Below are 105922 nucleotides of genomic sequence, written 5' to 3'. Positions count from 1 at the left end.
ATATTGTGGAAAACGCCGGAATAACAAACTTGCAGAAACAAAAAGGCTGCCTCAAGAAATTACTTTTGAGACAGCCTCTTCTTTTTATCCATTTCTGAGCTGAATCGCTCAGGCGTATGACATATTAAATCAAATCAAAACGATCCAGATTCATTACTTTGTTCCATGCTGCTACAAAGTCTTTCACAAATTTTTCCTGTCCATCTGAGCTTCCATACACTTCGGCAAGCGCCCTAAGTTCTGAATTTGATCCAAAGATGAGATCAGCGCGGGTTGCCGTCCACTTCAGTTCTGCGGTAACGCGATCATGGCCTTCAAACAATTCTTTACTTTCATCCATCGCGTTCCAGACAATGCGCATATCAAGCAAGTTGACGAAGAAGTCGTTGGTAAGTGTTTCGGGACGTTCCGTAAACACACCATGTTTGGAGTGATCAAAATTGGTGTCCAATACCCGCATGCCTCCTACTAATACGGTCATCTCCGGTGCGGTAAGCGTCAGCAGTTGAGCTCTGTCCACTAGCAGTTCTTCGGTAGATACGGTATATTTAGTTTTCAGGTAGTTTCGGAATCCATCAGCAGGAGGTTCCAAACACGAGAATGATTCTGTATCGGTTTGTTCTTCAGAAGAATCCATGCGGCCGGGGATAAATGGAACACTGATTTCGTGGCCTGCATCCCTCGCAGCCTGTTCAACACCGGCGCAACCGGCTAATACAATCAGGTCGGCAAGCGATATTTTTTTACCATCAGATTGGGCATCGTTGAAAGCCGCTTGGACGCCTTCAAGTGTCTTCAGCACTTTTTCAAGTTGAGCGGGATTATTAACCGCCCAGCTTTTCTGAGGTTCGAGGCGGATGCGGGCACCGTTTGCCCCGCCTCGTTTGTCTGAACCACGGAAAGAGGAAGCAGAGGCCCATGCGGTTGATACCAATTCCCGTATGGATAACCCTGTGTTCAGTATCTGTATCTTTAACGCTTCTGCGTCTTTTTCATCGATCAAAATGTGATCTACAGCGGGAATGGGGTCTTGCCAAATCAGTTCTTCTTCGGGTACTTCAGGACCTAGATACCGCGAGCGGGGACCCATGTCCCGGTGTGTCAACTTAAACCAGGCACGAGCGAAGGCATCGGCAAATTCATCCGGATTTTCAAAGAATCGGCGGGAGATTTTTTCGTATGCCGGATCGAATCGTAGCGCAAGATCGGTTGTAAGCATGGTAGGTAGGTGTCTTTTAGACGAGTCGTGGGCATCTGGTATGATGGGATTGGCACCTTTAGCTACCCATTGGTGTGCGCCGGCAGGGCTTTTTGTCAGCTCCCATTCGTAGCCAAACAAGTTCCAGAAGAAATTACTGCTCCATTTTGTCGGCGTGGTGGACCAGGTGACTTCCAGGCCACTGGTGATGGTATCACCACCTTTGCCCGTACCATAGCTGCTTTTCCAACCGAGGCCTTGCTCTTCGATACCGGCACTTTCAGGTTCGGGGCCAACAAGTGCTGCATCGCCTGCACCATGTGTTTTCCCAAATGTGTGACCACCGGCAATGAGCGCAACTGTCTCCTCGTCGTTCATAGCCATGCGTTTGAAGGTCTCCCGGATGTCTATCGCGGCAGCAATGGGGTCTGGATTTCCGTCGGGACCTTCGGGGTTGACGTAGATTAATCCCATTTGTACAGCAGCCAGGGGTTTCTCTAAATTGCGCGAATGAATGTCGCCGTCTGCCGTGTCATCTGAAACAAGTACCGCGCCGTCTTTTTCTACCCCTTCTGACCCATGTGCATAACGTTTATCGCCACCCAGCCAAGTGGTTTCCGAACCCCAGTAGATGTCTTGTTCTGGTTCCCACGTGTCTTCGCGCCCTCCAGCAAAACCAAAAGTCTTGAATCCCATTGATTCCAAGGCGACGTTACCGGTAAGGATCAATAGATCTGCCCAAGATATTTTTCTTCCATATTTTTGTTTAATGGGCCAAAGTAGGCGACGTGCTTTGTCGAGGCTGACGTTATCGGGCCAGCTATTGAGTGGGGCGAAGCGCTGTTGGCCTCGTCCGGCTCCACCGCGTCCGTCGCCGATCCGGTAGGTGCCGGCACTGTGCCAAGCCATCCGGATAAACAAAGGGCCATAATGGCCGAAGTCAGCAGGCCACCAATCCTGCGAATCGGTCATCAACTGGCGGAGATCTTGCTTTACTGCCTGTAAGTCAAGGCTCTTGAATGCTTCCGCATAATTGAAAGTGTTCTCCATTGGGTTAGATAACGGTGAGTGCTGACGGAGAATGCTTAACTTTAATTGATTTGGCCACCAGTCGCGGTTACTCGTGCCCCGCCCACCTACATTCTGTTTTTGTGGCGTAGTAGATGATCCATTGTGAAATGGGCATTTGCCGGTGTTATTAGCCTTGCTGTCCATGGTGTCACGTTTTAATAGTTGTTAACTTAATTTATTCCTCGTTTGATTTCCAAATATAGACGGTATGAAAGGACGGATTAAATCACTAATAACGATGTGTTATAGTTAAAATTGATAATGATGTCGAATTGATATAAAATCAATAAATAGCTGAAAATTAATCTTATTTACCCTTGTATTAAATCGTTTTGACAACGCATCTTTAGTATTCGTAAAAACAGCTATCTTTATAGCTTATAAACCCTATTCGCATGGTATTTGATTACTTAGGAAAGTTAATGGTGCTAAGCTTGGCAGCGACGGGAGGATTGGCGGGATGTAATGCAGTTGATCACCAGGATGCCCCCGCTCCCTATGGACCGATCCCTACCGAAGCTCAGTTAAACTGGCACGAGATGGAGATGTACTGCCTGATCCACTTTACCCCTACTACGTTTCAGAATAAGGAATGGGGATTTGGTGATGCGCCAGCTGAGTTGTTCAATCCGAAGCATTTTGACGCCTACCAGATTGCTGCTGCAGCAAAGGCGGGAGGATTCAACGGATTGATATCGGTGGCCAAGCATCACGATGGTTATTGTTTGTGGCCAACGAAAACCACGGAGTACAACATATCCCACAGTCCGTGGCGTGGTGGGAAGGGCGATATGGTGAAGGAATTTATGGAGGCCGCTCATAAGGAAGGAATGCAGTTCGGAGTATATGTGTCTGCATGGGATCGGAATTTCCCGAAATATGGTGATCCGGAATATGCTGACGCCTACCGTGAACAGCTGCGGGAATTATATAGCAACTACGGACCGTTGTTTATCAGTTGGCATGACGGTGCGAATGGTGGGGATGGATTCTATGGTGGGGCTAATGAAGCCCGTCGTATTGATCGTTCTACCTATTATCAGTGGGAAGAAAAAACGTGGCCAATTACGAGGGAAATGCAGCCCACAGCGGTAATTTTTAGTGACATAGGTCCGGATGTCCGGTGGGTAGGGAATGAAAAAGGCATCGCCGGGGAAACTTCATGGGCGACGTTTACTCCGGTGGCACCCGACGGGGGCAAACCGGCACCAGGCTTTATTGACGACCGGTTCCTGGGAAGCGGGCAGCGGGATGGTAAATATTGGATTCCGGCCGAATGTGATGTGCCTCAGCGACCGGGATGGTTTTATCATCCCGAGCAGGATGATGCAGTAAAAACACCCGATCAGTTATTCGACCTGTACCTAAAAAGTGTAGGCCGTGGCGCGGCGTTCAATTTGGGACTGGCCCCCAATATGGACGGAGTGCTGCATCCCAATGATGTTGCTTCGTTGAAGGGATTTGGTGACAAATTGAACAGGACGTTCGCGGAAAATTTTGCTTCGGGAGCTTCGTTTAATGCATCCAACATACGGAAAAATCAGGGGAAGCATTTCGGTCCAACTAATTTACTCGATGACGATCGCTATAGCTACTGGGCAACCGACGATGATGTAACCCAACCCGCGCTGATCGTGGAATTGAAGGATGAATCAACCTTTGATCTCATCCGCTTGCGTGAGAACATTAAATTAGGGCAGCGTTTGGACAGCGTATGGGTAGATGTTTGGAAAGATGAGACGTGGCAACCGTTGGCCATGGCAACCAGCATTGGCTCTTGTCGGCTTATTGCCTTGGAAGAACCGGTTACCACGAAACAATTGCGATTGCGGTTGTTTGCTCCAGTCGCTGCGGCACTCAGTGATTTTGGCCTGTTTAGGATAGCAGCGTCCGCATTTGAAACACAGACTAACGAACGGAAAGCTGCGGATCCATCCAAATGGAACATCCAAAACAATCTGCTGGATGGAGGCAATCCTGCATTGGCATGGGATGGGAATAAGGAAAGCAGTTGGCTTACCAATGAAGTGGATTTGCCCAACTATTTCAGTATAGACATGGGAAGTCTACAAACCCTTACGGGCTTTGGTTACCTCCCCCGGCAGGATGGAGAAGGAGCTGGCCTAATAAGCCATTATGTTTTTGAAACCAGTGTAGATGGAAACCGATGGGAAGCCGTAGCCCGTGGAGAGTTTTCAAACATCGTAGCCAATCCCATCCTGCAATTCGTAGATTTCGGTAAGCCGGTGCAGGCACGTTATTTCCGATTCACGGTTGAAGCCGTGGCGAATACATCAAGCAATCGGTCCGCTGTGTCAATCGCGGAATTTGAAGTGTATGCTAAATAGTTGAAAAATCTCTTAGGCAACTATAATCCGCCTAGGAGATTTTTCCAGCTTACTAAATCAGCAACGATTTTTTCCAAATCTGCGATAGCGACCCGCTCCTGCTCCATGCTGTCCCGGTGGCGAAGTGTTACGGTGTCATCTTCCAGTGACTGGTAGTCAACCGTAATACAAAATGGGGTGCCGATCGCATCTTGACGACGGTACCGCTTTCCAATGGAGTCCTTTTCGTCGTATTGGACATTGTAGTCCATTTTGAGCCGATTGAGAATCTCTCTCGCTTTTTCAGGAAGGCCATCCTTCTTAGTAAGTGGCAGGACTGCCGCTTTTACCGGTGCTAACGTAGGATGAAAATGCAGCACAGACCGGGAGTCCTGCTTATCTTCCGTACTAAGATCTTGCTCTTCAAACGCATTGCATAGTACGCACAGGAAAAGCCGGTCTACACCGATTGATGTTTCAACGACATAGGGAATGTAATTCTGGTTGATTTCAGGGTCGAAGTATTGAATCTTTTTGCCCGAGAATTTTTGATGCTGGCTAAGATCAAAGTCGGTGCGGGAATGGATACCTTCCACTTCTTTGAAGCCAAAAGGGAAATCGTATTCGATGTCTACCGCTGCGTTCGCATAATGTGCCAGTTTAACGTGGTCGTGGTAGCGGTATTTTTCCGGATCGCCGCCAATAGCCAAGTGCCATTTCAAACGGGTTTCTTTCCATTTGTTGTACCATTCGAGTTCGGTACCGGGGCGTACGAAGAATTGCAGCTCCATTTGCTCGAACTCACGCATACGCATGATGAATTGGCGGGCAATGACCTCATTGCGGAATGCTTTTCCGATCTGAGCTATCCCAAAAGGGATTTTCATCCGCCCGCTTTTTTGCACGTTCAGAAAATTGACAAAAATGCCCTGCGCCGTTTCAGGTCGCAGGTATACCGTCTCGGCATCCTCAGCCGAGGCACCCATCTGTGTGGAAAACATCAAATTAAACTGCCGCACATCGGTCCAGTTTTTTGTGCCGGAAATGGGACAAACGATGTCATGCGCTTCAATGAGTGCTTTGAGCCTAGGAAGGTCGTCGGCATTGAGCGCGGCGTCGAGATCGGCTTGCAATTGCTGGGCTTCTCCGGTTTTTCCCTCTGCCTCGTAACGTGCAATCTTATCTTCGATGAGTTGATCAGCCCGGTAACGCTTTTTCGAATCCTTGTTGTCTATCATCGGATCGTTGAAGCCATCCACGTGGCCGGAGGCTTTCCAGGTGGTGGGATGCATGAAAATTGCTGCATCGATGCCCACAATGTTTTCGTGGAGCTGAACCATGGCCTTCCACCAATAGGTTTTGAGGTTGTTTTTGAGTTCGGCTCCCAACTGGCCATAGTCGTATACCGCGCTCAAACCATCGTATATCTCGCTCGAAGGAAAAACAAAGCCATATTCCTTGGCGTGTGAAACTACATTTTTAAAGAAATCGTCTGTTTGCTTGCTCATAAGACGGCAAACTTAGATAAAATGTTCGTATTCGCGAAACAAAAACAAGCGTATCCGGTGGAGACAGCTATTGTTGCTGTGCAGCGTAGTCGATTAAAGCGAACAGGTATTGGACAGCGTTGTCATATCCTTCCGGTGTCTGTGCCACAAACTCTCCTGAAACGGTATTGCCTTTAATGCCATTGGAACGGAAATAAAAATCGCCGAGGTTGCCGAATAGCTTATGGAAGGCAATGTAATTGTCGAGCGAACGCAGCTGTTCTTGCGGAATCTCTTCGGACAATTTCTTGGCACTCATCAGGCCTGCAAATCGATTTTTGGTTAGCAATGCCCTGTGAGCCTTGCTGATGGATCCCTGCATGCGGTTATCCCGTACGCCCTCCATTTCTAGTTTTGAAGTTCCCAGAAACACGATATTATCCCTGCGGTATAAATACAGGTCGAAAGGCAGTTCCGATTGTTCTATGTGGAAGATACCGTCATCATCGCTAAGCAACATCTTGTATTGAAAGTAGCTGACCAGGCGGTTGTATAAATTGACATTATCCGATGAAAACATAACTAAAAAGTCAGGAATGGTTTCCATTTTGGTCTTTTCGATCTCCTTATAGTTATAATCTTCGTCGTATTCGTAGTCAGTGTATGTCACCTCTTTCTCGGCAATACCGTTTAACACGAATAAACCATCTCCCTTGGCTACGCTGGCAATTGCCTCTTCGTCTAAGAGTAGCGAAACGATTTCGGCTCCCAATGAGATTTCATTTTCATATTGGGCAAATATTTTCCCGTAGGTGTCATTCATGAGTTTGGGCAGCTCTTCGAGATACGCTTTGCTGTCCATTGCCAAACCTACAAAGCCCACAGCTCTGTCGCTATCTACATATTTCAGGAACTTGCGATTGAGTTTGGGTCGGTATATGCGTTTGAAACTGCGGGCTAGTTCGTCTGACACTTCCATTTCTGTGCCTAGCTTAAACCCTTCACCGTCGGCATAAAGCCCAGCATATACACTGCCATAATAGCTGAATAATTTGCCGTCTCCCCGCATGCCGAATAAGTCAGGCAGCAGTGTACTGTAAATTGCTTCCAGGTTAGAAAGCCAGCCGGTTATCAACGCGTCCTTCTTGACACTGCGGAGATAAGACCGGTTATTGAGGATACTGTTATCAAGGGAATGGTTAAAAACGGATTCGGTGTATTCGCGTGCCCATATCCCGGCCAACGAATCTTTTATCCGGATATTTTTGGTATAATAGTCTTCATACGGTGAAGCCGCTTCCACTGCATAATTCGCAGTATCCGCCCACCAATCGGTAGTGGAGTCAATTTCGACCGGCTCATCTTCATAAACGATATCCGCTAACGAGTCTACAGCTTCTTCCGCGGCTTCAACTGTGGCTTCTGTAGGAGCTGCCTCTATTTCCACGACGGGCGGAGCGATGTCAAAGTCATCGATGTATCCCCATGTGTTAGCTGAGTCGATAGCTGCTGATGTAGTATCGGGGTCGTCGTAATAATTTCCATAATCGTAGTAGGTAATGCCATAACGATCGGCCACTTCCTGGTTTTCGAAATAACTGCTTACCGGGGAGCCACTTGCAATGCATAGCATTCGGTTGTCCCAGGCAAATGTAACCTGCTCATCGTCCAATGTTTTGGTGAACTGTTGTACGGGTCCTTGCCGTATAATTTCTTCTTCGGCGGCGAAAATCTGTTCAAAAGCGCTTACATCCGATAGGGGAATCAAAACGGTGAAATAGGTGATGCTATCTGTTTTGGACGTCCAAAAGTAGCTTGTGCTGTTTAAATCGAATCCATAGTCGGTTACACTGGTAATGTCGGATGCACCGGTCTTCTGTCCCAGGTCTACCAATGCTTTCCCGATCGCTGAGCGGTCAAAATCTTTTACATGGATGAGCTTAAAAAACTGTCCCGTTTGGATGTTTACCACGGCAAAGGCATCGTGCGGTATTTTACTGGCAAGATCTTGAGCCCGGAGTGTTGATGTTATCAGTAAAGCGAGTGTAATTAAGAGGAATCTATTCATGGATTAATTTGCTAATTTAATTTGGTTTGTCATGTTTCTTTTTCCGGTGATCAGATCAAGTATCGGGCTTTGCATCATCACCGCCTTCTTGGAAGCAGCCAATTTGGCCGATGCATTGCTTTGTGAAAGGACAGGTTGGTCAAATCGGTAAATACTGGTGTAAGTAGCGGAATTGAATACTTCCTTATCGGCATCTTTTAGTTTTTCAAATTCAGCCTTGGCCTTGGGTTCATATACGTATGTCCGGCTAAATGTCCGGCCGCCTTTATTGTAAGCATAGGAAGATTGATTGGAGGACGTGATTTTCATTTCAGTGAACAGTTTATTCGCGATGGTATTCAAATCTTCTACCTTGTTGAATGAAAACCGGATGGTAGCGATGAACTTGTCGAAATCAGCACTGTGTGATACATTGGATATACCGGGTATCTTTTTCAATTCCGTAGCTATTTCGGCCAAGTGGTTCTGGATATCCGTCTTGGACGGCACTTTGTATCCGTTGACACTATCGAGCAGCATGATGGATGCGAGCTTGGATCTGCTTTGGCTTAAGTTAGCCGTGAATACTGCTGTGCCGGAACCATCCTGCTTGACCGTCACATCTTCAATAAGCTGGAAGCAGGAGACAAATAGCAGTAGAAAAGGGGTACATAGGATTAATCGCATCTTCATGTCAATCAGCAAATGGTCCGTTACAAATTTTTTGCATAGGTGCGTATCCGTTTTATATGACTCGCTGCAAAGATAACGGTTGAGGGTCCACTTGTGAAATCCCTTTTTTCAGGTAATTTAGGTTAGCTGTTTTCCGTAGGTGGCCGTTGGGTAGGTACGATGGCCTCGTCATCCAACGTCCGTTGTTTTTTATTGGCCTCGTAAATACGCACGGTAATGAGGAAGTAGGAAAGCAATAGGGGCCCATACACCAACCCCATTACGCCAAATAAGGGAATGCCGATGATGACGCCTACTACCGTGATGATCGGATGGATGTCGCCCACTTTTTTAGCGATGATAAGCCGCAGCACATTATCGATGTTGATGACCACAACAAAGCCGTATACCAGTAAACCGATAGCGGCAAAGTTTTGGCCCTGTGTAAATGCATAAATCGCTGTAGGTACAAAAATAAGCGGAGGTCCTAAGAGCGGGACAAAGGCCAGTATGGCACAAATCACCCCCCAAAATAACGCGTCATTGAACCCGAAAATCCAAAACCCCAATGCCAACGCACCTCCTTGAACCAAGGCGATGAAGGTTTGCCCGATGACGTTGGAATACGTGATGTTACGCAGTTCAAGGCCAAACCTGATTGCATTTTCGATGCGGAAAGGCGAGTAACGGAGCAGTCCGCGTTCGAACCCCCGGAAGTTTACGAACATGAAGTACAGGAGGAAATACATGACCGTAATATCCAGAAAGAGGCCTGCCGCCCCACTGAGCAGCGAAGTAAGGAGGCCACCGAGGTAGGAGGCGCTTTTCTCAAGCTGCTCCCGCAGCAAATCCGGTTTGCCTAGCTTGTCGCCCGCATATTCATTGATGGTGTTGACCGTATTTTTTATCCATTCGGGGTTTTTCACCAGTTCCACGATTTTGTTGGTTAACATGGTTCCTATCCCGAGAAATGGCAACACAATGATCAGAAACGAAATAACGATGATGATAACCGCGGCCAAAGGCCTGCGCCATCTGAGACGTTCCACCAGCCAGATGTTCAGGGGGCGGAATATGGTATACATGACCATGGTGCCTAACAGTGCCCCGATGATACCCCTGACGGCGTAGGCAATCACGGCACCCAATAACAGCAACAGCACAAGGGTGATGATATTACGCTCTTTTTGGGTGAATACAGAGAAGGACATAATCAAAAATTTGGTTTTCGTTTTTCCAAAAATGCGCCTACCCCTTCCTTAAAATCCGGGGTTTGGAAACACTGGCCGAACAGATTGATTTCCGTTTCAAATCCGGGCTTAGTTGTTCCGAAGCTGGCGTTGACCGCTTCAATGGCTGCTGACACAGCGCTACCCGAACGGGACGCAATCCGCTGCAGGATGTCTTCCGTTTTTGTAAGCAAATCAGCTGGCTCCACAACGTAATTTACGATACCATACCCAAGGGCTTCGTTGGCAGATATCATATCACCTGTAAGAATCATCTCCAACGCTCTTCCTCTGCCGGCCAGCTGCGTTAGCCGCTGTGTACCGCCATATCCCGGTATCAGCCCCAGAGACACTTCCGGTAGGCCTAATTTGGCATGGGTGGCGGCTACCCGCATGTGACAGGCTAATGCCAATTCAAGCCCCCCGCCTAATGCATAACCGTTGATGGCCGCGATAATCGGTTTACCGGCATGGTGGATGAGATCAAATACGCGGGACTGCCCTTCAGCCGCCAGTGTACGGCCCTGCTCCGCATCAAAACTGGCAAATTCGGAAATGTCCGCACCGGCAACAAAGGCCTTTTGTCCCGTACCGGTCAACACAATGCCCCGAATGGTTTCGGTTGCCAGCGCATCGGTAAGGGCATCGTGTAATTCCGCCAGTGTCTGTTTATTCAGCGCGTTCAATTTTTCTTCGCGATTGATCACGAGATGGCGTATGTGACCGTTGTTGTGGACTAATAAGTTTTGATATGCCATGGTATTCTTTTTTTACAGACTAAAAATCTACCTTTACGCTAAACCGTATTCCGCCCTTGTCAATGTCGGGATGATTAAGATACGACAATCTTCTCACATATTCTACCCGAAGCACATTGAGAATGTTCTCGATGCCCGCACTTGCTTCCAGATAGGGTTTTCGTTCAAGGGTAAATGTGGTCGGATTACCTTGTTGGTCTCTTGGTAACAGAAATACATCTGAATTATTTTCCGGTCTGTTTTCGGGCCTTACATCTCCATACAGGAGTTTGAATCCGGCTACCTCACGAACCTTCAATTTTTTGATCAACGGGATTTTATTGAAGAAGAAACCATGGGGGCGGTATTCGAACGCCAACTTAATGTATTGATCGCTCACGAATTCAAGGTTATTCAGCAATGCATACGAGTCAGGCGCAAGCATATAAGTTTTGCTGGCATTGGGTATATCCAACAAGGGGAAAGGCACCGTGCCGAAAATATAACCGGTGCCAAAGTTGACATCCACCAAACCCAATTGTGAGAGGAAAACACGTTTAAAGACATCCAACCGCAAGGCATGATAGGAATATTCGCCACCTAATAAGCCCTTTAATCCCAAATTATACCTCAAATTGAATACCGGGTATTCGTTAATAATGGGAGAGCGTTCGAGGTTTCGCTGGAAAAACTCCTCGTTGGGTGCCCAGCGAAGATCGATACCCAATTCAGACGTCTGCAATGCTTTCAGCGTGTCTCGGCCGGTTTGACCCGCTATGAAAAACAACTTCGCAGCCGGCGCCTGCCGTTGTGTGGTGAGAAAAGTTTGCAACATGACGTGATTGCCGAACTCGACAACATGATTTATTTTGAATATATCATAATAGGACCATTTGTCCTGATCGCCACTACGGAAAGATCTCGAAAAGCTATCGCCATTGCGGAAGCCCAGTAATTGGCCCGGTTCACGGGCGTCCTGTTGGTAGGTAACGTGCAGGTAGTGTGCTGGATACTCCCCAATACGCTTTCCATTGAGTGTATGAGCTATCCCGGTAAAAAATTTCATGCGGTCGTCACGGAATCCATAAGCTGCATAGACTTCTGCATAGAATTTCTCGGAAAATTGACGGGTGGTCCGACCGCTTAACCGGATACGGCTACCTTCCAGATCGTTGAAACTGTAGGAGTATTCCAGCGGGCCGAACTCCACGGGGCCAGCGTTGACGTAGCTTTGGGCCACAAGATAGCCTAAGCGCAATGTACGCCTGAACGACTTGTTATGCTGCAAGCTATCAAGGTTGGTGTAAGTCCTGGCTTCCGCTTCCGTGAGCTGCAGGGGGCGTTCGGCCTCCCAGTGGTTTTCCGTCTGTTGCGTGGCATCGGCCAATTTGATAAGCTGTTGCCCCATAAATGTGCTGGAAGGAATTACCGTATCCGTATTGTAGTCGGTATAAACGAGTGTCCGCTGTCCAAAAGCACCGCGCTTGCTTTCAGCCAATCCGAAATTAATCTTCATATCGGAATGGGCAAGGAGGTAAATACCGTTGCTATGCCGATGGAAGCGAAGTGAAACGGATACATTATTTACCCAATTGAGGTTGGCCCGGTGGTCTATCCAAATGTCTGCGCGGCGTATTCCATAGTTGCCGTCTAATGTGACCTGTAATTTGCCCGAAAACAGGCGGTCTTCGTTGTTTCGGGGCACAAATGTTAATTCGACGAATTGACCTTCTGCGTTGGATAAGGTATCGGTAATAAAAAATTTGTAGAATAGGGGTGCAGCATCAGCCGTAGGGCTGAGAAAAGGTTTATTCAGAATTAAAACGTTGTTCTCGTAAATGTCCACATCGCCATGGATAAATTTAAAATAGGTCTCGATGTTTTCGTTATTAATATACCGTTTATCCAATTCAGTTTTTTTATTGGCGGTAACAATGGTTTTTTCGGCTTTTGGATGAAGCCGTTGGTACCGGTGGGATAGATTTTCCTCAAGGTAAATAGGCAACAAAGAACGACCCGGCACCAGTGTGGTGTCCAGGTTTTCAAATGCAAACCGATACCCACGTGTGAGTGCATTGTTCGTAACAAACCTAGGCACGTCGCTTATCGCCATCATGATTTTTTCGTACACTTCGAATGAAGCATAATCGAAACGCGAAAGCCGATTGACTTTTTTATGTTCGATGACTTTCCGGATCAATGCCACAGCAGGGTTGTCGCGGTTGCGATAACGCCCCTTGCCGCTGATGGTTACTTCGTCCAGTACTTGGCTATCTTCCTCAAGCTCAACGTCGATGGTCTGGGAGGTTTCTTGGGGAAGTTGCTTAGATACGGTTTTATAACCAAGCGCACTGAATTGCATTTGGGTAGCTGAACCGTTGAAAGTTAGCAGGTAATGTCCTAAACTATCTGTAGACGTTCCGTGTGATGTATGAGTAATGTGTATACTTACACCGGGAATACCTTCGCCTGTAGACGCGTCGGTCACCGTGCCCCGGATAGTTGTCTGCGCAAAGGCAGATGAAAAGACTGTGAGTCCCATCGCGACCAATAATCCTACCAAATCCGGAAATCGTATGCTCATAAAAAAACCATTCCGCCTATCTAACGTATACAACCGCACACAAGATACAATTGTTGTACATAATCCCAAAATGCGATGTATATTACCGTGCATCAGGGATGAAATGAGCAGAATTGATTTCTATAAATGGTTTAGGTTGATCAGGAACTTATTGCCTCAAGATTTTTTTACCGGGTTTTCGTCAGTGCATCGTGTAGATCGGATGCCAGCTCGGAGGCATTCTCAATACCCACCGAGAGTCTCAGTAAATTATCGTTGATTCCCAAAGAGCGCCGTTTTTCGGGCGTAAGCCCGCGGTGTGAGGTTTCGGCGGGCGCACAGATAAGGCTTTCCACGCCACCCAAACTTAGCGCAGGCTGTATAATGGATAAGTTCTTCAGAAAAACAGGCAAGCGGCCCGGCTTCAGATCCGGTTCGAAAGAAAGAATGCCTCCGAAACCGCTCATCTGCTCTTTGGCAATAGCATGATTCGGGTGCGAGGGAAGGCCGGGATAAAAAACGGAACGTATACCGGCCGTCTTAGAAAGGTAATCGGCTAGAAATTGGGCGTTTTCGTTTTGCTTTTTTATCCGTAGTGCCAGTGTTTTCAGACTTCTTTCTGCAAGGTAACAAGCCTGAGCGGATAAGGATCCCCCGTATAGTTCTGCCGTAGAAAGAATTTTGTTCTGGTGCATTTCGGCCGTAACCAGCGCCCCGAAGGGAAGGTCATTGTGCCCACCGAGGAACTTCGTTCCGCTATGGACCACGATATCGATTCCATGGCTAATCGGGCACTGGTTAATGGGTGAAGCAAAGGTGTTATCCACAATCGTAATGATTCCGTTCGCCCGGGCCAAATCAGCAACCTGCTTTAGCGGAACAATGCCGAGGAGTGGATTGGCAGGTGTTTCGAGGTAAATCACTTTCGTGGTTTTGGTAAGCATGGCCTGAAAACTTTCCGCCGTATTTCCCGCATAGCTAAAGGCGATGCCACGTTTGGGAAGCTCCTTTTCGGCCAGCGCCATGGTCCCCCCATAGAGGTCTGCAGAGAAAATCACGTGATCTCCCTGTTGGACGAATGACAGGATTGCCGTAGTGATGGCGGCCATACCCGAGCTGAATGTGATCCCCCATTCTCCTCCTTCCAGGTTCGCAATGATCTGGCCGGTCCGCTGCTGGTTATACGTTGAATAGAAACCCGGGTAACGCAGCCCTTCACCTCCGGTGTAATCATACGATGCAGAAGGGTAAATAGGCGATGCAACTGAACCGTTTGGATGTGTATCCCGTCCTAGGGGATGGACACATAAAGTATCGAAATCTTTCATGGAATTAGCTGTTACAAGTATTCAGGCAGTCAATCCAGGGACCGTTACCTACCTATTCCCCAATGGAGCGGACTCGTTCCTATCCTTCCGTTATTTGTCAGGTTGTGGTGTATAACGTAAATAAGAATTAACCTCGCGGTAGCCCTTCGGGAATTTTGAAGGAATATCTTCGTTGCGTATCGAGGTTGAAACAACCACATCCTGGCCCACCTCCCAATCTACGGGGGTACCCACGCTGTAACGGTCGGTCAGTTGCAGTGAATCGAGTACACGCAGTATTTCCGTAAAATTCCTTCCTGTGGATGCCGGATAGGTAATGGCTGCCTTGATTTTTTTGTCGGGTCCGATGAAGTAGACCGACCTGACGGTTGCCGACGTGGAAGCGTTGTCGTGTATCATCTGATAGGACCGTGAAATGGTCTTGTCCGGGTCGGCGATAATGGGAAAGTTGACCGTGGTATGCTGGGTTTCATTGATGTCATTAACCCATCCGCGGTGCGATTCGATTCCGTCGACACTGATGGCCAGGATGCGGGTATTTCGTTTCGCAAATTCCTCGCTGAGCTGTGCTGTACGTCCCAATTCAGTTGTGCAGATGGGAGTATAGTCGCCCGGATGTGAATACAGAATTGCCCAATCATTACCCAGCCATTGATAAAAGTCAATCGGCCCTTCCGTTGTTTCCGCTCTGAAATCAGGAGCGGTGTCTCCAATTTTTAAACTCATGTTTTTAGTGGTTTTTATATATGTTCATTAATTATTGCAAGGTTTCTGTTTCTGCATTTATCCGGAGCTCTTCCCGTAGAAATCGGATAAAGTAGTCGAAATAAACCGGATATTTCCGGTTGCGCATCCGAGCGATGTACTGTTGCCTGAAAAAACCATCCGGGTTGATACGGACCACCTTGACCTGTCCGTTAATGTACGGTTTCATGGCCCAGTTGGCCAATACGATGACCCCCATGTTAGCCTTAACCAGTTCGATGGAAGCTTCTGTCAGGGGCAGGATAATCAGTTTCTTCGGATGAAGCCCTTTGGGCGTCAGCTGCGTTCGGAATATGGATACGGTATCCAGCGGCAGGGAATGGATGATCAGTGTTACATCCTGGAAATCCTCTGAAACCACATATTCCCGTTTCGCCCAGGGATGCTGGTCAGAAACCACCGCCAGCATCTCATCGGAAAAGAGCTGGATAAACTCAATTTGTTCGGGGTGTTCCGGATTACTGGTAATTGCCAGGTCCAGCTCGCCGGCCAGTAGTTTCTCAATGGGGTGGTGGGTTGCTTCAAATACAATTTCTATTTCCACATTGGGAAATTCGCTTTTGAATTTCTTCAATACCGGTGGCAGCCAGTGATAACTGGTGTAACATTCCGTGCTGATCCGGATGGTCCCGCTTTCTCCATCCATCATCCGTCTGATTTCCTCTTCCGTTTCATCCAGTTCCGCAAGTACACGGGTGGCCGTTGAATAAAGTTTCTTTCCTGCCGGGGTTAGAACTAATTTTTTATTTACCCGGAAAAAAAGCTTGGTCCCTATTTGCAGCTCCGCTTCTTTCAGCTGATAGCTCAATGCACTTTGCGACAGAAAAAGCACGTCCATTGCCCGGGTGATGCTCCCTTCTTCAACGATTGCTTTTATCAGTCTCAAATAGCGTATTTCCATAATCGCCCGTTCTCAAAGGTAGCAGGTGACTGTCTTTCTGTCAAAACATTTCCATGAAAAGGATTCATCGTGATGACCGGATTCATGGATGCAAAGCTGCATTTAGTGCTATTGCGTTTCTGATTCGGTTTTCCGGGCCAATTCCCATTCCCGTTGTGCACGTTCCCCTTCCGGGTCGCCGTCGAAGTCATGAAGTAAGTTGGATTCCATGGTCTGCGAAAAGGGCACTATCTGACTAATATAATCTTCGCTGTGCCCCGGTTTGCTGTAGTCGTAGGGCCAGCGATAAACCGTAGGCAGATCTCCCGGCCAGTTACCATGTAAGCGCTCCACGGGTGTCGTCCATTCCAGGGTATTGGCACGCCAGGGGTTTCGCTCGGTTTTCTTTCCGCGGAAAGCCGAGTAGATATAATTCCACAGAAAAGCGAGCTGTGCAATTCCGGCAACGATGGCCGCCCAGGAGATAAATTTGTTGACCGATAGCCAATGTTCCATAAAAGGGAATTCAGTAAACGCATAATACCGTCTTGGAACTCCATCAATGCCCATGAAATGCATCGGAAAGAATACGAGGTAAGCACATATAAAAGTCATCCAGAAATGCAGGTAGCCGAGCTTTTCATCCATCAGCCGTCCATACATTTTTGGAAACCAGTGGTACACGCCGGCCAGCATACCGAAAACGGAAGCGCATCCCATCACCAAATGGAAATGAGCCACCACAAAATAGGAATCATGCAAGCCGATATCCAGCGAAGAATTTCCCAGATAGATACCCGTTAATCCTCCGGAAACCAGGAAAGACACGAATCCGATCGCAAATAGCATGGGTGGGGTAAATCGTATATTGCCCCGCCAGAGCGTAGCCAGGTAGTTGAATGTCTTGATGGCTGAGGGTACGGCGATGATCAGTGTGGTGATCATAAATACACTCCCCAGGAAAGGATTCATCCCGGAAACAAACATATGGTGGCCCCATACCAAGAACGATAAGACCACGATCCCGATCAGTGAGTATACCATGGCATGGTATCCGAAAATAGGCTTTCTCGAATGGGTAGACATCACTTCCGAAACAATGCCAAAAGCAGGCAGAATGGCAATATATACCTCCGGGTGCCCCAGGAACCAGAACAGGTGTTCCCACAGGATGGGGCTTCCGCCTTCGTTAGGTAATATCTGTCCCTGGATGACCAAGTCGCTGAGGTAGAAACTGGTTCCAAAGCTGCGGTCGAAAATCAACAGCACCAATCCGGCTACCAGTACCGGGAAGGTAAGCAATCCTAAGACAGCCGTCAGGAAGAGCCCCCAAACGGTAAGCGGCATTTTCCATAAATCCATTCCCCTTGTACGAAGATTGAGCACCGTGCTGATGTAGTTGATCGAGCCCAATACCGATGAAATCACAAACAGGAATACGCTGATCAGCCACATCGTCATTCCCAGGCCAGACCCCGGAATAGCCTTGGGGATGGCAGATAGGGGCGGGTAAACCGTCCATCCCGCACTTGCAGGTCCGCTTTCAATAAAGAACGATGCAATGAGCACCACACAGGACGTGAAAAATGACCAATAAGAAAGCATATTCATGAACGGAGAGGCCATATCCCGCGCGCCGATCTGTAAGGGTATAAGCAGGTTGGCAAAAGTACCGCTTAGCCCCGCGGTAAGCACGAAGAAAACCATGATCGTACCGTGTATGGTAACAAGCGCAAGGTAAAAATCCGGTCGGATACGCCCGCCCTCTGCCCATTTTCCGAGCAGGACTTCCAGTATCGGGAACTCTTTGTCTGGCCATCCGAGCTGAATCCGGAAGAGGATGGAGAGCACCAATGCGAAGAAGGCCATCGCAATGGAAGTAACCAGAAATTGCTTTGCAATCATTTTATGATCGCGACTGAATACGTAATGAGAGATGAAACTCTCGGGGTGATGGCCGGAATCCCGGTCAAGAGTATCCGTAATACTCAAATGAACTGAGGTTGCCATAGCAAATAAATTATATTAGTATGTCAGAAAAGGGAGGCTTTTCTATCACAGATGTGGTTTGACCAAAAATAGCCCCCATTATGTTTAATCATCCAATATTTTGATGAAACTATTTCATGTCATCCATTTAATAATCCGATGTACGCGGCAGCCTCCCTTTCACCAAAATCCGTATGCGCTGTCTGCCGGGTAAAAGGCTTCGCTTTCTTTCTCTGTTATCACGGGTATGGCGCAGGTAGCACCCTAAAATCTCCTTATAGGTAATGATCCCTGTTATTTTGCCTCGAGGGGCATCCGACGTTACCAGTAGGAACGGACTGGGACTTTTTGCAAGCAATTCAGCCGCTTCGCCCAGATGACTTGATGCCGGGATGGTATAAATACCCCGTTTAGCAACTGAAGCAACCGAAACCTCCGGATTAATGTCCACATTGAAAATTTCGGGAGTTGGGAGGATGCCCATGAATTCACCATCTTGGTCCACAAATGCCAGAAAATCATGTTCAGCACGTGAATTCCGATAAAACTCCCGGATGGCTCCAATGGTTTTTTGTGCAGCATCGGGAACAATCAACAGATGTTTCATGACGCGCTGTACAGCGATTTGCCTGAGAAGATCCGGCTCATATACTTCCGGTGTAGAAACCCCCCGGCGGGCGATTTTTTCGGTCATGATGGTATTTTTCATGAAGAACATCGAAACGAGGTAAGACCCCGTGCAGGCGGCGAGTAACGGAACCAAAGCATTGGATTGCGAGGTTGCCTCCAATGCGAATAAGATACTGGTTAGATAGGCTCTTGATGCCCCCGCAAACATGGCTGCCATACCGATGAGGGCAGCCATGGACAAGCTGATGTTGATGTTTGGAAAAACAGATGAGAAGGCAAAGCCACCGATTGCACCGCAGGCACCTCCGATGGTTAACAAAGGCGCAAGTGTTCCGCCGGAAGTGCCGCTGCCCAGTGCGATACACCAAGAAGCAAATTTTAATAAGGCGAGGGAAAGTAAAAGGGCCAACGGCGTGCTTCCAGCCAATACATTGGTGATATTCTGATACCCAACTCCGAGGGTATACGGAGCAAAATAGCCGATCAATCCCACCGCCAGTCCACCCAATGCCGGCCACCACATCCAATGTACCGGAAGCTTTTCAAACAAGTCTTCCACATAATACACCGCCTTGGTCAGTGCTACCGATATGACCCCGATCAATACCCCGATCAAACTGTAGATTAACAGGGCCGAGTTGGAGGGAATGGAAAGAAAAGGCATCGGAAATACGGGACCGGCTTCAAACAGGAAGTAATGCCCCGCAGCCCCGGTAATGCATGCCAGTGCAACCGGTAGTATAGTCCGTGCAGAAAACTCGAACAAAAGCAGTTCCACAGCAAGAAAGATTGCCGCAACAGGTGTTCCGAAAATAGCCGACATACCGGCGGTGGCCCCTGCTGCCAGCAATGCTTTTCGCTCCCGGGGCGTTACCCTCAGGAATTGCCCAAGTGTAGAGCCAAAAGCTCCCCCGGTAGCAATGATGGGGCCTTCAGCTCCAAACGGACCCCCCGTGCCGATGGCGATTGCGGAGGAAATGGGTTTCAGCAAGGTTGTTTTTGGCCTGATTCGGCTTTGGTTTACCAAAATTTGCTCCATCGCTTCCGGTATCCCGTGCCCACGGATCGCTTTTGATCCATATAAGGCCATCAGACCTACGGCTAGCCCGCCTAAAGCCGGAATGATCAGCACCCATAACCCCCGGTGGTTATAGGCTGGATCCTGAAAAGTAAGGCTAAAATCCCCAAAAAAGGAGAGGTTTGTAACCAGGTTAATGAAGAGAAGCAGTATTCGGGCGATTAAACTGACCGTGGCACCGATCCCTACTGCAAGCAGACATATCCAAACCAATCTCGCGGCAGGAAAACTAAAGCCTATCTTCCGGTTGACTTTTCCGGATGCATTAAAGTCATCCAGCGTAGGTGAGATCGGAATGCTGTTTTTGAGATGTCGGCCCTTCATAAACGTCAAATGGATTTCATGCAAAATTATATAAAATATATTTTAAACAATATTATACTTTATTATTTATAAAATAAATGCATATTAATATGATATAAAATATATTTTTCAAATAACCAAAAAAGCTGCGCTTCGTCAAAAAAATTTGTAGTATTGTGGCGGAAAGGAATAATGAAAGAAAGCAGATCATCCTGCAATCTCCGTGATTGTCTCTTGTGTAGGTTGTGTCTTCCTGATTGGATTCCGGCGGTCGAAATCTACAGAAAGAATTTTCTGATCAAAAAAGGACAACAGGCTTTCAACGAAGGAAAGCCCGTGACGGGCATTTATTTTGTGTACTCCGGCATCTTAAAAATTCATAAAAAATGGGGAGAGGAAAAAGAGTTGATTATCCGCTTTGCCAGAGGGGGCGATATGATTGGACATCTTGGACTGGGGAAAGAAGCCCGGTATCCGGTTTCCGCAACCGCTTTAGAAGATACGGAGGTCTGTTACCTGGATATGGATTTTTTTGAGAGCACGCTGCGGGTCAACACGAATCTGACCTATGCTTTGATGCGTTACCTTGCGAATGAACTCCAGGAATCTCATCATGGCATGCGGAATCTTGCACACATGTCGGTAAGAGCACGGATTGCGCAGGCATTGGTATCCCTGAAAGACCAGTTCGGTACAAAAAATGACGGTGCAATTGCGGTTACGCTGAGTCGGCAGGATATTGCCTCTTTTGCAGGGACCACGTATGAGACACTTTTTAAAATGCTGAACGAACTTGCAAGCGAAGGATACATCCGGTTGAATGGAAAGAACATTACCATCCTCAACGAAGACAAGCTACGCGCCGTTATCCAAAAAGACAGTCAATAGCAGGTTATGACGAAGAATTTATCATTTACTGCCTTGGTGCATAATAGATGATACAAACACCCAATAAAGCAATCAACGCGCCCACGATGTCATATTTATCCGGTGAATAGTTGTCAAACTTCATAGACCACAGGATGGACATGACAATGAAAATTCCGCCGTATGTCGCATATACCCGGGCAAAATTTGATGTCTGCCAGGTTGCTACAACTCCGTAGGAAGCAAGTATCAAACCACCCAAAAGTCCATACCACCAGGGTTTATCTTCTTTCAGCCAAAGCCAGACAAGATAGCCTCCCCCTATTTCACACAGTCCTGCGAGTACAAAAATTGGGATCGATCTGAGTGCTTCCATTAAAAGCCAAGTTCTGCCGTAATAAAATCCTTTGCACCGGCGGCTCCGGTTAATTCAAGCCATATCTCACTTTTATCGCCGCTTACAGAAAGACCAAATATAAAAAAATCACAACATTCCCTTTCCGTTTTTATGAACTCCATCAACTCATCCAACACATCATCTGTCCCAGGGAATCTGAATGCGTAGCCGTTTTTAAGGTCCCGTTTTTCCATCATTTGCTGTTTCAGACTGGCAATAACGGTTTCTTTCCGTTCCCGCAATTCGGGGGTAGTCAATTTACAGGTCATCTCGGTTGATCTGTTGTTAGCAATACATCTGACGGCAAGTCGGTCCGCCGGATAATTATAGTGCATGTCGGTTTTCAATGTTAATGCTATATTTACAACAGATCATTTATCGCTCCGTATGCAAGCCCGTTTTTTGAAATGGCATAACAAGTTCAACGTTTTACTCCACGCACTTGCCTGGTTGGGTTTCTTGTCTTTACCGATCCTTTTTATCAGCAACAAAAGTGTATGGGGTTCCGAGTTGTTCCAGCGTTGGGAAATCTGGTTTTTCGGATTTTGCTTTATCGTTCCTTATTATCTGAATAGCTATCTGTGGACACCTTTTATCATCCGGAAAAGAAGATACCTATTATATGTGATTTCTCTCGTGTTGGTTGCCATCGTATTCGCTTATTGGTTAAAACCGTTTGACCGGTTAATGCGACTGGATAGTATGCCGCAAAGAGAATTTGCCAACCGTGAAGGAGAACCTTTTCCGATGCCTCCACCCCACAACGGGCAGGAACCGCCCCCGAAAAACAGGGGGCATCTGGACATCGCTTCCATGTATATTGTGATGCTGGTTGTCATCTTGGGGTCTTTGCTCAGGATTGTGCAATATTGGATGCAATCCCAGCAGAAAGTGCAGCAGGTACAGCACGAGTGGACAAAGGCAGAGCTTGCCTTTCTCAAGGCACAGGTTCACCCCCATTTTTTGTTCAACACGCTGCATAATATCTATTCCCTGGCTTTGACGAACGATCCTTCTACGGCCACTAGCGTCTATAAATTGTCCCAGCTGATGCGCTACTATATGGATGAACGAAACGACGAGGAAGTAGGCTTAAAGGAAGAAATTCAGGCGATTCAAGATTTTATCAGCCTGCAAAAGTTACGTGTCGGGGCAAATTGTACAATTAAGGAGCGATACGAGGGCCAGGATAGTACCAAGAAAATACACCCTTTTATCCTGTTACCGTTTGTGGAGAACGCTTTTAAATATGGCCTACGGGTTTCGGAACCTTGTTACCTGGATTTTTTCATACAGGTAACGGATAGCCATTGTTTAATGGAAGTGAAGAACGCTGTTTCCAGGGAATTACACGCACAGCCTAGTTCGGGAATAGGGTTGAAGAATACCAGAAAGCTGTTGGAGCGTTTGTATCCGGACAAATTCGAATTGGATATCGTAGCAGGAACCGATCACTTTTTTGTGAAGCTTTTACTGTATATTTGATGGATGATATCCTGTATTGCTGTTGATGACGAACCGCTGGCGTTGCAGGTTATCGTCGGATTTGCAGAAAAGCATCCCGGATTGCGCTTGATCGGCGCTTTCTCCAATCCACTCGCAGCCAAAGCGTTCCTGGACAAAGAACGTGTGGATTTACTTTTCCTTGATGTGGATATGCTCGAAGTCAACGGGGTAGATTTTGCCCGCTCCCTATCCCCCCGACCCCTGCTTGTTTTCACCACAGCACATAAGGCATACGCAGTTGACGGTTTTGAACTCGATTCAGTTGATTATTTGTTGAAACCGTTTGATTACAGTCGGTTTGAACGGGCCGTTGAGAAAGCATTGGCACGCCATGCATCACAGGAATACCGGCCATTCCTGACGGTGTATGAAGAGTATAAGTTGGTAAAAGTTCAGCTGGATGACATCGAATGCATAGAAAGTATGCAGGACTATGTCAAGATCCACCTGATAAACGGAAAAACAGTGCTGACACTCTCCACGCTGAAAGCCATGTATGATCGGCTGCCCTCCAACCGGTTTATCCGTATACACAGAAGTCATATCGTAGCTGTTCCACATGTCGTTTCTTTTTCAAATAAAAAAATACAGCTACCTCATTTCCTGCTCAGTGTAGGTGAAAGCTACCATAAGGAGGTCGTTCGGTTTTTAAAGGACTCATCGACACAATAAGCTCTTTCATCGGCACTTAACATTTTTTTACATCTCGTCCCTGTAAATTTCTCCCCTAATTTAAAGGAGAGATTATTATGGAACGGAAACAATTCATCAGGACGTTATCTTTTTTGGCGTTTTCAGGACCGGCAGCATGGGCCTCCTGTAAAAAGGACGATGACATTACTCCCACGGATGAGACAGGAACGGATGTTACAGTAGATAGCAGCTGCTCCGTTACGCCAGCGGAAACCGAAGGGCCATTCCCTACCAAAACACCCACTTCCTACGTGCGTTCGGATATCCATAAGGGAGATGGCTTGGGTGTCGAAATGACTGCATTGATTACGATTGCCAACGTGAATGACAACTGTAATCCACTGCCGGGAGCGCTGGTCGATATCTGGCACTGCGATGTGGATGGTAATTATTCGCAGTACGGGGGAATGCAAATGCAATCTGCTAATTATCAGTCTGCAAACTGGTTCCGCGGGCGTCAGGTAACCGATGGCAATGGGTTGGTCACGTTCCAGACCATCTTCCCGGGTTGGTACCAAGGCCGGGCCACACATATCCACGTGCATATTTATGATGGCTCGGGTAAATCGCTATTGGTCACCCAGATAGCTTTTCAGGATAGCCTGTCGATCGATGTGAATACGAATGGTGCTAACTATGGATACACCAAAGGTACGTCGGGCTATATTTACAACAGCAGGGACAATGTTTTTGGCGACGGGGTGGAAAAAGAAATGTCAACCGTTACAGGTACGATGGCCGAAGGGTTCGAGATGAAAATTACGCTTCGCGTCAATGCATAGGTAATACAGCCGTGGAAGACGTCAGAATCTATATAGCCGAACAACGGGGAGAAATGGCCATCGGTAAAGGGCGGCTTAGAAGCACGCTGAATTATGGGGGTTATGTTTCTCCCCATCGTATGCCCATCGGCTGCCTGCATCAGGTAAATGAATGGTTAGGGCGTTCCGGTCAAACCTTGACGTTGCCGTTGCCCGAACGGAGCGTTTCGGTTTTTGTTCCGCTGGCAGGAGAGATTGCCTTGCGGACGAAAACGCATGATTATACCGTGCCATTGGGCAACCTAAGTGTATTGTCTGTTGAGGCAGAAGTAGAAGTATGGGTGGAACAGTCGCAGGCCGGGGCAGGCTATTTTGCCTTTCAACAATTCGTCTTTTCAGGGGTAGGGGAGTGTGCGAAAGACATGCTCAGTTACACCCTACCCATCGTAAATCCCCTGGATAGAAACAAGCTGTTGCCTGTCTTGGGAAAAGGGGATGCACCGTTTCAGATTTATATAGGAGCTTTTGCCGGAAAAGCCGAATACAAACTGGTCCTGGATCCAATGTTAACGCATGTTTTTGCATTGACGCTGGATGGCAATTTTGAGGTGAACGAGCGTCTGCTGTTTGCTGGAGATGCCCTATCCCTCTCAGGTTCCCGGGCATTGGAAGCGGAATGCCTATCAACCACAGGCCTGTTGCTGGTTGCCAATTTTTAGGTGAAATATAAGATCCATAAATAGCACATCAAAAATTAATATAGTATGAAAACGAAAGTATATTTTTCCATTCCTTTCCTATTGGCCGTGCTTGCGGTCTCGTGTGCGAAAGATGACGAAATCACCGATACGGAAGGGGAAACAGTCACCACGGAAACCGCGGTTACGATCCGTGCGGCTACCACAAACGGAACGGCAGAAGGTTCTTCCGAGACCGGGGTCAATGACGAAGATTTGCTGGCCAATTCCACATTCAGCTCCACGGTCAAAATAGCGTTTGATGGTGCGGGCGCAAAGGTAGAAAACGCGGTAACCGGTGTAACGGTCACGGCACCGGGGGCTGATGTGGTCATTCAATCCACTGTCGCCGGCGTGGCTTACGAATTGACAGGCGCCACCACGGACGGCTCCATCAAGATATACAGTGACAAAAAATTCAAATTGACCCTGAATGGGGTTTCGATTACCAATCCCGACGGCCCCGCCGTGAATATACAGTCCGGCAAACGTGCATTTGTTGTTTTGGCCGAAGGGACAACCAATGCCTTGATGGATGGTACGACCTACGCGACATCCACCGAAGATCAGAAAGGCACGTTTTTCAGTGAGGGGCAACTTTTATTCTCCGGAACGGGTACGCTTCAGGTCACAGGAAACAATAAACATGGCATTGTGAGCGATGATTATATACGGGTAGCCGAAGGGACCATCCAGGTTGTCAAAGCAGCTTCCGACGGAATGCACAGCAACGATGGCATCTTTATCGACGGCGGAACGATTGATATCACGGCGAGCAGTGACGGGATGGAAGCTGGAGAAGGACAAATCGTTATCAATGATGGTCATATCACGATCAATGTGGCGGATGACGGTATGGTTGCTTCCTACGAAACGGATGATTCGATCGATCCCTATATCGTTATCAATGGCGGTACGATCCATGTTACCACTACAGGTGAGGGGGGTGAAGGCATAGAAAGCAAGAGTACGCTGACCATTAACGGCGGGGATATTTACATCAATGCCGTGGATGATGCCATTAATGCCGGTAAGGCCATCTACATAAACGGCGGAACCGTCGTGGCCTACAGTACCACAAATGATGGAATTGATTCCAATGGTGCACTAACTGTAACCGGTGGAAAGGTGTTTGCCATCGGGGCAAGAAGCCCCGAAGCAGGTTTTGACTGTGACAACAATACATTTAAGATAACCGGGGGGCTATTGGTTGGTGTTGGAGGCACAACAAGTACACCGACGGCCAATGTGTCGACACAGGCTTCGGTTATGCTGGATGGGGGGAACGCCGGAACGATATACAGTGTGTTGGATGGTGACAACGCAGAAGTAATTACCTTTAAATCACCCGTGAGTTTTACCACTTTGCTGTTATCCAGTAGTAAATTCAGTTCCGGAAAGACCTATAAGCTCGTTTCTGTATCCGATGTTGCCAATTCTTCAGACTTCAACGGTTTGTATCTTGGAGGCACTTTCAGCAATCCCACGTTGTCATCCACGTTCACCATGACATCCGTGGTGACCCGTATAGGAGGAAATACAGGGCCCGGAGGAAGATAACTCAGTGCAAAATTCCTGCAAACATTCGTTTGCAGGAATTGATGCTAGCGGCAGGTCTTTTTCTCTCGAGCTGCGAGTTCTGTTGGAGTCTGCCCAAACTTCTTCTTGAAAGCATATGAAAAATGGGATAGCGTTTCAAATCTTAATTCCAAATAAATGTCAGCAGGCTTTTTGTTTTTCTTCTCAATTAAGAAATAGGCCTCCTGCAATCTTTTTTGTATTAGCCGTTGACTAGATGCCAAAGCGAACTGCATTGGCAGTTTGCGGCATAGTTACGCAGTTGCTGGGGCACAATGACATCAAGACCCCGATGCTTTATGCAAAAGTCGGAATAATCTGTATTTACGATAATACATCCTTGTACAACCTTTTAAATTGTTGTATCTTTATACCGACATATAAGAAATTTTGAAGCTGTTTTTGCTTTAAGTCTCGACATTGAAAACTGGTAATTTTTAGACTCCGGGACAATAAGTAAGAACACTCACGCCTATGGCGTGGGCGCTCACTTATTCGGAGTCGGGTATACCAGTGCCTCAATGTCCATAAGTGTGGTGTCCCACGTCTTTTTTGTGACACCTACGCATTTTTTTAATATTAAGCGTATGGGAACAAACAATACTTTTCCTGATTTCGGCCATTCAGCAGCCGAGCTATCCGCATTCGCCATTAGTTTGGATGTGTTTATTATCTCACTCAAAAACGGTAAGATCGTGCGGTTTATACCCAAAGACGCCAATCAGTTTCGCGTTTGGCTGAGAAAAAGCGGTATAAGGGACGTTAATAGTAATGAAAGCACCACTCAGCTACACAAAGAACAGGGGTAAACCCGGTTCTTGGTCTGATGCATTGCATCCCTTCACGGTCAAGACCGTCGCCAAACTTCCCGTGTTTTCAGCGGTGGGGTTCGCATTCCCTCGGCAATTTGGACCCGCGGCCTAACCCGTTTTCCTGAATAGGTAATTCGGGTTTTTGATGACCAGTTCATAGTTGTCCATTTTTCTGATTTCCCTGACCAATCGGTTGACCCCGAATTGGGAGTAGTAGTCGGCAGAATCATCGAAAAGGATGAAACCGTTCGTTTCAAGGTATCTGTCTACGTTCAGGAAGTCATCTTTGGCAAATGGATAGGTATGGTTTCCATCGATATAGGCAAAACTGATCGGCCCACCCAATCGAATCTCCCGGCCCATGACATCGGTGACGGCTGTACCGCGGTTCCATAAGTCAAAGAAATCATTGGAGAAGCATTCAATAGTATGGGGTGGCCTGTCGTGGCAGAAAAAACCCACATTCCGTACATAGGTTTCCCTGACGAACTTCCTGTATTGCCGGTGCGTGATAGCCGATGGACCAAGGAATACATCTTTATTTTCGGCTCCCTCGAACTCCCATTTGTCGCACGTAAAAAGCAGGTTGTTTTTTTTTGCTTTCCGCACGTAATGGCTGATTGCATTGGTCGAAAGCCCACAGAAACTCCCTATTTCAATGATGGGGTTTTCCGAAGGCAGGTTTTCGCTTACATACTCGATGCAGTAGATGTTTCCCTCGTTGAGCATTCCGGCGTTGGCAAACCGCAGCCAATTGATAAACGAATCGGGTTTGGCTTTCTTTTTTGTCGAAAGATGCCATAAATAACGTAAACCATCGATTATATCCATAGTTTCTGAATTACTGGAAGCTGATTTTTAGTTGTAAAAGGATCGTTGGAACAGGGAAAACTCTGCATGCCGGAACATAATCCGCAATACGGATGCATGGATGAATCCGAGGCCATACCCCAGTAATTGGACATAACTCGCCACAACAGCCAGCAAACCGATCAGAACGCTTCGATTCCTTAGTGTGGCATCTAATAGGGTAAAAGCCGCATGGAAAAGCAACGGTAGCAAAAAGTAGGGCGATACAAACAACGACATGATCGTAATCAGGGCAACGCCCAGGGTGAATACCGCAGGCGCACAGTGAACCATTTTCAACGAATGCGGATGCCGCCTGTAAAGGTTGATCCGCGCAATTCCCGAGTTGTACACCTGCTTGAAGAACCGACGGAGATCGGCACGACTCTTATGGTAGACATACGCTTCCCTGATCAGCCTTGTCCTGAAGCCCAGCCTGATAATCCGGATGCTCATATCGATATCCTCCCCGAAGCGCATGGCGGAAAACCCACCCGTTTTCTCATATACCTCGCGTGAGTATCCCATGTTGAAACTACGGGGATGGAATTTTTCCAGTCTTTCACCCCCGCCACGGATACCTCCCGTGGTAAAAAAAGAAGTCATGGAATAGTTAATGGCGCGTTGCAGCGGTGTGAAATCCTCCTTTGCCCGATCCGGGCCACCGAACGCGTCTGAATAGTCCCGCGACAGCGACTGCTTTACCGTCTGGACGTAATGCGACGGCAATACACAGTCGGAATCAAGGAAAACGAGGTAATCGCCCGTGGAAAGTTCGCTACCCATATTGCGTGCCTGTCCGGGGTCTGAATTCTCCTTATAGATGTATTTGACATTCAATTTCGCTTTAAAAACATCCACTTCCGGTTCGCATCTGTCGGATGAACCATCCTCGACGATCAGCACTTCAAAATCGGTATCGGTTTGATCGGAGAGACTTCCGAGCAAGTCATTTATTTCCAAAGGACGGTTGAAGACAGGGACAATGATGGATAATTGCATAGACGGTAATATTGAAACTCCTCTATCGTAACAAGACGTGGTCTTCACCGGAAATGCTAAACGATTCCAGCCGTTTAAACGGAAAAGGGAAAAACAGGAAAAAAGTCGATATTTTTATTAGCGTTCTACACCAGGCTTCCGTCTATATACATGGGAGATTATGATTTTGGATTTAAACAGACAGGACAGCTACTTTACGTGGACGGAAGGGAAGACGAACGTTTAGCCGATATCTTAAGCGGACAGGGCAACCTTACCGCCCAACAGGAAGAGCAGCTTTATCGCCTATATTGGGGCAAGCTGATGGGTGTAGCCAAAAGATACATGGTGGATAGGGAAACAGCCAGGGAAGTTGTGAACGATAGCTTTGTAAAGGCATTCGACAGGTTCTCGGGTTTCCGGGGAGAGGGACCGGATAAATCCACCGCGTTCAGCGCGTGGTTGGTTCGTATCACCGTCAATACGGCCATAGACCGCTTACGTGTGCAGCGGACCGTGCCCGAAACGACATCGCTTGACCAATTGGAAAACCATCCGGCGGTGAAAATGGATGACGGGTTGCAGGTGAATGATATCCTGCGTCTCCTTGAAGGATTGCCCGTTATGCACCGCATCGTTTTCAATCTATATGAACTGGAGGGGTACAGACACGATGAAATAGCAGAACTGTTGCAGATCCCTGCCAGTTCGAGCCGTGTTTACCTCACCAAGGCGAAACAGGGATTACGGGCATTGTACATCAAATATTTCGGGGGGCGGCATGATGGATAAGCGGGACAAGAAAGAGTTGATAACAGGTATCAGAGATTTCCTCGGGGATTTTGAGGAGCCGTACAACCCTGAAGAGTGGAAGCACTTCCAGCGCCACAGGAAAAAGAAGCAACGAAGACCCATACCGCTTTTCGTCAAACTGGCGGGTATCGCGGCGTCCCTGTTTCTCGTGGTCTATGCTTCAATGAAATATCTACCGTTGCTGGAGGGGATCGATAAGACGAAAAATTCCATGCCGAAGCAGGCACCTAAACCCGTCGGGGAGGTTGAAAGGAAAGATTCCATACGGATTGACTCGGTGTCACGGGGGATTGATCGCCTTAAACCGGTTGGGAACGACAGCGCGCCACAGATACCGATTCCACGGGCAATTGATTCGGTAAGCAGCGGGCAACACCCTCCATATTCCAATCGGATCGAACCGACACGGGAGCAGCTGGAAACGATCCCCTTATCAGGACACTTGACAGGTACCGTAAAGCCACCGTACCAAAAGCCATACAGGGAAAGAGGAATAAAACTGCCAAACCTGCGCCTGCCGGACGAAAGCCGGATAGCTATCCGGAACGTCAGATTCGGGGTCAACCTCAACCCTGCTTTTACGGACAAAGGGTTCGCGTTCGGCGGCGGCCTATCCGCACGGGTCGCACTCACTGATCGGATATCCACGGAAATCGGGGTAGGCTATTCGGGTATGACGGTGGGCAATGACTGGGAGGCTGATATGTCCGATACTGTAAACTCCCAGATTGTGGGAAGCCGGAATACTGTAGGAATGGTGTCCATACCGGTTTCCGTGAATTATGCATTCTCGGAAAATTTCTCCGCATCGTTGGGGCTCGTGCCTTTCAGGGCGATAAGCGATCGGCGAACGGATATGCTCCAAACCAATCGATGGATGCGTGGGGATATGGCATCCGGCGATACGACCCTGCGCCTGGTCAGCGAGCGGAGCAAATCAAGACGACCGGATTCGCTTTACCGGGGAAGTGCCTATTGGGGATTCATCCAGCTATCCGGTCACATAGCCCCAGCTGTCCTACGACGGTATAACATGGAGATTGCACCGTATGTCGGTATTCCGGTAGGCCGATTGCGGGATGACCGATACCGATGGCTGCACGGCGGGGTATCGCTCCGGTTTTATTTTCAATGAAACAGGGACGTATACCAACAACTTTTCCATCAGGTAGCCCATCAGGAAGTATTACGAAATATGTTATGGCAGACCACGGCAACTTTTGTTATAATTAACTAATTACTTTAACGCCATAGCTATAGCAATATTAAATGAGTCACATAATAATGCCTTGTATCCGTAAATAAAGCGGTGACATCGGTCGCAACAGTGCCAACATATTCACTGTAAATGCCCAAAAGCAAAAACGGCTTTGGCCATGAGCACCGAGGTTTCGTAGGGCGCAAATGAGGGCATCATATATTTGATTTCCAATGTATGGCCAATGCTTATTCATAAACTACTTTCCCACAAACGTACTATCGCTCAGTGTTTTGATAAAGGAAATAATATCTTCTTTTTCCTGTTCAATTAACAGTATCCTATTGCCGTTTTCTTTCAGAATAGGATCAAGGTTGTCGGCATCCAAAACGCCGTTGTCAAAATAATCCAAAACAGCTTTTAACGTCGGAAACTGACCAAAACTTCCATATGGCGCGGTATATTCTGCATTCCGTAAAGAGGGAACCCTGAAACTCATATAATCTGCCGGAATCCCTGTTACCCTTGCACGCCCGGCTTCTTCGGTGCTGGTGTTTGGAGGAAACCCAACATTCCTGAAACTTTGGTCTGTAAACAACTCCGTGCTATGGCAGCTTTCGCATTTCTGCTGAAAAACCTGATAACCCCGTGCTTCGCTTTCCGTAAATGCCTCTCCCTCGTTCCGTTTTACCTTATCGTACTTACTGTTGGCGGATATCAGCGTATATTCATACTGTGCAATGCTCCGGTAAATCCTATCAGGGGTAATATTTTCGTCGCCGAATGCTTTCCTGAACAATTCCCTGTATTCGCCCCCATTCCTTAGTTTTCCAATGACTTCCATGATAGAAGAGTTCATCTCTTCTTGCGTGATGATGGGAACCAACGGTTGGCTTTCCAAGGTAAGCTTATTACCATCCCAATTGTAGAACTTCATAAACGCCAGATTCTGGATGGGTGGCGTATTCCGAAGCCCGACCCTGCCGTGAATCCCGATGGCTTGGACATTGTTATCGGCAAAAGCACTCGACCTGTTGTGGCAACTGGAACAGGAAATCGTGTTATTTCCACTGAATTTTTTCTCATGGAATAATTTCTCACCCAATTCCACACCGTATTTCGTGGGTCTGTTTCCGTCTACCGAACTATTCAATTGGGGAAAACCAAGCGGTATATCGAGCGGTATTTCGGGATTGTCGTAGGGCATTGGCTCAATGATATCCTCCCTGTTGCAGGATAGCAACAGCAACAAGATGGATAAAATTAAGAATACCTTTTTCATGTGTTTAAAAAAGAGCCACCATTGTACGTGAATTTCAGGTGGCTCCCAGTCCGATTTTAATTCTCTACGCTACTGACGGAGAACATCCCCGAAATGTCGCTGGGACCGTTTCCGCCCAGGTTATCGACAAACAACACCATATTCGCTGCTGTATGGATACTCGGTGTCGCATTCCCCGCCCCCAACGTAATTGTATTCGTCTTTCCGCTCAACAGTTTGTCAAAATCCGCATTGATGGTAATCCGTGGCGCGTTCCTGCCAACCACCGCATTGTCGGGAAGCGTCAGGGTGATATCCCTGTATGCGTCTACCCCTTGCGTATAGGTGTCGGGTTCTCCATTCGTGCCCTCCACGGTACTTCCCGTATGAATGGATAGTTGCTTATGGTCGGTATCATAGAAACCCTCGATTTTCGTAAAGCGATATCCCGTTCCCCATTCCCAATGCATTTTGGTGTCGTTGGCCCCTGCCTCGGCATAAAAATTGGGGAATCTTGCCTCATCCAGCGTGTTCAGTTCCGGCTTAACACCCAACCCGAATTTGAGCTGCCTGTATTCACCTACCGGAATATTGGTCAGCACATAATCCAACGTCTGCGCTTTTGAATGGTCCACAACGGTTGCTCCTTTATCCAAATCGCTGATATTATAGGGGATTTCACTGCCGTCCGCTTTTACAAGACGGATATTGCTTATCACGTATTTCAGCTCCGAAAAGTGGTGGACCTGTCCCTCAGCGGAAGTGTTTGCTGTAGCCGTGGAAGATGTGGCATCGCCAAGCACGATGGTCGTATTCTTGAACGTGTTGTTGAAATGCAGCGTGACATTATTGGCAACGGGGTTGTCATCATCCTTGCTACATGATATTAATATCAATATAGCAACGAACAGGATGGAATATTTTGTTGATGTTTTCATTTTGTTTTAGTTGTAAGATGGAGCCTTTGATGATTAAAATAATCATTATGCTATGTGCTTAATGATTATTTTAATCATGTCGGGTTCATTGTGATATTTTTAAAAATTGAAATTTTGTTCTTGATTTAATATTCGCTTTTCAATAAGTCCATGCTCATCAATCAGGCGATGGGCGGTGGCACAAAGATTTCCAGGCAAGGTTCCATATAGTAGATTTCTTTAAAAACGGAGATGTTGTTCCGGATTTCAATCATCACGTTCCCTGCTTCAAATCCCGTAGCTGAAATCGCGAGCATGTCAATCCGTTGGTAAATACCGATGGGGGCCGAATCTGTATTTTCCTTTTCCTGCAATTGCTTTTTCAGATGACAGGTTCCGTGGCATTGCAGCTCGGGCCGGTTCCTGTTGACACAAAACTCCTGCTCTATCGCTTCTTGGTTCAGGTTAAAGTGCATGATGATAATGGCTTGCTGAAACCCGACCAGCAAGGATAAAACCATCATCAGAAAACTGAAAACCTGCTTCATCCTTTTAAAAATTGAATTTCAAAGAGGTGAAAACATTACGCCCCATCCTTGGGATATTGCCCCAATCTGCATACGTGCTGTAATACTCGTTGAACAGGTTCTCCGCTCCGACCTGTAAAACGGCTTTGTAGTTCCTGAAGCTGAATGTATAATCCGCAGAGATGTTCCAGACCATATAAGCGGGAGTAAGGTCTTCACCGTATTCGGGGCTGTAATCCTCCTGTGCAAGGTCGCCGTTCACCGAAGTCTGAAAACCAAATTGCTTGTGCATAAAATAAAGTGATGTCTGATAGCTCAACGGACGGATGAACGGTAAGTTTCCATTCTTATCGTCCGTTGCCCGTGCATAGGTAAGCATTCCTTTCCAATGCAGATGTTGCAGTATATCGTAGTTGGCATTCAATGCCATATTGAAAAGCCTGGCATGGTTCAGTGATGTGTAACCTTTCACGCCGACCGACTGGTAATTCATCGGGCTTCCCAAACTCAAAATCCGACCAATGATATAATTCTTGATATGAAAATAGTTTACGTTGGCTTCTATGTCCATCCGCTCATTTTTATACCCTGCGCTCGCATTAGCCTCATAGGAAATCTCGTTTTTCAAATTGGGGTTTCCGATGTAATCATAGCGGTCAAAACTATTATAGATGTAATACCCGTAGCCCTCCGAAACGGATGGCGCCCGATGTCCGTAACCAGTTCCAACGGAGAAATTAAATTGATTTATATTCAGTTGATAACTGGCATGCAAGCCGGGCAATATCCTATTTTTTTCCTGCGGTGTGCCGGGGAGGAAAATCCAGTTAAACTCTACATATTTGGAATGGTTGTAGTTCCATCCCAAAGAACCTCCGAAATTCAATCGGCTCATTTCCGAGATATCCCATGAATTGTTCATCGAAAACCCTACAAAGCGGGTCGTGACCCAAGGCCAGCTATACGCAAACATGGTTTTCTTGCTCCGGTCTTGCGGGTACATCGTCATTTCCGCAATGGATAGATTATCATACACGTTCAACTGGATTTCGTAACTGTAGTCGCCATGTTTCAGGTTGGCCCGGGAAGCCAGCCCGTAGGTGGTACTCCAGCCCGGCATGTCCATGTGGACGAGGTTTTCGGGACGCTTGGTATCATCCATGTAATGTTCTACTGCATTGAAATAAAGCTTGGTATCCCAGACCCTCAGCAGCCCGTCTTCAAACAGCTGTTTGTAGGAAGCCGATGTAATAATCGCACGGGAAAGCCATAAATCCATGGGAAGTGCAGGGAAACCCACGTCTTTTGCTTTGTCATAGATGGCATCCACCCTTACCGATGAAAGCTCACCTGTTTTGTACGCCAGCCCCACAGCCGTATTGAATTTTTGGTATTGCGAATGGTTTACCACGTTGCTGTTCCCATCGTAATAATTACCCGCTTTCCGGAAAGCAATGCTTCCGTCCGCCACAAACCTATCGCTGGAATAGAACAGGTTTCCAAGATTGAAAAACTGTTTGTTACTGGATTCAACCCCTGTTTGGTAGGCCCCTCCCCATTTCTTTTCGAGGCCGAACGATGTACTTTTCCTTTTCAGGTCGATGCTTCCTGCCACGGTTGCCCCGTGCATACTGCCGGCTTGCCCCGATGTGATATCGATGGTGGAAAGGTTGTTGCTTTCCACATAAGAAGTGACGGGATCCATCTTATCCGTACACGCCCCGAAAACATGCATGCCGTCAATGGTGATGGTGGAGCGCTCCGTGCTCATGTTATTGAGCAATGGCTCCCATGCGTATGCACCCCGTTTAATGAAACTGATATTGTCTGACGAGGCCAGAAACTCATCCACCGAAACCGCCATCTTCATTTCGGTTTCGATTTTCCGTTTGGCAATAGCTGTTATGGTTACCTCTTCAAGGGTTTTGGTGGTATCGTTTTGCACATGCGAATGTTGGGCATTGGCGTTTACACCAAGAAAAAGAACCAAAAAGGAAATGCTTGTGTTCTTCATCATCTTAGAATAAAATGTCAATGTGCAGTTCGCTTTTCACGCCCTCCACACCCGGCGTGAAATCAGTCGGTACTATCGTACCTTTCAGGATCTGTCCTTGTCGGTTCAACAGAATGAAATTCAATGTCCAGTTTCCCGTCATGGTGTAGTTGACTACACCATGGTATAGACCATCACTCTGCTGTATTAAATCCTTATTATTGGGCGAAGAATGGTTTCCCATGGATGGCTCGGGCATTCGTGGATCCAATTGCAGGGTATAATCACTTACCTCCGTGTATGAAAACTGCGATGCATCCGGAAAATTGCCGGACGGGGGATAGGTCGGTCTGTTGTACCTGTAAATCCCGGCGACCAGTCCGTTCTCGCCGACTTTCGGCTTTTGTGGCGATACCAAGGCAATGAAATACTGCTGGTCATCCTTTCCTGTGAACGTGGTTATGTTCAGGTTTTTGTTGGTCTGTTCCTGAACGGAGATAGGTTGTTTTACCGTATGGGTTTGACCGGCAATGGTGAAGCTGATATAAAGCTCCCAACTTCCATCGGAACCGCTTTCATCCGTAAACACCGAATATCCCGAAAAATAGCCGTCATCCGGCTTATCAACCAAATCGTACCGATGGGGGCAGGAAACATTGCTCCCGTCCGCATTATTCCTTATGGGCAGAAATGTTACTGCAGAGGTATTTGCTTTTCCGTTGGTCCGGCTATCCGTAATCTTCAAGCGGATTTCGTTGTAGCCTTTAAAGAAAGTTCCATTCAGCGCTTCAATGCTGATGTCATAACCGTCACTATGGACGGAAACAGCTTCTTTGAACTCATGGTATTCGGGAACCAACGTGTCTATTTCCGCTTCGTAATCCGTCTTGTCTTTTGTACAGGACGCCACCGCAAAGCACATTGCGGTAAGAAAAAATGTTATTTTCTTCACTTGAATGATGATTAACCCCATGTCTCTTGAAAACTTATTGAAATGGAATGAGCGCGGCAAGCTTAATCAATTCGGCCTTGTATCGTTACCAAGGCGACAGATTAAATTCCTTAAAAATCTTTCAAGGTGACGCTAAACTACGCGCTGCTGGAATGGGTTAGCCAATCGGGGGGCGGAATACCGGGGTATTGTAGTCAAACCCGTAATCAATCCGGTAGGGAGAGAAATGGCTTTGGCTGGTTTCTTCATCCGGCTGGTAAGTGGCAAAGACAGTATACCCATTATGTACATAAAGGGAACTGTATTCGTATACCACCAAATTCTTTTCTGTTTCCTCTTTCTCTTTCTCCGCTATTTTCTTCATCAACACGCATTGGCCGTTACAATGGAGTTGGGGTCGGTCTTTGTTTATGCATTTTGCAAGGTACTCGGGCAAACGTACCTGATAGTCAACGGCCATGATACTGCGATAGAATGATTGCAGTGTCAAAGCGACCAATAGTATATAGGCACAAAAACGCATCAAATCTTTTTACTTCCTGTCCTAATCAAACCGTGTCAAATATACGGAAAGAATCTGTCACAAAAATGACAAACATCATTTTGTTAAAATATCGGAACCTTGGTCAACAACTTGTGCCTATCATCTTCCATTCCGTGCTTAGTCAGATCTTTTATTAGTCTCCAAACGGCTACCTCAGGTATTCTATCCTGAAAATAGAAATTAAACCAACCAGTATTGGGATTCTTAATAGGGTGCTTATTTGATACAGGGAATATGCATCGTTCCTAATTTTGTGCAATGGGGCGTGAACTACGGGTTGCGTCTTAATATTAGAACCGTTATATCTTACAGTAAAAGGTTAATACAAACTTGCAGAAAACTAAAATACCAAATCCTTAGCGAGAAATCGAACTTGGGAAAAATACCATGAAGCAGATTTTTAGGCAGTCTTACACGGTAACCTAAAGATTTTTCACAAAAATCGAACTATAAGTGGGTAAATTGTAACGATTTGTGTCACAAGCTTTCTATTGACTTAAAAAAAGATATCCATTATATGGAATCTCCTAAAGTAGCCTACCGGGGAAATTCTTTGAAGCACTTGCACAGTTTTTAGAGGTTCTAGGAAGGATTCTTCACGAAGACTCTCTCGCTGACAAGATAACAGACAACAGATACAAAACACAAAAGAAACCAAAATTTTGATGAAAGGATTCTAAACAACAGTAATCCCCATGGTATAGATAAGGGAAAACTTCTTTGATCACTTATCAAAATTGGCATTACTAAATACAGATTTAAATATTAGAGAATCTATCTCCCATCAATATAAAAACAAAAGAATAGCTATCGAACGAAGTAAAGAAAGCGCTTAAAAATATGACCGCAAAACGCAATTCCCTTTAAGGCGGGCTCGAATTGTGGAAAATCTAACCTCATCGAAGATTACGAAGCAATTTTAAATGCGCAAGATGTCCTCGAATAATTATGTGTTTTTAGGCAATTGCCTGTTTCGTTATCCGAAGCAGGTTTCTCTATTTTCGCGATTCTACCAATTTTTAGATAATGGATAACGTAAAGGACAATATATTTTGATATTTAAAATTATTATCGTAATATTGCGATGTAAAGAATAGGATAATGGGGCTTACGAAATCAGAAATATTTACGGACGAACAGAACAGATTGGCTTCTTTGTTCAAAGTTTTAGGACATCCTGCACGGGTCGCCATTCTCCAATATATCATCGATCAGAAAGCCTGTATCTGTAATGATCTGGTCGGTGAATTGGGCTTGGCACAGGCTACAATTTCACAGCACCTGAAAGAGCTAAAGAACATAGGTATCATACAGGGAACAATCGAGGGCAAATCTGTATGTTATTGTATTGATGAAAAACTGTGGAAGCAAATTCAAGCGGAATTTAATGTGTTCTTCAATCAGGAGGTAAAAGTAAACAGCTGTTGTCCATAATATTTTTTTGACCCTTATTATCGTAATATTACGATATATGGTTTAATATAATTTTTCAAATCTTATTGTTATGAAGTTATCAAAAATCAAAGAAATCCTGCCAACATTGGACAATGTTGAATTTCAATTAGCCAACGGAACATTTGTTCCCGAACATTTCCACGTTACGGAAATAGGACAGATTACCAAACATTTTATTGACTGCGGTGGTGTAGTCCGTACAGAGAAAGCGGTAAACTTCCAATTGTGGGATGCCAACGACTACAACCACAGGTTAAAGCCGACCAAGCTATTGAACATTATCAAGCTATCAGAAGAAAAATTGGGCATTGAAGATGCCGAAATAGAGGTGGAATACCAAAGTGAAACGATTGGCAAATTTGACTTGGACTTTGACGGTAAGCATTTCATCCTAAAGAACAAACAGACGGCTTGCTTGGCAAGTGATGCCTGCGGTATTCCTGCGGAAAAACAAAAAGTAAAATTATCGGAACTGAACAGCACTTGCTGTACACCTCATTCGGGATGTTGCTAAACACTAAACACCAAACACCAATCGTAATGTATAAGAATTTAGCCGAAACCATAAAGGGGATTATTGACGTCCGAACCGTAAGCGAGGAACGCAAAACGATACTGCAACCGCTGATAGATTATGTACAGCGGAAAGCAAATAGCGGGGCGGACATAAACCTCAATTTCATCTGTACCCACAATTCACGCAGAAGCCACTTCGCTCAGGTATGGGCGCAGGTCGTAAGTGCTTATTTCAATATCCCGAATGTACATTGTTATTCCGGCGGTACGGAGGAAACAGCATTATTCCCGAAAGTGGCAGAAACATTGACCAATCAAGGTTTTACTATTTTCAAGATTGCGGAAACCGATAATCCTGTATATGCCATAAAATACAAGGATAATGCCTTGCCAATCATCGGGTTTTCCAAAAAATATGATAGCCCTTTCAACCCTGCATCGGCATTTGTCGCCATTATGACCTGTTCGCAGGCAGACGGCGGATGCCCGTTCATTGCAGGTGCGGAAAAGAGAATACCCATCACATTTGAAGACCCCAAGATTTCGGACGGCACGCCCGAACAGGCACAGGTATATGCGGAAAGGAGTTTGCAGATAGCAACAGAAATGTGCTATGTTTTTTCAATGATTAAGAGTTAGCCGATGCAACCCAAACTAAAATTCCTTGACCGTTACCTTACCTTATGGATATTCCTTGCGATGGCGACAGGTGTCGGCTTGGGATATTTCTTTCCGAACATTTCCAATGCTACCGATGCCCTATCCGTAGGTACGACCAATATCCCTTTGGCAATAGGACTTATATTGATGATGTACCCTCCGTTGGCTAAAGTGGATTATTCGTTGTTGCCCAAAGCGCTTAAAGATACTAAAGTAATCGGCATATCCTTATTGCTGAATTGGGTCATCGGTACCATACTGATGTTCGGTTTAGCGGTACTGTTCCTAAGGGATGAACCCGATTATATGACAGGTCTGATACTGATCGGCTTGGCAAGATGTATCGCAATGGTTATCGTATGGAGTGACTTAGCCAAAGGGAACAGGGAATATACGGCATTATTGGTCACACTGAACAGTATCTTTCAGATAATAACGTACAGCTTCTTTGTTTGGCTGTTCATCAACGTATTGCCGGGCAAGTTAGACTTAGCTAATTTCAATGTAAGCGTATCCATGAAAGATGTAACTGAGAGTGTGCTGATATATTTGGGTATTCCTTTTTTCGCAGGTTTTATAAGCCGTTATGCACTTGTAAAATCAAAAGGCATAGCATGGTATAACCGAAAATTTGTACCCAAAATATCACCTATTACATTGTATGCGTTACTGTTTACTATTGTATTAATGTTCAGCTTGAAAGGCGATAAGATATTGGAATTGCCAATGGATGTGGTAAAAATAGCTGTACCGTTAATCATTTATTTTGTGCTGATGTTGTTCGTGAGCTTCTTTGTCAACAGATCTTTGAATGTTCCTTACGACAAGAACGCATCCATCGCCTTTACAGCAACAGGGAATAATTTTGAGTTGGCAATAGCCGTGTCCATTGCTGTATTCGGCATCCATTCACCACAGGCATTTGTGGGCGTTATCGGCCCACTTGTAGAAGTGCCTGTACTGGTATTGTTGGTGAGGGCGAGCCTGTGGTTAAAAAAAGTATATTACATACCGGAGTCGACAGCATAAAGTTGGGTTCCACATAATACTGATATATTCGTTGGATATAAATCACATATACTGTCACTTAATGGATTCCAAAACATGGGCTTAACTTGTTTATTGATTACCTAAAATGCTAAGAAATCACGATGTTAACCCTTAAGGAGAAATCGAACTTCGGAAAAAATGCCATAAACATACCGTGAAGCAGGTTTTTTAGGCAATCTTACACGACCGCCTAAGAATTGTGACTGAAAAAATCGAACTCCAAATGACTAGATGGTAACAGCTTGGGTCACAGATTTTTATTGGCATAAAAAAAAGGAGATATCCATTATATGGAATCTCCTTAAGTAGCCCATAGGGGAATCGAACCCCTCTTTCCAGAATGAAAATCTGGCGTCCTAACCGATAGACGAATGGGCCGTTTTTTACGGACTGCAAACTTAGCTAAATTTGGTTTTATATACAAACGAATTATAGCCCATATAAAACACCCGGAAACCTGGGCTCCCGCAATTATATCAGATCAAAACCGATGTCTTTACGGAAATATTTTCCTTCAAAATAAATCCGGCCTGCATCAGCGGTAGCCTGTTGCAAGGCCCCAAATAATGTGTCTTCCAATGCCGTGACAGCCAATACACGCCCCCCGGCGGTCTGCACGATTCCGTTTTCTTCCCGCGTACCTGCATGAAATACAATGGAATCCTTTACATTTTCGATGTTGTTGATGGCTTTACCTGATTCGTATGTACCCGGATAACCACCCGCAACAAGTACAACGGTAGCCGCAGTCTTCGGAGAGAGCATAAAGGAGCGCTCAAACAAGTTGCCTTCTGCCACACCCTGGAGTAAATCCACCAAATCGCTTTCGATGCGGGGCAGCACGCTCTCCGTTTCGGGATCGCCCATGCGCACGTTGTATTCAATCACGTAAGGATTTCCATCCACGTTCATCAATCCGATAAAGATAAAGCCCTTGTAGGGAATTCCATCCTTTTTCAGCCCTTCAATCGTCGGAACGATGATGCGTTGTTCCACTTTGTCCATAAACAGATTATCTGCAAATGGCACGGGAGATACAGACCCCATCCCCCCCGTATTAAGCCCCGTATCCCCTTCACCTACGCGCTTATAGTCTTTCGCAGATGGGAGCACTTTGTAGCTATCGCCATCGGTCAAGACAAAGACAGACAGCTCTATCCCGGTAAGGTATTCCTCTATCACAACTTTGCTGCTCGCTTCACCAAATTTCGCGTCTTCCAGCATGGCCTTCAGTTCCGCTTTCGCCTCATCTAACGTAGCGCAGATCAATACACCTTTACCCGCTGCCAATCCATCTGCCTTAAGAACAATGGGCAGCTTTTGGGTTTCCAGGTACGCAAGGCCCTCTGCCAGTGTAGACCGGTCAAAAGATTGGGAGGCCGCAGTAGGAATGCCATGGCGTACCATAAACTGTTTCGCAAAATCTTTGCTGCCTTCCAGTTGTGCCCCCTCCAGTTGAGGACCAATTACGGGAATATGCTGCAGATCGGCCCGCTCCAAAAAGTAATCATGTATTCCTTTTACCAGCGGTTCTTCGGGGCCCACCAAGACCATGTTTATTTGCTTGCTGAGTACAAAATCGGCTATCCCTTCAAAGTCGGTGACCTTGAGCGGCACATTTTGGCCATATCGACCTGTGCCTGCATTGCCCGGAGCAATGTATAACTGGGCAGTTTGTTTACTTTGGGCGATTTTCCAGGCAAAAGCACTCTCCCGTCCGCCTGAACCGATAATTAGGATGTTCATCTTGCAAAGATATTTTTTTTGCCTATATTTACCACTATGAGTGTTCGAATATAACCCGAACTTAGCAATCATATATGTACCGTTGGCTAACCATATTTACCCTGTTTTTGTTTTCTTTAAAAGCAATCTATGCGCAGGAAGATGCCATCGGAGGAGTCCTGGAGAAACTCGGTAAATATGCGGAAAATTACCCCCAGGAAAGGGTTTATCTGCATCTGGACAAACCCTATTATACCGTGGGAGATGATATCTGGTTTAAGGGATACGTAACCATCGGAGCCTATAATTTTCTCTCAGGCCTTAGTAAAATACTCTATGTAGACCTAATCAGTCCGGATGAAAAAATGGTTCAGTCAATCCGGATACCATTGATTTCAGGCGTAACGATGGGCGATTTTCAATTGGCCGATTCCCTGGGTGAGGGCAATTACCGCATACGAGCTTACACCAACTGGATGCGTAATTTTGACAACGAGGGTTTCTTTGACCGGGTATTACCCATCGGAAATGCGCGGACCGATTCCATCGTTACCCACAGTTCCTTTTCGTATGAGAATTCACCCGTGCACACGGTTACTGCAGAGATCGCCTTTACCGATCCCATGGGCGGGCCGATGGCGGATATGAATGTTAATTACGAAGTTATTCTGGAGGAGCGGAATATCGGAAGAGGACGTGAAAAAACCGATGAACAAGGGCGGATCGCGTTCAATTTTGTCAATAAACAACCCTTTAATCTGAAGACAGGCAAAATAGAACTTACCCTATCGCGGTCTCAAAACCAAACGGTTAAAAAGATTATTCCCCTGAAAACTACCTCCCATACCCCTAGTATTCAGTTTTTTCCAGAAAGCGGTCATCTTGTGGCCGGTAACCTAGCCAAAGTGGCCTTTAAAGCGTTGCAGCCGGAAGGCCTAGGTATCGGAGCAGTGGGTTACTTGGAAGACGAAAACGGTGTGCGCATCGCCGAATTTGAGACAGCACATGCCGGAATGGGCAATTTCAGTTTTATACCCCAGGCAGGTAGTACCTATACGGCTAAGGTAACCTTTGCCGATGGAAGCGAAACGGAGCAGCAGCTATCCCCCGTACAGGCCTCAGGGTATGCATTGGCAGTGAACAACGAACTGGAAAAACAGATTTTTATACAGGCATTTGCATCGGATAACTTGGTGAAGGGCCAGCAACTCACCCTACTGCTCCAGCAGAATGGGGCCGTTTTCTACGCATCCAAAGGGAAGCTTACAAAAAACGAATTGGTATTTTCCGTCCCCCGGGAATATTTACCTGCGGGAGTCGTTCAATTGACATTGCTTGCGCCCGAGATGAAGCCTTTGGCCCAACGGGCAATATTTAATATGGATGAAGCGTCCATATTGCCACTGTCTGTGACTACCGATCAAAAAGTCTATGGGTCGAGGCAGAAAGTGGCGGTGCACATCACTGCCGGGCATGAGGCAGACTCCAGCCGCGTGGCTGTACTTTCTGCTGCCGTGGTTGATTTAGCCAAAGTGCCGATGGATTCCACAACACGCGAAGGGAATATCTATGCATCACTTTTATTGAGTTCGGATGTCAGGGGGTATATTGAAACTCCCGAATATTACTTTCAGGGTGCAGATATTACCAAAGGCCCGGATGTGACCAAACGCAGGCTGTTAGACAATGTTATGCTTACCCAGGGATGGAGCCGCATCAATTGGGAAAATCTGACAGCAGGTAAAAATCCGGTCATCACCTACCAACCGGAACAGGACCTGCGTATCAGCGGTGTGGTAACCAAGCGGAATGGAAAAACCCCGGTACCCAATGCAACCGTCACCGTTCTGTCCACAAACAATGTCGGCGCAATTGTGGATACCGTAACCGATGAACAGGGCAGATTTGCGTTTGATCGCCTGTTGTTTTTTGACGACACCAAATTTGTCGTGCAAGCCCGTGACGAACAGGGACGTAAAAACGTGGATATTCACCTCGATGAGTCACCGCGGCAGCAGGTAACACGTAATCCCAATACGCCCGACGCTACCGTTGACGTAAACCAGTCTATCGGTGCTTACCTGAAAAACACCCAAGAGCAGTTTCAGGAAATGGAAAGATACGGGCTCAAGGAAAAGAGCATCTTATTGGAAGAAGTCAAGGTAACCCGTGAAGCCGAAAAGAACAAAGTCAAGCATTCCAGCAACCTCAACGGGCCCGGTAATGCCGATCAGGTCCTTACCGCGGATGAGCTTACCATGGGGTGCTCATCGTTAGATATCTGTTTACAGGGAAGGCTGGTTGGCGTGATTTTCCGCAACCGCATTCCCTATTCTACCCGTTCACCGGATCAGCCCATGCAGATTGTAGTGGACGGTATGTATTTAGAAGGAGATGCATTGGCGACGATCAATCCCATGGATGTGGAAACCATCGAAGTGCTTCGGGGTATCGGCAACACGGCGGTTTATGGGATGAGAGGCGGTGGCGGCGTCATCATTATTACCACCAAACGTGGTGATGGGGGTGGATACAACCGCGACTTATACACGCCGGGTATCGTCACATATAGCCCACAGGGATATTATGAAGTACGCGAATTTTACATTCCCGATTACAGTGCTCCGGCAGATTCTCTCGCAGGCATGCGGGATCTCCGTACCACCATCCATTGGGCCCCGAATGTCATAGCAGATGAGTCGGGCCAAACTTCTTTTGAATTTTACACGGCTGACAGCCCGGGCACCTATCGCATTGTTGTGGAGGGGCTGGACACAAAAGGTCGGTTAGGGCACTCGGTACATTATATCACAATTGAATAATACCTATGGATTTTGTTAAGGTGACGGTTGACCAACGGATTTCCCATATCTATTTGGATCGTGGCAGGTCAAACGCGTTGGATCAACAGATGATCGAAGAACTACAGCAGACCATCATCGAAGCAGGCGGAAATCCCGCTGTGGAAGGAATTATTTTTTACGGCAAAGAAGATTTTTTCAGTGCCGGTCTTGATTTGGTTGCACTGTATGACTATAACGAGGAAGAGGTACGCCGGTTCTGGCATACGTTTTTTGGTTTCATCCGTACGTTGGTTGCATTTGATAAACCGGCTGTGGCAGCTATCAGCGGACACAGTCCTGCCGGTGGGTGTGTGTTGGCCATCTGTTGTGATTACCGGATCATGGCTCAGGGCGACTACGTGATCGGGCTTAATGAAATACCCGTCGGAATTATTGTCCCGGAGAGCATCTTCCAGCTATACAGCTTTTGGCTAGGGCATGCCCCGGCGTATCGTTACCTGCTGGAAGGCAAATTATTTAATCCGCGTGATGCAATGGAGGTTGGTTTGGTGGATGAAGTAGTGGACGCAAAAAGCATCCGCACGGTCGCTGAGCGACAGATTGGAAAGTACACACAGTACGAGCGGAATGCCTGGCGGCAAAGCAAACGCAATATACGGCAATCGCTGATTACCCGGTTTGAAGCCGATCAAACCGATGCCATTGAGTCGTTACTTAAACAATGGTGGTCTCCCGCTACCCGGGCGATTCTGAAAGCAATTATTGACAATTTGAAAAGTAAAAAATAGGGACGATGGAAGGCATCGCTAGTGAAATTCAGGGAGCGTTGCGCGAAGGGGCGTTAAACGGCAAGACCATTGTTGTTACCGGCGGTGGTACAGGATTGGGAAGAGCCATGGCTACCTATTTTCTCCGGCTAGGTGCAGCGGTGGTTATCGCGAGCCGCAAAAAGGAGGTGTTGGAAAAAGCGGCGGAAGAAATGACCGCAGAAACCGGAGGACAGGTATTGCCGGTAGCCTGTGACGTGCGGGATGTGGCCGCCATCGAACATCTTGTGGCGGCTACGCTCGACAGATTTGGCCGCGTGGATGCGCTGCTGAATAACGCGGCCGGCAATTTCATCTCGCCTACCGAGCGTCTCTCCGCCAACGCGTTTTCGACCATCATCGACATTGTGCTAAAGGGTACAGCCAACTGTACCTTAGTGTTTGGTAAGCATTGGATCGCACAGGGACAACCTGCCAGCATACTGAATATCGTCACTACCTATGCTTTCACCGGGTCTGCCTATGTGGTGCCCTCGGCGGCGGCCAAAGGAGGAGTATTAGCTCTCACGCGATCATTGGCTGTAGAGTGGGGAAAATATAGGATCCGTAGCAACGCCATCGCCCCAGGGCCTTTTCCCACCAAAGGTGCTTGGGAACGGTTGTTACCGGGTGATTTAGCTCAACAATTTGATTTCAAAAACCGTGTTCCGCTCAAGCGTGTGGGTGATCACCAGGAGCTGGCAAACCTGGCCGCTTTCCTCTTGTCTGATTTTGCAGGTTATATCAACGGCGAGGTTATCACGATTGACGGGGGCGAATGGTTGCAAGGTGCAGGACAATTCAGCGGTTTGGAGGCTATCCCGGCGGATCTATGGGATGCCTTGGAAAAAATGACACGGCAGGCGAAATGAGGTCACTTGGGGTTCACAGCGCTCCAAATGCCGCAATGGTGTGCGGATTGAATTTCGTTTCTGAAAATGATCTCCAGGTTTCATCCATGAATCGCCGTGCTTCCTGATCTTCTTCCAGGGTTTTTAGGTGGTTCTCATAGGCTTTCATACTTGCTTGGTCAGCCATGGTGATGGCTTGGTGGTAATCGGAACGTGCCCGGTCTAGTACTTTCTTATATTCGTTTTCACTCAACGGAACCGGTTTATGTTTTTCGGTGATCTCAAACAACAGCGATGCAATAAGTGCCGTTATACCGACGTTTCGTTTGGCCAGCGTATGTTCGATATAGCTGAGGAGCCGAAGTGTATGTTTTCCACGCCGGTAGGTTTCTCCCATACCATCGTTCTGGCCGTCCGGAGAAACAAAACTATACATTTCCTCCACAGAAACGCCAAATAGGCGTATACTTTCATGGTATAGCGCGTCAAAACTATCCATGGCGGCAGAGGCGATCGCATCGGCCCATACAACGTATTGTTTCATAAGCCATTGACGATATAAGACAAGCGGGTTGTTTTCCATGGCTCACCTGCACGCAAGTTGAATACCAAAAACTTACAGCCATCGGATTATGTTCTAAACGACTTGTTTTTGTATATGAACAGCCGTTACCTTCTATCAATTGACTACATCATTACCTCTCATTCCATATAGTGTATAAAATACACAAAACTGTTGTTGATGAGTAAGTATGATTTGAAGTCAATTATTTGAATATTAATTTGTTAAGTTGGTTTTAGAAAGCAAATGAGAAATTCATTTTAGGATGATGTAGGGATGTGTTAGCTGTTTTTTTGAAATGTAAGACGATACATCACATTTTTGTAAAACATATGGGCCCGCTTAGGGGTTTTATAGTAACCTATTTGAAATCAGCAAATTGCTGGTGAGGACAACACACATTATTATAACCAATTAAATTGAGTACAACATGAGGAGTTTATTTACGTGCTTATTGACGCTGTGCATGTGGTCCGTTGCGGCATATGGGCAGCAAAGCAGAGTAAGCGGGAAAGTGACCGACGCCCTGACATCGGGCGGGATCCCGGGCGTAACAGTCCTGGTAAAAGGTTCTACTACGGCCGCACAGACGGATGCTTCGGGAAACTATTCCATTGAGGCTGCAGGCACTGACACATTGATTTTCCGGTCGTTGGGCTTTGCCGCACAGGAAATACCGATTGCAGGCCGGACAATGGTTGATGTGGTGCTGGAGGATCAAGGCACCGAATTGGAAGAAGTCGTAGTGGTGGGGTACGGTACGCAACGCCAGCGGGATTTAACGACGGCGGTTGTCACGGTACGTGCAGATGACATTGCGAAAACACCCAACGCGCAGGCGATGCAGTCTTTGCAGGGACGGGTAGCCGGTGTTCAGATCGTGAGTAATGGTGCACCCGGTGCGTCGCCCACCGTGCGGCTGCGGGGTATCGGTTCGTTCGAGGGAAATGCCGCACCCCTGTACGTTGTCGATGGGATGTTTTTCGATAACATCGATTTTCTCAATCCCAATGACATCGAGACGATCTCTGTATTGAAAGATGCTTCGGCATCGGCCATTTACGGGGTTCGTGCCGGCAATGGTGTCGTGCTGATTGAAACCAAATCAGGCGCCTATAACAAACCGGGCGAAATCGTTTATGATGCATACTACGGGATACAGAATCCACAAAATGTGCTGAAAATGGCAAATGCCCAGCAGTTTGTGCAGTACATCAACCAAACCGGGAGCGCAGCGGATATTGCCCTGGTACAAAACGCCATGCAGCGGTACGGCCGCAGCCGGATCGATCCGAATCTGCCGGATGTCAATACCGACTGGTACAACGAAATCATGAGCCCTGCTCCGATACAAAATCATAATCTTTCGTTTAATGGCGGGGGTGAGAGTACACGCTATTCCATCGGTGGTAGCTACTTCAACCAAGAGGGGTTGCTGGATTTGCAGCGCAATAACTACCGGCGATTGAATTTTCGTGTAAAAGTAGATAGCAAGGTGAAAGACTGGTTAAACGTCGGTGGCAACTTCAACGTGAGCACCGCCCGTCAATACAATGGCGAGAACACGGCGTGGTTCCGCTCTTATTTTGCGGTACCGATCCTGCCAGTGTACGATGACGGAAATGCCAAGGCAACGCCGGTCAAATATGCCAATGCACAACAGATCGGCTACCGGGGTAGCCAGAATCCGTTCTTCCCGCTGGAATACATCGACAACCGAAACCACGTGGCCAAAATGCTGGGTAACTTCCACGCAGAGGTGAATGTTTGGGAAAACAAACTTAAATTCCGCACACAATACAACTATGGACTTGGCTTCGTAAATACCCGACGTGTTGATTTTGAATATAATGACGGGGTTACGCAACACCAATCGGCTATTCGCCGAAGGAATACATCAAGTTTTGACCAGGTATGGGATAATTTTCTGACCTACGATGACAATTTTGGCAAACATAACCTAAACGTGGTATTGGGGCAATCCTATCGAAGTGAGTACGCAGAGTTACTGTACGCCAGGGGGACTGGAATTGCACCAGCACCTTCCCGGGCCGCTGAACAGTTTTGGTATCTTTCCAATGCCACCGAGTTTGACGTCAACGGAATCGGAGATGCGAATGATGGAGACGATAAAGCCATCAATGCCAATCTTCAATTTCTCTCTTTCTTTGGCCGGGCAGCTTATAACTACGACGACCGTTACCTCTTATATACTACGTTTAGACGCGACGGCAACAACAAGTTCCAGAAGACCTGGGGTAATTTTGCTACGGTGGGTGCCGGATGGGTTTTATCTGAAGAAGATTTCTTTGATGTGGAAGGCATAGACTTCTTGAAATTCCGGGCATCATGGGGGCAGTTGGGGAATGACGCGATCAGTCCTTCCGTAGGGCTGCCCACCGTAGAGGAAAACAATGGAGCGATTGATGGCACCCGGATAATCGGTAGGCGGCTGAACCCGACCTTTGACCTTATCACCCAATGGGAGACCACAGTAGAGAAGAACTTTGGTTTGGATGCGCAGTTCCTGAACAACCGTCTGTCTTTGGAAGCCGATTACTTTATCCGCGATACACGCAATCTGGCGGTGACCATCGTGCCACCGGTATTCGCATCTGCCGAACGTCGCAGTGTGGGTGAGATCCGAAACCAGGGGTTGGAGCTTAACCTGAATTGGCGCGACAACCTGTCGGAAGATTTCTCCTATAACATCGGAGGAAACATCGCTACGCTGAAAAATAAAGTGCTTGGGCTCGGTGGTGCCGATGGCCTGAACGCCGGTTCGGCTGAATTCCGCCAGCGTTCCATCATTGGTCAGCCTTACCAAGCGTTCTATGGATATGAGGTCACCGGGGTGTTCGATGATACACAGGAAATTCAAAACACCTATAATGCGGATTTTATTTCCGAAAAAAGCTTGGTGCCTGGCGATTTGATTTTCAAGGACCAGAACGGAGACGGTATCATCGACGACAAGGACCGTGTCGTGTTGGGCTCTTACATGCCGGATTTTACGTGGGGCGCCAACCTCGGTTTCCGGTATAAAAAGCTGGAATTTGCTGCGTTGCTGCAAGGACAAATGGGATATCACATCCTGAATCGCAAGCGCGGTGAAATGATTTTCACCAACGATACCAACATCGACGCCGACCTAGCCACTAACCTGTGGACAGAAGAAAGGGGCTCAGCGAAGAATTATCCATCGGCCTCCGGATTGCGCAGGGCATGGAATCAAGTCATGAGCAGCTATTTCGTGGAAAAGGGTTCTTACTTCCGGTTACAGAATGTACGCCTGTCTTATTCATTCCTGGGTAAAGAAATTAACGGCATAACGTGGCCGGAAACCCGGGTAACCCTCACCGCAGAGCGGCCCCTCACGATGTTTAAATATAACGGCTTTAATCCGGAAGTAGCCGATGGGGTGGATCGGGAAGTGTACCCTATCCCCGCCATTTACACCTTGGGCGTAACCATTAAACTGTAAAGCATAAGGAAAGATAACATGAAAGCGATACGAAATACTCAATATGGGGCGATGATATTCTTCGGACTGTTGCTCGGCACATCGTGTAGCAGCCTATTGGATGAACCGCTCGAAAATCAGCAGATTGCTGAGGGAACTGACTATACACAAACCCAGAATATGGTGTTGATGCTGTATGGCGCTTACAATCAATTGTATGACTTTGGATGGGAAGTTTATCCTACCCTTGCCGTACGGGGTGATGACATCGACATCGGCGGACGCGGCGACCAACCGTTGTTTGCGCAGGCAGATAGTTTTCGGTACGACCGCAATTTCTGGGCAATGAATAACTCCTGGACCAGCCTCTATAGCGACCTGATCTATTGGCAGGGTGCGATCGAAGAAATACAGAAATACCAGGAGGCCGGTGCCAATGCGACGACCGCCCAGCAATACATTGCAGAGATCAAGGTGATGCAGGGGTTTGAATTCCTGCAATTGGCCCGCCTTTGGGGAAGAATCTTGATTCCTCCTTCTTCGCAACCTTCTGAGTTGCTCAATGTGGAATTGTCTAGTTTTGAAGAAGTCATGCAGCATATATCTGCACTCATGGACGAAGCAATTCCATTGTTGCCTGACATGCGGCCGAACCAACGATCGGATGTACGCGGTGGCGTCACCCGCTATACCGCGCTTGCCGTGAAGGCACTTGCCAATTTGGAACTGAAAAATTATCCTGCCGTAGCAGAAGCTACCGGCCAGATCATAAACAGTGGGCTGTTTATCCTGGAACCGGATTACTATCACTTGTTTAAACTACGTGGCAAGCTCAACGACGAAAATCTGTTGGAGTTTCAATATTCTGACTATGGCACGGGATCGGGTGCGTCCAATAAGTATCTGTGGGATTTCTTCGGCCCCACAAGCTGGACACCTGCACGGAGTGGTGCCAGTGGCGGCTGGGGTTTTTGGGAACCCAGCATGAAATACATCCAGTTCATGCTCGACCGCGGTGAGCGGGAACGCCTTGAGACCACGGTGATTTTCACACCCGATGGTATAACGAACTTACGCAATGCATACCCCGGTACCCCAAGCTGGATTTCCAATACCACCCCGGATGGCGATGTCTTCAACAACAGCGTCCGGACCAAATTCTACAGTGGCAAGCACTATTGGCCCTCCACCATGCTTACCGAAGGCCGAACCGCATACGGTGAAAATAAAAACTTTACCTGCATCCGCTATGCGGAAATACTGCTGATGCATGCCGAGGCGTTGACCAGTGGTGCCACCAGCTCAGTAATGACGGCCGATGCAGCGGTAAATGCCGTACGCAGCCGGGTAGGCCTTGGTCCATTAAGCGGCGTTACGCTTGATCAGGTACTGGATGAAAAATTTGCGGAGTTCGCGGGTGAGTGGGGTGTCCGGTTTTATGACCTGGTGCGGCACGATCGCACGGCCGAGCTCTCTTATGGCGGACGTACCTATGATGCGGCAACGAATAGATTTTATCCCTATCCACTGGACCAACAGGATATCCTGCCCCAGTTGAGAGACGAAAATCAATAGACCAATTAGAAACTTAAATAGGCATTGAAATGAACAAGAAACTAAATAAACTGCTCGTCTTGCTGTTTGTTGCTACGTCGTGCCAAAACGGCTATATCGACGACATCCAACCGGTACAGCCCGGAGCCGATGAGTCTGCCCCGGAAGTAACCATCGGCTATCCGGCTACAGACGTTGTACTGATTCCATTTACAGAGGAATCGACAAAAATCAATTTTGAGTTCGAGGTAAAGGACGACATCGAGATCACGTCGATTTCCGTCGCACTCAACGGAAACACATTGACTACGCTTGACAGCTTCAAAGACTACCGCAGGGTAGCGGCAACGCACCTCAGCGAAACACTGCCCATTGGCGACTATACCGTGGAAGTGACGGCTACGGATGTGTCCGGCAAAAGCACAACCAAAAGCTTTGATTTTGAAATCAGCAACGTATATCAAGCCAAATACGACGGCGAGATCTTCTACATGCCGTTTGAGGGAGATGTTTACCTCGATCTTTTGGGAAATATCAGTGCAACCAAGGTGGGAAGCCCGGGTTTTGCAGCAGGCAAATCGGGGCGTGCCTACGCCGGTGCGACCAATGGCTACCTAACGTTGCCGGCTGCCGACGTGATCAACGACGAGTTCAGCGCGTCGTTCTGGTATAAAGTGAACGCCGTGCCAGACCGCGGGGGTATTTTGACAGTGAGTCCTCCCGATCCGACGAACAATAACCGAACAAGCGGCTTCCGCTTATTCCGCGAAGCAGCGGGTGCAAAGCAACGGATCAAGCTCAATGTGGGGAATGGTGCCGCAGACAACTGGTTTGATGGCGGTGCAGCGGCGGATATCGACGCAGGCAGCGATTGGATACACGTCGCATTTACGATTGCGGGAGACCAATGTGCGGTGTACATCAACGGCAATGTGGTAAGCCAAGGAGCCTACCCGGGAATCAGCTGGGCAAACTGTGATATCCTTACCATTGGTTCTGGAGCACCCAATTTTACCGAATGGGGGCACTTGTCGGATCTCAGTTTGATCGACGAACTGCGTATTTTCGACAAAGCACTGACCCAGGAGGAAATACAGCAGATGGTTGAAGATAATTAAGAGTGGGCAGATGAGCGTAAGCGTACCGATACGATTCGTTTATTTTATACTTCTTGCTGGTTTACTGGCAGGATGTAAGAAAAATCCGGTAGGTACGCTTACGCTCTTACAGGTATCGGTTGGCGAGGTGGCCCTCGCGCTCGATGGAACGGTTGTGGATGGAGTTCCACTCGACCGAAGCATCACCCTGGTCTTTTCGCAGCCGGTCGATCAAGCTACGGCCCATACGGCCATTACACTGAGCAACGGCGATGGGCCCGTGGCAGTAAGTCTCGCGTTCCTTTCCGGTGGGGCCAGCGTGGTGGTACACCCCAGTGGCCCCCTGCGCAGTAATGCTACGTACACCCTGGCGGTCTCCGAACAACTCCGGGGTACGGATGGTAGCCGCGGACCGGTCTATGCGATCCAATTTAAGACCCTGGTGGAAGACCTGCAGGTGGTCGCCATCGAGGTGGATGGGGAAAATAAGGGACAGGACAATGTGCTGACCGATATTCCCCTGGAATTGCAGCTGACGCTCCGTTTTTCGAATCCGGTGGACCAAGCGTCTTTGGAGAAGGCTATTACGCTGACCGGAGCTACGGGTACGGCCAATATCCAACTGGGCCTTGCTTCGGATGCACAATCGGTTACTTTAGTCAGCAATGCGTCATTGGACGGACTCACCAAATACGAATTGCGCATCTCGGATGCACTGGTGGGTGCGGGTGGCGAACGCTTTTCGGGTTTGACAAAGACACTCTATACCACCCTAGACCCGGCACCCAAGTTTCCGGTTATCTCGGATGAGGAGCTGCTCACCCTGGTGCAGCGGCAAACCTTCAACTACTTTTGGGATTTTGCCCATCCCAACAGCGGTATGGCCCGTGAGCGTAACACCTCGGGGGATTTGGTGACCACCGGTGGCTCCGGTTTTGGCATTATGGCGCTGATTGTGGGGATGGAAAGGGGATTTATTTCACGTAACCAGGGTGTCGAACGCCTGGAACGCATCGTCAGTTTCCTTGAAACAGCCGACCGTTTCCACGGGGCCTGGTCGCACTGGATCAACGGGAATACCGGTGCGGTAATGCCGTTTAGCACCAATGACAACGGGGGTGATTTGGTGGAAACGTCATTGTTGATGCAGGGGCTTATTACCATGCGTCAGTATCTGGCAGCTTCCACACCTGCCGAAAAGCAACTGATAGACCGTGTCAATGTGCTTTGGCAATCCGTGGAGTGGGATTGGTACCGGCGGGATGGACAGGATGTACTCTACTGGCATTGGTCGCCGGATAAGGCCTGGGTCATGAACCTTCCCATCCGTGGATGGAACGAATGTTTGATTACCTATGTACTGGCCGCTGCATCGCCTACGCATGGTATCCCCGAAACGGTTTACAGCAAAGGCTGGGCGAGAAACGGTGAGATGCGAAACGGAGCAACGTACGAAGGTGTTGAGCTGCCGTTGGGCGCTGAGTATGGTGGCCCGCTGTTTTTCAGCCAATATTCTTTCCTTGGTATCGATCCAAGGGGGTTGAGCGATGCATATGCCGATTATTGGACACAAAATGTGAATCATACCTTGATTAATTATCGATACTGTATCCGAAATCCCCGCAAGTACGTAGGCTATGGTCCGCCGACTGGCGGATGGGGACTTACAGCGAGTGATAATCACGAAGGCTACTCGGCGCATTCGCCCACCAATGATCTGGGAGTGATCTCGCCGACCGCCGCGCTTTCCGCATTTCCGTATACCCCGGATGAATCGATGGAGGCATTGAAGTTTTTCTACTACACCATGGGCGATAAGCTTTGGGGTACGTATGGATTTTATGACGCCTTCAATAGTACCCAGCAATGGGTGGCCGATTCTTACCTTGCCATTGACCAGGGGCCGATCATCGTGATGATCGAAAATCACCGTACCGGATTGCTTTGGGATTTATTCATGAGCGCACCCGAAATTAAGGATGGACTGCGCAAGTTGGGGTTTGACGGCCCGAAACTTTAACCCGGATTATTTTTTATGACCAACATACTCACACCTTTCGTATTCATAGTAATCGCTGCATTAGGTCTTACAAGCTGTAACGGACGCTCGTCGCAAGACCACGCAAACAACAAAGAGTTAACCTTATCCGATGATTCGTTGCTTACGCTGGTACAACGCCAAACCTTCCAATATTTCTGGGAAGGTGCGGAGCCGGTATCCGGCCTGGCCCGCGAACGCATCCACATCGATGGGGAGTATCCTCAAAACGACCGGGACGTGGTTACCATCGGTGGCAGCGGATTTGGCTTAATGGCGTTATTGGTAGGCATTGAGCGGCAGTTTATCACGAGGCAAGCCGGTGTAAAACGGTTTGAACGGGTAATCGGCTACCTCGAAAAAGCTGACCGGTTCCATGGTGCATGGCCGCATTGGCTGGATGGGCCCACGGGTAGGGCCAGGCCGTTCAGTAAAAACGACAATGGTGGAGATCTCGTGGAAACCGCCTTTATGGCGCAAGCGCTGATCTGTATACGGGAATACTTCCAGCAGGGCGATGAACATGAAAAGCAATTGGCTGCACGCGCCGATGCCCTCTGGAAAGCCATTGAATGGGATTGGTACCGCCAAGGCGGGCAAAACGTGCTTTACTGGCACTGGAGCCCCACGGCGGGCTGGGCTGCCAACCATCCCATAAGGGGCTATGATGAATGCCTCATCACCTATGTCCTTGCCGCCTCTTCGCCCACCCACGGGATACCGGCAGCGGTGTACCACGAAGGGTGGGCGCGCAGCGGTGCCATCAAGTCGTCTGCAGAGCGGTATGGGTATCCCATCGTCCTCAAGCACAATGTGCCGGATAGCAACGGGGTAGGGCCGCTGTTTTGGTCGCACTATTCCTACCTGGGGTTAGACCCTCGGGGGTTGAAAGACCAGTATGCAGATTACTGGGAGTTAAACCGCAATCAGGCACTCATCCATCGTGAGTATGCCATCGAAAACCCTAAGGGGTTTAAGGGATACGGTAAACAGGCATGGGGATTTACGGCAAGCTATTCCGTCAATGGATATTCGGCGCATAACCCCGATAATGACCTGGGAGTAATTTCGCCTACGGCCGCCCTGTCGTCGTTCCCGTATACTCCTGAGTACAGCATGGACGTAATACGTTATCTGTATGAGCAACTTGGCGATAAAGTTTGGGGTAAGTATGGGTTTTACGATGCATACAGCGAAACGGATAATTGGTTCCCCCAGCGGTACCTCGCCATTGATCAGGGACCAATACCCGTAATGATTGAGAACCATCGGAGCGGATTGCTTTGGAAGCTATTCATGGGGGCACCGGAGATTAAAGAGGGGTTAACAAAGCTGGGGTTTGAAAGTCCGGAGATGTAGGGATGGGTGGTCGGTGAACGGTGATGTTCATAAGCAGACTGCAAAAAAGCAAAAAATAAAAGTACATGAATCACAAGTGGAAATACAGTTGGTTAATTGTTGCGGCGGGGTTGCTAGGTTGCGGAATCAGCCTTGCCCAGGCACCCCGTACCTACTGCAATCCCCTCAACATCGACTATGGTTACACACCCATTCCCAATTTTTCGGAATGGGGCCGGCACCGGGCCACGGCCGATCCGGTGATTGTGAATTATAAAGGGGATTATTACCTGTTCAGTACCAATCAATGGGGCTATTGGTGGAGCAGCGATCTGTCCAACTGGAAGTTTGTATCCAAGAAATTCCTGCGCCCGTGGAATGGCGATGTATACGATGAACTGTGTGCCCCGGCGGTGGGTATCGTTGGCGATACCCTATTGGTATTCGGCTCGACTTATACCGATAAATTTACGCTGTGGATGAGTACGAATCCCAAGGAAAATCAGTGGCAGCCGTTGGTAGACTCTTTTTCGATAGGTGGTTGGGACCCCGATTTTTTCACGGATAACAATGGCCGCTTTTACATGTACAATGGCAGCAGCAACCGCTATCCACTGTACGGCATTGAACTCAATCGTCAGACTTTTGCGCCCATCGGGACGCGTAAGGAACTGTATTTCCTTGAAGATTGGCGTTACGGCTGGCAGCGATTCGGTGAGTACATGGACAATACCTTCCTTGACCCCTTTATCGAAGGAGCGCACATGACCCAGCATAACGGTAAGTACTACCTGCAATATGCGGCGCCGGGCACCGAATTCAGCGGCTATGCCGATGGCGTTGCTGTGGGCGACAGCCCGTTGGGCCCGTTTACCACGCAGTCCGTCCCGTTGAGTTATAAACCCGGAGGTTTTGCCCGGGGTGCCGGCCACGGTGCTACCTTTCAGGACAACGATGGCAACTACTGGCATGTGTCCACCATCGTCCTGGGCGTAAAGAATAACTTCGAAAGACGGCTGGGCATATGGCCGGCAGGGTTTGACAACGACGGGGTAATGTATTGCAATACGGCATTCGGAGATTATCCGCATTACCTGCCAAATGGCCCGGCTGACCACCTTGAAAGCCGCTTCACCGGCTGGATGCTGCTCAACTATAACAAGCCTGTGCAGGTATCCTCTACGTTGGGGGCTGCCTATCCGGCTAACCACGCGGTTGATGAAAGCATGAAAACCTATTGGAGCGCCGCCACGGGCAATAGCGGTGAATGGATACAAAGTGATCTGGGCAAGGTAAGTACGGTGCATGCCGTACAGATCAACTACGCCGATCAGGACGCCGATAGCGCTTTTCTCGGAAAAATGGAAGGAATCTATCACCAATATGTGCTCTCCTATTCCGTAGACGGCCGTAAATGGAGCGTGCTTAAAGACAAAAGCTGGAACCGCACGGATATTCCCCATGAGTACGTCGAACTGGAAAATCCGGTAAAGGCCCGGTTTATCAGGCTGGAAAATGTCCACATGCCCACAGGCAAGTTCGCCATCAGTGGCCTGCGGGTGTTCGGCAAGGGACCGGGAATCAAGCCGGCTCCTGTCAACGACTTCATCGTGCTGCGGACGGAGAAGGATAAACGCAGTGCCTGGCTGAAATGGAGCCCCGTGGACGATGCATATGCCTATAACATCTACACGGGCCTGGCGCCCGATAAACTGTATAACTGCATCATGGTGCACGGCGCCAATGAATATTATTACAAAGCGATGGACAGCCAGAAGCCTTATTATTTTAGCATCGAAGCCATCAATGAGAATGGGGTATCGGTGCGAAGTGAAGTAAAACGTGTGAATTAATTTTGGAAGAAATGAGAAAGATCGGTCTGTTTTTTGGTTTGTGTTGGTGGTGTGCAGCATCATTCGGCCAACCCACAGATAAACCCTACAATGTGGTTTTCATTTTGAGTGACGACCACCGCTATGATTTTATGGGATTCATGGATAAGGTGCCGGGTCTGGAGACGCCCAATATGGATCGCATGGCCCGGGAAGGGGCCCATCTTCAAAATGCGTTTGTAAGCACCGCCCTCTGTTCCCCCAGCCGGGCATCGATCCTCACCGGGCAATATGCCCATACACATACCATTGTGGATAACAATGCGCCTTTGCCGGAGGGCTTGACTTTCTTCCCGCAGTATCTGCAGCAAGAGGGATATAAAACCGGGTTTTTTGGCAAATGGCACATGGGTAATATGGATGGCAGTAAGCAGCCTGGTTTTGACCAATGGGTAAGTTTCAGAGACCAAGGCGTGTATTATTCACCTACCTTCAATATTAACGGTGAAGAGGTAAAGCAGCCGGAGGGAAGTTATACCACTGATTTGCTGACCGATTATGCCATCGATTGGTTAAACTCGCTGGATGACGGGCAACCGTTTTTTCTCTATCTTTCGCATAAGGGCGTACACGCAGAGTTCAATCCCGCAGAAAGGCATCGGGGTACCTATAAAGACATGCCCGTTATCTGCCCGCCCTCTATGTACCTCACTGCCACGGATAGCAGTAGGCACATGGGGATTGAGACACCGTATGACGGGCCGGTGAACCCCGACGGTATCCCCGAGTGGGTACGTAAGCAGCGTTACAGTTGGCATGGGGTGGATTATATGTACGACGGGCAGATTGCATTTGAAGACTTTTACCGGCAGTACTGCGAAACATTACGGAGCGTAGACGAAAGTATTGGCGCTGTGATCGAATGGCTCGAACAGCAGGGGCTGGCTGAAAATACGCTGGTCTTTTACATGGGCGACAACGGCTTTTTATTCGGCGAACAGGGATTGATCGACAAGCGCAATGCCTACGAAGCATCGATGCGTGTACCGCTATTGGCGTGGTCGCCAAAGTTCGTCCGGCCTCATACACAGATTAAACAGATGGTGATGAATGTAGACATCGGCCCTACCATCCTCGACCTCGCCGGCATCGCGAAGCCCGCGCAGATGCAGGGCGATTCCTTTTTGCCGTTACTGCAGAATAAACCCATCGAAGGATGGCGCAATAAGGTTTTCTACGAATATTATTGGGAATGGGCATTCCCGCAGACGCCTACCATTTTTGCCATCCGTACCGACCGCTATAAGTATATTTTCAATCAGGGAATTTGGGATACCAATGAACTGTATGACTTACAGACCGACCCCTATGAGATGAATAACCTCATCCGCGATCCGGCATCACAGGAGATTGCCGGGCAGCTGAAGAAAGAACTCTGGGACTGGCTGGAGTCGACGGACGGCATGCAGATACCGCTGAAGAAGATTTACCAGAGACGCAACGATCACCGCTATCGCGGAACGTATTAACAGGTCAAATTTTGAAAACATGCACATACAGATTAAACGGCTGATTTTTGCTGCCTGCCTGATGGTTGGGATGACGATACACACGGTCAAAGGACAGCAACACAAGCGCGATATGGATAATTTTATCAATGAGCTGATGCAGCAGATGACGCTCGACGAAAAAATCGGTCAGCTGAACTTGGTTACGGGTGGTGATGCGACTACGGGAGCGGCAGTAAGCACCGATGTCGAATCCAAGATCAAGCAGGGTAACATCGGGGGGATCTTCAGCATGACCAGCGTAGCCCGGATCCGGGCGGCGCAGGAGTTGGCGGTCAACCATTCGCGGCTGAAAATCCCGATCATCTTCGGCATGGACGTCATCCATGGGTATAAAACCATTTTTCCCATCCCCCTGGGGCTGGCCGCCTCCTGGGACATGGGATTGATCCAGGAAACGGCACGCATTGCCGCCACGGAGGCGTCGGCCGATGGATTGAACTGGACGTTTTCTCCGATGGTTGACATCTCGCGCGATGCCCGTTGGGGCCGTATTTCCGAGGGCAGCGGCGAAGATACCTACTTAGGGTCGCGTATTGCGGAGGCGATGGTGCATGGGTATCAGGGAAAAGACCTTGCCGCAACCAACACACTGATGGCGTGTGTCAAGCATTTTGCCTTGTATGGGGCGGCTGAGGCTGGCCGCGACTACAATGCTACCGATATGAGCCTCCACCGCATGTACAACGAGTACCTGCCGCCTTATAAGGCGGCAATCGATGCAGGCGCCGGTAGCGTGATGACTTCTTTCAACGACATCAATGGCGTACCCGCCACCGCCAACAAATGGCTGATGACGGATGTGCTTCGCAATCAGTGGGGATTCGATGGTTTTGTCGTGACCGACTACACCGCCGTCAATGAGTTGATCGATCATGGTCTGGGCGACCTGCAGGAAGTGTCGGCACGGTCGCTGAAAGCAGGCGTGGAGATGGACATGGTAGGGGAAGGCTTTCTTACGACCTTGAAGAAATCAGTCGAAGAAGGGAAGGTAAGCGAGGCCGATATCGACCGTGCCTGTCGCCTGGTGCTGGAGGCTAAATACAAATTGGGTCTGTTTGACGACCCCTTCCGCTATTGCGATGAGCAACGGGCGAAGGAAGAAATCGGGAATCCCGCCCACCTGGCCAAGGCCCGTGAAGCGGCTGGCAAGTCGTTTGTGTTGTTAAAAAACGAGGACCAACTATTGCCATTGAAGAAGCACGGCACGGTGGCGGTCATCGGCCCCCTTGCCAATACGGGCAGCAACATGCCCGGTACGTGGAGCGTGAGTGCCGATCTCGAACGCACGCCTTCCTTGCTAGAAGGGATGCAGTCCGCACTTGGAAATCAGGTCAAGCTTATCCATCACCTGGGGTCCAACCTGCTGGACGATGCTGCCTATCAGGAACGGGCCACCCTCTTTGGCCGTACCATTCCGCGGGACGAACGGCCGGAAGCCGAAATCCTTGCCGAGGCAGTGGAAGTGGCCAGGCAGGCCGATGTCATCGTTGCAGCACTGGGTGAGAGCTCCGAGATGAGCGGTGAAAGCTCCAGCCGTACCGACATCGGTATTCCTGCTGTGCAGCAACGTTTGCTGGCGGAGTTGCTGAAAACGGGCAAACCTGTGGTGCTTGTCCTCTTTACGGGCCGTCCGCTTACACTCACTTGGGAAGACAAACACGTGCCCGCTATCCTGAACGTATGGTTCGGAGGTACCGAAACCGGTAAAGCCGTAGCGGATGTACTCTTCGGAGATGTAAATCCATCCGGAAAACTGCCCGCCACTTTTCCCCAGCACGTGGGGCAGGTTCCGCTGTACTATAGCCATAAGAATACCGGCCGGCCTTTAGCAGATGGCCAGTGGTTTCAGAAATTCCGCTCCAATTACCTCGATGTGAGCAACGATCCACTTTATCCCTTCGGATACGGACTGAGCTATACCACATTTGCATATGGTGAACCGGTATTGAGTGCCGATACGCTCCTGCGGAACGGCAACCTGCAGGTAAGTGTAGAAGTAAGCAATACGGGCAGTTATGCAGGTGAGGAGGTGGTGCAGTTGTATATCCGCGATTTGGTCGGATCGGTAACCCGGCCCGTCAAAGAACTCAAAGGATTTCAGAAAATTCAACTCGCGCCCGGGCAGTCACAACAGGTGGCCTTTGACCTCACCGAAGAAGATCTCAAATTTTACAATGCCGATTTGGAACATGTGGCAGAAACCGGTGAATTTATAGTCTTCGTAGGAACCAACTCACGCGATGTACAGGAAAAGCGCTTTTACCTGAAAGACTGACGGTTATTTAACCAGCAGTTCGTTTGCTAGCAGCGTTTCGTCCGCACTGATGCTATGCGGTTTCCCGGGGTAGATTTCCGCGGTGACGGCTGCGCCGAGGCTCCGTAGGATCGCTATACTTTCCTCGATCCGGTGTAAGGGTACGTGCGGATCGTTATCGCCCGATGTAACCAAAACGGGTGTACCTGCGAAATCGCCCCGGTAGTTCGCTTTGTCCAATGATTCGCCGATAAGTCCACCGGTGAAAGCGACAACCCCGCCGTAGCGTTTGGCGTGCCGGGCTACATATTCCAGGGTCAGGCATGCACCTTGGGAAAACCCTAAAAAATAAAGGTTTGCCGGCTGAATACCCAATTTGATGATTTCCGCTACTGCCTCATCCACCAACGCCAGTGCCGAATCCAATGCAGGCTGGTTATCTGCCCTAGGAGCAAGGAAGCTATAGGGATACCATGAATGATGGGTCGCTTGGGGCGCCAGTAGCAAGGCGTCCTCCAGCTGCAGGTGACGCTGGAGGGAAAGTATACCTTGTGCGGTGCTACCCCTCCCATGGAGTAGCACCACTGCTTTTTTGGCGTGTGCAGCCAATTTGCCTGCTTGTATAATTTGTTTCTCGTGTGTGTACATGATCACTAATCCAATTGCGGTAGCACACTTTCAATGCGTTTCCGGTACCCCTCGTATTGTGAGGGTAATTTCAGGCCCGTGCCCAGATCACCGACGGCTTCGTCGGCGGTAAAGCCGGGGTTATCTGTGGCAATCTCAAACAGCACACCGCCCGGTTCGCGGAAATACAGGGAATAGAAGTAATTCCGGTCTATTTTTTCCGTAATGTTCAGTCCCTGTGCAAGCACTTTTTCGCGGAATAGCATGAGGGTAGCCTCGTCTTTTACGCGGAAGGCCACATGATGCACCGATCCGCCGCCTACAAATCCAACGGATTCTCCCGGTGCTTCTACTAGGTCGACGAGCGCGGCCTGTTTCACCGCATCGGTAACGAAGCGGAAACGGTTGACTTCCTGTTGTAATAGCCGGTATCCAAAAATATCGGTCAGCACACGTGCCGTGGCGTCTTTTTTAACAGTCGTAATCGTAATGTGGTGAAATCCGCGCGTAGCATGTTCCGCTTTCACTTCAGCGGTTTCCCAGGGTATGCGCGTGTCTGCCTCTTTGGGTACGGTAAGTTCCAGTTTGAGCCCATCCGGATCCAGGAAAGTGAGGTATTCCTCTCCGAATTTTGAGGCCACATTGTTAAGGATGACGTGGTTTTTTTCCAGCCGTTCCTTCCAGAACGCCAAGCTTCCTTCCGGCACAGCGTATCCGATTTCCGTTACCTGTTGGGTGCCACGCCACCCCCGACGTACCCGGTTGCCCCAGGGAAAGAACGTAAGAATCGTGCCTGGTGTTCCCGTTTCATCGCCAAAATAGAAGTGGTATGTTTCGGGGTCATCAAAGTTTACCGTCTTTTTGACCATCCGTAGGCCTAAGACGCGGGTGTAAAAATCATGGTTCCGCTGGGCATCACCTGCAATGGCTGTAATGTGGTGTATCCCCAAAATTTTATTTTCCATGTGTATTCCTCCTGTTTGGTACAAAGGTAGGCAGCCCCTCATCGTGGCACATTAACCTATGACAAGAAATTGCATTCCGGTGTTTGGAGTTGAAATGAAAAAAACAGTAAGTTTGATGGGAGGTAAATTTCCAATATCGGGCAGTATTATGGTTGGTTTTACGGCTATTGATGAATATGTAAATCGATGCGGCCGCTTTTCGTCCGAAGAGATCGCTATATTCAATAGCCTGCTTAAGCCAAGGTCTGTCCGGAAAAAGCAGTTGTTGCTGCGGGAGGGAGAGGTATGTGATTTTGAGGCGTATATTGTCAGCGGTTGTATCCGCAGCTATTACATTGATGAAAACGGCAGTGAGGTGATCCTGCAGTTCGCCATCGAAGATTGGTGGGTGAGTGATATAGGCAGTTTCCACGAGCGCAAACCCAGTCTGCTGTATATTGAAGCCATGGAAGACAGCGAATTGTTAACGCTGAATCCCGCCCGCAAGGAAGAGTTGCTGAAGCGTGTTCCGCAGTTCGAGCGCGTGTTCCGGTTAATGATCCAGCGTCATCTGTCTGCTCTGGAACATCGTCTTATTCGTACCTTGGCCCAAACAGCCGAAGAGCGGTATGTCGAATTTATAAAACAGTACCCCAAGATTGCACTACGCATTCCACAGCACTATATCGCTGCCTATCTGGGAATGACTCCAGAGTTTCTAAGCAAAATCAGGCGCAGGCTGGCCACCCAGAAAAGTTAACCGTGATAACCGTATAAAGCAAAAACGGCATCAAGCTTTCCCATGCTTGTTGCCGTTTTTTGCAAAAAAATAAACAAATAGGTTTATAACTGGTTAGCGAGTGTTATCCCAGTTTTGAGACATGGCGGTCTATCATCAATTTATGTTTACAATATCGAGTAATTTATGATTCACTTACTTCTCAAACCAAGTTAAAAAGTGTTTGAACCAAACCATTTTCCCCTGTCATGGCTACAAACGTATGAATATAAATGATTAACGCAAAAAGTTTTTTTAAAAATAAGTGAGTAAACACTCACCTATTGATTTGCTTTATACCTTTTAGCAAGAAAAATGCCTGTAAAACAGGCATTACGCTAAAATATACGCCAACGGGCCAAAATCCCGCAAGCTATTTGTATTTTTGGCGACGGGAAGAAATTTCACGCGAAAAGCGAAGAAACGCATATGAAACCTGCATAAATTACCATAACCAAAGGATATGAACTAAGCGAAGCGATCTCTTGAACGCCGCTGAAAGCATGCAAGATGTGAAAAATAATTTATGCAAGCTTCATTGCCTTTAAAAAAACAATTTATTCGAATGAAAATCTGGCAAAAGAATACCGATGTAAATCAGTTTGTTGAATCGTTTACCGTGGGCAATGACCGGTTGCTTGACCTGCAGCTCGCCGCAGCAGATATTTTGGGCTCGTTGGCGCATACCCGCATGTTGCACAGTATCGGCTTGCTGGATAGCGATGACCTGAAGCGGGTTCAGGAGGGGCTTAAGCAGTTGTACCACGAAGTCAAAGCCGGCGAATTCACCATTGACGAGGGGGTGGAAGATGTGCATTCGCAGGTCGAGCTGTTGTTGACAAAACGCGTGGGCGAAGCAGGAAAGAAAATTCACAGCGGCCGGTCGCGCAACGACCAGGTGTTGGTAGATCTCAAGTTGTTTTTCCGCGCCGAAATCGAAACGCTGGTCAAAAATACCGAAGTATTGTTCGACCGGTTGATCACGTTGAGCGAACGTTACAAACAGGTGCTGTTGCCTGGCTATACACACCTGCAGCTCGCCATGCCCTCGTCATTCGGCCTTTGGTTCGGTGCTTATGCGGAGAGCCTGGTGGATGATCTGGAGCTGTTACAGGCCGCGTGGAAAGTGTGTAACAAAAATCCATTGGGTTCTGCGGCAGGGTATGGATCTTCTTTTCCGCTTAACCGCCAGATGACCACGGAGCTGCTCGGTTTTGACAGCCTTAACTACAACGTTGTTTATGCCCAGATGGGTCGTGGAAAAACTGAACGTATCCTCGCGCAGGGCATGAGCGCCATCGCGGCCACCCTTGCCAAGTTAGCAATGGACGTATGTTTGTATATGAATCAGAACTTCGGTTTTATCACCTTTCCCGATCACCTCACCACCGGCTCCAGTATCATGCCGCATAAGAAAAATCCGGATGTCTTCGAATTGGTGCGCTCACGCTGCAACAAAATACAGGCCTTGCCCAATGAAATTGCGTTGATGACCACCAACCTGCCGTCGGGATACCACCGGGATCTGCAGCTTCTCAAAGAAAACCTGTTCCCCGCATTCGGTTCGCTGAATGAGTGCTTGGAGATCACAGCTTTTATGCTTGAAAATATCCAGGTTAAGGAGGGGATTCTCGATGATCCCAGGTACGACTACCTCTTCAGTGTGGAAGTTGTCAACAACGAAGTGCTCCGCGGCGTCCCGTTCCGGGAGGCGTACCGCAACATCGGCCTGGCCATTGAAGCCGGTACATTCAAACCCCAAAAAGAAGTAAACCATACGCATGAAGGGAGTATCGGAAACCTCTGCAATGCCGAAATCCGCCAAGCGTTTGACCGGGTGGTAGCCACCTACGGCTTTGACCGGGTAAACGAAGCGTTGCAGGCGCTGGTTGCGTAGCCCGCTTGCTACGCATGTTCATCGTATAGCCACACGCGCAGCAACGAAATCAATTGGTCTATGTCCACGGGTTTGGAAATGTAGTCGGAAGCTCCAGCAGCAATGCATTTTTCGCGGTCGCCCATCATGGCTTTTGCCGTCACGGCAATAATCGGTAAACGATTGAAACGGCCGTGGTTCCGGATTTTGGCGGTGCTTTCATAGCCATCCAAATGCGGCATCATCATATCCATGATCACGGCGTTGGTTTCGGGGTGTTCCTCTAGTTTTTCCAGCGCTTCCCGGCCGTCAGTAGCCGATATTACCTGCATCCCCAGGTTTTCCAACGTTTTGGTCAGCGAGAAGATGTTGCGGATATCGTCATCGGCAATCAGCACCGTTTTGCCACGCAGCACATCCTGTGCGGAAAGCTGCAGTTGACCCGTTTTTGTGAGGTTATCCTGCTGTGTTTCCACCAGGTGTAAGAAGATTGCCACCTCATCAATAATCCGTTGGTAAGAATAGGCGGTTTTAACCACGATGGAATCCGCATATTGCTTGATATGCATTTCCTCGGCTGGAGAAGGGTTCCTGCCGGTAAATACAATGATGGGCACGTCTTCCAGCCCCGGATTTTGTTTGACCGTTTCCAGCAGGTCATACGGATTTTTGGCGGGTATGCCCATGTCCAGAATCACACATTCGGCTTCGTTGCCCAACAAGCTCGTTACGCTTTCATCCACCGTGTGTTTTATGCTCGAAGAGATCTGAAACGATTGCAGGAAGTAAGCCAACGCTTCGGCATGTTTGGTGTTTTCTTCAACGATGAGCACTTTTTTGGGACCGTCCGCCCAGATCGTCTCCAGTTTTTTAAACATTTCGCGCATGTGCGTGATCGCAATCGGCTTGCTGAAGAAATCCACGGCCCCATGTGCGCGGCTTTCTTTCTTTGCTTCCAGCGACGACATGACGTGCACCGGTATGTGCCGGGTCTGCGGGTTTGCTTTCAGTTCGTCCATGACCTGCCAGCCATCTTTAACCGGCAATTTGATGTCTAGCAGGATCGCCCTTGGCGCATACCGGATGGCCAGGTCCAGGGCCTCGTCACCCCGTACCGCGATTACTCCTTTATAGTGTTGGCTATGGGTAAACCGCAGTAATTCGCGTGCAAAAACGGTATCATCTTCCACGATGAGGATCAAGTGGTCTTCCGGGGTCAGGCTGTCCCGGTCATCGGGCACAGGATCGGGTACCACGGGCACCAGGTAAGGCGAAGGAGAAGGAAGCGGCTGCTCGGCAGCATCCTGTTCTTTGGGTTGGGGTTTGGACACCGGTACGGTATACGTAAAGGTGCTGCCTTGGCCCGGTTTGCTGGTCACGTAAATTTCACCACCCAGCAGGCGGGCCAATTGCCGGCTGATCGAAAGCCCCAGGCCGGTACCCCCGTATTTCCGCTTGGTGGAGCCATCACCCTGTGTGAATGCCTCAAAGATGAGTGAGCGCTTCTCTTCGGGAATACCCGGACCGGTATCTTCAACGCTAAATTCCAACAATTCAGGGTCTTGGGTACTTTTTGCAACAGACAGCTTAACATGCCCCTTGGAGGTGAATTTCAGTCCATTGGAAAGCAGGTTTTTCAGGATCTGTTCCAGCTTCATCCGGTCGGTATCTAGCAAGAACCCATCCGGCAGGGTGTGTGTGATCTGCAGGTCGAGTTTCTTGTCGTTGGCCACCGGCAGGAAGGTACTCTCCAGGTTGTTAAGTACGTCGGCCAGGCTTACTTCGGTATAGTCAACGTCCATTTTGCCTGCTTCGATCTTAGAAAGGTCGAGCAGCTCATCGATGAGCTGCAGCAGGCCATTGCCCGAGTTATAGATAACACGGGCAGATTCTATTTGATCTTCCGTTAGATTCTGTTCACTGTTTTCGGTCAGGTAACGTGAAAGCAGCAGGATTGAATTCAGCGGAGTCCGCAGTTCATGCGACATATTAGCCATAAACTCGGTCTTGTACTGCGAGCTTAGTTCCAATTCCTTGGCTTTGGCCAGGATTTCCGCGTTGCGTTCACGGATTACCCGGTTCCGCTCCTCCAGATCCAGGTTATTCTGCTGGAGCTCTTCCTGCTGTACCTTGAGTTCCTCCTCAGATGCCTGGAGCTTCTGGGTATGAGCTTCCAGCTCAGAATTCAGGTTTTCCAGCTCGTCGTGCTGGGCTTGCAGCTCTTCCGCCTGGGATTGGGTTTCTTCAAGCAGTTCCTGCAATTTTTTACGGCTTTGGGCTCCGTAAATGGCGGTACCGATGTTGGGTGCTGCCAGGTTGTAAAAGGAAAGCGACTGCTTGGAGAAGGGCTGTAATGCTGCCAGCTCAATGACGCCGATTGCCTCGCGTTCGTGGAAAATCGGAAAGGCGATTACACCTGCGGGTTTGATGCCGCCACTCGCATGCGAAATGATGACCGAATGTTCATCAATATCCGTTAGCACGATCGCCTTTTTATCCCGTAACGATTGGCCCACGATACCCTGTCCGGAAGCAATACGGAGCACCTTATCGTTCTGCAATGCATATCCGCTTTGCAGAACGAGGTGATGCTCGTTCAGTAGGTAAACCGCGCCTGTATGGCAGCCCGTGTATTCGGCTAGGAAAGTAATGATGTCTTCACAGAGGGTCTCCACCTGTTTTTCGCCCACCATTTTCTCATTCAGATCCCCCACACCGCTTTGCAGCCATTCGTTGTTTGCAAGACGCTCGAAAGACAGGGCGAGCGACTCCGCCATCCGGTTAAGTGAGCCTGCCAGGCTCCCCAGCGTATCCTTCTCGTCGTCGTTGATCCGCACCGAATAATCACCGGCTGAGATCTGGGAAGCAATTTCCCGTATGATGGAAAGCCGTTGCTTCATCTGCAGGTCCTGTTCTTCCAGGGCGGTGTGCAGCGCATTGCGTTCGGCCATGTCCCGAACAATCCGTATGTAAAATACCACCGCAATCAGGATAGCCAGCATCGCCGCCAATACGATGACGCCGGGCGTATACCGGGCAAACCGGTCGCGTATTTCCGTTTGCATCTGCAACTGACCGGTGGCCTCGGTAATCATCTGGTTGGATAGTGTACGGATATCTTCCATATAGGCCCGGCCGACTTCCATGTCTTTTTCGCTGATGGTGTCGGTTTTTTCCTTGGCATCGATCATCGCATTCATACGCTCGATGCGCAGGCTTAAGGTCTCCTTCAGTTTCTGCCCGGCTTCCAGCTGTACCGGATTGTCCTTCGTTTGGAGGATCACTTCATCCAATAACTGGTGCGCCCGTTGGCAGGCGGCAGAATAAGGGTCGAGATACAGAACGTTGTCCGTAATCAGGTAGCCCCGTTCGGAGGTCTCTGCTTCTTGGATGCTCGCTACCACTTGTTCAAGCGTGCGGGTTATCTGATTGGTTTGGCGCACCAATGCCGAATTTTCCAGCAATCTGTCGATGCAGAGGTAGGCAATCAGTGAACTGAAGATCAACAAGAGAATCGATAAGCCGAAGCCGATTTTCAGGTTTCTGTTTGTGTTGCTTTTCATGCAATTGAAGGGTTAACAATCGGTTCATCCAGCTCAATGGGCAACGTAAAATAAAAGGTAGATCCTCCCCCGGGATTACTTTTCACGCCGTATGTCCCGCCATGGAATTTGACGATTTCCGCACACAGGTAAAGTCCCATTCCCATCCCACGGTATTCGGCAATGGATTGCTCGGTTCGGTAAAACTTTTTAAAGAGATTGCCCTGGTCTTCTTCGGCAATGCCGATCCCTTTGTCCGTTACACAGATCTCCACGTCGTTATCCGCTCTCCTCTGAATGGCAACACCGATGGTTTCCGTTTCGGGTGAATACTTTGCGGCATTGGAGAGGTAATTGAGAATCACCTGTTCCAGCCGGAGCAGGTCCCCGCGCAGGACGATGTCTGCATCTCCCGTCCGCACCACCTGCCTTTCCGGATTGCTTTGTATAAAAATATCCAGTGCGCCGTCTACCAATTGATTGAGATTAAACTCCCCGACATTGAAATCCAGCATTCCTGCCTCCATTTTTGCCATATCCAGCAAAGCGGTCATCATTTGGTTGAGTTTATCTATCTGGCTATCCGCTTTATTGATAAACTGGAGGGCATTTTCCATCCGGTTGCTGTGTACCGCTACCCCTGCGAGCTGGATGTAAGCCTTTACAGAGGTCAACGGCGTTTTTACTTCGTGGCTCACCATACCCATCAGCTCATCCTTCTTTTCTTCCGCATGTTTGCGCTGCTCGATTTCGTTACGCAGGTCCTGCTGGATGCGGGCAAGTTCTTTGGTCTGTTCCTGGAGTTTGATGAAGGTACGTATTTTGAGTACGAGAATGTCAGGATCTACCGGTTTCACCAGGTAGTCATGGCCCCCGGATGTGTATCCTTTGGTGATGAATGCCTTGCTGACATTTACCGCTGAAAGAAAAATAATAGGCAGTTCACTGGTTTTGCGGATTCCCGAAATCGCTTCGGCTACTTCGAATCCATCCATGCCCGGCATCTGCACATCCAGTATGACAAGCTGATACTCGTTTTTGAGCACTTTTTTCAGGGCTTCCTCTCCCGACAAAGCTGAGTCCACATCGAAATTTTGCGAAATCAGGATTTTTGTCAGGGCCGTTATGTTCTCAATCTTGTCGTCTACAATCAGTATCATGATTTCAAAGGTTGTTAAAATTAACCCTTTCTTTCGAAGATTCAAATTCCGATCAGCAGTACGGCACGCATCCAGCGACTTTTTTACTTAACGATCGAAAAGCGGTATACGGTTTCCGATTGAAATACCTGTCCCGGCGAAAGCAATGTGCTGGGAAAATCCGGTTGATTGGGCGAATCGGGAAAATGTTGTGTTTCGAGACAGAAAGCGCCGTGTTTTTCATAGGAGACCCCTTGTTTTCCTTTGTCTTTACCACTCAGGAAGTTGCCTGTATACAGTTGCAATCCGGGTTCGGTGGTCAGTACATCCATACGGATACCGGTAAGGGGAGAGATGGCGGTAGCGGCCGGTAGCTGAGCTGTAGTTACATCCCGGTTAAGTACGTAATTGTGATCATACCCATTGCCCTTGGCCAACTGGTCATCAGGGACATTAATGTCCTGACCGATGGGTTTGAATTTCCGGAAATCGAAGGGGGTATTTTCTACCCGTTCGGGTACGCCCGTCGGAATCTGATGGGCATCCACGGGCAGGTAAGCATCCGCCTGGATCTGTAGCAGATGATCCAATACATTCCCGTTGCCTTCCCCGTTCAGGTTGAAAAAAGCATGATTGGTCAGGTTGATCACCGTGGGTTTATCGGTTTCGGCCCGGTAGGTAATGACCAGTTCATTGTTATCTGTGAGGCGGTATTTAACCATTACAGACAATTTGCCCGGGAATCCTTCTTCACCATCGGCGGATACGTAATAGAAGTCGGCCTTTTCCTTGTACACGACACGCCGGTCCCATACCCGGTTGTGAAAACCGTTGGCACCTCCATGGAGCGCATTCGGTCCGTTATTGGGGGTTATGTAAAACGTTTCCCCTTCAAGGGTGAAGCGTCCATTGGCAATGCGGTTGGCAAATCGCCCCGCCGTTACACCGTGGTAGACTTCATCCGCGGCAAGGTATTCCTGGATGGAATTAAAGCCCAGTACCACATCCGTGGGATTGCCCAGCTTATCCGGTACAAGGATACTTACGATACGCGCACCGAAGTCAGCTAGCGCAACGGTTACCCCCCTGTTGTTTTCCAGTGTGATCAAATGCGTGGACTTACCTGCAAGTTGGTGCTCAAAATCACGTGCGTTTGGCAATCGGTAGTGCGTCATCGGATGTCAGATTGTGTGTTAGCTGTTAAGGCGGGCTGTGCCTGCCGAAATACGGGCAATGTAAGCTTGTGTTCCTTTGTGGGTCTTTTCTGTATACGCGTGGGTCACCTCTTTCACGACACGATCTACCTCGGCCGCCTTGACCAGATTGATGGTACAGCCGCCGAAGCCGCCCCCCATCATACGTGCCCCCAGCACGGCATCGTTATCACGTACCAGATCTACCAGGATATCCAGCTCTTCGCAGCTTACCTCATACAGATGCTGTAATCCGTCATGCGTTTCGAACATCCGTTTCCCGAACGATTCGAAATCATCCCTTTTCAAATCATCGCATCCGTCCTGCAGGCGCGTTATTTCCGATACCACATAGCGGCATCGGTTATAAACCACTTCATCTACCGGTTTTACATAGCGGTCTAACTGTTCCAGGGTCGCATCCCGCAGGCTTTTTACCTCCGGATGGTGTTTTTGGACAAGTGACACCCCGTATTCACACTGTTCGCGCCGCTCATTATACGCCGAGGAGGCCAGGGAATGCTTTACCTGTGTGTCAAACAGTACAATGCGCAGCTCGGGGTTGTTGAAGGGGATGTATTCGTGGGAAAAATCCGAGCAGTCCAATTTGATCAGCCGCTGTTCCTGTCCGAAAACGCTGGCAAATTGATCCATTAACCCACACTTAACACCCACAAATTCATTTTCAGCTGCCTGTGCGGTGAGGGCCAGGTCCAATTGGGAAACCCCTAGCTCAAACAGTTCGCTAAGGGCAAATCCGGTAGCGCATTCGAGGGCGGCGGAGGATGAAAGTCCGGCTCCCTGGGGAATATCTCCGCCAAATACGATGTTAAAACCCTGTAAAGCGTGTCCGCGCTTCACCAGTTGTTGTGCTACGCCGAGGATGTAGTCTGGCCACAGAAGCGGCGAACGTTCCAGCCGGTCCAACGTCGTGGTATACGCTTGGTCCTGATCCAGGGAGTAGAGATGGATGGATTGGTCATCGCGTTTGCCGATCGCCAGGACAATGTTTTTATCGATTGCTGCCGGCAGTACCAACCCGTTGTTGTAATCCGTGTGTTCACCGATGAGATTTACCCGACCCGGTGAACGCACCAGCAGGGGCGCGTGGTCAAAAAGTTCCTGATATTTTTCGTATACCGCATCTTGCAGGTTCACTGCCGTCGTTGTGTCCATCCGTGTTTATAAAATTGAGCGCTAAAAGTACAAAAAAAAATGCATGTACCAACGAGCTGATCGGTAACGCGGCAAGATAGCCAATTACCCGTCTCGTCCATTTTTTCTAAATAATAATGTAATAATAAAGTAACAATGTGCGTATGATTACGTAAATTGTAGCTCTATTATTCGAATAATAATCATTTTTTTATCGTGTAAAAGACGATAAAAATACGACCAAAAGACGATAAAAAGACGATCAAATTAGCAATTTATATACTTGCTATATGCTTCTTTTTACCTTGTTTTTTACTAAAAATCCACAAACGATGGTGCAACGCATCTTGACGCGTAACCACAATACAACGATAGGTGGGGGCATTAGAAGGTTGGCGCCGACTAAGCGGCGCCATCGTATGCATTAATTGATTGCCGGCAAAAAAGAATATTCTTTTCCATACTCCAGCATCTGTCCGTAAAAGTCATTGGTGTATTCCAATTTCACATCGGTTATTTCCCCATTTTCTTCCACAGCCGTAAGCTTGGGTTGGACAAACCCTTTGTAAGGTCTCAGTTTCAGCTTCGCATAACGTTCCAGCACCTCGTTGTGCAGCTCCGGATCTACCTTCACGCCGTATGTTTCCACGAGGTTTTTGCCGGCTTCGTAGTCTCCTTCTGATTTGATGCGTTGGATTTCGCGCAGCAGGTCACCAAACAAGGTGCGCAGCTTCTCGTAATCGTTAATCTGCACATAGGTCTTGCCGTCTTTTTTCTCAAAAGAAACGACCTGGTCTGCTTTGCCTTTTTCATACACCCAATAGGCATTCAGCGCCCGGTTGCGCATGTGCGCCTCCTCGATCTGGTCGCCGGGTTTGATGCGAGTTAACTGGGTCATCAGACCATTCATCAAATAACTGTCGTATTCAGCCTTGCCCACTTCCAACGAAGGCATCACACCGATTTCCACCAGTTTGGGATCCAGGATGTAATAGAGCGCTACCAGGTCGGCACGAGCCTCTTCGAGGCAGGAAGCGTAGCTTTTCAGGGTCTTGTCGGTTGTACCTACTCCCGGGTTGATCTGTCCGGAGGCATGGCCGATGCATTCGTGCATATCCGTGTGCAGGTCGCTGGCCAGGTTGCCGTATTCTTTCATACGGCGCAGCTTGGCCGTATCACCCACAAACTCTTCCAGAAAGCCACTGTTGGCGCTGCTTTCGTTGTAGGCGTGTACGATGTTGCTCAGCGACACCGATTTGGAGCCGTAATCTTTGCGCAGCCAATCTGAGTTGGGCAGGTTAATGCCGATCGGAGTACTGGGTGCCGCATCACCTGCTTCTGCAATGACGGTAATGGCTTTTGCACTGATGCCCTTCACCTGTTTTTTCTTGTGCTCCGGCATCAGGGGAGAGTTGTCTTCAAACCATTGTGCCTCATCGGCAATGGCTTTGATCCGTTTGGTGCTTTCGAAATCTTTCAGTGATAGTACGGCCTCGTAGCTTCCCTTAATGCCCATTGCATCGTTGTATACTTCGATAAAGCCGTTGGCAAAATCGATGGTACCGGCCGTGTCCTGCACCCATGCTTTGTTGTATTCATCCCAGGTTTTCAGGTCGCCGGTTTTATAATACTCCGCCAGGAGGGTGAGTGCCTGTTTCTGCTGCGGATTTTCGGCCAGCGGAATAGCCTTTTCCAGCCACGAGATCATTTGGTCGATGGCGCTACCATACATGCCGCCCGACTTCCATACTTTTTCGGTCAGCTGGCCGTTTTCTTTCACTACTTTGCTGTTAAGGCCCCATTCGGGATCTTGCCCCGTATGTGGAAACCCGGCATAAAAATCTTCCACTTCCTTCTGGGTCACCCCTTCATAGAAGTTGTTGGATGACAATGCTACGTGGTCAACCCCTTCGGTAAGGTTAACCATTTTCGGGTCCAGCTTCGGGTCGAAGATCACCGGGGTAATCCGGGCGATGAAAGCTTCGACATCTTCGCCATCCTGTAGCGGTAAGCTGGCGGGATCACAGGCCCTTACCAGGTCAGCAAAGTAATCTTGACTGCACTCGGGCACAAACTTATCGTTTGAATAATGGTGATGGGCACCGTTGCTGAACCAGAAGCGCCCGGCGTATTCTTTCAGCTTGGTCCACTCATTTCCGTTTTTCTCCGTTTTCGGATGGTTGAAAATAGCTTCCAGCGTTTTTCGTATTGTCAGGTTATTTTTTCCCCGCTGGTCGTAAATAATGTCCCTGCCGGATAGCGCCGCTCGGTACAGGTAATAGGCCAGTTTTTTCTGTTGGAGACTCAGCTGTTCAAACCCCGGCACGTCGTACCGCAGGATTTCCAGATCGGCAAACTCATCGATTTTTACCTGCGTCGGTGACGCATCGGCATTACTTGTGCTGTTTTCAGGCGAATGGCAGGAATAAACGGTAGCCATGGCTACGGAACTTGCTAATAGCATTGAAAATTTAGTGCTAATTTTTTTCATGTTGAACTTCATATGGTGCATAAAAACCAATTTGGTGATTGGGTTTTATGCAAAGGAAATAAAAAATTTCCAATGCGTTTGCAGGTTCCTTGATTCCGATTTGATTTTGCTAGGCTTCGTAAGCGGCTTTCAGGGGAGCAATGTCGAGCTTCTTCATGCTAAACATGCATTGCAATACCCGGCTTACCTTTCCCGGGTCGGGGTCCAGTATCATCTCATTCAATGCGGTGGGAACTACCTGCCACGATACCCCGAATTTATCTTTCAGCCAGCCGCACACCTGGGCACGTTCATCACCCCCTTCGGTAAGCCTTCCCCAGTAATGATCTATTTCTTCCTGGGTTTCGCAATTGATGACAAATGAGATCGCCTCATTGAATGTGAACAGCGGTCCACCGTTCAGGGCAACAAATTCCTGTCCTTCTAGCACAAATTCGATGGTCATCACCGAACCTTCCGGCTTTTGGTGATGTTCATACCCATCCTTCGTATACCGGCTAACCCGGCCGATTTTGGAATTTTTAAAAACGGAGGTATAGAACTGGACGGCTTCTTCGGCCTGGTTGTCGAACCACAGGTTTGGGGTGATTTTCTGACTTGAAATGCGCTTTTCCATGACATTTGTTTTTTTAAAGGTGAATTTATTTTGTATTCCACAAACATAGCGCGGATAAGTATCTGCTTAAATAGGCAAAAGGGACAATATGACGGGGGGAATGCGACATGCTGGCTTAAAATTAGGCTAATAATTTGTAAATTTGGCTCAGTTCGTAAGCCTATGTTGCGTGTACTCTTTTGCGGGTTGGTTGTTGGATGGTGGCTGTTGCCCTTTTGCGGTGCTGCGCAGACCATTCAATTCCAGCAGTTGAGCGTAGAAGATGGATTATCCCATAATCACGTCACGGCCATTGTAAAAGACAAACGCGGTTTCCTTTGGTTTGGTACACCTGCGGGCCTTAACCGGTACGACGGGCACGAGATAAAAGTATTCCGGCATGCTGCCAGCCAGGCCCGGAGCATTGCCGATAACGACATACTCGGGTTGTTTCCCGGGCCGGGGGAACAGCTATGGGTAAAGACAAAGCTCGGCATTAACATTTACGACGATAGCCGGGAGCAATTTATACGTAACGGAGACAGTGTGCTGCAATCGTTGGGGTTGCCGGTTGCCGAAGTGCTGGATATCCGCTGCAGTACCCAGGGCAAATGCTGGTTTTTGCAGATCGGGGGGCTGGTATCTTGCTATGACGAACAGCGCGGAACCGTTTCTTCTTATGCGGCGCCGGAGACCGGCGTTCCCGTTACGGGTATCGCATTGGATCGTTCGGGGCAGGCGTGGGCGGTTGACCAAAGGGGTACCGTACGCCAACTGGAGCGTAACGCCCTTGCCGTTTATCAACTTCCCAATGATGGGGTAGATTACGAGGAAGGTGCGGATTTCCGGCTGTTTATGGATCGAAACGGACATCCATGGGTATATGCCTTTAATTTTTCCAAAGGGGTTTATTGGTGGCCGGAGAAACAAGCCCCTCCGGTACACCTGACTACGGAGTCCGCAGGCATGAAGTTGAGTAATCCGATTGTTTTCGGGATGGCCGAGGACCCGGATGGCAACATCTGGATTGCTACGGATCACGGCGGGCTGAACGTGGTCAATCCCCGGAGCAGGCGGGTTTCTTACCTGTTGCACGACGAATACAACGACCGTACGGTTAGCCAAAACAGCATCATGTCCCTTTATTGCGACCGCGAAGGAATTATGTGGGCCGGTACGTTCAAGCGTGGTATCAGCTATTACCATCCCAGTCAGGTCCAGTTCGCGCTGTATCAGCGGCGACGGGGTACGGGCGAGATGGTATTGCCATTTGACGATATCAACCAATTTGTGGAAGACAGGCATGGAAATGTATGGATCGGAAGTAATGGGGGAGGATTGATCTATTTTGACCGGCAAGCTAACCGATTTATACCCTACCGGCACAATCCCGATGATCCCAATAGTATTGGCAGCGATGTAATCGTAAGCCTGTATATGGACCGCGATGACGTGCTTTGGGTCGGTACGTACCATGGAGGGCTCAATCGTTTCGATGGAAAGCGGTTTGTGCGGTACATGCATGACCCCCTTGATCCGGCATCCATTCCTGACAACAGCGTATGGGAAATTTGCGAAGACAGCCAGGGGCGGTTTTGGGTGGGTACGCTTCGGGCGGGGGTAGCCACGTTTGACCGCAAGACAGGCCGGTTTACCCGGTTGGGGTTTGGCAGTCAGGGATTCACGCAGTCGGCCTACCTATCGGCTATTACGGAAGACCACAGCGGGAGGGTGTGGTTTGGTACCGCATCCGGCATCGAGCTGCTCATGCCGGATGGATCGTTCAAGTTGTTTTCCTATCGCGATGGCAAGGCGGGTGCGCTTAGCAACGATCATGTGAACGGGATCATCGAAGACCATCGCCACCGGATCTGGGTGGCTACGCGGGACGGCCTCAATCTTTACGATGCCACCAGCGATACATTCCGGGTGTTCCGCATGGAAGATGGGCTGTCAGACAATACCGTGATGGCCGTGGTTGAAGACAAGGAAGGAACGATTTGGGTGAGCACTGCACGGGGAATTTCAGCAATGCGGGAGGGAGTGGGTACACCCGGACAGTGGCGTTTCTGGAATTACGACCGCCGCGACGGTTTACAGGGCAACGCATTCAATGAAGATGCAGCCTGCCTGTTATCAACGGGCGAACTGTTTTTCGGCGGTCCGTCGGGGTTTAATAGCATCGATCCCGCGCATATCCAGTCGCCGCCTTCGTCGTTGGCTGTGCCCGTACTGACAGACCTCCAGCTGTTAAACCGGAGTATGGAGGCTCCGCAATGGCTGGACGGGCGACTAAAATTTACCCACGATCAGAATGTCCTGGGGTTTGTGGTCGCTTCGCTGTATTTCCTCAATAAAGACCGGGCTTCTTTCCGGTATAAGTTGGAGGGGTTCGATGCCGACTGGGTGGCGATGGACCGGCGTACGCGCAAGGCTACGTTTACGAACCTGGACCCCGGAGACTACCGGTTTCAGGTGATGGTATCCGAAGACGGCGAAAACTGGAGTAAACCTTACACCCTGGCAACCTTCTCCATATCGCCGCCGATATGGAAAACAGGATGGGCATATGCGGCATATGTACTGGTACTGGCTACCGGAATCCTGACCGTTCGCCATATTGAACGGACACGCGAAAAAACCCGTTTTGCCTTGCAGCGCGAACGGCAGGAAGCCCGTTCCATGCTGGATAGTGTACTTAAGCAGAAAGCATTTTTGGAGCAGGCCAATAAGAAAAAGCTGGAGGTGTTCCCCTCCGAAAAGCCGGTGACCTCTGCCGACGAACTGTTTCTCCGCAAAGTGTTGGATACCGTTGAACAACATTTGGGGCAATCGGATTTTTCGGTGGAAGAACTGGCAAGGGCCATGAACGTGAGCCGCGTCGCGTTGTATAAGCGGATGTTGACGATCACAGGGCATACCCCCTCTGAATTCATCCGCAATATCCGGCTGCGCAGGGCCGGTCAGTTGCTGGAGCAATCGGGCCTTACCGTCGCCGAAATTGCCTATGAAGTGGGGTTCGGCAATCCGAAGCAATTCAGCAAATATTTCAAACAGCTTTACGGTGTGGTTCCTTCCGCCTACCGCAAATGAGGCAATAACCCCGTGGGTTAACCAAAATACCCCCATTTATTAACATATCCATCCCCTTAAAACCAGCCATCCGGCATATTTTTGACCCCGATAACCAATTCGTTTTACCGGTAACAGTTGTTTCTGTTTTATGACAAACCCGAGGTTCTCTTTTATGGTTCTTGTATGCCATCACCCTTTGTTTGTGGTGATGCCAACGATGGCAACCGGGCAGAACGGGCGGGGTGTTATGCAGATTCATCCGTTATCCAAAACAAGTATAACCCATATAACATGAGATCCATTGATTACAAACATTACACACGTAAGTTGCGGCAGCTGACAGTAGGCTGCCTTGTGGTGCCCCTTTCGGTGTCTTCCGGTGCGGTGCTGGCACACGGAACCCCGTGGGTGGCTTTAAGTGGCATACACGGCCTGCAACAGTCGACGGTCACAGGCAAGGTTACCGACGTTAGCGGTGCACCGCTGGCGGGTGTCACGGTCACGGAAAAAGGAACCGTAACTTCTACAATGACCGACGAGAACGGCACCTTTAAACTCAACGTATCCTCCACCAATACCCTATTGGTGATTACCTCGGTGGGTTATGTTTCCCAAGAGGTCAATGTAACCAGCAGTACCGTGACCGTTGCCCTGGAGGAGGATATCAATACCCTGGAAGAACTGGTCGTAGTGGGATACGGTACCCAGAAAAAGAAACTCACCACCGGGGCGAGCGTACAGGTAAAAGGGGAAGATATCCAGAAACTGAGTACGACGACGGTGGCCAATGCCCTGCAAAGCCAATCGCCCGGCGTACAGATCACTCAGTCTTCCGGCATGCCGGGTGAAGGCTTCAAGATCAATATTCGCGGCATCGGCACCATTCATGATTCCCAACCGCTCTACGTTATCGACAACGTGATCGGGGGAGACATCAATTCGCTCAATCCATCGGATATCGAGTCCATCGACATCCTGAAAGACGCTGCCTCGGCCGCCATCTACGGGGCCCGCGCCGCCAATGGGGTCATTCTCATCACCACCAAGCAGGGCAAAGCAGGCAAGACCACGCTCAACTACGATACATTTATCGGCTGGCAGAATGTGTACAAGATGCCTTCCCTGCTTACTGCAACCGAATACATGACCATCCAGGACGAGCGCATGTTCAACGAAGGGCAGGCGCCGTATGACTGGGCCAGTCTGATTCCCAACCAGTACCAGCAGATCCAGGATGGCACGTGGAATGGGACCAACTGGCTGGAGGAAATCCGGAATCCGAATGCGCTGACGCAGAACCACGCGTTTAACCTCACAGGCGGTACGGACCGCTCGAAATTCGCCCTGGGTTATTCTATGGCTGCACAGGACGGGATATTTGGCAAACCGGTGCAGCCTCATCTCAACCGGCATACCGTCCGTATCAACTCTGAGCATGTCATCCTGAAGAACGACGATTTTGACATCCTGAAGTTCGGGGAGAACCTCACATACACGTACCGTGTCAATTCGGGTATCGGCATCGGCAATATCTATTGGAATGATGTACACAACATGATGGTCGGAAATCCACTATTGCCCGTTTATAATGCAGATGGTGGGTACTACGATCATACCAGTAAAACGGCCGATGGCTGGAAATTTGATGGGGCTACGTTTAACCCTGTGGCAGACATGGTATACCGGAGGGGGCAGAACCAGAGCAAAAACCACTCGGTCATGGCCAATGCATTTGCAGAGATACAACCCATCAAAGGCCTCCGGCTCCGCAGCAATTTCGGCTATCGCCTGAATGCTTCGTCGTATCGTTCGTATACACCCACCTTTCACCTGTCTACCACCTCCATCAATGACATCGACGACATTTCGCAGAACCAATCTGTGGGATACGGCTGGCTGTTGGAGAATACCATCGCATACCAGCGTACCTTCGGGAATGCGCACGCACTGGACGCAGTGCTTGGACAGTCCATTGAGCGTTGGGGCATCGGTGAAGACCTCAGTGTCACCACTGCCAACTCCTCCTTTCCGGGCAGTTGGAAGCGCGCCTATGTGGGCAACTGGGTAGCCTATCCGGGTTATACACCCGCCATCGGTGGTGCGCATTGGGGAGAAAGCAATTTTGCCGCGTTCTTCGGCCGGCTTAATTATAACTATAAGGAAACGTACATGGCCTCCGTGGTTATGCGGGCAGATGGTTCATCCAACTTTAGCCGTTCGCACCGCTGGGGATACTTTCCTTCGGTGGCAGCGGGCTGGAACGTTACCAATGAGTCCTTTATGGAGGGCACCGGCTCTTGGCTCAACTACCTGAAACTCCGTGCCAGCTGGGGGCAGAACGGGAATGCAAACATCCCTCCCTTCCAGTACCTGGCCACCATTGCGATTGACAATAAAAACGGGTATTATTTCGGCAACGATAAAAATACCCTGCTCAGCGGTGCCTATCCGGATATCCTGCCGAATGAAGTTGTCTCCTGGGAGACTTCCGAGCAGCTGAACATCGGCTTTGATGCGCGCTTTGCGAATGACCGGCTGGGTGTGGTGTTTGACTGGTACAACAAGTCTACCATCAATTGGTTACTCCAAGCGCCCGTTTTGGCCATTTACGGTACCGAGGCTCCCTTCATCAACGGCGGCGACGTGGAAAACCGAGGCGTGGAACTCGGGCTGAACTGGAATGAAACGGTCAATGACTTTACCTATAGCATCGGCCTTAACGGTGCGTACAACCGCAACCGTGTGGTAAAAATTGCCAATGCCGAAAAGCTCATTGAAGGGCAGGCCAATGTATTGAGCCAGGGTACCCTGCCCATGTACCGGGCACAGGTGGGTTATCCGCTTGGTTATTTCTACGGATACAAAACGGCTGGGATTTTCCAAAATGCCGAACAGATTGCGGATTACCGGGCACAGGGTCTGGGCGTGCTGGAAACCGCACAGCCCGGTGATGTTATCTTTGTGGACACCAATGGCGATGGCGCCATTACCAATGCCGATAAGGTGCAGATCGGCAACCCGCACCCTGATTTTACCGCCGGACTGAACCTCTCTTTCGGTTACAAAGGTATTGACCTGGGCATCACGGCATTCGGCGCGTTCGGCCAGCAGGTCGCCAAGTCGTACCGCTCGTTTGCCGATAGCCCGTTGCAGAATTACACCACCGAAGTCTTCCAGCGCTGGCATGGCGAGAGCACTTCGAACCGTTACCCCCGCCTCACCAACGGCAGCCATACGAACTACCAGAACATTTCCGATATCTACATCGAAGATGCCGATTTCGTTAAAATACAGAACATAACGTTGGGTTACAACCTTAAATCGGCTTTCCCGAGGTTGCCATTGGGCCAGGCCAGGCTGTACCTGTCTGCGCAGAACCTCTATACGTTTACCGGCTATTCGGGGATGGATCCTGAAATCGGCTATGGCGATGAACAAAGCTGGGCTTCGGGTATCGACCTGGGTTTCTACCCCGCTCCGCGCAATTTCATTATCGGTCTCAATGTAAACTTCTAATACGACAGACATGAAACGACTTATCTTACTATTCGTAAGCACCGTGGCGTTAGCAGGTTGTGAGAACTTCCTGGATGTGGAAAGCTACGATAAAAAGAATACGGGCAACTTCCCGATCAATGCCACGGATGCCGAGCAAATGATTACCGGTATCTATTCCACCTTCGCCAATGCGATTGCCGAAGCGGCGCATACCCATTTTTACATGGCCGAGCTGGCTTCGGACGACCGTTTCGGCGGCGGGGGTGAAAACGACCGCGACATGCACGGCCTTGACCACCTGATGAATACCCAGCCGAACCGCTTTCTACCCTTTTGGAAGGCACGGTATCAGGGTATTTTCCGGGCCAATACGGCCATTGCCACAATGGATAACGTAACCGAATGGGCGAATGAAACGCAGCGCAACCAGTTGCTGGGCGAGGCGTATTTCCTGCGTGCCCTGTTTTACTTTGAACTGTCTCAGTTATTTGGTGAAGTACCCCTGGTTACCGTGCCCGAAGCCGAAAACCTGCCAAAGGCTCCGGCGGCAGAAACCTATGCACAGATCGGGTATGACCTTCAGCAGGCCATCACCTTGCTGCCGGCCGTGCCGTATACCAGCACCGTTTCGGGGCACGCCACCAAGTGGGCTGCCCAGGCACTGGCCGCGCGGGTATTCCTGTTTTATACCGGGTATTACAACCAATCTTCGTTGCCGGTGGCCGAGGGCGGTGAGATTACCAAAGCACAGGTGATCAGCTGGCTGGAAGATTGCATCGGCAACAGCGGACATGGCCTGGTGTCAGACTTCCGTGAACTGTGGCCATATACCAATGAATACACCGCGAAGGACTACGACTATGTGTCGGATAACCAGTTAAAATGGGTTGGCGATGGAAATAAGGAGACGGTCTTCGCTGTCAAATTCGGTACCTTGGTGGATTGGGGTGATCAATATAAGCTGGGCTATTCAAACCAGTATGTATTGCATTTCGGACTGCGGTCAAACAACGGGCAGGCCGGAACCTTTCCCTTCGGGCAGGGGTGGGGAGCCGGCCCGGTCAATCCGAGGCTGTGGAGTGAATGGCGGCAGGCCGAGCCTACCGATATCCGGCGCACGGGTTCCATCATTGACGTGGAGAACGATTTGGACGACTACATCTACGGCGCGGATGCCCAGATGGAAGAAACCGGTTTCTGGCAGAAGAAATACATCCCCGTTACGGCCTATGACGAGGGAACCCTCATCCCTTCCTATGCGATCCTGAAGGATGCGGCACCTACCGATTACCAACTGGCCCATACGCAGGATCATGTACTGATCCGCTTTGCCGATGTATTGCTGATGCATTCCGAACTATCGGAAAATGCAACGAGCATGAACCTCGTGCGGAGCCGTGCTGGCTTGACTCCCGTGGCGTATTCGCTGGAGGCCCTCAAACGGGAACGCCGTTGGGAACTGGCCTTCGAAGGGCTGCGCTATTTTGACCTGATGCGTTGGCACGATGCTGCAGATGCACTTGCTGCGCAGGAAGGTGCTGCCATCAAGAACAAGGGAGTGGATACCCAGATGAAAGGTTTTGGCGGCGGATACCGCGCACGCTACGAGGCTACCGGTGGTTTCTGGGCCATTCCGCAGAATGAGATTGCACTTTCCGATGGGGTACTTACGCAGAATGCAGGCTGGGGAACACCGGCAGACGAATTTCCGGGATGGTAGTAAATCAAAAAAGAAGCAAGATGAAAAAGCTTATCAATTATTGCTGCCTGTGTGCAGCCTCGCTGGCGCTCCTTTTTTCGGGCTGTGAGCCCATTGAAGATCGTATGGATATCGGCGGTGCCATTACCGCCGAGCAGCTGGATATCTCCGCCACGTTATTGGTGGTGGATGGCAAACAATCGAACAAAGTGATACTGGACAATAGGAGCCCCGTACTCTCTTCATGGGATTTCGGGGTCGGTACGTCCCAGAAAAAGACCGACACGGCATTGTTGGTGACCGAGGGCGAAAACGAGATCCTATTCACCGGGCTTAATCCCGACGGCACGGAAATAACCAAGACTCTTACGGTGAATGTCGAAGAACTGACCTTTCCCGTTCCTCCCGAATGGGGATACCTAACCGGAGGCAGCGAGAAGGAATGGGTGTGGGACGACTCGCAACCCGCCGTATGGGGCAACGGGGGATACCTCGGCAGCTTTAAACCGGAGTGGTGGATGCTGGATGTGGCAGCCATCGAAGATCAGGCACCCGGTGAGGGTGAAGGTGCCAAACTGGTTTTCTCCCTGCGGGGCGCCAAGCTCTCCAAGGTGAAAGCGGGAGGAGAGACGACAACGGGCTCATTTTCGTTTGATATGTCGAAGAAAACACCCCTGGAAAATGGCGATACCTGGGCGGTGGGCAAACTTACCACGAAGGGAGTCACGGTATTGTGTGGCAAATCGCCCGATGAAGGAAGTATTCCGGTTTACGAGTACGACATCCTGATGCTGGACGACAACCGGATGGTGCTGAGCTATGCACCGCCGGGCACCGGTGCCTGGGGAGCCGCCTATTTTTGGGTGTTCAGGGCGGTTAACTAAGGCAGTTAACTGCGTGTCTGGAATATAGCCGACTGGCAGCAGACCGATGATGCGTTTGCCATTGGTCTGCTGTCAACCGGTTACCAGAATCCGGTATTGACAGACCATGCCTTGTCGCCAACACCCTTCACCTGCAATACATCGCCGTTTTCGGTGTAATATTTCCATTCCGCTGAGCGGTAGCCCAATAGGGGGAAGGTGATACCTGCCTCTTTGTCGTACCGGTTCAGCAAGAGGTTGTCAAACTCCACGGGCAGGATGATACGGCCGTCACTGCCGGCAATGCCGAATTTTTGGCCTTTCTGCAGCAGGAAATAGCGGTTTCCGTTGAACGCTTCGACAACATCATAAACAGGGGGAAGTATTACCTTGCCAACCGTGTCGGCCAGGCCCATGTACAGGCCTCCGGTTTCGGCATCGAAATCGCGTATCACCAGGTAATTGCCAACGAAGTAATCCATGTCCATGAGAAATTCATTGGGGCCGGTGTATACCTGGTTGATCAGGGGTTGGCCATCCGATCCGATAAACTGATAGGCCACATATCCCGCGCTGCTCCGCCAATCGGAAGCAGGGTATGCCTTGGCACCCACTGTCCTTTTCTTCCCGTCGAAATCGAGCGCTTTGTCATAAAATGGTTTCCTTACCCAGCGGCCGGTCGTGTCTATCAGTCCGTACAATCCGCCGGTCTGTACCCATGCCAGTCCATTGGAAGCAAATCTTTGGAGGTAAGCAAGCCGGTTATCGGTGGCATAGCTGTAAGGAAAGGCAAATTCTAGGTCGTTCACAATCCGTTTTTCAACAGGGTGGTACAGCCGCGCCCGTGTGGAATCGTCCGAAATCAGCACCAGTACCGTATTTTCAAGCGCACAGGTATACCGTGCGGGGAGGGTCGTTTTCGCTCCATTGCGTCCGTCTATCAAAACGGCATTACTCCCTTCCGGATCCCCGGAAAATAATCCCGCAATGCCGGCGACCTCGTTGTAAGCGCTGAATACCGGCGGGAGCATTTCCGATCCGTCGAGCGCGTATACCCCATACCGGTTGTCGTCGTTGTCAGAGGTCACAGCCAGCACCCGTTCACCGGCGCCAGGGAAAGGCCGTATGTGATCAAAATCCAAGGGGATTACCACGTTCTTCGATTGCGTGTCGTACACCCCCCGTTTCCCCTGTTTGGTCACCATCAGGTACCGGGCTGAGGCGGTATCCAACGGCTCCCACTCTTCATATCCCAGCGGAAGCAGTTCGTTGCCGTTGAAGTCAAAAACCGCTTCTTCCCCCTGGAATTCGCCTGCGATCCGTGTTGCCTCTTGGCCATAGCTCAGGGATTTCAGGTCTATTTCGTGGAAGCCCGGCGGTATCTCCACCCCTGTTTCGGCGAAAAAGAGCCCGTAGAGTGCCTTTTGCTTGGTTTTGAAAATGGCTATTCCCTCACTTCCCGATGAATAGAAATAGTCGTTTATGTGGGTGATGTCTGTATAACCGGGAGGAAGCAGCGCGTTGCCTGTGCGGTCGTACAGACCATACTGGCCATCGCGTGCCAGTACAAAATAGTCGTCGTATACACGCACTTCGTCCCATTCGGGTTGGATGATAATGCCCTGCCCCGATTCATAGACACCCTTTTTCCGGTCTTTTTCAACAATCGCGTACGGACCATAGTACCCTCGGTAATCGTTGGGGTTGGGGGTAGCAATGCGGGCATATACAGGCGGCAGGACCTCCCGGCACAAGGTATCGATGAGGCCATATTTACCATTTATTTCCACCACCAGCTCACCGCCACTGAGAATTTCCATCCATTCGTCGTCATCCGCTGCGAACTCCTTGCCGGTCGGAATATTCACAAACAGGGATTTTCCATTTTTGGAAAACGAGCTGATCCACGCATCGCTTCGCATGCCGCCCCAGTGACCGTGTTCGTAGGCAAAAGGTACCCGCACGTTGTTGTTGAAATCGATGACCCCCCATTTCCCGTTTTGCTGAGCATAAACATAATCGGATTTCCGGCCGCACCCCCCGCAGTAGTCGAACCCGTCGTACACGGCGGGAACTGCCATGCGTTGGGTTCTACTGTCGTATATGCCCCACTTTCCGTCGGTTTTGACATCAAAATAACGGCCATCCAAGTACCTCGCTTCCTCAAAGTAGGGCAACAACTCGCCTTTCGGTGTCACAAATGTCTGTTTGCCGGCTTTCGTGAGTTTCCAGCAGTCGTCCGTGTAAAATTCAACCTGTTCGAATTCCGGCGGTAGCACCCATTTCCCCTGCACCGACCGCAGTCCTTTCAGGCCGTCCCGGACGACGATGTAGGCCTTGGCGCTGTCCCCCTCATCCGCCGGGATCAGCCACGGCTGATCCGGATTTTCATAGGCGTCAAATGCCCGGTTGCCCTGGGTGTCAATGTAGAAACTACGCCCGCTTACCACTACATGAGCCAGTCCGTCCGTGCCGAAACGTTCTGCCTCGGCGGTGGTGGTTTGTCCGGAAGCCTCCATGGCCAACAGCAGGAACAGGCCGACCATGCTTCGTATGCAATGTGAATGAAATGCTGCCATCAATAGCCTAATTTTGTTTTTCCGATGATGTGAAAGGATTGTCCGGTATCCGTCGGGTCAATGTATGTCCAATGATCCCCTCGCTGCACCAGGGCAGGGAAGTAGCCGGAGTAGGAATTGTTCAGCCGGACCTCCTCGTATTGGGGGGGTGCAAGCACCTGTCCGTCGGGAGTCAGGAATCCCTTTTTTCCCTGTGCCGTAACGACGAAGAAGGTGTCGTGGAACTGGATTTCTTCGTATTCCAGGGGCAGAATGGTGCGGCCCTTGTCGTCGACGATCCCTTTTTTGCCGTCGCGCTGCACTTCGAACAGGTCCTTCCGCGCGGTCCGGTCAATGCGGTCGTATTGCGCTTCCACGATTACCTTGCCGTTGCTATCCACGAGACCGGCCTTTCCCGCTTTGGAGACAAGCAGCAGGTCTGAATCGTACAATTTATCGATGTCTGTGTATACCAGTGGCAGCAGGATGTTCCCGGCGGAATCGATCATGCCGATGTGGTCCACTTGGTTCACCTGTTTGGTGGCGATGGCCCGGCCGTTGTAGAAATCGCCTACATAGTCCAGGCTGTCGAAGCGGTGTTCCCGGCCGGAACGGTCGACGAACAGGTTGTCTTCGGCCGATATTTTCAGCCAGCCGTTCTGGAAATGTCCCCGTCTCTGGCCGATGGAAACGCTGTCGGGCACCAGCAGCTTGTTAAACCGGAAAGCGTCAAACTCCCAGTCTTTGTTGGTGTACAGCGGCTTTCCGGAGCGGTCGAACAGTTCGGTTTTCCAATAGCCTTGTACGAGGGTCTTTACGACATACCGATCGGTATCGACAGCATCGGCGAAGAGGTACTCCGTGGGAGCGATCAGCTCGGTACCGTCGCTGGTAAAATAGGCCGATATGGGCACCTCGTATCCCTCATTGGCCCCTTTGCGGTTGGTGGCTTTGATAAAGGCACCCAACTGCCATTCGATTTGTTCGTATTCAGGGGGCAGGATCCATTGCCTCTGTTCAAGGTCGTACAGCCCAATACGGTCGCCATCGGGCAGGGCGACGATGGAAGCGGGGGAAATTCCCTGCACCGAAGGGCGGTATCCATCCGTCGGCAACGGATAGCCGAAGGGGAGGAGCTCTTTTCCGTTGGAGTCAAAGATGCCGTATTTCCCGTCGGTTGCCGCCCAGATGTAGCCAACTGTTCCCGCCTGCGCGGGGCGGATGTCGTCGTAGTCCATGGGGAGAATCGGCTGGCCATTGATGTCAAACAATCCCCATTTGCCTGCGTTTTCCGTCCGGATGAACACGGGGTCCGCAGATACGCTTCCGTTGGGATCCACCAACCGGATTTCCCCGTACTGGCAGGGTAGCACGATTTTCCCGTCGGCGTTAATCACTCCTTTCATGTTTCCCTGGGATACCACGCAACGTCCTGCCCGCCATTCGCTGGATTCGTCGTAAGCCGGAGGGATCATCACGGTTCCCTGGGCAGTCAGCCAACCCCGCTTCCCGTCTTTTTCTACCCGTATCCGTTCGCCCTCTGCCTGGAGGTCGTCGTAGTCCACTTCCGTAATGATTTGCCCGAGGGTACCCAGCAGCCGGGTGCGGGTATCCTGTTTAGCGGTGATGATCGCACCCGTGGACAGCGGCAGTACACGCAGACTTTGGTAAGCGGGAGGGATCAGCTCGCGCTGCCCATCGGCCGAGCGCAGGCCGATTGCCTTGCCCACGGTCACTTCGATGCAGCCGTTCAGCCCATAATGTTCTTTCAGTCCGTCGTATTCAAAAGGCAGCACCATACGACCGTCTTTCAGTGACAGCAACCCCCATTTGCCCGATTTTTGCGCGGCAATCACCAGTCCGTTGATGGGTTGCAGTTCTTCATAGATGGGTTGGGCGACCACATGCCCCAGCGTATCGACCGCACCGTATTTCCCGGCACGCTGTACGACAGCGAGAAAATAGAGGTATTCCCGTTGTGTCTCAGTTTTTTCGGTGTCCTCGTATTCGTAATAAATCCGGTCGTAATCGAAATCCGCAATCACGTCGCCCTTCCGGTTTATAGCGCCGTATGCCCCGTTTTTGACGGCAATGCAGATCGGGGCGCCGTACTGCTCGGGTTTGTCTACCGTAACCCGCCCTGATCGGTGCAGGTACTGCCGTTTGCCGTCCAGTCTGATTTCGGCGAAATCGCTTTCGAAGGGAGCCAGCGCCTCAGCAATGAGCCCTCCGGTAGTCGCTGGGTTGGATTGTGGCCATACGGGGTGGATACACAGGGGCATAACCGCCGCAAGGATAGCGACGACGCGTAATATCGGATGGTTGCAAGAATAGTTGTACACCCTGCAAAGGTAAGCGGGGCCACGCTTTTTACAAATCCCTGTTTTTAGGGAGATTTCTTCTATTTTTGGTTCGTACCTTGCGTCGTCAATAAAACAAGATATGACAAACGAAGAATTAAGGGCCATTGAAAGTGCCGCCCGCCAGAGCGATGCGGCCACGGTGGAGATGATCATAAATGGAGCATCAACGGCCACGGATTACCCATCCTATCAGGCAAATTCAGTAGTTGCTCAGTTGATCCGTTCGGGTTTCTATCATGCGTTGGATCAATTAATCGATAAGGGCGTGCTCCTTCCGACTGATCTTTTCGAATACGACGGCTTTGACACCTCGGTGGTGAGCGTGCTGGTCAAGCCCCAACTGGGGTCGGACGAAGCATGGGACGGTTACTTATCCTGGTTCGGCGGCTATCTCAACCGGTTGGATGACATTGAGGAAGAGGTCGGTTCAACTACCCTATTGGAATATGCCCTGACGGCGAATGCGCCCCTGCCTCTTCTGAAGGTCATTACCGCTGCGGGAGCCGATCCGGTGCGGAGTGATTCCTATGGGCGCACCCTGCTCTACAAGGCCTGCGGGCTGCGGATGAATTCACCGCAGCGCACGGCCGAATTACTGGATTGGCTGCTCGGTGAAGGGGCCGACCCGAATGAGGCAACCGTAGAAGGAAAAACGGCGTTGCATGCGGCAATTGTGGCCGGCAAAATGGAAGCTGTCGCTAGGTTACTGGAACACGGTGCCGACCCAAATATTGCCGACAAGAAAGGCGAAACCGCTTTCCATTATGCAGCCGTGGGTCAGCACAACCCCGTAATACTGGAAATGTTGCTGGCCCGCCAAACGCCAGACTTCCATGCCGTAACCCAACAGGGAGAAAACCTGCTGAATGCCTATCTGCGGGTCATGTATGCCGATACGGAATCCGCCCGGAAGATTGTCAGCCTGCTCCTCGCCGCGGGTGCCGACCTTACCGAAGCTTCTTCGTGGTACAGCAATGCGAAGACCGGGGTTGACTGGGTAGCCGAAAAGTCGGCCGATCTCCTGGCGCAGGTGGTAGAAAACGGCCACCTAGGTGCTGATTACCGCGACAACGAAGGTAACACCCTGCTGCACAAAGTATGCAGGGTCGACCTGAATTACGAGGAGGCAAAAGCAAAGGAACTGTACCGGAAAGTCAAGTTTTTGCTCAAGCAGGGGGTCGATCCCCGTATCGAAAATACGGAGGATAAGAAGGCCGTGGATTATGCCATAGACGATAACCTGAAGGCGAAAACGGTTGAATTATTATTGAAACACGACAATTAGCATAACGTATGTCCCAGTCTTTTATCGTTGCCTGCGAAGGCGGCAAACGCAAAATCGCCGAGATCCTGATCGAAAAAAACCAGGTAGACGTTTCGTATACCGATGAGCGCGGCCGTACGGCACTGCACTACGCTGCTCACCGGGGATACCTGGATCTGGTAAAAAAACTGATCGGAGCAGGCGCGGTGCTCGACTACGAAGACCACAATGGCGAAACCCCATTGTACTTCGCGCTTCTCCAAAAGCAGAAGCAAACGGCGCTCTACTTGCTTGAACAGGGCGCCAAGCCGGATATCAACGATTTCCAGGGGAATGGTTTGCTGCACATTGCCGCGCAGACGGGCCAGCAGGAAATCGCCGAGAAGCTGATAGCTGAAGGGCTGGACGTCAATGCGCTCAACAACGAGGCAGTGTCGCCGTTATTGCTGGCCGTGCAATATAAGCACCCCCCGATGGTTCAGTTATTGGTGCGGCAGGGTGCAGACGTAGACATCACCGATAAGGGGGGCAATACCGCATTGAATCTTGCGGTGGCGGGCAACTCCATGCCCATTGTAACCACCTTGCTGGAGGGCGGTGCTTCGGTAAACCTGGCCAACGACCGGAGCGAAAGCCCCCTGTTGCTGGCGGTGCAGGGCGGCAACCGCATCATTGCCGGGAAGTTATTGGAGCAGGGGAGTGACATCTTTGCCGAATCTGCCGAAGGCGTTTCCCCGGTATGGTACGTGTGCAGCAGCAATCAGAAAGAGCTGCTGGCCTTGTTCCTTGCCAAAGGGCTGTCGCCCGACTACGCCCGCCCGGTCGACTCTTTTGACGGGAAAGACGGGCGATACCTTGAAACGCTGACCGCACGTACCGGCAGGCAGGCATTTGTACTGGGATACGAACCGCATTATGCGGGTGAAACGCTGTTACAGACGGCCGCGAAATCCGGGTACCTTTCATTGGTCAAACAGCTGCTTGACGCGGGTGCTTCGATCCATAAGCAGGATGCCTCCGGCAATACCGCACTGCATTATGCCGCGGCATACGGGAAAAAAGATGTGGTGCGGTTCCTGCTGTCTAACGGTGCGGAGACCGATGTGGCCAACGTGCTGGAGCAAAAACCCATCGACTACTCCAACATACAAGGGTTCAATGAAATAACCGCCCTGCTGATCGATTTCGGGGCTAAATCGAATCCAATCGGGGATGGACCCGTAGCGGCTGGGCAGGTGAAGAAAGCTGAGGTCAGGCAGGGAATGGACATGAGCGAGAAAAAGCAGGCCCTATTTGACCTCAAAGAATTGCTGGACGCCGGAATCATCAGTCAGGAGGAGTTTGATGTGGAGAAGGCAAAGATATTGGGGGCTTAACCGCTGTAAAAATGAAAGGTTTCCAAACGGGGAGAATGGAAACCTTTACTAACCAATTATAAACCTAAATTATGATGACACAAAGATAGTGTATTTTTTACACTATGCAAAATATTTTTTAATTTTTTTTGACCATCGGTGGTACCCTAGAATTTATACCCAATTGAGAGCCGTAGGTTGCGTGGTGTTTCGGTTTGCCAGTAAAACGCATTGTTCCACTCGTAGTACGAGCCACTGTACAGGTAGTTATTCAGGAGGTTGAACGCATTTAACCGGACCGTGAAGTTTTTGATGCCGTAATGGATGCCCGCATCCAATTTGAAATAATCGTCAAAAGGTATTCCTTCCAGTTCGCCGTCGTAGGTCTTCCGGTCCCAGAGGTAGGTAAAACCGGCGGAAATCCCTGCATTGCGCAGGGGGCCTCGCTGAAGGGTATAATCGAGCCAGGCATTGGCCGTATTGGTGGAATAGCCGGGTACAACGTCGCCCACTTCAAAGCCCTCCACCCCCTCGTTTAACTTGGTGATTTCTGCGTTGGTATAGGCATAGTTGGCCGTTACGTCGAAACCGGGAAGGATGCGGCCCCGTACATCAAACTCCACGCCCCGCGCTACCTTTTGGCCCAGTACAATGCTATAGCTTTGATTCGGATCGCTGTGGATGGGATCAGCGGTGAGCTCGTTTTCCTTTAATATCCGGTACACGGATACGCTCGTATTCCAGTTGCCGCCTGCCCAGTTGCGTTTAATGCCGATTTCCTGGTTATTGCCCGTGATGGGCTTCACCTTGCCGCCCCCGTAAATGCGTCCCGCCTAGGGTACAAAGGCCTGGTCATACAAGGCATACGCAGATGTATGGGCATCGATGCTCCAGCTCAGACCGATACGCGGCGTGAAATGGCTGGCCTGGTAAGCCTCTTCACCCCATTCACTCTGCTTTACCCAGGTGTAGCGCCCGGCCAGTGTAAGGCGTAGCTGGTTTTCGAAAAAGCCCAACTCATCCTGTAGGTATACGCCGGCATAGCGTTGGGTTTGGATGCCGCCGGCTGCTTCGGCCCGCTCGCTTAAGGAGGTTTCCCGGTCGAACACCGGATAGCCATTTGCCGGTCGGCCAAGGTCGGGGTTGTATACATCAAACGGATCATCTTCCGTGTCCAACGCAAAGCTCTGCAACCAATCGGCCATGTAGTCTTTGTTACCTACGTCAACGCCCGCCAGCACCCGGTGCTGGATACCGCTGGTGTTGAAATGGCCGTTTACAAATGCCTGGCCGAGGATTGACCTGCTGAAGGCGTCCCATATATCAACCCCGCGGATGATTTTTCCGTCGTCAGTCATCTCACTCTCCGGCCACATGGAAGTACCCTTTTGACTGTACCGGAGGTAATAGCCCTGTGCGGTTACCTTCCAGTTGGGGGTAAGATCGCGGGTCACATTCAGCAGAAACGTTTGGTCGGTGATGTTGGTGGGATCCAGGCCCTCCGGTGTCATCGTGAAATTTTGCGGTAGCCAGGCATATCCCTTGTTAACGGGCCCGAATACGTAATAGGAACCCACGTCAGACATGCGTGCATATTGCAGGGTATACTCCGCGGTAATTGTCGTCTTGTCATCCGGCCGGTAGGCAATCACCGGGGCCACCACGTAACGGTTGTCGGATTCATTCGCACGATGGGAACCTTTGGCCTGCGCCGATACATTCAGCCGGTACAGAACCTTGCCGTTCCGGGATAACTTGCCGTCCAGGTCGACCGCTGTCCGGTACAGGTTGTACTGGCCCACCGTGACCGAAGCTTCGCCCTTGGTCTCGCCCGTTGGCTTCTTGGTTACCACATTGTAAGAACCCGAAGGATCGCCATTTGACAGCAGGAACCCGGCGGGCCCTTTGACAAACTCAATATGATCCACAAAACTCATGTCTTCGGTGAGCGGCCCCCAATAGGAGGTTACCACGTTGAACCCGTTGCGGAGGGCCTGTATCTGGGTACCCCGCATACTGATATTCGTGTAGAGGTTACCCCAGTGCTCCAGGCGTACGGCACCGCTTACGTTGCGGATCAGCCCGTCGCTCATGCTGATTACCTGCTGGTCGGCCAACGCTTTGGGAGAAACCACCTGAATATTCTGGGGAATCTCCACGAGCGGTTCATCCAGCCGCAGGGTAGGCGAAGGCGCCAGCGTGGCATAACCCCTGGATTGCGTGATGAGGACTTCCTGCAGCTGGGCGCTGGTCATATCGATTGTAAAATCCTGTTCGACCGGAGTGCCGGCACTTACGGTCACGGTTTTCCGCTGTCTGGCCATACCGACCGCACTGACTTCCAGGGTCACGGGCCCCGCCTCAGTCAATTCCAGGCGGTATCGTCCCTGTTCATCGGTTGTTGTTCCCTGTCGGGTACCAACCACGGCGACACTTACCGCTGCTGCGGGTAGGCCGTTCGAGGTGGAAACTTTTCCAGACACTACTGCGCGACCGTTATTTTGGGCATAAACCCCTGAAATACCGAGAAAAATCACGGATAATAAGTACACTACGTAATTATAAGGTTTCATTTGCGATTGAAATTTGATTGGCAATATTAGTAACTTTTCTTATTTATTTAAAATAAATCTAAATAATAATCAAAGCTAACTGCTTATCGGATCGTGCAAAAAATTTCCCAAAGGCATAAAGAGAAGTATCATGCAGGACTGGGTTACAAGCCTCTAAAATATTGGCTTCCCTTGGCAGGGGAGAGACCGATGTAATGCGATTAAATTGCATATAAAAGGTAATTTATCTAAGTTTGTGGCTTACAAGCCCATTCACGTATGAAAGTTATCCGTCCGATCCCCCGTTTCAGCTTAGTTGTCCTGGCAGTTTGCTCGTTATTTTCCTGTTCCACCCTCTCCTATGTGGGTGACCGCTATCCGCCCACCGAACACATTGATGTATACTATGCAGAGCGGGATGTCGAATTCGAATACAAAGTGATTGGCCATCTGTCTGAATTGGTGTCAGGTGTCAATGGGGAGGAGAGTGCCAAGCAAAGCATCATCGCCAAATGCCGGGAGGTCGGAGCCGATGGCGTTATCATCCTGGGGTTCGAATATGCCGGGTCGGAAGATACCAAGCGTTACCAAAAGGCGCAGGCCATCAAGTATATCGATTAACCGGACAGCGCGTACCGGCAAAATCTATTATTTATAGTACCTTTGTGGGATCAGGTACTGATAAATGACCAAGATTAAACTAAAGCAGGGAGAAAACATAGCTTCTGATGACGAGCTGCGTGAATGGCAGCACTTGGTCGCCTATCACCGCGATGAACAAGCCTATCGCCGCCTTTTTTTCCATTTTTATCCATTGGGCGTACGTTTCTGTACCCAGTACCTCCGGCGTGGGGAGCTTGCCGAAGAAGCCGTGGCCGATGTGATGACAAACCTGTGGCTGATGGGGAAAAAGCTGATGGATATACAGAACCTCCGGGTGTATGTGCTCAAGGCTTTCCGCAACAAGGCGCTGGATTATGCCGAAAAGAACCGGAAATTCAGTTTCCAGGAGGAGTTGGTACACGACATGGCTGCCGATCTGCAATCGCCCGAAGAACGGATGATCTCTTCGGAGGCTGTTGCTGCCATTGACCGTGCGCTTGACAGCCTACCTCCCAAGTGCAGGGCGGTGTTTTTGCTCGTACGGGAAACCCGATGTACCTACCGGGAAGCCGCGGAAATCATGGGAATTGCTGAGAATACCGTCAACCGCCACATACAGACCGCCATCCGTCAACTGGCTGCATTGCTGAGGCTGTAAATTTTTTTTGTTTCCACTGGCGACTTTGCTGGGTTTTTCCGTCTCATAGGATATGGAACAAGACGAAAACCGCTTTGAAGCGCTGTTAGGCAAGTTCATGGCAGGCACGATTATGCCCGGAGAACACCTCGAAATGATGGACCTCATAGGCAACGACGACCGCAAGCAGGCCTTGTATGAGGCCTGTACAGGGAGTGGTCCGGTCGATCAGCAGTCGGTTGAAGCTGCATTTGAACGGCACTGGCAACAGTTGCCTTCGCGTGTGCATCCAGCCGGTCGGTACTTCGTTTGGCGGCGCGTGGTCGCTGCGGCAGCGGTGCTCCTTGTACTGGGCCTGGTTGTGTTCCAATCCATCTACCGCGGAAATCCACAGACATTTATTACCCAGGTGGGCGAACGTAAAAGTGTGATTCTGCCCGATGGGTCGACCGTACGCCTGAACGGCGGCAGCAAGCTGGTGCTGGATGACGGGTTTAACCAGGCAAACCGCCGGATCACCTTCAGGGGCGAGGGGTATTTCCAGATCGAAAAGGATGCCAAGCGTCCGTTTACCATTGTTACGGAGGGAACAACCATTAACGTGTTGGGAACCGTTTTTAACTTAAGGGCATACGAGGAGGAAGACAAGATTGAAACGTCATTGATTTCGGGGCGTGTAGAATTTACGCTGCCTGCCAATCCGACCAAAAAGATTCCCCTGCAACCCGGTAAAAAGGTATCGGTGTACAAAGAGGGGATAAGGGATTCTTCCGGTACGGCAGCCTTAACCGGCGGAGCAACCGAAAATTACATTGTTAGCGACATTACCCTGTCTCCGGGACAGCCGATGGCCAATGAAACGCTCTGGACCGCCGATAAGCTTGTGTTCGATGGGGATAACCTGGTGCTTGTCGCATCAAAGCTGGAAAAATGGTACGGCGTTGAAGTGAAGATTGCCAACGGCGCGAACCGCGAGAAAAAGTTCAGTGCGATTTTCCCGCACATGGAGCTGGATACCGTCTTACAAGCCCTTGCACGGACGGGAAGTTTGCGTTTCAGCCGCAGCGGTGAATCCGTTACACTTGACGCGCCAACGGATTAACTGGCACCCTAATCAAATAAACCGAATTGACAACCCTTTTTTGGAGAGAACGATGAGCGGATAAATTGACTAAAAACAAGGGAAGCGGAACACAGTGTTCCGCTCCTGAACGGATTAAAGAATTAGCACAATGCCCTGAGAAAGTAAGGTGCTAACTAATTAAAACCCAATTTTCAAAAATATGAAATTTCATGTACTTCACATGGGGTCTTTTTTTCGTATGACCCTCAAGTGGTTGCTTATGGCAAAACTAGTTTTGTTTTTTCTGATCGCGTCGTGCATCCAACTCCAAGCCACAGAGGCATTTGGGCAAATTAAGGTGTCGGTAAAGATGCGTGAAACGTCTATTAAAAAGTTAATCAAGGAAATCGAACGCCAGACTCCGCTCCATTTTGTCTACAACGACGATGCGCTGGGTAAACAGACGCTCCGGAATGTGACCGCCGATAACCAGGAATGGGACCGAGTGCTGGCACCCTACCTGGAGCAGGTCGGTCTGTCGTACGAGGTGCTGGATGGCAACATGGTCATCATAAAATCCGGTAAATCCGCCGCTTCCGTACAGCAGCAATTGGTAACGGGGGTAGTCGTCAACGAATCGGGGGAACCGTTATCGCCGGCCAGCGTGCAGGAAAAGGGGACATTAAACGGGGTGTCTACCGATGAAAACGGGACATTTGCCATACAGGTTACTGGGCCGGACGCCGTTTTAGTAGTCTCCATCGTCGGTTACGTAAGCCAGGAGATCAGGCCTTCGGCCGATCCGCTCCGGATTACGATGGTAGCAGACCTTTCGCCACTGGATGAGGTGGTGGTAGTCGCTTTCGGCGCCCAGAAAAAGGCGACGGTTACCGGGGCCATCTCCTCCATCCAGACCAAGGAAATCCGCCAAAGCCCCGCGGCCAATCTTGCCGTGAGTCTGGCCGGGCGGCTTCCGGGGCTTACCTCCATCCAACGTACCGGCCAGCCCGGCCGGGATATTACCCAGCTGTTTATCCGGGGGCAGGGCACCGTCAATGCGCAAAGCCCCATTGTACTGGTAGACGGCATTGAGCGCGATCTTACCTATATTGACCCCAACGAGGTGGAATCGGTGACCATCCTGAAAGATGCCTCTTCCACCGCCATATTCGGGGTGAGGGGTGCTAACGGCGTTATCCTCGTTACCACCAAACGCGGCACTTCGGAGGTCCCCGAGGTAAACCTGATCGCCGAGCTGGGCGCCCAGGATTTTCCGCGGTTTATCAGCCCGGTCAATTCGTATGACTTCGCTTCGCTGCGGAACCTGGCGCTGCGCAACGACGGGCTGCCCGAGCAATACAGCGCCGAAGCGCTGGAATTGTACCGCACCCAGGAAGACCCGCTGCGGTATCCGAATACCGACTGGCGGGATATCTTGGTAAAAGACGTATCGTACCAACAGCGATATAACCTGAATATCTCCGGTAAGGGCAAACTGACCCATTACTTTGTCAACGCCGGCTACCTCAATCAGGGTGGGCAGTTCAATACCGAGCGTGACCTGAACTACAACCCGACCTTTAAGCTAGACCGGTATAATTTCCGGTCGAACATTGACATCCAGATCAATAAAAACCTCAAGGCGTTTCTGAATGTTGCCGGCTACCTGGAGCAGCGCAACAGCCCTTATGCCTTGGGGGGCGATAATCCCACCGATTGGATCATCTATTTCATGAACAACATGCCTTCGGTTGTGCCTGGTCCGTTGACTCCGGATGGCGAAGTCATCACCTTTGACAACGTCGACCGTCCGGCCTATGGATTGATTAACCGCTCCGGATACATCAAGCAGACACGCAGCAATGTGCTGGCAACGTACGGCATGGAGCAGAAGCTCGATTTCATCACCGAGGGCCTGTCGGCCCGAGCGGTTGTGTCGTTCGATGCACGCACGGTAAACAACCTGGAGGCCAGCCGCAGTTACGAGAAATATGTGCAGATCATCAACCCCAACCTAACCGGTGCCGACGGTCGGGACAGCGTGTACTACCGCTTGTTCAACAACGACCAGAATACGCCCCTGAACATCGGTGGGGGGCGTGGATTCAATACCCTGTCCAATGTCCAGGCTTTTCTGAACTATGCCCGGTCTTTTGGGCAGCATGACATTTCGGGTATGCTGTTATACCAGCAGCAGAGCACGATCATCGACAACCAATTGCCCTATAAGCTGATGGGTACGGCATCCCGCCTGACCTACGGATACGGCGGGCGCTACTTTGTCGAATTCAACGCGGGTTACAACGGCTCCGAGCAATTTGCGAAGCATAACCGTTTTGGGTTTTTCCCCGCGGTATCTGCCAGCTGGGTCGTATCCAACGAGCCGTTCTATAAGGATAAGGAAGTGCTGACCCTGTTGAAGCTGAGAGGTTCTTACGGCCAGGTCGGTAACGACCGGATCGGCAGCCGGCGGTTTTTATACATTGACGACATACAGGCGGTTGGCGGAGGCTTTTCGGGTAGCTTGGGCAACGGTCAGACCATTGCCTACAACCTGCTTAAAAATAGCCGGTTGCAGTGGGAAGTTGCCAACAAATACAATGTCGGCCTCGAAATCGGCCTGTTCAACGACCTGACACTTGTGGCCGATGCGTTCTACGAGAAGCGGGACAACATCCTGCGGAACCGGGGGATCATACCCGAGATGAACGGGCTTCCCGCCAGTGTCCTGCCACCGGTGAATATCGGCGTGATTGAGAACCGGGGTTACGAAATCGAATTGAACTACCGGAAAACCATCCACAGCGATCTCTCTATCCTGACCCGGTTAAACCTCAATTACGCACACAACAAACAACTATTTGCCGATGAGCCCTTGCTTCCGGATGATTTCGCCTACCGCTACCGGGAAACCGGATACCGTATCGGGCAGATGTTCGGTTACATCGTTGACGGCTACTTTAAAGATGCGGCAGACATTGCGCAATCGCCTGTACAGGAAGTGGGCGGGCACGAATCACGCCCGGGCGACTTTAAGTATCGCGATCTGAACGGAGACAATGTGATCAACGAGCGGGATATTTCGCCCATCGGTTATTCAACGGTACCCGAATACCAATACGGATTGGCCCTCAACGTCAATTATAAAACGTTCGACATCAGTGTGCTCCTGCAGGGAATTGCCAATGTAAGTAACTTCTACAGCGACCAGGGGGTTTTCGCCGGCAACAACTACGTAGCCCGGCACCTCGAAAGCTGGACGGAAGAGCGCGCCGCTTCGGGAGCACCCATCAACTATCCACGTCTGACCACGCAGGCCAGCCCCAACGAGCGGGCCAACTCATTCTTCATACTGAATGCCAGTTACCTCCGGTTGAAAAATATGGAAATCGGCTATTCTCTGCCGGGTAGGTGGTCATCCCGTATCGGGGCAAAGCGGCTGCGTATCTATGCCAATGGCCTCAATCTTTTTACCTGGGATAAGCTGCCTACGAAAGAATTCGATCCCGAACTGACGAACAGCAGGGATTACCCGATCACCCGGTTGTATAATTTTGGTTTGAATCTCACATTTTAATAGCGTATTGTGATGAAAACAATAAAGATATTTACGATGGTGCTGTCATTCCTGGCACTGTCAGCGTGTTCGAGGGATTTTCTGGATATTACACCCGACGGACGCACCACATTGGAAGAAATTTTCCAGGACGAGAAACGGACAGAAGCCTACCTGAACCGCGTTTACGGAAGCATGCCCAGCTACTTTTGGAAGTACGGCTTTTTCGATTTCCTGGCTCCGTTTTCGGACGAAGCCTATGCATATTCAGGTGCGGCCCTGGGCTGGGCGGCAGGTATGCTGACTCCGACCATCAACCCGCTCCATACCCCTCAGGAGCGCGGCAAAGGTGTATACCATTGGGGTACCTTCTGGGCCGGTATACGGGATGCCAACGTGTTTTTAGCCAACGTCGAGACAGCAAACATCCCGAGCCCGACAAACCGGGAGCGGTTCCGCGGCGAAGCCCGGTTGCTCCGTGCGTTCTATTTCTGGGAGCTGATCAAGGAGTACGGTCCGATGCCGATCGTAACCGAGCCGTTTGCCAACGACTACGACTACACCACCCTCACACGGCCCACATTTGAGGAATGCGTCAATTTTATCGCGAGCGAATGCGACATCGTGATTGGAAACAGCAACCTGCCCATGCGGATCACGACCGAGGCCGAGCGTGGCAGGTTCACCCGGGCTGTTGCTTATGCCATCAAGTCGCAGGCACTGCTGTACAACGCAAGCCCCCTGTGGAATCCGGGCAATGACAAAGGCAGGTGGACTAGGGCTGCTGAAGCTGCCAAGCAGGGGGTCGACGCACTGACCGCCCAGGGATATGCCCTGGTGGGCGATTACAGCAATTACTTCCTGAGTAAAACGGATATCTCTTCGGCTCCCGGCGACCGCGAAACGATCTACGAAGTGCACGAGCCGCAGATCGACCCCGTATTCAGCATCATCAACAGCATTCCGAGCAAGCCCGGCATGTTCAAGGTAGGCGCTACGCCGACACAGGAGCTGGTAGATAGCTACGAGATGCAGGCTACGGGCGAGCCGGTAATTCTGGGATACCAGGATGAGGAGCATACCCAGCCGATTTACAACCCCGCTTCGGGCTACGATCCGGCCAATCCCTATGTGGGCAGGGACCCCCGGTTCTATGCAACGGTATGGTACAACGGTGCCGCGTATGACAACATCGGCGGCGAAATCCACCTCATGGAGACCTACGTAGGTGGCGCCGATCAGCTGCTCGTCGCCCCGCTCGGCTGGGCGTTCACCCGCACGGGCTACTACCTGCGCAAATTCATCGATCCCAAACTGCAGTCGGGCCAGCCCGAAGACACACGTTGGAAGAAATACCGCCTGGCCGAGCTGTACCTCAATCTTGCCGAGGCTGAAAACGAAGCCAACGGCCCGACAGGCTTGGCGTACAGCGCCATCAACACCGTGCGGTCTCGGGTGCATATGCCGGATCTGCCGCAGAACCTGACCCAGGAACAGTTCCGTCAGCGGGTCCGCAACGAACGGCGGGTAGAGCTCGCCTTTGAGGAACAACGCTTCTGGGATGTACGCAGGTGGAAGATACTCGACCAGACCGACAAGCTGGTTACCGGTATGGAGATCACCAAAGAAGCAGACCATTCGTTTTCTTACAAGCGGTTCGTGACCGAATACCGGGCGCTGTGGGCTGACAAAAACCTGCTCATGCCGATCCCATTGACCGATGCATCGATCATCCCTGATTTCGACCTGCATCAAAATCCGGGGTACTAGTTATGCGCAGTGTTATGCTTCATATTCATTTCTTCGTTTATGCATCGATGCTTTCCGCATCGATGCTTTGCGCGTGCGCAAAAGACAACGAAGCAAATCCAGACCGCCCGGATGGAGGTGCCGACCGCTATGTTGTGTTTTTCCTGACCAATACGGACGTTGAGCAAGCCGATGGCGAAAATACAGGGAGAGACGCCAATACCGCTTATACGTTTGTGGGTGAACTGCCGCATCTGTTTGGGGACATCCGCCCCGGTGCCGAATACAAGTATGCTTTCGGGCTGCCGGGCCCGATGCTCCTGACACAGTCGGTTGCCGAAATGCAGTATCAGGTTAACAAAGCATTCGACATCGCGGAAAAATACGGTGTGCCGGTGTACTTCCAGCTCGACGACATCAATAACTATACGAAAGAGTTTGGCAGCGGGGCTAATCCGAAGTTTTTCGAGCATCCGGAATGGTGTGAATGGGTTTCTTTTCCCAAACCCGGTGAACAATGGGGCGGGCAGTCAAACGGAAGGCTGCCTTACTATTGGTTCAATTGGGGCAACTGGATGCATGCCGATCACTTTCCCAACCTGGCTTCGCCGGATTTCCAGGCATTCGTAAAAGAGCAACTGACACAGGGTGTGCTCTCCGTGCTTGTAAGCCGCTATGAGGCATTGAAGGCCGTGGGCAAAGACTACCTGTTTGCCGGGATGGCCATCGGCTGGGAAACGCATATCCCCGATTATTCGGCAGATAACACGATCTACAACATCCAGCCGGATGACCTTCCGGTCAATCAGCTGCTGGGAGACCGGATGGAGCCCTGGGAGGCAGGCAAACTCGGTTACGGAGCCCTGCACACATTGGGATACACCACCTATGACAAGGAGCGGCTTTACCGGGTAATCCACGACTATTCCGAGTTTTTGGCCAAGGTGGTCTACGACGCCGGGATACCCAGGGAAAAGATTTTCACCCATATCGTGGGGATCAAATCCAGCCATCCCGAGCTGTCCACCACGTTTGCCCCACCCATCTGGGTGGCGGTTAACGATTATTCCATACCGGGTTTCTCCATGTCGCCCGTCTCCTGCCCGTATGACCTGGGCACGTTGAAGGCTGAGATTGCCAAAGCCGATCCCACCCAGACCCGTTTCGGGAACGTCGAGGGGTACAGCATCGGCGTGGACGGCTCACAGGAGCAAGCCGATGCCTATTTCAGGGATATGTTTGGCAACGGGGCGTCTGTTGTGGCCGTGTTTGGCTGGGGGCGGGAGCCCGCCACCTCCGCATTCGCCGTATCGCACAGTCCCGCTTCCCCCTTTGTGCAGGCCGCCAAAAAATGGCTGAAGGCACCTTAACATCGGAATAAGACGATGCGCCCGAACGAAAAGAGGCCGTCTCAAAAGTACCGAGACGGTTTTTTTCGTTTTTTATATTTATCGGGTCCGTTTACCGGGGATATTCTTATT

Annotated in this window: 76 protein-coding genes and 1 tRNA gene; 39 read left to right on the top strand and 38 right to left on the bottom strand. The window is 49.7% G+C overall.

Annotated features, from left to right (window positions below; translation table 11 throughout):
* Positions 1 to 124: 124 nt before the first annotated feature.
* Positions 125 to 2413 carry a catalase/peroxidase HPI gene (katG, locus tag IEX60_RS19225; protein WP_188753034.1) on the bottom strand — a complete coding sequence of 763 codons (2289 nt, stop codon included), beginning with the start codon at positions 2411 to 2413 and terminating at the stop codon, positions 125 to 127.
* A 251-nt stretch (positions 2414 to 2664) separates the two neighbouring features.
* Here katG and IEX60_RS19220 point away from each other — a divergent pair, with 251 nt between their 5' ends.
* Positions 2665 to 4617, top strand: a complete 1953-nt coding sequence (locus tag IEX60_RS19220) for an alpha-L-fucosidase (RefSeq protein ID WP_229717653.1) — start codon at positions 2665 to 2667, stop codon at positions 4615 to 4617.
* A gap of 20 nt (positions 4618 to 4637) precedes the next feature.
* On the opposite strand, the gene IEX60_RS19215 is transcribed toward IEX60_RS19220, so the two are convergent.
* From IEX60_RS19215 to IEX60_RS19165, 11 genes are all read right to left on the bottom strand, one after another.
* Entirely contained in the window at positions 4638 to 6104 is a 1467-nt protein-coding gene (locus IEX60_RS19215) for a glycine--tRNA ligase (RefSeq protein ID WP_188753033.1), read from the bottom strand.
* Positions 6105 to 6171: 67 nt separating this feature from the next.
* On the bottom strand, positions 6172 to 8151 hold the full coding sequence (locus IEX60_RS19210) for a hypothetical protein (RefSeq protein WP_188753032.1): 1980 nt from the start codon (positions 8149 to 8151) through the stop codon (positions 6172 to 6174).
* A gap of 3 nt (positions 8152 to 8154) precedes the next feature.
* Complete coding sequence (locus IEX60_RS19205) at positions 8155 to 8823, bottom strand: hypothetical protein (protein WP_188753031.1); 669 nt, start codon at positions 8821 to 8823, stop codon at positions 8155 to 8157.
* Positions 8824 to 8945: 122 nt separating this feature from the next.
* On the bottom strand, positions 8946 to 10013 hold the full coding sequence (locus IEX60_RS19200; RefSeq protein WP_188753030.1) for an AI-2E family transporter: 1068 nt from the start codon (positions 10011 to 10013) through the stop codon (positions 8946 to 8948).
* Positions 10014 to 10015: 2 nt separating this feature from the next.
* Positions 10016 to 10789 carry an enoyl-CoA hydratase/isomerase family protein gene (locus IEX60_RS19195; RefSeq protein WP_188753029.1) on the bottom strand — a complete coding sequence of 258 codons (774 nt, stop codon included), beginning with the start codon at positions 10787 to 10789 and terminating at the stop codon, positions 10016 to 10018.
* Positions 10790 to 10808: 19 nt separating this feature from the next.
* Entirely contained in the window at positions 10809 to 13352 is a 2544-nt protein-coding gene (locus IEX60_RS19190; RefSeq protein WP_188753028.1) for a DUF5686 and carboxypeptidase-like regulatory domain-containing protein, read from the bottom strand.
* 167 nt (positions 13353 to 13519) lie between these two features.
* The gene (locus tag IEX60_RS19185) at positions 13520 to 14659 is read right to left on the bottom strand and encodes a trans-sulfuration enzyme family protein (RefSeq protein ID WP_188753027.1); all 1140 of its coding nucleotides are present in this window, start codon (positions 14657 to 14659) and stop codon (positions 13520 to 13522) included.
* Positions 14660 to 14749: 90 nt separating this feature from the next.
* Positions 14750 to 15385: a peroxiredoxin gene (locus IEX60_RS19180; protein ID WP_188753026.1), complete on the bottom strand. Its 636-nt coding sequence runs from the start codon at positions 15383 to 15385 to the stop codon at positions 14750 to 14752.
* 31 nt (positions 15386 to 15416) lie between these two features.
* Positions 15417 to 16310: a LysR family transcriptional regulator gene (locus IEX60_RS19175; protein WP_229717652.1), complete on the bottom strand. Its 894-nt coding sequence runs from the start codon at positions 16308 to 16310 to the stop codon at positions 15417 to 15419.
* 123 nt (positions 16311 to 16433) lie between these two features.
* Positions 16434 to 18314, bottom strand: coding sequence for a cytochrome c oxidase subunit I (locus IEX60_RS19170; protein ID WP_188753024.1), 1881 nt, complete (start codon positions 18312 to 18314; stop codon positions 16434 to 16436).
* A gap of 127 nt (positions 18315 to 18441) precedes the next feature.
* On the bottom strand, positions 18442 to 20325 hold the full coding sequence (locus IEX60_RS19165) for a chloride channel protein (protein ID WP_229717651.1): 1884 nt from the start codon (positions 20323 to 20325) through the stop codon (positions 18442 to 18444).
* Positions 20326 to 20496: 171 nt separating this feature from the next.
* Here IEX60_RS19165 and IEX60_RS19160 point away from each other — a divergent pair, with 171 nt between their 5' ends.
* Positions 20497 to 21192: a Crp/Fnr family transcriptional regulator gene (locus IEX60_RS19160; protein ID WP_188753023.1), complete on the top strand. Its 696-nt coding sequence runs from the start codon at positions 20497 to 20499 to the stop codon at positions 21190 to 21192.
* A 25-nt stretch (positions 21193 to 21217) separates the two neighbouring features.
* On the opposite strand, the gene IEX60_RS19155 is transcribed toward IEX60_RS19160, so the two are convergent.
* Both IEX60_RS19155 and IEX60_RS19150 read right to left on the bottom strand, forming a co-directional pair.
* The gene (locus IEX60_RS19155; RefSeq protein WP_188753022.1) at positions 21218 to 21547 is read right to left on the bottom strand and encodes a YnfA family protein; all 330 of its coding nucleotides are present in this window, start codon (positions 21545 to 21547) and stop codon (positions 21218 to 21220) included.
* On the bottom strand, positions 21547 to 21837 hold the full coding sequence (locus IEX60_RS19150; protein ID WP_188753021.1) for a hypothetical protein: 291 nt from the start codon (positions 21835 to 21837) through the stop codon (positions 21547 to 21549). Before IEX60_RS19150 ends, IEX60_RS19155 begins: the two co-directional genes overlap by 1 nt.
* 118 nt (positions 21838 to 21955) lie before the next feature.
* Here IEX60_RS19150 and IEX60_RS19145 point away from each other — a divergent pair, with 118 nt between their 5' ends.
* From IEX60_RS19145 to IEX60_RS19125, 5 genes are all read left to right on the top strand, one after another.
* The gene (locus IEX60_RS19145) at positions 21956 to 23053 is read left to right on the top strand and encodes a sensor histidine kinase (protein WP_188753020.1); all 1098 of its coding nucleotides are present in this window, start codon (positions 21956 to 21958) and stop codon (positions 23051 to 23053) included.
* 3 nt (positions 23054 to 23056) lie between these two features.
* Complete coding sequence (locus IEX60_RS19140) at positions 23057 to 23746, top strand: LytR/AlgR family response regulator transcription factor (protein WP_188753019.1); 690 nt, start codon at positions 23057 to 23059, stop codon at positions 23744 to 23746.
* 77 nt (positions 23747 to 23823) lie between these two features.
* Positions 23824 to 24549 carry a dioxygenase family protein gene (locus IEX60_RS19135; protein WP_188753018.1) on the top strand — a complete coding sequence of 242 codons (726 nt, stop codon included), beginning with the start codon at positions 23824 to 23826 and terminating at the stop codon, positions 24547 to 24549.
* A gap of 11 nt (positions 24550 to 24560) precedes the next feature.
* On the top strand, positions 24561 to 25247 hold the full coding sequence (locus IEX60_RS19130) for a hypothetical protein (RefSeq protein ID WP_188753017.1): 687 nt from the start codon (positions 24561 to 24563) through the stop codon (positions 25245 to 25247).
* 45 nt (positions 25248 to 25292) lie between these two features.
* Positions 25293 to 26825 (top strand): carbohydrate-binding domain-containing protein, encoded by a 1533-nt coding sequence (locus IEX60_RS19125; RefSeq protein ID WP_188753016.1) that lies wholly within the window; start codon positions 25293 to 25295, stop codon positions 26823 to 26825.
* Between the two features lie 44 nt (positions 26826 to 26869).
* Here the strand turns inward: IEX60_RS19125 and IEX60_RS19120 are convergent, their stop codons facing one another.
* Positions 26870 to 27079: a helix-turn-helix domain-containing protein gene (locus tag IEX60_RS19120; RefSeq protein ID WP_188753015.1), complete on the bottom strand. Its 210-nt coding sequence runs from the start codon at positions 27077 to 27079 to the stop codon at positions 26870 to 26872.
* A gap of 351 nt (positions 27080 to 27430) precedes the next feature.
* On the opposite strand from IEX60_RS19120, the gene IEX60_RS19115 reads away from it, so the two are divergent.
* Positions 27431 to 27652 (top strand): hypothetical protein, encoded by a 222-nt coding sequence (locus tag IEX60_RS19115; protein WP_188753014.1) that lies wholly within the window; start codon positions 27431 to 27433, stop codon positions 27650 to 27652.
* A 111-nt stretch (positions 27653 to 27763) separates the two neighbouring features.
* Here the strand turns inward: IEX60_RS19115 and IEX60_RS19110 are convergent, their stop codons facing one another.
* Complete coding sequence (locus IEX60_RS19110) at positions 27764 to 28486, bottom strand: class I SAM-dependent methyltransferase (protein WP_188753013.1); 723 nt, start codon at positions 28484 to 28486, stop codon at positions 27764 to 27766.
* A gap of 27 nt (positions 28487 to 28513) precedes the next feature.
* The gene (locus IEX60_RS19105; protein ID WP_188753012.1) at positions 28514 to 29506 is read right to left on the bottom strand and encodes a glycosyltransferase; all 993 of its coding nucleotides are present in this window, start codon (positions 29504 to 29506) and stop codon (positions 28514 to 28516) included.
* A 150-nt stretch (positions 29507 to 29656) separates the two neighbouring features.
* Here IEX60_RS19105 and IEX60_RS19100 point away from each other — a divergent pair, with 150 nt between their 5' ends.
* Together IEX60_RS19100 and IEX60_RS19095 are read left to right on the top strand one after the other, a co-directional pair.
* Positions 29657 to 30277 carry an RNA polymerase sigma factor gene (locus IEX60_RS19100; RefSeq protein ID WP_188753011.1) on the top strand — a complete coding sequence of 207 codons (621 nt, stop codon included), beginning with the start codon at positions 29657 to 29659 and terminating at the stop codon, positions 30275 to 30277.
* The gene (locus IEX60_RS19095) at positions 30267 to 31433 is read left to right on the top strand and encodes a hypothetical protein (RefSeq protein ID WP_188753010.1); all 1167 of its coding nucleotides are present in this window, start codon (positions 30267 to 30269) and stop codon (positions 31431 to 31433) included. Before IEX60_RS19100 ends, IEX60_RS19095 begins: the two co-directional genes overlap by 11 nt.
* Positions 31434 to 31755: 322 nt before the next feature.
* Here IEX60_RS19095 and IEX60_RS19090 read toward each other — a convergent pair whose 3' ends face one another.
* The 6 genes from IEX60_RS19090 to IEX60_RS19065 form a co-directional block, all read right to left on the bottom strand.
* Positions 31756 to 32778 (bottom strand): cytochrome-c peroxidase, encoded by a 1023-nt coding sequence (locus IEX60_RS19090; protein WP_188753009.1) that lies wholly within the window; start codon positions 32776 to 32778, stop codon positions 31756 to 31758.
* Between the two features lie 56 nt (positions 32779 to 32834).
* Positions 32835 to 33695, bottom strand: coding sequence for an MbnP family protein (locus tag IEX60_RS19085; RefSeq protein ID WP_188753008.1), 861 nt, complete (start codon positions 33693 to 33695; stop codon positions 32835 to 32837).
* Between the two features lie 161 nt (positions 33696 to 33856).
* Complete coding sequence (locus tag IEX60_RS19080; RefSeq protein ID WP_188753007.1) at positions 33857 to 34222, bottom strand: hypothetical protein; 366 nt, start codon at positions 34220 to 34222, stop codon at positions 33857 to 33859.
* A 4-nt stretch (positions 34223 to 34226) separates the two neighbouring features.
* A complete protein-coding gene (locus IEX60_RS19075; RefSeq protein ID WP_229717650.1) occupies positions 34227 to 36218 on the bottom strand; it encodes a TonB-dependent receptor plug domain-containing protein in 1992 nt (663 codons plus the stop codon).
* 1 nt (position 36219) lies between these two features.
* On the bottom strand, positions 36220 to 37146 hold the full coding sequence (locus IEX60_RS19070; RefSeq protein ID WP_229717649.1) for a FixH family protein: 927 nt from the start codon (positions 37144 to 37146) through the stop codon (positions 36220 to 36222).
* A gap of 157 nt (positions 37147 to 37303) precedes the next feature.
* Positions 37304 to 37510, bottom strand: a complete 207-nt coding sequence (locus tag IEX60_RS19065; protein WP_188753006.1) for a hypothetical protein — start codon at positions 37508 to 37510, stop codon at positions 37304 to 37306.
* 1281 nt (positions 37511 to 38791) lie between these two features.
* Between IEX60_RS19065 and IEX60_RS19060 the strand changes: the two genes are divergently transcribed.
* The 4 genes from IEX60_RS19060 (at position 38792) to arsB (ending at position 41350) form a co-directional block, all read left to right on the top strand.
* Positions 38792 to 39124, top strand: coding sequence for an ArsR/SmtB family transcription factor (locus IEX60_RS19060; RefSeq protein WP_188753005.1), 333 nt, complete (start codon positions 38792 to 38794; stop codon positions 39122 to 39124).
* 70 nt (positions 39125 to 39194) lie between these two features.
* Positions 39195 to 39659 carry a DUF6428 family protein gene (locus IEX60_RS19055; protein ID WP_188753004.1) on the top strand — a complete coding sequence of 155 codons (465 nt, stop codon included), beginning with the start codon at positions 39195 to 39197 and terminating at the stop codon, positions 39657 to 39659.
* Between the two features lie 26 nt (positions 39660 to 39685).
* The gene (locus IEX60_RS19050; protein WP_188753003.1) at positions 39686 to 40300 is read left to right on the top strand and encodes an arsenate-mycothiol transferase ArsC; all 615 of its coding nucleotides are present in this window, start codon (positions 39686 to 39688) and stop codon (positions 40298 to 40300) included.
* A gap of 3 nt (positions 40301 to 40303) precedes the next feature.
* Positions 40304 to 41350, top strand: coding sequence for an ACR3 family arsenite efflux transporter (gene arsB / locus IEX60_RS19045; protein WP_188753002.1), 1047 nt, complete (start codon positions 40304 to 40306; stop codon positions 41348 to 41350).
* A 327-nt stretch (positions 41351 to 41677) separates the two neighbouring features.
* On the opposite strand, the gene IEX60_RS19040 is transcribed toward arsB, so the two are convergent.
* Both IEX60_RS19040 and purD read right to left on the bottom strand, forming a co-directional pair.
* Positions 41678 to 41749 (bottom strand) — tRNA-Glu (locus tag IEX60_RS19040).
* 93 nt (positions 41750 to 41842) lie between these two features.
* Positions 41843 to 43117, bottom strand: coding sequence for a phosphoribosylamine--glycine ligase (gene purD, locus IEX60_RS19035; protein WP_188753001.1), 1275 nt, complete (start codon positions 43115 to 43117; stop codon positions 41843 to 41845).
* A 74-nt stretch (positions 43118 to 43191) separates the two neighbouring features.
* Between purD and IEX60_RS19030 the strand changes: the two genes are divergently transcribed.
* From IEX60_RS19030 to IEX60_RS19020, 3 genes are read left to right on the top strand one after another with little or no spacing between them, the layout of a single operon-like run.
* Positions 43192 to 45918 (top strand): carboxypeptidase-like regulatory domain-containing protein, encoded by a 2727-nt coding sequence (locus IEX60_RS19030; RefSeq protein WP_188753000.1) that lies wholly within the window; start codon positions 43192 to 43194, stop codon positions 45916 to 45918.
* Positions 45919 to 45923: 5 nt separating this feature from the next.
* Complete coding sequence (locus tag IEX60_RS19025; protein ID WP_188752999.1) at positions 45924 to 46688, top strand: enoyl-CoA hydratase/isomerase family protein; 765 nt, start codon at positions 45924 to 45926, stop codon at positions 46686 to 46688.
* Positions 46689 to 46693: 5 nt separating this feature from the next.
* Entirely contained in the window at positions 46694 to 47578 is an 885-nt protein-coding gene (locus tag IEX60_RS19020; RefSeq protein WP_188752998.1) for an SDR family oxidoreductase, read from the top strand.
* Between the two features lie 13 nt (positions 47579 to 47591).
* Here the strand turns inward: IEX60_RS19020 and IEX60_RS19015 are convergent, their stop codons facing one another.
* Complete coding sequence (locus IEX60_RS19015) at positions 47592 to 48101, bottom strand: hypothetical protein (RefSeq protein WP_188752997.1); 510 nt, start codon at positions 48099 to 48101, stop codon at positions 47592 to 47594.
* Positions 48102 to 48549: 448 nt separating this feature from the next.
* On the opposite strand from IEX60_RS19015, the gene IEX60_RS19010 reads away from it, so the two are divergent.
* The 8 genes from IEX60_RS19010 (at position 48550) to bglX (ending at position 63287) form a co-directional block, all read left to right on the top strand.
* Positions 48550 to 51603: a SusC/RagA family TonB-linked outer membrane protein gene (locus tag IEX60_RS19010; protein ID WP_188752996.1), complete on the top strand. Its 3054-nt coding sequence runs from the start codon at positions 48550 to 48552 to the stop codon at positions 51601 to 51603.
* A gap of 18 nt (positions 51604 to 51621) precedes the next feature.
* On the top strand, positions 51622 to 53157 hold the full coding sequence (locus IEX60_RS19005; RefSeq protein ID WP_188752995.1) for a RagB/SusD family nutrient uptake outer membrane protein: 1536 nt from the start codon (positions 51622 to 51624) through the stop codon (positions 53155 to 53157).
* 29 nt (positions 53158 to 53186) lie between these two features.
* A complete protein-coding gene (locus IEX60_RS19000) occupies positions 53187 to 54254 on the top strand; it encodes a LamG domain-containing protein (RefSeq protein WP_188752994.1) in 1068 nt (355 codons plus the stop codon).
* A gap of 10 nt (positions 54255 to 54264) precedes the next feature.
* Positions 54265 to 56253: a glucoamylase family protein gene (locus tag IEX60_RS18995; protein WP_188752993.1), complete on the top strand. Its 1989-nt coding sequence runs from the start codon at positions 54265 to 54267 to the stop codon at positions 56251 to 56253.
* A 15-nt stretch (positions 56254 to 56268) separates the two neighbouring features.
* A complete protein-coding gene (locus tag IEX60_RS18990) occupies positions 56269 to 57630 on the top strand; it encodes a glucoamylase family protein (RefSeq protein ID WP_188752992.1) in 1362 nt (453 codons plus the stop codon).
* Positions 57631 to 57695: 65 nt separating this feature from the next.
* The gene (locus tag IEX60_RS18985) at positions 57696 to 59462 is read left to right on the top strand and encodes a family 43 glycosylhydrolase (protein WP_188752991.1); all 1767 of its coding nucleotides are present in this window, start codon (positions 57696 to 57698) and stop codon (positions 59460 to 59462) included.
* Between the two features lie 11 nt (positions 59463 to 59473).
* Positions 59474 to 60970: a sulfatase family protein gene (locus IEX60_RS18980; protein ID WP_188752990.1), complete on the top strand. Its 1497-nt coding sequence runs from the start codon at positions 59474 to 59476 to the stop codon at positions 60968 to 60970.
* A 19-nt stretch (positions 60971 to 60989) separates the two neighbouring features.
* On the top strand, positions 60990 to 63287 hold the full coding sequence (gene bglX, locus IEX60_RS18975) for a beta-glucosidase BglX (RefSeq protein WP_373285066.1): 2298 nt from the start codon (positions 60990 to 60992) through the stop codon (positions 63285 to 63287).
* 3 nt (positions 63288 to 63290) lie between these two features.
* Here the strand turns inward: bglX and IEX60_RS18970 are convergent, their stop codons facing one another.
* Together IEX60_RS18970 and IEX60_RS18965 are read right to left on the bottom strand one after the other, a co-directional pair.
* Complete coding sequence (locus IEX60_RS18970; protein ID WP_188752989.1) at positions 63291 to 63914, bottom strand: alpha/beta hydrolase; 624 nt, start codon at positions 63912 to 63914, stop codon at positions 63291 to 63293.
* A 5-nt stretch (positions 63915 to 63919) separates the two neighbouring features.
* Positions 63920 to 64858: a ring-cleaving dioxygenase gene (locus tag IEX60_RS18965; protein WP_188752988.1), complete on the bottom strand. Its 939-nt coding sequence runs from the start codon at positions 64856 to 64858 to the stop codon at positions 63920 to 63922.
* 115 nt (positions 64859 to 64973) lie between these two features.
* On the opposite strand from IEX60_RS18965, the gene IEX60_RS18960 reads away from it, so the two are divergent.
* Both IEX60_RS18960 and argH read left to right on the top strand, forming a co-directional pair.
* On the top strand, positions 64974 to 65597 hold the full coding sequence (locus tag IEX60_RS18960) for a Crp/Fnr family transcriptional regulator (RefSeq protein ID WP_229717648.1): 624 nt from the start codon (positions 64974 to 64976) through the stop codon (positions 65595 to 65597).
* A 583-nt stretch (positions 65598 to 66180) separates the two neighbouring features.
* Positions 66181 to 67512 carry an argininosuccinate lyase gene (argH, locus tag IEX60_RS18955; RefSeq protein WP_188752987.1) on the top strand — a complete coding sequence of 444 codons (1332 nt, stop codon included), beginning with the start codon at positions 66181 to 66183 and terminating at the stop codon, positions 67510 to 67512.
* A gap of 8 nt (positions 67513 to 67520) precedes the next feature.
* Here argH and IEX60_RS18950 read toward each other — a convergent pair whose 3' ends face one another.
* The 6 genes from IEX60_RS18950 to IEX60_RS18925 form a co-directional block, all read right to left on the bottom strand.
* A complete protein-coding gene (locus tag IEX60_RS18950; RefSeq protein WP_188752986.1) occupies positions 67521 to 71054 on the bottom strand; it encodes a response regulator in 3534 nt (1177 codons plus the stop codon).
* Positions 71051 to 72193, bottom strand: a complete 1143-nt coding sequence (locus tag IEX60_RS18945) for a hybrid sensor histidine kinase/response regulator (RefSeq protein WP_188752985.1) — start codon at positions 72191 to 72193, stop codon at positions 71051 to 71053. The genes IEX60_RS18950 and IEX60_RS18945 overlap by 4 nt, the downstream gene beginning before the upstream one ends.
* Before the next feature lie 83 nt (positions 72194 to 72276).
* Complete coding sequence (locus IEX60_RS18940) at positions 72277 to 73347, bottom strand: aldose epimerase family protein (RefSeq protein WP_188752984.1); 1071 nt, start codon at positions 73345 to 73347, stop codon at positions 72277 to 72279.
* 18 nt (positions 73348 to 73365) lie between these two features.
* Positions 73366 to 74541, bottom strand: coding sequence for a galactokinase (gene galK, locus IEX60_RS18935; RefSeq protein WP_188752983.1), 1176 nt, complete (start codon positions 74539 to 74541; stop codon positions 73366 to 73368).
* A 403-nt stretch (positions 74542 to 74944) separates the two neighbouring features.
* A complete protein-coding gene (locus IEX60_RS18930; RefSeq protein ID WP_229717647.1) occupies positions 74945 to 76984 on the bottom strand; it encodes a dipeptidyl-peptidase 3 family protein in 2040 nt (679 codons plus the stop codon).
* 136 nt (positions 76985 to 77120) lie between these two features.
* Positions 77121 to 77627 carry a VOC family protein gene (locus IEX60_RS18925; RefSeq protein ID WP_188752981.1) on the bottom strand — a complete coding sequence of 169 codons (507 nt, stop codon included), beginning with the start codon at positions 77625 to 77627 and terminating at the stop codon, positions 77121 to 77123.
* A gap of 162 nt (positions 77628 to 77789) precedes the next feature.
* Here IEX60_RS18925 and IEX60_RS18920 point away from each other — a divergent pair, with 162 nt between their 5' ends.
* From IEX60_RS18920 to IEX60_RS18905, 4 genes are all read left to right on the top strand, one after another.
* Entirely contained in the window at positions 77790 to 80699 is a 2910-nt protein-coding gene (locus IEX60_RS18920; RefSeq protein WP_188752980.1) for a ligand-binding sensor domain-containing protein, read from the top strand.
* A 165-nt stretch (positions 80700 to 80864) separates the two neighbouring features.
* Positions 80865 to 84197, top strand: a complete 3333-nt coding sequence (locus tag IEX60_RS18915) for a SusC/RagA family TonB-linked outer membrane protein (RefSeq protein ID WP_229717646.1) — start codon at positions 80865 to 80867, stop codon at positions 84195 to 84197.
* 10 nt (positions 84198 to 84207) lie between these two features.
* Complete coding sequence (locus IEX60_RS18910; RefSeq protein WP_188752979.1) at positions 84208 to 85899, top strand: RagB/SusD family nutrient uptake outer membrane protein; 1692 nt, start codon at positions 84208 to 84210, stop codon at positions 85897 to 85899.
* A 20-nt stretch (positions 85900 to 85919) separates the two neighbouring features.
* On the top strand, positions 85920 to 86762 hold the full coding sequence (locus tag IEX60_RS18905; RefSeq protein WP_188752978.1) for a hypothetical protein: 843 nt from the start codon (positions 85920 to 85922) through the stop codon (positions 86760 to 86762).
* 80 nt (positions 86763 to 86842) lie between these two features.
* On the opposite strand, the gene IEX60_RS18900 is transcribed toward IEX60_RS18905, so the two are convergent.
* Both IEX60_RS18900 and IEX60_RS18895 read right to left on the bottom strand, forming a co-directional pair.
* Positions 86843 to 89320, bottom strand: coding sequence for a WG repeat-containing protein (locus IEX60_RS18900; RefSeq protein ID WP_188752977.1), 2478 nt, complete (start codon positions 89318 to 89320; stop codon positions 86843 to 86845).
* Entirely contained in the window at positions 89320 to 91641 is a 2322-nt protein-coding gene (locus tag IEX60_RS18895) for a WG repeat-containing protein (protein ID WP_188752976.1), read from the bottom strand. The genes IEX60_RS18900 and IEX60_RS18895 overlap by 1 nt, the downstream gene beginning before the upstream one ends.
* 100 nt (positions 91642 to 91741) lie before the next feature.
* Here IEX60_RS18895 and IEX60_RS18890 point away from each other — a divergent pair, with 100 nt between their 5' ends.
* Positions 91742 to 92947, top strand: coding sequence for an ankyrin repeat domain-containing protein (locus IEX60_RS18890; protein WP_188752975.1), 1206 nt, complete (start codon positions 91742 to 91744; stop codon positions 92945 to 92947).
* Positions 92948 to 92955: 8 nt separating this feature from the next.
* On the top strand, positions 92956 to 94302 hold the full coding sequence (locus IEX60_RS18885) for an ankyrin repeat domain-containing protein (protein WP_188752974.1): 1347 nt from the start codon (positions 92956 to 92958) through the stop codon (positions 94300 to 94302).
* A gap of 146 nt (positions 94303 to 94448) precedes the next feature.
* On the opposite strand, the gene IEX60_RS24875 is transcribed toward IEX60_RS18885, so the two are convergent.
* Positions 94449 to 95087, bottom strand: a complete 639-nt coding sequence (locus IEX60_RS24875; RefSeq protein ID WP_229717645.1) for a TonB-dependent siderophore receptor — start codon at positions 95085 to 95087, stop codon at positions 94449 to 94451.
* A gap of 27 nt (positions 95088 to 95114) precedes the next feature.
* The gene (locus IEX60_RS18880; RefSeq protein ID WP_229717644.1) at positions 95115 to 96854 is read right to left on the bottom strand and encodes a TonB-dependent receptor; all 1740 of its coding nucleotides are present in this window, start codon (positions 96852 to 96854) and stop codon (positions 95115 to 95117) included.
* Between the two features lie 258 nt (positions 96855 to 97112).
* Between IEX60_RS18880 and IEX60_RS18875 the strand changes: the two genes are divergently transcribed.
* From IEX60_RS18875 to IEX60_RS18850, 6 genes are all read left to right on the top strand, one after another.
* A complete protein-coding gene (locus IEX60_RS18875; protein ID WP_188752973.1) occupies positions 97113 to 97454 on the top strand; it encodes a hypothetical protein in 342 nt (113 codons plus the stop codon).
* A gap of 64 nt (positions 97455 to 97518) precedes the next feature.
* Positions 97519 to 98094, top strand: coding sequence for an RNA polymerase sigma factor (locus IEX60_RS18870; RefSeq protein WP_188752972.1), 576 nt, complete (start codon positions 97519 to 97521; stop codon positions 98092 to 98094).
* A gap of 52 nt (positions 98095 to 98146) precedes the next feature.
* Positions 98147 to 99175, top strand: coding sequence for a FecR family protein (locus IEX60_RS18865; protein ID WP_188752971.1), 1029 nt, complete (start codon positions 98147 to 98149; stop codon positions 99173 to 99175).
* Between the two features lie 241 nt (positions 99176 to 99416).
* The gene (locus tag IEX60_RS18860) at positions 99417 to 102713 is read left to right on the top strand and encodes a SusC/RagA family TonB-linked outer membrane protein (protein ID WP_188752970.1); all 3297 of its coding nucleotides are present in this window, start codon (positions 99417 to 99419) and stop codon (positions 102711 to 102713) included.
* Between the two features lie 12 nt (positions 102714 to 102725).
* Positions 102726 to 104462 (top strand): RagB/SusD family nutrient uptake outer membrane protein, encoded by a 1737-nt coding sequence (locus IEX60_RS18855; protein WP_188752969.1) that lies wholly within the window; start codon positions 102726 to 102728, stop codon positions 104460 to 104462.
* A gap of 14 nt (positions 104463 to 104476) precedes the next feature.
* A complete protein-coding gene (locus tag IEX60_RS18850) occupies positions 104477 to 105811 on the top strand; it encodes a hypothetical protein (protein ID WP_188752968.1) in 1335 nt (444 codons plus the stop codon).
* Positions 105812 to 105922 lie beyond the last annotated feature (111 nt).

Source organism: Parapedobacter defluvii, assembly GCF_014642075.1.
Classification (GTDB): domain Bacteria; phylum Bacteroidota; class Bacteroidia; order Sphingobacteriales; family Sphingobacteriaceae; genus Parapedobacter; species Parapedobacter defluvii.
The sequence above is the reverse complement of the archived record's forward strand: the minus strand, read 5'-3'. Positions and strand labels throughout refer to the sequence as shown.

Excerpts from the sequence above, each read along its gene's own strand:
- katG (WP_188753034.1), bottom strand. The coding sequence starts at position 2,413 with ATGGACAGCAAGGCTAATAACACCGGCAAATGCCCATTTCACAATGGA.
- IEX60_RS19220 (WP_229717653.1), top strand. The coding sequence starts at position 2,665 with ATGGTATTTGATTACTTAGGAAAGTTAATGGTGCTAAGCTTGGCAGCG.
- IEX60_RS19215 (WP_188753033.1), bottom strand. The coding sequence starts at position 6,104 with ATGAGCAAGCAAACAGACGATTTCTTTAAAAATGTAGTTTCACACGCC.
- IEX60_RS19210 (WP_188753032.1), bottom strand. The coding sequence starts at position 8,151 with ATGAATAGATTCCTCTTAATTACACTCGCTTTACTGATAACATCAACA.
- IEX60_RS19205 (WP_188753031.1), bottom strand. The coding sequence starts at position 8,823 with ATGAAGATGCGATTAATCCTATGTACCCCTTTTCTACTGCTATTTGTC.
- IEX60_RS19200 (WP_188753030.1), bottom strand. The coding sequence starts at position 10,013 with ATGTCCTTCTCTGTATTCACCCAAAAAGAGCGTAATATCATCACCCTT.
- IEX60_RS19195 (WP_188753029.1), bottom strand. The coding sequence starts at position 10,789 with ATGGCATATCAAAACTTATTAGTCCACAACAACGGTCACATACGCCAT.
- IEX60_RS19190 (WP_188753028.1), bottom strand. The coding sequence starts at position 13,352 with ATGAGCATACGATTTCCGGATTTGGTAGGATTATTGGTCGCGATGGGA.
- IEX60_RS19185 (WP_188753027.1), bottom strand. The coding sequence starts at position 14,659 with ATGAAAGATTTCGATACTTTATGTGTCCATCCCCTAGGACGGGATACA.
- IEX60_RS19180 (WP_188753026.1), bottom strand. The coding sequence starts at position 15,385 with ATGAGTTTAAAAATTGGAGACACCGCTCCTGATTTCAGAGCGGAAACA.
- IEX60_RS19170 (WP_188753024.1), bottom strand. The coding sequence starts at position 18,314 with ATGGCAACCTCAGTTCATTTGAGTATTACGGATACTCTTGACCGGGAT.
- IEX60_RS19165 (WP_229717651.1), bottom strand. The coding sequence starts at position 20,325 with ATGAAGGGCCGACATCTCAAAAACAGCATTCCGATCTCACCTACGCTG.
- IEX60_RS19160 (WP_188753023.1), top strand. The coding sequence starts at position 20,497 with ATGAAAGAAAGCAGATCATCCTGCAATCTCCGTGATTGTCTCTTGTGT.
- IEX60_RS19155 (WP_188753022.1), bottom strand. The coding sequence starts at position 21,547 with ATGGAAGCACTCAGATCGATCCCAATTTTTGTACTCGCAGGACTGTGT.
- IEX60_RS19150 (WP_188753021.1), bottom strand. The coding sequence starts at position 21,837 with ATGACCTGTAAATTGACTACCCCCGAATTGCGGGAACGGAAAGAAACC.
- IEX60_RS19145 (WP_188753020.1), top strand. The coding sequence starts at position 21,956 with ATGCAAGCCCGTTTTTTGAAATGGCATAACAAGTTCAACGTTTTACTC.
- IEX60_RS19140 (WP_188753019.1), top strand. The coding sequence starts at position 23,057 with ATGATATCCTGTATTGCTGTTGATGACGAACCGCTGGCGTTGCAGGTT.
- IEX60_RS19135 (WP_188753018.1), top strand. The coding sequence starts at position 23,824 with ATGGAACGGAAACAATTCATCAGGACGTTATCTTTTTTGGCGTTTTCA.
- IEX60_RS19125 (WP_188753016.1), top strand. The coding sequence starts at position 25,293 with ATGAAAACGAAAGTATATTTTTCCATTCCTTTCCTATTGGCCGTGCTT.
- IEX60_RS19120 (WP_188753015.1), bottom strand. The coding sequence starts at position 27,079 with ATGCAGTTCGCTTTGGCATCTAGTCAACGGCTAATACAAAAAAGATTG.
- IEX60_RS19115 (WP_188753014.1), top strand. The coding sequence starts at position 27,431 with ATGGGAACAAACAATACTTTTCCTGATTTCGGCCATTCAGCAGCCGAG.
- IEX60_RS19110 (WP_188753013.1), bottom strand. The coding sequence starts at position 28,486 with ATGGATATAATCGATGGTTTACGTTATTTATGGCATCTTTCGACAAAA.
- IEX60_RS19105 (WP_188753012.1), bottom strand. The coding sequence starts at position 29,506 with ATGCAATTATCCATCATTGTCCCTGTCTTCAACCGTCCTTTGGAAATA.
- IEX60_RS19100 (WP_188753011.1), top strand. The coding sequence starts at position 29,657 with ATGGGAGATTATGATTTTGGATTTAAACAGACAGGACAGCTACTTTAC.
- IEX60_RS19095 (WP_188753010.1), top strand. The coding sequence starts at position 30,267 with ATGATGGATAAGCGGGACAAGAAAGAGTTGATAACAGGTATCAGAGAT.
- IEX60_RS19090 (WP_188753009.1), bottom strand. The coding sequence starts at position 32,778 with ATGAAAAAGGTATTCTTAATTTTATCCATCTTGTTGCTGTTGCTATCC.
- IEX60_RS19085 (WP_188753008.1), bottom strand. The coding sequence starts at position 33,695 with ATGAAAACATCAACAAAATATTCCATCCTGTTCGTTGCTATATTGATA.
- IEX60_RS19080 (WP_188753007.1), bottom strand. The coding sequence starts at position 34,222 with ATGAAGCAGGTTTTCAGTTTTCTGATGATGGTTTTATCCTTGCTGGTC.
- IEX60_RS19075 (WP_229717650.1), bottom strand. The coding sequence starts at position 36,218 with ATGATGAAGAACACAAGCATTTCCTTTTTGGTTCTTTTTCTTGGTGTA.
- IEX60_RS19065 (WP_188753006.1), bottom strand. The coding sequence starts at position 37,510 with ATGAAGAAAATAGCGGAGAAAGAGAAAGAGGAAACAGAAAAGAATTTG.
- IEX60_RS19060 (WP_188753005.1), top strand. The coding sequence starts at position 38,792 with ATGGGGCTTACGAAATCAGAAATATTTACGGACGAACAGAACAGATTG.
- IEX60_RS19055 (WP_188753004.1), top strand. The coding sequence starts at position 39,195 with ATGAAGTTATCAAAAATCAAAGAAATCCTGCCAACATTGGACAATGTT.
- IEX60_RS19050 (WP_188753003.1), top strand. The coding sequence starts at position 39,686 with ATGTATAAGAATTTAGCCGAAACCATAAAGGGGATTATTGACGTCCGA.
- arsB (WP_188753002.1), top strand. The coding sequence starts at position 40,304 with ATGCAACCCAAACTAAAATTCCTTGACCGTTACCTTACCTTATGGATA.
- purD (WP_188753001.1), bottom strand. The coding sequence starts at position 43,117 with ATGAACATCCTAATTATCGGTTCAGGCGGACGGGAGAGTGCTTTTGCC.
- IEX60_RS19030 (WP_188753000.1), top strand. The coding sequence starts at position 43,192 with ATGTACCGTTGGCTAACCATATTTACCCTGTTTTTGTTTTCTTTAAAA.
- IEX60_RS19025 (WP_188752999.1), top strand. The coding sequence starts at position 45,924 with ATGGATTTTGTTAAGGTGACGGTTGACCAACGGATTTCCCATATCTAT.
- IEX60_RS19020 (WP_188752998.1), top strand. The coding sequence starts at position 46,694 with ATGGAAGGCATCGCTAGTGAAATTCAGGGAGCGTTGCGCGAAGGGGCG.
- IEX60_RS19015 (WP_188752997.1), bottom strand. The coding sequence starts at position 48,101 with ATGAAACAATACGTTGTATGGGCCGATGCGATCGCCTCTGCCGCCATG.
- IEX60_RS19010 (WP_188752996.1), top strand. The coding sequence starts at position 48,550 with ATGAGGAGTTTATTTACGTGCTTATTGACGCTGTGCATGTGGTCCGTT.
- IEX60_RS19005 (WP_188752995.1), top strand. The coding sequence starts at position 51,622 with ATGAAAGCGATACGAAATACTCAATATGGGGCGATGATATTCTTCGGA.
- IEX60_RS19000 (WP_188752994.1), top strand. The coding sequence starts at position 53,187 with ATGAACAAGAAACTAAATAAACTGCTCGTCTTGCTGTTTGTTGCTACG.
- IEX60_RS18995 (WP_188752993.1), top strand. The coding sequence starts at position 54,265 with ATGAGCGTAAGCGTACCGATACGATTCGTTTATTTTATACTTCTTGCT.
- IEX60_RS18990 (WP_188752992.1), top strand. The coding sequence starts at position 56,269 with ATGACCAACATACTCACACCTTTCGTATTCATAGTAATCGCTGCATTA.
- IEX60_RS18985 (WP_188752991.1), top strand. The coding sequence starts at position 57,696 with ATGAATCACAAGTGGAAATACAGTTGGTTAATTGTTGCGGCGGGGTTG.
- IEX60_RS18980 (WP_188752990.1), top strand. The coding sequence starts at position 59,474 with ATGAGAAAGATCGGTCTGTTTTTTGGTTTGTGTTGGTGGTGTGCAGCA.
- bglX (WP_373285066.1), top strand. The coding sequence starts at position 60,990 with ATGCACATACAGATTAAACGGCTGATTTTTGCTGCCTGCCTGATGGTT.
- IEX60_RS18970 (WP_188752989.1), bottom strand. The coding sequence starts at position 63,914 with ATGTACACACACGAGAAACAAATTATACAAGCAGGCAAATTGGCTGCA.
- IEX60_RS18965 (WP_188752988.1), bottom strand. The coding sequence starts at position 64,858 with ATGGAAAATAAAATTTTGGGGATACACCACATTACAGCCATTGCAGGT.
- IEX60_RS18960 (WP_229717648.1), top strand. The coding sequence starts at position 64,974 with ATGGGAGGTAAATTTCCAATATCGGGCAGTATTATGGTTGGTTTTACG.
- argH (WP_188752987.1), top strand. The coding sequence starts at position 66,181 with ATGAAAATCTGGCAAAAGAATACCGATGTAAATCAGTTTGTTGAATCG.
- IEX60_RS18950 (WP_188752986.1), bottom strand. The coding sequence starts at position 71,054 with ATGAAAAGCAACACAAACAGAAACCTGAAAATCGGCTTCGGCTTATCG.
- IEX60_RS18945 (WP_188752985.1), bottom strand. The coding sequence starts at position 72,193 with ATGATACTGATTGTAGACGACAAGATTGAGAACATAACGGCCCTGACA.
- IEX60_RS18940 (WP_188752984.1), bottom strand. The coding sequence starts at position 73,347 with ATGACGCACTACCGATTGCCAAACGCACGTGATTTTGAGCACCAACTT.
- galK (WP_188752983.1), bottom strand. The coding sequence starts at position 74,541 with ATGGACACAACGACGGCAGTGAACCTGCAAGATGCGGTATACGAAAAA.
- IEX60_RS18930 (WP_229717647.1), bottom strand. The coding sequence starts at position 76,984 with ATGCTATTAGCAAGTTCCGTAGCCATGGCTACCGTTTATTCCTGCCAT.
- IEX60_RS18925 (WP_188752981.1), bottom strand. The coding sequence starts at position 77,627 with ATGGAAAAGCGCATTTCAAGTCAGAAAATCACCCCAAACCTGTGGTTC.
- IEX60_RS18920 (WP_188752980.1), top strand. The coding sequence starts at position 77,790 with ATGTTGCGTGTACTCTTTTGCGGGTTGGTTGTTGGATGGTGGCTGTTG.
- IEX60_RS18915 (WP_229717646.1), top strand. The coding sequence starts at position 80,865 with ATGCCATCACCCTTTGTTTGTGGTGATGCCAACGATGGCAACCGGGCA.
- IEX60_RS18910 (WP_188752979.1), top strand. The coding sequence starts at position 84,208 with ATGAAACGACTTATCTTACTATTCGTAAGCACCGTGGCGTTAGCAGGT.
- IEX60_RS18905 (WP_188752978.1), top strand. The coding sequence starts at position 85,920 with ATGAAAAAGCTTATCAATTATTGCTGCCTGTGTGCAGCCTCGCTGGCG.
- IEX60_RS18900 (WP_188752977.1), bottom strand. The coding sequence starts at position 89,320 with ATGGCAGCATTTCATTCACATTGCATACGAAGCATGGTCGGCCTGTTC.
- IEX60_RS18890 (WP_188752975.1), top strand. The coding sequence starts at position 91,742 with ATGACAAACGAAGAATTAAGGGCCATTGAAAGTGCCGCCCGCCAGAGC.
- IEX60_RS18885 (WP_188752974.1), top strand. The coding sequence starts at position 92,956 with ATGTCCCAGTCTTTTATCGTTGCCTGCGAAGGCGGCAAACGCAAAATC.
- IEX60_RS18880 (WP_229717644.1), bottom strand. The coding sequence starts at position 96,854 with ATGAAACCTTATAATTACGTAGTGTACTTATTATCCGTGATTTTTCTC.
- IEX60_RS18875 (WP_188752973.1), top strand. The coding sequence starts at position 97,113 with ATGAAAGTTATCCGTCCGATCCCCCGTTTCAGCTTAGTTGTCCTGGCA.
- IEX60_RS18870 (WP_188752972.1), top strand. The coding sequence starts at position 97,519 with ATGACCAAGATTAAACTAAAGCAGGGAGAAAACATAGCTTCTGATGAC.
- IEX60_RS18865 (WP_188752971.1), top strand. The coding sequence starts at position 98,147 with ATGGAACAAGACGAAAACCGCTTTGAAGCGCTGTTAGGCAAGTTCATG.
- IEX60_RS18860 (WP_188752970.1), top strand. The coding sequence starts at position 99,417 with ATGGCAAAACTAGTTTTGTTTTTTCTGATCGCGTCGTGCATCCAACTC.
- IEX60_RS18855 (WP_188752969.1), top strand. The coding sequence starts at position 102,726 with ATGAAAACAATAAAGATATTTACGATGGTGCTGTCATTCCTGGCACTG.
- IEX60_RS18850 (WP_188752968.1), top strand. The coding sequence starts at position 104,477 with ATGCTTCATATTCATTTCTTCGTTTATGCATCGATGCTTTCCGCATCG.